General features: G+C 71.8%; 109 protein-coding genes (1 of these 109 running past the window's edge). 60 read left to right on the top strand and 49 right to left on the bottom strand.

All coding sequences use genetic code 11. The annotated features are described in order from the left end of the window. From ACWENQ_RS12125 to ACWENQ_RS12105, 5 genes are all read left to right on the top strand, one after another. Positions 1-1,111, top strand: partial view of a PQQ-binding-like beta-propeller repeat protein gene (locus ACWENQ_RS12125; protein ID WP_452414089.1) — the 3' portion only. It extends 827 nt beyond the left edge of the window; 1,111 of the gene's 1,938 nt are visible here — the last part of the coding sequence; its start codon lies beyond the left edge, outside the window; its stop codon occupies positions 1,109-1,111. Between the two features lie 10 nt (positions 1,112-1,121). Further along, positions 1,122-1,787 (top strand): amidohydrolase family protein, encoded by a 666-nt coding sequence (locus ACWENQ_RS12120; RefSeq protein WP_452414087.1) that lies wholly within the window; start codon positions 1,122-1,124, stop codon positions 1,785-1,787. Continuing rightward, positions 1,784-2,512, top strand: a complete 729-nt coding sequence (locus ACWENQ_RS12115; protein ID WP_452414086.1) for an amidohydrolase family protein — start codon at positions 1,784-1,786, stop codon at positions 2,510-2,512. The genes ACWENQ_RS12120 and ACWENQ_RS12115 overlap by 4 nt, the downstream gene beginning before the upstream one ends. Further along, positions 2,509-3,657, top strand: coding sequence for a DegT/DnrJ/EryC1/StrS family aminotransferase (locus tag ACWENQ_RS12110; RefSeq protein ID WP_452414085.1), 1,149 nt, complete (start codon positions 2,509-2,511; stop codon positions 3,655-3,657). Before ACWENQ_RS12115 ends, ACWENQ_RS12110 begins: the two co-directional genes overlap by 4 nt. A 63-nt stretch (positions 3,658-3,720) precedes the next feature. Then, positions 3,721-5,730, top strand: a complete 2,010-nt coding sequence (locus ACWENQ_RS12105) for a hypothetical protein (RefSeq protein ID WP_452414083.1) — start codon at positions 3,721-3,723, stop codon at positions 5,728-5,730. Positions 5,731-5,792: 62 nt separating this feature from the next. On the opposite strand, the gene ACWENQ_RS12100 is transcribed toward ACWENQ_RS12105, so the two are convergent. Together ACWENQ_RS12100 and ACWENQ_RS12095 are read right to left on the bottom strand one after the other, a co-directional pair. After that, a complete protein-coding gene (locus ACWENQ_RS12100) occupies positions 5,793-7,766 on the bottom strand; it encodes a hypothetical protein (RefSeq protein WP_452414082.1) in 1,974 nt (657 codons plus the stop codon). An 80-nt stretch (positions 7,767-7,846) separates the two neighbouring features. Continuing rightward, on the bottom strand, positions 7,847-8,362 hold the full coding sequence (locus ACWENQ_RS12095) for a uridine kinase family protein (protein WP_452414080.1): 516 nt from the start codon (positions 8,360-8,362) through the stop codon (positions 7,847-7,849). Between the two features lie 119 nt (positions 8,363-8,481). Here ACWENQ_RS12095 and ACWENQ_RS12090 point away from each other — a divergent pair, with 119 nt between their 5' ends. Both ACWENQ_RS12090 and ACWENQ_RS12085 read left to right on the top strand, forming a co-directional pair. Beyond that, positions 8,482-9,639 carry a CaiB/BaiF CoA transferase family protein gene (locus ACWENQ_RS12090; RefSeq protein ID WP_449924055.1) on the top strand — a complete coding sequence of 386 codons (1,158 nt, stop codon included), beginning with the start codon at positions 8,482-8,484 and terminating at the stop codon, positions 9,637-9,639. A 43-nt stretch (positions 9,640-9,682) separates the two neighbouring features. Continuing rightward, the gene (locus ACWENQ_RS12085) at positions 9,683-11,173 is read left to right on the top strand and encodes a carboxyl transferase domain-containing protein (protein WP_354907489.1); all 1,491 of its coding nucleotides are present in this window, start codon (positions 9,683-9,685) and stop codon (positions 11,171-11,173) included. On the opposite strand, the gene ACWENQ_RS12080 is transcribed toward ACWENQ_RS12085, so the two are convergent. The 8 genes from ACWENQ_RS12080 to ACWENQ_RS12045 form a co-directional block, all read right to left on the bottom strand. Next, positions 11,170-13,014, bottom strand: a complete 1,845-nt coding sequence (locus ACWENQ_RS12080) for a hypothetical protein (RefSeq protein ID WP_452414078.1) — start codon at positions 13,012-13,014, stop codon at positions 11,170-11,172. The two genes, ACWENQ_RS12085 and ACWENQ_RS12080, sit on opposite strands and share 4 nt — an antisense overlap. Next, on the bottom strand, positions 13,011-13,496 hold the full coding sequence (locus tag ACWENQ_RS12075; RefSeq protein ID WP_452414077.1) for a sigma-70 family RNA polymerase sigma factor: 486 nt from the start codon (positions 13,494-13,496) through the stop codon (positions 13,011-13,013). The genes ACWENQ_RS12080 and ACWENQ_RS12075 overlap by 4 nt, the downstream gene beginning before the upstream one ends. After that, positions 13,496-13,942 (bottom strand): hypothetical protein, encoded by a 447-nt coding sequence (locus ACWENQ_RS12070; protein WP_452414075.1) that lies wholly within the window; start codon positions 13,940-13,942, stop codon positions 13,496-13,498. Before ACWENQ_RS12070 ends, ACWENQ_RS12075 begins: the two co-directional genes overlap by 1 nt. A gap of 61 nt (positions 13,943-14,003) precedes the next feature. Continuing rightward, on the bottom strand, positions 14,004-14,399 hold the full coding sequence (locus tag ACWENQ_RS12065) for a hypothetical protein (protein ID WP_354907485.1): 396 nt from the start codon (positions 14,397-14,399) through the stop codon (positions 14,004-14,006). After that, entirely contained in the window at positions 14,396-14,848 is a 453-nt protein-coding gene (locus ACWENQ_RS12060) for a hypothetical protein (RefSeq protein WP_354907484.1), read from the bottom strand. Before ACWENQ_RS12060 ends, ACWENQ_RS12065 begins: the two co-directional genes overlap by 4 nt. Positions 14,849-14,913: 65 nt before the next feature. Beyond that, entirely contained in the window at positions 14,914-15,708 is a 795-nt protein-coding gene (locus tag ACWENQ_RS12055) for a carbon-nitrogen hydrolase family protein (protein WP_449924041.1), read from the bottom strand. 9 nt (positions 15,709-15,717) lie between these two features. Next, entirely contained in the window at positions 15,718-16,194 is a 477-nt protein-coding gene (locus tag ACWENQ_RS12050) for a hypothetical protein (RefSeq protein ID WP_452414073.1), read from the bottom strand. Next, a complete protein-coding gene (locus ACWENQ_RS12045; protein ID WP_452414072.1) occupies positions 16,191-17,825 on the bottom strand; it encodes a RyR domain-containing protein in 1,635 nt (544 codons plus the stop codon). The genes ACWENQ_RS12050 and ACWENQ_RS12045 overlap by 4 nt, the downstream gene beginning before the upstream one ends. A gap of 62 nt (positions 17,826-17,887) precedes the next feature. On the opposite strand from ACWENQ_RS12045, the gene ACWENQ_RS12040 reads away from it, so the two are divergent. Then, on the top strand, positions 17,888-19,822 hold the full coding sequence (locus ACWENQ_RS12040) for a hypothetical protein (RefSeq protein ID WP_449924032.1): 1,935 nt from the start codon (positions 17,888-17,890) through the stop codon (positions 19,820-19,822). On the opposite strand, the gene ACWENQ_RS12035 is transcribed toward ACWENQ_RS12040, so the two are convergent. Continuing rightward, positions 19,758-20,966, bottom strand: coding sequence for a M20 metallopeptidase family protein (locus tag ACWENQ_RS12035; protein ID WP_452414070.1), 1,209 nt, complete (start codon positions 20,964-20,966; stop codon positions 19,758-19,760). The genes ACWENQ_RS12040 and ACWENQ_RS12035 overlap by 65 nt on opposite strands. Beyond that, positions 20,963-21,808, bottom strand: coding sequence for a DUF418 domain-containing protein (locus ACWENQ_RS12030; RefSeq protein ID WP_452414069.1), 846 nt, complete (start codon positions 21,806-21,808; stop codon positions 20,963-20,965). Before ACWENQ_RS12030 ends, ACWENQ_RS12035 begins: the two co-directional genes overlap by 4 nt. A gap of 145 nt (positions 21,809-21,953) precedes the next feature. On the opposite strand from ACWENQ_RS12030, the gene ACWENQ_RS12025 reads away from it, so the two are divergent. Then, entirely contained in the window at positions 21,954-23,120 is a 1,167-nt protein-coding gene (locus tag ACWENQ_RS12025) for a pyridoxal phosphate-dependent aminotransferase (protein ID WP_452414067.1), read from the top strand. A 6-nt stretch (positions 23,121-23,126) separates the two neighbouring features. Here ACWENQ_RS12025 and ACWENQ_RS12020 read toward each other — a convergent pair whose 3' ends face one another. Beyond that, the gene (locus tag ACWENQ_RS12020; RefSeq protein ID WP_449924021.1) at positions 23,127-24,071 is read right to left on the bottom strand and encodes a LysR substrate-binding domain-containing protein; all 945 of its coding nucleotides are present in this window, start codon (positions 24,069-24,071) and stop codon (positions 23,127-23,129) included. 95 nt (positions 24,072-24,166) lie between these two features. Here ACWENQ_RS12020 and ACWENQ_RS12015 point away from each other — a divergent pair, with 95 nt between their 5' ends. Next, entirely contained in the window at positions 24,167-24,718 is a 552-nt protein-coding gene (locus ACWENQ_RS12015) for a peroxiredoxin (protein ID WP_354907475.1), read from the top strand. Next, positions 24,715-25,251, top strand: a complete 537-nt coding sequence (locus tag ACWENQ_RS12010; protein ID WP_449924018.1) for a carboxymuconolactone decarboxylase family protein — start codon at positions 24,715-24,717, stop codon at positions 25,249-25,251. Before ACWENQ_RS12015 ends, ACWENQ_RS12010 begins: the two co-directional genes overlap by 4 nt. 62 nt (positions 25,252-25,313) lie before the next feature. Here the strand turns inward: ACWENQ_RS12010 and ACWENQ_RS12005 are convergent, their stop codons facing one another. Next, a complete protein-coding gene (locus tag ACWENQ_RS12005; protein ID WP_452414066.1) occupies positions 25,314-25,961 on the bottom strand; it encodes an alpha/beta fold hydrolase in 648 nt (215 codons plus the stop codon). A gap of 142 nt (positions 25,962-26,103) precedes the next feature. On the opposite strand from ACWENQ_RS12005, the gene ACWENQ_RS12000 reads away from it, so the two are divergent. After that, a complete protein-coding gene (locus tag ACWENQ_RS12000; protein WP_452414064.1) occupies positions 26,104-27,003 on the top strand; it encodes a carbamate kinase in 900 nt (299 codons plus the stop codon). Next, positions 27,004-28,095: a barbiturase gene (bar, locus tag ACWENQ_RS11995; protein ID WP_452414062.1), complete on the top strand. Its 1,092-nt coding sequence runs from the start codon at positions 27,004-27,006 to the stop codon at positions 28,093-28,095. It abuts the gene before it with no gap. Between the two features lie 59 nt (positions 28,096-28,154). On the opposite strand, the gene ACWENQ_RS11990 is transcribed toward bar, so the two are convergent. Both ACWENQ_RS11990 and ACWENQ_RS11985 read right to left on the bottom strand, forming a co-directional pair. Continuing rightward, entirely contained in the window at positions 28,155-28,589 is a 435-nt protein-coding gene (locus ACWENQ_RS11990) for an RpiB/LacA/LacB family sugar-phosphate isomerase (protein WP_452414061.1), read from the bottom strand. A gap of 3 nt (positions 28,590-28,592) precedes the next feature. Beyond that, complete coding sequence (locus ACWENQ_RS11985; protein ID WP_354907469.1) at positions 28,593-29,456, bottom strand: NAD(+)/NADH kinase; 864 nt, start codon at positions 29,454-29,456, stop codon at positions 28,593-28,595. A 76-nt stretch (positions 29,457-29,532) separates the two neighbouring features. On the opposite strand from ACWENQ_RS11985, the gene ACWENQ_RS11980 reads away from it, so the two are divergent. From ACWENQ_RS11980 to ACWENQ_RS11945, 8 genes are all read left to right on the top strand, one after another. Continuing rightward, positions 29,533-30,078, top strand: a complete 546-nt coding sequence (locus ACWENQ_RS11980; RefSeq protein WP_449924006.1) for an SseB family protein — start codon at positions 29,533-29,535, stop codon at positions 30,076-30,078. A gap of 172 nt (positions 30,079-30,250) precedes the next feature. Next, complete coding sequence (locus tag ACWENQ_RS11975; RefSeq protein WP_452414059.1) at positions 30,251-30,883, top strand: prepilin peptidase; 633 nt, start codon at positions 30,251-30,253, stop codon at positions 30,881-30,883. A gap of 43 nt (positions 30,884-30,926) precedes the next feature. Further along, positions 30,927-32,108 carry a chorismate synthase gene (gene aroC / locus ACWENQ_RS11970; protein WP_452414058.1) on the top strand — a complete coding sequence of 394 codons (1,182 nt, stop codon included), beginning with the start codon at positions 30,927-30,929 and terminating at the stop codon, positions 32,106-32,108. After that, complete coding sequence (locus ACWENQ_RS11965) at positions 32,105-32,605, top strand: shikimate kinase (protein WP_449923997.1); 501 nt, start codon at positions 32,105-32,107, stop codon at positions 32,603-32,605. Before aroC ends, ACWENQ_RS11965 begins: the two co-directional genes overlap by 4 nt. Next, the gene (gene aroB / locus ACWENQ_RS11960) at positions 32,602-33,672 is read left to right on the top strand and encodes a 3-dehydroquinate synthase (protein WP_452414056.1); all 1,071 of its coding nucleotides are present in this window, start codon (positions 32,602-32,604) and stop codon (positions 33,670-33,672) included. The genes ACWENQ_RS11965 and aroB overlap by 4 nt, the downstream gene beginning before the upstream one ends. Beyond that, positions 33,669-34,097: a type II 3-dehydroquinate dehydratase gene (gene aroQ, locus ACWENQ_RS11955; protein WP_449923992.1), complete on the top strand. Its 429-nt coding sequence runs from the start codon at positions 33,669-33,671 to the stop codon at positions 34,095-34,097. The genes aroB and aroQ overlap by 4 nt, the downstream gene beginning before the upstream one ends. Beyond that, complete coding sequence (locus tag ACWENQ_RS11950) at positions 34,094-34,858, top strand: SGNH/GDSL hydrolase family protein (RefSeq protein WP_452414054.1); 765 nt, start codon at positions 34,094-34,096, stop codon at positions 34,856-34,858. Before aroQ ends, ACWENQ_RS11950 begins: the two co-directional genes overlap by 4 nt. A 154-nt stretch (positions 34,859-35,012) precedes the next feature. Then, complete coding sequence (locus ACWENQ_RS11945) at positions 35,013-35,324, top strand: hypothetical protein (RefSeq protein WP_452414052.1); 312 nt, start codon at positions 35,013-35,015, stop codon at positions 35,322-35,324. Here ACWENQ_RS11945 and ACWENQ_RS11940 read toward each other — a convergent pair. Beyond that, the gene (locus ACWENQ_RS11940; protein ID WP_452414519.1) at positions 35,321-36,214 is read right to left on the bottom strand and encodes an NADP-dependent oxidoreductase; all 894 of its coding nucleotides are present in this window, start codon (positions 36,212-36,214) and stop codon (positions 35,321-35,323) included. The two genes, ACWENQ_RS11945 and ACWENQ_RS11940, sit on opposite strands and share 4 nt — an antisense overlap. Positions 36,215-36,284: 70 nt before the next feature. On the opposite strand from ACWENQ_RS11940, the gene ACWENQ_RS11935 reads away from it, so the two are divergent. The 4 genes from ACWENQ_RS11935 to ACWENQ_RS11920 all read left to right on the top strand — a co-directional run bounded on the left by ACWENQ_RS11935 (position 36,285) and on the right by ACWENQ_RS11920 (position 39,926). After that, on the top strand, positions 36,285-36,890 hold the full coding sequence (locus ACWENQ_RS11935; RefSeq protein ID WP_452414051.1) for a TetR/AcrR family transcriptional regulator: 606 nt from the start codon (positions 36,285-36,287) through the stop codon (positions 36,888-36,890). 530 nt (positions 36,891-37,420) lie between these two features. Beyond that, entirely contained in the window at positions 37,421-37,996 is a 576-nt protein-coding gene (locus tag ACWENQ_RS11930; protein ID WP_452414049.1) for an NADPH-dependent FMN reductase, read from the top strand. A gap of 24 nt (positions 37,997-38,020) precedes the next feature. Further along, on the top strand, positions 38,021-39,001 hold the full coding sequence (locus ACWENQ_RS11925) for an ATP-binding cassette domain-containing protein (protein ID WP_452414047.1): 981 nt from the start codon (positions 38,021-38,023) through the stop codon (positions 38,999-39,001). A gap of 79 nt (positions 39,002-39,080) precedes the next feature. After that, positions 39,081-39,926 (top strand): ABC transporter permease, encoded by an 846-nt coding sequence (locus ACWENQ_RS11920; protein WP_354907456.1) that lies wholly within the window; start codon positions 39,081-39,083, stop codon positions 39,924-39,926. Between the two features lie 625 nt (positions 39,927-40,551). Here the strand turns inward: ACWENQ_RS11920 and ACWENQ_RS11915 are convergent. The 3 genes from ACWENQ_RS11915 to ACWENQ_RS11905 all read right to left on the bottom strand — a co-directional run bounded on the left by ACWENQ_RS11915 (position 40,552) and on the right by ACWENQ_RS11905 (position 45,660). Beyond that, complete coding sequence (locus tag ACWENQ_RS11915) at positions 40,552-41,067, bottom strand: GNAT family N-acetyltransferase (protein ID WP_452414045.1); 516 nt, start codon at positions 41,065-41,067, stop codon at positions 40,552-40,554. 203 nt (positions 41,068-41,270) lie between these two features. Beyond that, positions 41,271-41,801: a hypothetical protein gene (locus ACWENQ_RS11910; protein WP_452414043.1), complete on the bottom strand. Its 531-nt coding sequence runs from the start codon at positions 41,799-41,801 to the stop codon at positions 41,271-41,273. 256 nt (positions 41,802-42,057) lie between these two features. Next, complete coding sequence (locus tag ACWENQ_RS11905; protein ID WP_452414041.1) at positions 42,058-45,660, bottom strand: AAA family ATPase; 3,603 nt, start codon at positions 45,658-45,660, stop codon at positions 42,058-42,060. A 22-nt stretch (positions 45,661-45,682) separates the two neighbouring features. Here ACWENQ_RS11905 and ACWENQ_RS11900 point away from each other — a divergent pair, with 22 nt between their 5' ends. After that, a complete protein-coding gene (locus ACWENQ_RS11900) occupies positions 45,683-46,579 on the top strand; it encodes an MOSC domain-containing protein (RefSeq protein WP_452414039.1) in 897 nt (298 codons plus the stop codon). Positions 46,580-46,770: 191 nt separating this feature from the next. Here ACWENQ_RS11900 and ACWENQ_RS11895 read toward each other — a convergent pair whose 3' ends face one another. Continuing rightward, on the bottom strand, positions 46,771-48,732 hold the full coding sequence (locus tag ACWENQ_RS11895) for an ATP-dependent DNA helicase (RefSeq protein ID WP_452414037.1): 1,962 nt from the start codon (positions 48,730-48,732) through the stop codon (positions 46,771-46,773). 686 nt (positions 48,733-49,418) lie between these two features. Between ACWENQ_RS11895 and ACWENQ_RS11890 the strand changes: the two genes are divergently transcribed. Together ACWENQ_RS11890 and ACWENQ_RS11885 are read left to right on the top strand one after the other, a co-directional pair. Continuing rightward, positions 49,419-50,630 (top strand): hypothetical protein, encoded by a 1,212-nt coding sequence (locus ACWENQ_RS11890; RefSeq protein WP_452414035.1) that lies wholly within the window; start codon positions 49,419-49,421, stop codon positions 50,628-50,630. Between the two features lie 99 nt (positions 50,631-50,729). After that, the gene (locus tag ACWENQ_RS11885; protein ID WP_452414033.1) at positions 50,730-52,298 is read left to right on the top strand and encodes a Na+/H+ antiporter; all 1,569 of its coding nucleotides are present in this window, start codon (positions 50,730-50,732) and stop codon (positions 52,296-52,298) included. Here ACWENQ_RS11885 and ACWENQ_RS11880 read toward each other — a convergent pair. After that, positions 52,295-52,552 carry a ubiquitin carboxyl-terminal hydrolase 14 gene (locus ACWENQ_RS11880; protein ID WP_452414031.1) on the bottom strand — a complete coding sequence of 86 codons (258 nt, stop codon included), beginning with the start codon at positions 52,550-52,552 and terminating at the stop codon, positions 52,295-52,297. The two genes, ACWENQ_RS11885 and ACWENQ_RS11880, sit on opposite strands and share 4 nt — an antisense overlap. Positions 52,553-52,759: 207 nt before the next feature. On the opposite strand from ACWENQ_RS11880, the gene ACWENQ_RS11875 reads away from it, so the two are divergent. Then, positions 52,760-53,146 carry a hypothetical protein gene (locus ACWENQ_RS11875; protein ID WP_449923954.1) on the top strand — a complete coding sequence of 129 codons (387 nt, stop codon included), beginning with the start codon at positions 52,760-52,762 and terminating at the stop codon, positions 53,144-53,146. On the opposite strand, the gene ACWENQ_RS11870 is transcribed toward ACWENQ_RS11875, so the two are convergent. Continuing rightward, positions 53,143-54,051 (bottom strand): DUF3500 domain-containing protein, encoded by a 909-nt coding sequence (locus ACWENQ_RS11870; RefSeq protein ID WP_452414029.1) that lies wholly within the window; start codon positions 54,049-54,051, stop codon positions 53,143-53,145. The two genes, ACWENQ_RS11875 and ACWENQ_RS11870, sit on opposite strands and share 4 nt — an antisense overlap. A gap of 61 nt (positions 54,052-54,112) precedes the next feature. Here ACWENQ_RS11870 and ACWENQ_RS11865 point away from each other — a divergent pair, with 61 nt between their 5' ends. From ACWENQ_RS11865 to ACWENQ_RS11855, 3 genes are all read left to right on the top strand, one after another. Further along, positions 54,113-54,445, top strand: a complete 333-nt coding sequence (locus ACWENQ_RS11865; protein WP_354907446.1) for a YidH family protein — start codon at positions 54,113-54,115, stop codon at positions 54,443-54,445. A 2-nt stretch (positions 54,446-54,447) separates the two neighbouring features. Next, positions 54,448-54,789: a DUF202 domain-containing protein gene (locus ACWENQ_RS11860; protein WP_354907445.1), complete on the top strand. Its 342-nt coding sequence runs from the start codon at positions 54,448-54,450 to the stop codon at positions 54,787-54,789. 151 nt (positions 54,790-54,940) lie between these two features. Beyond that, positions 54,941-55,252, top strand: coding sequence for a hypothetical protein (locus ACWENQ_RS11855; protein WP_449923946.1), 312 nt, complete (start codon positions 54,941-54,943; stop codon positions 55,250-55,252). Between the two features lie 49 nt (positions 55,253-55,301). On the opposite strand, the gene ACWENQ_RS11850 is transcribed toward ACWENQ_RS11855, so the two are convergent. From ACWENQ_RS11850 to ACWENQ_RS11830, 5 genes are all read right to left on the bottom strand, one after another. Then, positions 55,302-57,122 carry an ABC transporter ATP-binding protein gene (locus ACWENQ_RS11850; RefSeq protein WP_452414027.1) on the bottom strand — a complete coding sequence of 607 codons (1,821 nt, stop codon included), beginning with the start codon at positions 57,120-57,122 and terminating at the stop codon, positions 55,302-55,304. Next, on the bottom strand, positions 57,119-58,885 hold the full coding sequence (locus ACWENQ_RS11845; protein ID WP_449923941.1) for an ABC transporter ATP-binding protein: 1,767 nt from the start codon (positions 58,883-58,885) through the stop codon (positions 57,119-57,121). The genes ACWENQ_RS11850 and ACWENQ_RS11845 overlap by 4 nt, the downstream gene beginning before the upstream one ends. Positions 58,886-58,908: 23 nt before the next feature. After that, the gene (locus ACWENQ_RS11840; protein WP_452414025.1) at positions 58,909-59,367 is read right to left on the bottom strand and encodes an anthrone oxygenase family protein; all 459 of its coding nucleotides are present in this window, start codon (positions 59,365-59,367) and stop codon (positions 58,909-58,911) included. Positions 59,368-59,519: 152 nt separating this feature from the next. Further along, positions 59,520-59,813, bottom strand: a complete 294-nt coding sequence (locus tag ACWENQ_RS11835) for a hypothetical protein (protein ID WP_452414023.1) — start codon at positions 59,811-59,813, stop codon at positions 59,520-59,522. 101 nt (positions 59,814-59,914) lie between these two features. Then, positions 59,915-60,604, bottom strand: a complete 690-nt coding sequence (locus ACWENQ_RS11830; RefSeq protein WP_452414021.1) for a response regulator transcription factor — start codon at positions 60,602-60,604, stop codon at positions 59,915-59,917. Positions 60,605-60,705: 101 nt separating this feature from the next. Here ACWENQ_RS11830 and ACWENQ_RS11825 point away from each other — a divergent pair, with 101 nt between their 5' ends. Together ACWENQ_RS11825 and ACWENQ_RS11820 are read left to right on the top strand one after the other, a co-directional pair. Continuing rightward, entirely contained in the window at positions 60,706-62,043 is a 1,338-nt protein-coding gene (locus ACWENQ_RS11825; protein ID WP_452414019.1) for a sensor histidine kinase, read from the top strand. 21 nt (positions 62,044-62,064) lie between these two features. After that, complete coding sequence (locus tag ACWENQ_RS11820) at positions 62,065-63,486, top strand: pyridoxal phosphate-dependent decarboxylase family protein (protein ID WP_452414018.1); 1,422 nt, start codon at positions 62,065-62,067, stop codon at positions 63,484-63,486. 3 nt (positions 63,487-63,489) lie between these two features. Here ACWENQ_RS11820 and ACWENQ_RS11815 read toward each other — a convergent pair whose 3' ends face one another. Then, the gene (locus tag ACWENQ_RS11815) at positions 63,490-64,605 is read right to left on the bottom strand and encodes a ferritin-like domain-containing protein (RefSeq protein ID WP_449927105.1); all 1,116 of its coding nucleotides are present in this window, start codon (positions 64,603-64,605) and stop codon (positions 63,490-63,492) included. Between the two features lie 79 nt (positions 64,606-64,684). On the opposite strand from ACWENQ_RS11815, the gene ACWENQ_RS11810 reads away from it, so the two are divergent. Beyond that, a complete protein-coding gene (locus ACWENQ_RS11810) occupies positions 64,685-65,329 on the top strand; it encodes a TetR/AcrR family transcriptional regulator C-terminal domain-containing protein (RefSeq protein ID WP_354907436.1) in 645 nt (214 codons plus the stop codon). A gap of 49 nt (positions 65,330-65,378) precedes the next feature. Here ACWENQ_RS11810 and ACWENQ_RS11805 read toward each other — a convergent pair whose 3' ends face one another. Beyond that, positions 65,379-65,882, bottom strand: a complete 504-nt coding sequence (locus tag ACWENQ_RS11805; protein WP_354907435.1) for an aggregation-promoting factor C-terminal-like domain-containing protein — start codon at positions 65,880-65,882, stop codon at positions 65,379-65,381. A gap of 302 nt (positions 65,883-66,184) precedes the next feature. Further along, a complete protein-coding gene (locus ACWENQ_RS11800) occupies positions 66,185-66,601 on the bottom strand; it encodes an aggregation-promoting factor C-terminal-like domain-containing protein (RefSeq protein WP_452414016.1) in 417 nt (138 codons plus the stop codon). 178 nt (positions 66,602-66,779) lie between these two features. On the opposite strand from ACWENQ_RS11800, the gene ACWENQ_RS11795 reads away from it, so the two are divergent. Together ACWENQ_RS11795 and ACWENQ_RS11790 are read left to right on the top strand one after the other, a co-directional pair. Then, complete coding sequence (locus ACWENQ_RS11795; RefSeq protein ID WP_449927113.1) at positions 66,780-67,265, top strand: glutathione peroxidase; 486 nt, start codon at positions 66,780-66,782, stop codon at positions 67,263-67,265. Then, a complete protein-coding gene (locus tag ACWENQ_RS11790; RefSeq protein WP_354907433.1) occupies positions 67,262-67,660 on the top strand; it encodes a YchJ family protein in 399 nt (132 codons plus the stop codon). Before ACWENQ_RS11795 ends, ACWENQ_RS11790 begins: the two co-directional genes overlap by 4 nt. Here the strand turns inward: ACWENQ_RS11790 and ACWENQ_RS11785 are convergent. Continuing rightward, on the bottom strand, positions 67,626-68,669 hold the full coding sequence (locus ACWENQ_RS11785) for a LacI family DNA-binding transcriptional regulator (RefSeq protein ID WP_449927119.1): 1,044 nt from the start codon (positions 68,667-68,669) through the stop codon (positions 67,626-67,628). The genes ACWENQ_RS11790 and ACWENQ_RS11785 overlap by 35 nt on opposite strands. A gap of 168 nt (positions 68,670-68,837) precedes the next feature. Between ACWENQ_RS11785 and ACWENQ_RS11780 the strand changes: the two genes are divergently transcribed. Next, positions 68,838-70,049 carry an ABC transporter ATP-binding protein gene (locus tag ACWENQ_RS11780; RefSeq protein WP_354907431.1) on the top strand — a complete coding sequence of 404 codons (1,212 nt, stop codon included), beginning with the start codon at positions 68,838-68,840 and terminating at the stop codon, positions 70,047-70,049. A 106-nt stretch (positions 70,050-70,155) separates the two neighbouring features. Here ACWENQ_RS11780 and ACWENQ_RS11775 read toward each other — a convergent pair whose 3' ends face one another. Further along, positions 70,156-70,908: an SDR family NAD(P)-dependent oxidoreductase gene (locus ACWENQ_RS11775; protein WP_452414015.1), complete on the bottom strand. Its 753-nt coding sequence runs from the start codon at positions 70,906-70,908 to the stop codon at positions 70,156-70,158. A gap of 164 nt (positions 70,909-71,072) precedes the next feature. Here ACWENQ_RS11775 and ACWENQ_RS11770 point away from each other — a divergent pair, with 164 nt between their 5' ends. After that, a complete protein-coding gene (locus ACWENQ_RS11770) occupies positions 71,073-72,257 on the top strand; it encodes a PQQ-dependent sugar dehydrogenase (protein ID WP_452414013.1) in 1,185 nt (394 codons plus the stop codon). After that, entirely contained in the window at positions 72,254-72,706 is a 453-nt protein-coding gene (locus ACWENQ_RS11765) for a flavodoxin family protein (RefSeq protein WP_449927128.1), read from the top strand. The genes ACWENQ_RS11770 and ACWENQ_RS11765 overlap by 4 nt, the downstream gene beginning before the upstream one ends. Here ACWENQ_RS11765 and ACWENQ_RS11760 read toward each other — a convergent pair. Next, a complete protein-coding gene (locus tag ACWENQ_RS11760; RefSeq protein ID WP_354907427.1) occupies positions 72,696-72,989 on the bottom strand; it encodes a carboxymuconolactone decarboxylase family protein in 294 nt (97 codons plus the stop codon). The genes ACWENQ_RS11765 and ACWENQ_RS11760 overlap by 11 nt on opposite strands. Positions 72,990-73,314: 325 nt before the next feature. On the opposite strand from ACWENQ_RS11760, the gene ACWENQ_RS11755 reads away from it, so the two are divergent. Continuing rightward, positions 73,315-73,995 carry a hypothetical protein gene (locus ACWENQ_RS11755; protein WP_452414012.1) on the top strand — a complete coding sequence of 227 codons (681 nt, stop codon included), beginning with the start codon at positions 73,315-73,317 and terminating at the stop codon, positions 73,993-73,995. 10 nt (positions 73,996-74,005) lie between these two features. Next, positions 74,006-76,912 (top strand): AAA family ATPase, encoded by a 2,907-nt coding sequence (locus tag ACWENQ_RS11750; protein ID WP_452414010.1) that lies wholly within the window; start codon positions 74,006-74,008, stop codon positions 76,910-76,912. A 23-nt stretch (positions 76,913-76,935) separates the two neighbouring features. On the opposite strand, the gene ACWENQ_RS11745 is transcribed toward ACWENQ_RS11750, so the two are convergent. Together ACWENQ_RS11745 and ACWENQ_RS11740 are read right to left on the bottom strand one after the other, a co-directional pair. Then, positions 76,936-77,586: an HAD family hydrolase gene (locus ACWENQ_RS11745; protein WP_452414008.1), complete on the bottom strand. Its 651-nt coding sequence runs from the start codon at positions 77,584-77,586 to the stop codon at positions 76,936-76,938. Next, positions 77,583-77,930, bottom strand: a complete 348-nt coding sequence (locus tag ACWENQ_RS11740) for a YybH family protein (protein WP_354907423.1) — start codon at positions 77,928-77,930, stop codon at positions 77,583-77,585. Before ACWENQ_RS11740 ends, ACWENQ_RS11745 begins: the two co-directional genes overlap by 4 nt. 229 nt (positions 77,931-78,159) lie before the next feature. Here ACWENQ_RS11740 and lysS point away from each other — a divergent pair, with 229 nt between their 5' ends. Beyond that, entirely contained in the window at positions 78,160-79,821 is a 1,662-nt protein-coding gene (lysS, locus tag ACWENQ_RS11735; RefSeq protein ID WP_449927140.1) for a lysine--tRNA ligase, read from the top strand. Positions 79,822-79,831: 10 nt separating this feature from the next. Then, positions 79,832-80,218 (top strand): thiol-disulfide oxidoreductase DCC family protein, encoded by a 387-nt coding sequence (locus ACWENQ_RS11730; RefSeq protein WP_354907421.1) that lies wholly within the window; start codon positions 79,832-79,834, stop codon positions 80,216-80,218. Here ACWENQ_RS11730 and ACWENQ_RS11725 read toward each other — a convergent pair. From ACWENQ_RS11725 to ACWENQ_RS11710, 4 genes are read right to left on the bottom strand one after another with little or no spacing between them, the layout of a single operon-like run. Beyond that, positions 80,114-80,977, bottom strand: coding sequence for a hypothetical protein (locus ACWENQ_RS11725; RefSeq protein WP_452414006.1), 864 nt, complete (start codon positions 80,975-80,977; stop codon positions 80,114-80,116). The two genes, ACWENQ_RS11730 and ACWENQ_RS11725, sit on opposite strands and share 105 nt — an antisense overlap. Next, positions 80,962-81,405, bottom strand: coding sequence for a hypothetical protein (locus ACWENQ_RS11720; protein WP_452414004.1), 444 nt, complete (start codon positions 81,403-81,405; stop codon positions 80,962-80,964). Before ACWENQ_RS11720 ends, ACWENQ_RS11725 begins: the two co-directional genes overlap by 16 nt. A gap of 58 nt (positions 81,406-81,463) precedes the next feature. Beyond that, positions 81,464-82,117, bottom strand: a complete 654-nt coding sequence (locus ACWENQ_RS11715; protein ID WP_452414002.1) for a potassium channel family protein — start codon at positions 82,115-82,117, stop codon at positions 81,464-81,466. A 1-nt stretch (position 82,118) separates the two neighbouring features. Further along, a complete protein-coding gene (locus ACWENQ_RS11710; protein WP_354907417.1) occupies positions 82,119-83,465 on the bottom strand; it encodes a TrkH family potassium uptake protein in 1,347 nt (448 codons plus the stop codon). Between the two features lie 123 nt (positions 83,466-83,588). Here ACWENQ_RS11710 and ACWENQ_RS11705 point away from each other — a divergent pair, with 123 nt between their 5' ends. Continuing rightward, on the top strand, positions 83,589-84,065 hold the full coding sequence (locus tag ACWENQ_RS11705) for a hypothetical protein (RefSeq protein WP_449927149.1): 477 nt from the start codon (positions 83,589-83,591) through the stop codon (positions 84,063-84,065). A gap of 109 nt (positions 84,066-84,174) precedes the next feature. Here ACWENQ_RS11705 and ACWENQ_RS11700 read toward each other — a convergent pair whose 3' ends face one another. Further along, a complete protein-coding gene (locus tag ACWENQ_RS11700; protein WP_452414000.1) occupies positions 84,175-84,774 on the bottom strand; it encodes a TetR/AcrR family transcriptional regulator in 600 nt (199 codons plus the stop codon). 60 nt (positions 84,775-84,834) lie between these two features. Between ACWENQ_RS11700 and ACWENQ_RS11695 the strand changes: the two genes are divergently transcribed. The 9 genes from ACWENQ_RS11695 to glnII all read left to right on the top strand — a co-directional run bounded on the left by ACWENQ_RS11695 (position 84,835) and on the right by glnII (position 94,616). Further along, positions 84,835-85,914, top strand: coding sequence for a calcium:proton antiporter (locus ACWENQ_RS11695; RefSeq protein ID WP_452413998.1), 1,080 nt, complete (start codon positions 84,835-84,837; stop codon positions 85,912-85,914). A 41-nt stretch (positions 85,915-85,955) separates the two neighbouring features. Further along, on the top strand, positions 85,956-86,261 hold the full coding sequence (locus ACWENQ_RS11690) for a hypothetical protein (protein WP_449927158.1): 306 nt from the start codon (positions 85,956-85,958) through the stop codon (positions 86,259-86,261). Then, positions 86,255-87,355, top strand: coding sequence for an adenosylhomocysteinase (locus tag ACWENQ_RS11685; RefSeq protein WP_452413996.1), 1,101 nt, complete (start codon positions 86,255-86,257; stop codon positions 87,353-87,355). Before ACWENQ_RS11690 ends, ACWENQ_RS11685 begins: the two co-directional genes overlap by 7 nt. Beyond that, positions 87,352-88,953: an ABC transporter ATP-binding protein gene (locus ACWENQ_RS11680; protein ID WP_449927164.1), complete on the top strand. Its 1,602-nt coding sequence runs from the start codon at positions 87,352-87,354 to the stop codon at positions 88,951-88,953. The genes ACWENQ_RS11685 and ACWENQ_RS11680 overlap by 4 nt, the downstream gene beginning before the upstream one ends. A gap of 18 nt (positions 88,954-88,971) precedes the next feature. Further along, entirely contained in the window at positions 88,972-89,541 is a 570-nt protein-coding gene (locus tag ACWENQ_RS11675) for an ECF transporter S component (RefSeq protein WP_449927167.1), read from the top strand. Positions 89,542-89,544: 3 nt separating this feature from the next. After that, positions 89,545-90,366: an energy-coupling factor transporter transmembrane component T family protein gene (locus ACWENQ_RS11670; RefSeq protein WP_449927170.1), complete on the top strand. Its 822-nt coding sequence runs from the start codon at positions 89,545-89,547 to the stop codon at positions 90,364-90,366. Beyond that, complete coding sequence (locus ACWENQ_RS11665; protein WP_449927173.1) at positions 90,363-91,601, top strand: amidohydrolase family protein; 1,239 nt, start codon at positions 90,363-90,365, stop codon at positions 91,599-91,601. Before ACWENQ_RS11670 ends, ACWENQ_RS11665 begins: the two co-directional genes overlap by 4 nt. Positions 91,602-91,604: 3 nt before the next feature. Then, entirely contained in the window at positions 91,605-93,512 is a 1,908-nt protein-coding gene (locus ACWENQ_RS11660) for a sensor histidine kinase (RefSeq protein WP_452413994.1), read from the top strand. Positions 93,513-93,596: 84 nt separating this feature from the next. Beyond that, positions 93,597-94,616, top strand: a complete 1,020-nt coding sequence (glnII, locus tag ACWENQ_RS11655; RefSeq protein ID WP_449927179.1) for a glutamine synthetase — start codon at positions 93,597-93,599, stop codon at positions 94,614-94,616. A 449-nt stretch (positions 94,617-95,065) separates the two neighbouring features. On the opposite strand, the gene ACWENQ_RS11650 is transcribed toward glnII, so the two are convergent. Beyond that, positions 95,066-95,611 (bottom strand): dihydrofolate reductase family protein, encoded by a 546-nt coding sequence (locus ACWENQ_RS11650; protein ID WP_452413992.1) that lies wholly within the window; start codon positions 95,609-95,611, stop codon positions 95,066-95,068. Here ACWENQ_RS11650 and ACWENQ_RS11645 point away from each other — a divergent pair, their 5' ends adjacent. Then, positions 95,612-95,764, top strand: a complete 153-nt coding sequence (locus ACWENQ_RS11645; RefSeq protein ID WP_449927185.1) for a hypothetical protein — start codon at positions 95,612-95,614, stop codon at positions 95,762-95,764. Positions 95,765-95,802: 38 nt separating this feature from the next. On the opposite strand, the gene ACWENQ_RS11640 is transcribed toward ACWENQ_RS11645, so the two are convergent. Beyond that, the gene (locus ACWENQ_RS11640; protein ID WP_449927188.1) at positions 95,803-96,504 is read right to left on the bottom strand and encodes a helix-turn-helix domain-containing protein; all 702 of its coding nucleotides are present in this window, start codon (positions 96,502-96,504) and stop codon (positions 95,803-95,805) included. Positions 96,505-96,732: 228 nt separating this feature from the next. Beyond that, entirely contained in the window at positions 96,733-97,674 is a 942-nt protein-coding gene (locus ACWENQ_RS11635) for a MerR family transcriptional regulator (protein WP_449927191.1), read from the bottom strand. A 95-nt stretch (positions 97,675-97,769) separates the two neighbouring features. Between ACWENQ_RS11635 and ACWENQ_RS11630 the strand changes: the two genes are divergently transcribed. Then, positions 97,770-98,384, top strand: a complete 615-nt coding sequence (locus ACWENQ_RS11630; protein WP_449927193.1) for a TetR/AcrR family transcriptional regulator — start codon at positions 97,770-97,772, stop codon at positions 98,382-98,384. A gap of 78 nt (positions 98,385-98,462) precedes the next feature. On the opposite strand, the gene ACWENQ_RS11625 is transcribed toward ACWENQ_RS11630, so the two are convergent. The 5 genes from ACWENQ_RS11625 to ACWENQ_RS11605 all read right to left on the bottom strand — a co-directional run bounded on the left by ACWENQ_RS11625 (position 98,463) and on the right by ACWENQ_RS11605 (position 106,996). Continuing rightward, positions 98,463-99,407 (bottom strand): hypothetical protein, encoded by a 945-nt coding sequence (locus ACWENQ_RS11625; RefSeq protein WP_452413990.1) that lies wholly within the window; start codon positions 99,405-99,407, stop codon positions 98,463-98,465. Between the two features lie 54 nt (positions 99,408-99,461). Beyond that, positions 99,462-101,474 carry a CehA/McbA family metallohydrolase gene (locus tag ACWENQ_RS11620; protein ID WP_449927199.1) on the bottom strand — a complete coding sequence of 671 codons (2,013 nt, stop codon included), beginning with the start codon at positions 101,472-101,474 and terminating at the stop codon, positions 99,462-99,464. Positions 101,475-101,590: 116 nt separating this feature from the next. Continuing rightward, a complete protein-coding gene (locus ACWENQ_RS11615; RefSeq protein ID WP_449927202.1) occupies positions 101,591-103,123 on the bottom strand; it encodes an aldehyde dehydrogenase family protein in 1,533 nt (510 codons plus the stop codon). Between the two features lie 69 nt (positions 103,124-103,192). Continuing rightward, positions 103,193-103,738, bottom strand: coding sequence for a cupin domain-containing protein (locus ACWENQ_RS11610; protein WP_449927205.1), 546 nt, complete (start codon positions 103,736-103,738; stop codon positions 103,193-103,195). A gap of 9 nt (positions 103,739-103,747) precedes the next feature. Then, positions 103,748-106,996 carry an NACHT domain-containing protein gene (locus tag ACWENQ_RS11605; RefSeq protein ID WP_452413988.1) on the bottom strand — a complete coding sequence of 1,083 codons (3,249 nt, stop codon included), beginning with the start codon at positions 106,994-106,996 and terminating at the stop codon, positions 103,748-103,750. A gap of 58 nt (positions 106,997-107,054) precedes the next feature. Here ACWENQ_RS11605 and ACWENQ_RS11600 point away from each other — a divergent pair, with 58 nt between their 5' ends. The 4 genes from ACWENQ_RS11600 to ACWENQ_RS11585 form a co-directional block, all read left to right on the top strand. After that, complete coding sequence (locus ACWENQ_RS11600) at positions 107,055-107,957, top strand: hypothetical protein (protein ID WP_452413986.1); 903 nt, start codon at positions 107,055-107,057, stop codon at positions 107,955-107,957. Beyond that, on the top strand, positions 107,954-109,276 hold the full coding sequence (locus ACWENQ_RS11595) for a DUF5691 domain-containing protein (protein WP_452413985.1): 1,323 nt from the start codon (positions 107,954-107,956) through the stop codon (positions 109,274-109,276). The genes ACWENQ_RS11600 and ACWENQ_RS11595 overlap by 4 nt, the downstream gene beginning before the upstream one ends. Then, the gene (locus ACWENQ_RS11590) at positions 109,273-110,340 is read left to right on the top strand and encodes an AAA family ATPase (protein ID WP_354907393.1); all 1,068 of its coding nucleotides are present in this window, start codon (positions 109,273-109,275) and stop codon (positions 110,338-110,340) included. Before ACWENQ_RS11595 ends, ACWENQ_RS11590 begins: the two co-directional genes overlap by 4 nt. Beyond that, on the top strand, positions 110,337-112,950 hold a 2,614-nt coding region (locus ACWENQ_RS11585; RefSeq protein ID WP_452413983.1), incomplete at its 3' end, for a DUF5682 family protein. The genes ACWENQ_RS11590 and ACWENQ_RS11585, both read left to right, overlap by 4 nt.

Genomic DNA, 112,950 nt, shown 5'->3' with positions numbered 1-112,950 from the left:
CCGGTACCGCACGGGCGAGACCGCGCTCACCAAGGTCGCCGACGCGCCCTCGCCGGGCGACGAGACCCGGCGTCTCGAGCTCACCTCGCCGGGCACGCTGGTCGGCTTCTCCGGCAGCGGCGGCATGTGGTCGCTCGACCTGGCCTCGGCCACCTCGCAGTTCGTCGAACTGATCGACGCGGGCCTGCCCGCGGGCGCCGAGCGGGTGCAGAGCATGCTCCTGGTGCCCAACAGGGCCGTCTACATCGGCGGCCACTTCTCGATGGACGTGCGCGACCTGCGCACCGGCGAGCACCGCCGCTTCCGCGTGCCGGGCGAGCCGAAGGACCTCGTACGGCGCGGCGACAAGATCTACGCCGCCATCTATCCCAGCGGCCAGATCGTCTCCATCGACATCAGGACCGACAAGGTGGAGAGCGTCGGCTTCCTCGGCCACGGCCAGCAGCGCCCGTGGGACATCGAGTACGACCCCCGCACCGACAAGCTCCTGGTCGCCTCGGCCCCGCTGGGCGCCAGGCTCGACGGCGCGCTGTCGATCGTCGACCCCGACACCGGGCAGATCGACGTCCACGAGGGCGTCATCCCCGGCCAGAGCCTGATGAGCCTGTCGCTCGACTCCGCCAACGGCATCGTCTACCTGGGCGGCGACGTGCTGGGCGGCGGCGGCACCCCGCCGACGAGGATCTCGGCCTCGGTCGCGGCCTTCGACCTGGCGACCCGCACGGTGCTCTGGCAGACCGACCCGGTCGCCGGCTACCGCACCTTCCAGGACATCAAGGTCCACGACGGCCTGCTCTACGGCGTCTACAAGCGCGACTCGGGCGCGTGGATCGCGCTGGACCTGGCCACCAGGACGGTCGTGCGCCAGGGCACGCTGTCGGGTTACGGCGAGCTGACCGTGCACAGGGGCAGGGTCTTCGCCGCCACCTTCTTCGGCGGCGGGAACGCCTACGTGCTCGACACGCGGGCCGGGCTGCTGGCCACCGGGCTGGGCGACGAGTGGTACACCAATCCTCAGCTGCACTTCGAGCCGGGTTCGTGGGAGGCGTGGGCGCTGTCGGGAAGGGAGCTGGCCAGGGTCAGGCTTGACCCCAGGTGCCCGCAGAGCTAGGTTCCGGTCTGTGCCGAAATTGATCGACGCGCACCGCCTCATCGGGCCCGTACCCTTCGACGACCTGCCGGAGGACCCGCGGCCCGAGATGGACCGCCTGGGCATCGAAGCGGCCTACGTGACACACACGCTGAGCCTCTACTCCGACGCCCAGGCGGGCAACCAGGCGCTCTTCGCGCTCGACGACCCCCGGCTGATCCCCGTCCCCGTGGTGGTCCCCGAGGCGTTCGCCGACATCCCCGACTGGCGGGTCCCGATGGTACGGCTCTGCCCCGAACGGCACAGGTTCGACCTGACCGGGCCCGTCGCGCTGCGCTGGCTGGCCGCGCTCGACACCATCGCCGCCGTCGACCTGGACGAGACCTCGCCCGCCCAGCTGCTCTCCCTGGCCAGGCAGCTTCCCGGTCAGCGGATCCTGCTGCTCAACCCCGGCTACCGCAGGCTGCGCGCGGTCGCCGAGCTGATGTCCGAGGCGCCCAACGTCTGGCTGGAGATGGGCACGGTCAACACCCAGCGCGCCGTCGAGTGGCTGGCCGCGCGCTTCGGCGCCCGCCGCCTGGTCTTCGGCACGGGCGCCCCCGTCCTCGACGACTGCGGGCCCCGCTTCCTGCTCGACCACCTCGAACTGCCCGACAAGGACATCGAGCTCATCGCGACGGGGGGCGACCTGCTGTGATCCTCGACGCGCACGGCCACGTCGGCACCTGGCCGGACTTCCTCATCCCCGACCCCACCGCCGAGGGCCTGGTCAGCCTCATGGACCGGCTCGGCATCGACGCCATGGGCATCAGCCACCTGCTCGGCGTCGGGCCCGACGCGGCGCAGGGCAACCGCCTGGCCTTCGAGATCGCCGGCCGCCATCCCGGCAGGTTCGGCGTCTGGCAGGTCTACAACCCCCACCACCGCACCCCGCTCGCCACCGAGGGCGTGTGGGGCGTCAAGATCCATCCTGACGTGCACCAGTGCCCGCTCGACGACCCGCGCTACGCGCCGGTCTGGGAGCTCGGCCTGCCGGTGCTGTCCCACGGGCAGACCGACTCGCCGTGGAGCGATCCTGCCCTGTTCGCCGTCGTGGCCGGCCGCCACCCCGACGTCCCGCTGCTGATGGGGCACACCGGGCTCTGGCCGTACGGCTTCGCCCGCGCCGCCCGCCTGGCGCCCGACCACCCGAACCTCTACCTGGAGACCTGCGGCTCGAAGATGACGGGCCGGTGGATCGCCCGCCTGGCCGAACTGGTGGGCGCCGACCGGGTCGTCTACGGCTCCGACTCCTGCTTCCTCGACCTGCGAGCCGGATACGGCCGCGTCGCCCTCGCGCCGCTCGGCGACGCCGACAGGGCGCTCATCCAGGGCGGCAACCTGGCCCGCCTACTCGCCCGATCATCAGGAGGACACCCGTGACCCTCGCCCTGCACGGCGGCACCCCGGTCCGCTCCACCCCCTGGCCCTCGTGGCCGCCGCCCCTGGACGACGCCCAGCGCAAACTGGTCACCGACGTGCTGGAGAGCGGGCTGTGGGGCGCCACCCAGGGCGGCGGCGCCGTCGCCGACCTGACCGCCGCCTTCGCCGCCCGCTCGGGCGTGCCGTACGGCGTGGCGGTGGGCAACGCCACCCTCGGCCTGTTCGCCGCGCTGCGCGGCCTCGGCGTCGGGCCCGGCGACGAGGTCATCGTGCCCGCCTACACTTTCGTCGCCTCGGCCACCTCGGTGCTGCTGACCGGCGCCACCCCGGTCGTCGTCGACGTCGACCCGGTGGACCTGCACCTGTCCGTGCCGGCCGCCGAGGCGGCGATCACCGCCAGGACCGTGGCCGTCATGCCGGTCCACCTGGCGGGCAGCCCCGCCGACATGGACGCGGTCAACGAGCTGGCCGCGCGCTACGGCCTGGTGGTGGTGGAGGACGCCGCCCAGGCGCACGGCGCCACCTACCGCGGCCGCCCGATCGGCGGCCTCGGCGACGCCGGCGTCTACAGCTTCCAGGCCGGCAAGGCGATGACCGCCGGCGAGGGCGGGCTGGTCGTCTGCCGCGACGAGTCGGCCTACGAGGCGATCTGGTCGGTGTGCAACGTCGGCCGCAAGCTCGGCGGCCAGTGGTACGGTCACCCGAGCGTCGGCTGGAACCTGCGACTCACCGAGATCCAGGCGGCCCTGCTGACGCCGTGGCTCGACCGGCTCGACGCCGAGATCGACCGCAGGGAGGCCTTCTGCGCCGCCCTCGACCTCGGCGACCTGCCGGTGCGCGCCGTACCCCGGCCGGAGGGCACCACCCGCGACTCCCGCCACCTGCTGATGCTCCGCTTCGAGCAGCCGGTCGACCGGTCCTTCGTGCTCGCGGCCATGGCCGCCGAAGGCGTGCCCCTGGAGGGCGGGTACCCGCCGCTGGGCACGATGGGCGCCCTCACCGAGGCGGGCGCCCGCGCCGAGGAGTGCCCCGCCACGCGAGCGGCCGCGGAGAGCGTCGTGTGGGTGCGCCAGGCGATGCTGATGGACGATCCCGCGCGCGCCGCCGACCTCGCCGAGGCCCTCGCCAAGGTCCTCGCCGCCTGACACTCAGCCACCTCTCGACATTTCGGTCTTTACCGGAATCAGCAAGCGATTTAGATTCCGGTCATGACCCTTATCCATAAACTGGTCGCCGCGGGACTGGCGCTGACCACCGCGCTGAGCGCCGCCCCGGCCGGCGCGGACGATCGCGTCCAGGGCCTGGGCGTCCCGCTCCAGGACGTCCTGCTCATCGGTGGCACCGTCACCCCCGGGCCCGGCGGCGGGACCGTGCTCTGGGGCGCCTCCTCCGGCGCGCCCGCCCACCTCAACGCCGTCGACCCCGCCACCGGCGCGGAGGTCGCCCGCCTCGACCTGCCGGGCGCGGCGGGCTCGTGGGCGGTCGACGCCACCCCCGACGGCAGCCTCTACGTCGGCACGTACGGCGACGGCCGGCTCTACCGCTGGACCGAACAGGGCGGCGTGAAGGACCTCGGCCGCCCGGTGCCCGCCGACGACTTCGTCTGGTCGGTGGCCGCCGGCGAGGGCGCGACCGTCTACGGCGGCACCTCCCCCGGCGGGCGGCTGTTCGGCTACGACCCCGCCACCGGCTTCCGCGACTACGGCAAGCTGTCGGCCGCCCACGCCTACGTCCGCAGCGTCTCCTACGCCGGCGGGAAGATCTACGCCGGCACCGAGGCGCCCGCCGCCGTCTTCGAGGTCGACGCCGCCACCGGGGCGCCCACCCGGCTGCCCACCCCGCCCGGGCTCGACCCGGCGGGCAGGTGGGCCTACGACGTCAACGCCGCCGGCGGATATCTCTACGTCCGCTACGGCGGCGCCGGCCCCGGCCCCCTGCACGTCTGGGACATCGCCGCCAGGACCTGGACCGACGCGCTCGACCAGGCCCACGGCCTCGACGTGTCCCCTCCCGACGACGAAGGCCGGATCTACTTTGTAAAGGCGGGCGAGCTGGTCCGCTACGATCCCCGCACGAAGACCCTCACGCCGACCGGCATGCCGTTCCTCGGCAGGGTCGCCAACACCCGCGGCATCGGCTGGGCCGAGCTCGGCCTGCCCGACTACCCGGGCAAGAGCGTGGTCGGCCTGCTGTGGCGCGGCCTGATGTTCCGCTACAACCCGCAGACCGGCGCGCGCTCGTTCGTGCAGACCGGCGTGCGCGGCGAGCCGATCGACATCACCGCGATCTCCGAGGGCCCCGACGGCCGCGTCTACATCGGCGGGTTCCTCAACGGCGGCTTCGCCGCGCTCGACCCCGTGACGGGGCGGCGGGAGGAGTTCCACACCTTCTCGCAGAGCGAGGACATGACCACGCACGCCGGCAAGCTGTACGTCGGCGCCTACCCCGAGGCCAGGGTCTACTCCTACGACCCGAAGCTGCCGTGGAACAGCACCGAGTACTCCCCGAGCCCCGAGCCGGGACCCGCGCCCAACCCCGCCAGGCTCTTCGACTTCGCCGCCGACAAGCAGATCCGCCCACGTGCCATGGTCTCGGCCGGCCGCTACCTCGCCGTCGGCACCATGCCCGACCTCGGCCACCTCGGCGGCGTGCTGGCCATCTGGGACCCGGTCGAGGGCGGGCTGAAGCACGCCCGGCGCAACGTGATCACCGACCAGTCGATCGTCTCGCTGGCCTACCGCGACGGCGTCGTCTACGGCGGCACCTCCATCTACGGCGGCCAGTCGGCGACCCCGCCGACCCAGCCCGAGGCCAGGCTGTTCGCCTGGTCGGTGGCCGACGACAGGCTGCTGTGGCAGATCACGCCCGCGCCCGGCAAGCCGGCCATCCCCGCGCTGACCTTCGACGACCGCGGCAGGCTGTGGGGCATCGCGGGCGGCACCGTGTTCGGCGTGGACACCGCCGAGCGCAAGGTCGTCAAGACCGTCACCCTGTCCGGCAGCAGGAGCGCCGGCGGGCAGCTCGCCTTCAACCCCGCCGACCGGCTGCTGTACGGCGCGCACGCCGGGGCCGAGGTGTTCTGGCTGGACCCGCGCACGCGGGCGCATGACGTGCTGAAGGAGGGCGCCGTGCACCAGCTGGCCGTCCACCGGTCGGGCGAGGTGTACTTCGCCGAGGGGTCGCGGCTGTTCAGGCTCAAGGCGCAGCGGGACCGCTGACGCTCGCACCCCGGACGCGCCGACGCCTCCTCTCCGGTCACGCTGGAGAGGAGGCGCGGAGGTCAGCAGAGGCGGTAGGTGTAGAAGTTCTCGTTCCTGGACAGGTACATGTGCCCGTCCGGTCCCTTCAGCAGGATCGAGATGGGCCGCGTGATGAGCGTCAGCCCCATCGTCGCCCGGTCGATCTTGTAGACCTTGCCCTGGACCTTGCCGTAGAGCTTGCCGTCCGAGCCGAGCTCGATGTTGGTGTCGAGCCAGACCTGGGTGGCGGTGGACCACGGGTAGGTCTGGTGCTTGGTGACGCGCAGGGTCCGGCCGGTGGCCGGGTCGAGCTCGTACAGCGCGTCGGGGCTCAGCCCCCACAGCTTGCCCTCGTCGTCGAAGGTGATCGAGCCGAGCGCCAGGTCGCCGGCGACGGGCTTGGTCTGCCACTTGAGCGTGTCGGTCGCCATGTCGTAGGCGAAGGCCACGGCCGCGTCGTCCTGCGGGGTGCTGATGCCGCCGAAGGCGCTGGTGGCGCCGTAGATGACGCCGTCGCGGTAGGCCAGGCCGATGATGCTGTGGCCGGGGATGAGGTTACGCTTGACGATCGTCTCGCCGGTCGCGGGGTCGAGGAGGCCGAGGGCGCCGCCGACGGTGCCGACCTTGGGGACGGTGCCGAAGGCCAGCCGGTCGCCGGCCGAGATCATCGCGAACGGCCGGTCCTGCTCCTGGTCGGCCAGGTTGAGCAGGAGCCTGGGCTCGCTGCCCGTCCACTCGTAGATCCGGGCCCACGGGTAGACGCCCAGGTAGAGCTTGCCCTTGTGGGTGACCATGCCTTCGCTCTGCCCGACGTTGGGCCAGAACCGGGTCTCGCCGGTGGCGGGGTCGAAGGCGGCCAGGCCACCGGTGAAGAAGCCGCCGCCGTAGACGCGGCCGTCGGGGCCGACGCCCATCGAGCGGATGCTGACCGGCTGGCCCGTGAGGGTGCCGTCGAGCAGCCGGCCCTGGCCGGTCTTGCGGTCGAAGTGCCAGATACGGCCGGTCGAGCCGGTGCCGACCAGGGTGTGGCCGACCCAGCCGAGCGGCCTGGCCGCGCCGCCGCCGAAGTCCGTGAAACCGGTCTTGGTGATCTTCTCGGTGTCGAGGTCGTAGGTGACCAGCTCGTCGCCCTGGAAGACGTAGAGCCGGTTGCCGTGCCTGCCGCCGCCGACGGTCAGGCTGTCGACGTCCTCGACGACGTCCTTCCAGGCGCGGCGTTCGAGGTCGTAGACGCCCATGGGGTTGCTGTTGGTGGAGGTGGCGAACCTGACCAGCAGGTAGCGGCCGGCCACGTCGATGTCGTAGGCGTAGCCGTGGCCCTCGATGGGCGGCTCGATGACCTCCTTGGTCACCCCGTCGCCGCCGACGACCGCGACCTTCATGCTCTGCGCGCCGACGCCCGCGTAGATCGTGCCGTCCTCGGCGACGGCCAGGTCCCTGACGAACTGCTCGCCGGGGACGGGGCTGCCGAGGTCGGTGATCTGCCCGCCGGCGGTGTCGTAGCGGACGAGCTTGCCGTGCGGGGAGGTTCCGCCGTAGACGGAGGCGCCGTCGGGGCTGGCGGCGACGGTCCACACGAAGGTCTCGGTGGGCGCGGCGATGCCCAGCTCGGTCACCTTGTCGGTGGCCGGCTCGTAGCGGAACAGCCTGCCCATGGCGCCCGGGGTGGCGTTGTAGCCGCCGACGTAGACGGAGTGGTCGGGGGCGACCGTGACCGCCCAGGAGCCGAGCGCGAGCGGCAGCGGGCGTTCGGCGATGAGCGTGCCGTCCTCGGCGTTCCTGATGCCGAGGATGGCGGGGCCCGAGGCGCTGGAGGTGACGGAGTAGACGCGGGGGCCGTCGGGATGGGAGGCGTCCATGGCGGTGCCCGCGGTGGTGGCCCCGGTCAGGGGGAGTGCGCCCAGGTTCTTGAACCCGCACCCGCTCGGGGGTGCCATGGATTCGGCCTGGACCGGAGATGCGGTGGGAAGGGCAAGGAGGAGGGCCATCGCCAGCGCCCGCCAAGATACGGTCATGGCCGTAATTTTGCAGGTTCGCTTGCCCCAACGGAAGGGACCAGGCGGAGGGCGTGGCCGCGGGGGCGTCGAGCCGGGAACTAGGAGAGGTCGAGGACGGCGTCGGCGCGCCGCCTGGTGCCGTCCTCGGCGAACCACCGTTCCTCGGCCGCGAACCACTCCACCCACCGCTGTTCGAGGCCGGGACCGTCGCGCTTCAACACCCTGGCCATGCGCACCTCCCGCGGCGCCTCCACCCACACCGTGAAGGACACCGGAGCGCCGCGGCGGGCCGTACCGACGCCCTCGATGACCAGCACGGGCGCGGCGGGCACGATCACCTCCTCGGCGTGGACGCCGCGGACCCAGTCGTAGCGGCGGAAGGAGCCCGGCCGTCCCTCGCTCAGCGGGCGCAGCACCCGCTCCTCCAGCGCGGCGAACCACGGCCCGGGCCCCTCCTCCCACGGCACGGGGAAGTCGTCGCTGTGCACCACCTGCGCACCGAGGGCGGGCCCCAGCAGGTCGGCGAACGTCGTCTTGCCCGAGCCGGCCGGTCCGTCGACCGCGACGACACGGGTGCGACCGCAGGACGGCGGCCTTGCCATGATGCGTCTCACCAGGTGATCCATCCGACCGATCCTGCCATGGTGGAACAGGGACCTGACTGTCGAGCGCTGCCTCTCGCCTGCGAGGCTGGTAAGGCCGTAAGCTCGGCGACCACCACTGGAGGTTGATCTTGCGCGGACTCCTCGGCGACATCGTCGTCCTCGATCTGTCGCGGGCCCTGGCGGGCCCGCACGCCGCCCAGATGCTCGGTGACCTCGGCGCCAAGGTGATCAAGGTCGAGCATCCCCGGGGCGGCGACGAGTCACGCGGCTGGGGGCCGCCCTTCGTCGGCCCCGAGCACGACATCTCCACCTACTTCCTGTCCGCCAACCGCAACAAGCAGTCCATCGCGGTCGACCTGAAGTCGGAGGAGGGCAGGCGGCTCATCGAGCGCCTGGTACGGCACAGCGACGTGCTGATCGAGAACTTCCGCACCGGAGTGCTCGACCGCCTCGGCTTCCCCGTCGAGCGCCTGCACGAGCTCAACCCCCGCCTGGTGGTGCTGTCCATCACCGGCTTCGGCCACGACGGCCCCGAAGGCGGCAGGCCAGGCTACGACCAGATCGCCCAGGGCGAGGCCGGCCTGATGTCGCTGACCGGGCCCTCGCCGGACGAGCCGTACCGGGTGGGCGCCTCCATCGCCGACCTGCTGGCGGGCATCCACGGCGCCTACGGCGTCGTCGCCGCCCTCTACGCGCGCGAGCGCACCGGCAGGGGCGAGGTGGTGCGCACCTCGCTGCTGGCCGCGGTGACCGGCGTGCACGCCTACCACGGCACCGCCTGGACGGTCGGCGGCCAGGTGCCCGTCGCGGGCGGCAACCACCACGCCTCCATCGCCCCCTACGGCGCCTTCCACTGCGCCGACGGGATGCTGCAGATCGCCGTCGCCAACGACGTGCAGTGGCGCAAGGTGGCCGCCTTGCTGGACATCGACCCCGATGACGCGAAGTATGCGACGAACAGGCAGAGGTTCGCGCACAGGGATGAGCTGATCGTCGAGATGGAGAAGGCCCTGGCCCGTCACGACCGGGCGCACTGGCTGGCCGCGCTCGCCGAGCTCGGCGTGCCCGCGGGCGCCATCCGCACGCTGGACGAGGTCTACGCGTGGGACCAGACCCGCTCCCAGGGGCTGGTCGTCGAGGTGGACCATCCCGTGCTGGGCCGCATCGAGCTGCCGGGGCCGCCGCTGCGTTTCGACGGCGCCGAGCCGGTCGAGCACACCGCGCCGCCGGCGCTCGATCAGGACGGCGAGAACGTACTTTCCTGGTTGGCGGAACGGGAACGGTGACCGGCGCGTCAATTCTGCAGCACTCGACGACAGCAGGGGAGCAGTGGTGAGCCGGCCGGACGCGCGCACTCTCATCGAGACGGTCCTGGACAAGGGATCGTGGAAGTCATGGGACACGCCGCCCGCCGACCCCTCACAGCCGGGCTCCTCCTATGCCGAAGAGCTGGCCGCCGCCCGCGCGAAGAGCGGCTACGACGAGTCGGTGATCACCGGTGAGGGGTTCCTCGGCGGGCACCGGGTGGCCGTCATGGCCTGCGAGTTCTCGTTCATGGCCGGCTCGATCGGCGTGGCGGCGGCCGAGCGGCTGGTGCTGGCGGTCGAGCGGGCCACCAGGGAGGGGCTGCCGCTGCTGGCCTCGCCCGCCTCCGGCGGCACCCGCATGCAGGAGGGCGCGCTCGCCTTCACCCAGATGATCAAGATCGCGGCGGCGGTGCAGCGGCATCGCGACGCGGGCCTGCCATACATCGTCTACCTGCGGCATCCGACCACCGGTGGCGTCTTCGCCAGCTGGGGCTCGCTCGGGCACGTGACGGCGGCCGAGCCGGGGGCGCTCATCGGGTTCCTCGGCCCGCGAGTGTTCGAGTCGCTGCACGGCTACGCCTTCCCCGAGGGCGTCCAGGTGGCCGAGAACCTGTTCACGCACGGCCTGGTGGACGCGGTCGTCTCGGCCGAGGACGCCCGCGCCATGGCCATCAGCGCGCTGACCGTGCTGACGGCCGGCAGGAGCGGGCTCGAGGCCGGGGCCGCCCCCGAGGAGGACCTGCGTCCGGTGGAGGCGTGGGAGGCCATCACCCGCTCGCGCCGCGACGACCGGCCGGGCATCCGCACGCTGCTCAAGCTCGCCGCCACCGACGTCACCCCGCTGAACGGCACCGGCGAGGGCGAGGCCGATCCGGGGCTGCTGCTGGCCCTGGCCAGGTTCGGCACGGCGCCGGCCGTCGTGCTCGGCCAGGACCGGCGCACGCAGCGGGCGACGGGACCGTTCGGGCCCGCCGGGCTGCGCGTGGCCAGGCGCGGCATGCGACTGGCCGCCGAGCTCGGCCTGCCCCTGGTCACCGTGATCGACACGGCGGGCGCCGCCCTGTCGAAGTCGGCAGAGGAGGGCGGCCTGGCCGCCGAGATCGCCCGCTCGCTGGCCGACCTGGTCATGCTCGACGCGCCGACGGTCTGCCTGCTGCTCGGTGAGGGGGCGGGCGGCGGCGCGCTGGCCCTGCTGCCCGCCGACAGGGTGCTGGCCGCCCAGCACGCCTGGCTGTCGCCGCTGCCGCCCGAGGGCGCCTCGGCCATCCTCTACCGCAGCGTCGACTTCGCCCCCGAGATCGCCCAGGCGCAGGGCGTGCGCGCCACCGACCTGCGCCGCGACGGGATCGTGGACCGCGTCATCCCCGAGCGGCCCGACGCCGCCTACGAGCCGCAGGCCTTCTGCGAGCGGGTGGCGCGGGCGCTGGAGTACGAGATCGCGCGGTTGCTGGCGACGCCGAAGGCGGACAGGTTGCCTGCCCGCCTGGCGCGTTACCGCTCGCTCGGGATCTAGCGCCGCCAGATCTCCTTGCCTGCCTGGTCGTAGCCGACCACGTGCACGTCCAGGTTGTCCTTCGTCGTGCGGGCGGAGAACAGGGTGAAACCGAGACCCCAGGGGTCGGACCGCAGCGTCGCGGTCAGGCGGGCGCCGTCCGGGTAGACGAGCTCGACCTTGGCCGTCTTCTTGACCGTCCATCCGGCGAGGACGTTCTGGCCGTGGCTGTAGGTGGCGTCCTCGATCCTTTGCGGTTCGACGGCGAAGCGCCCCCCGGCCCCCCAGATGATCATGCAGCCGTTCTGGTGGGTGATGCTCGCGCCGCCCTCCAGGACGGCGGCCGGGCCGACGGGCGGGGAGACCGTGCACGCGTCGGGCGCGTCGCCGCCGACCGAGGCCACCGTGTTTCCCCTGGCGTCGCTCAGCACGAACTGCTCGCTGCCGCCGGGGTAGGGGACGGCCCAGATCTTCAGCGGCGCGTCGGCGGGCGCGTACATGGTGCCGCGAGCACCGGACTTCACCGCCTCGACCTGGGTGGCCTCGGATCCGGCCACCCCGATCGCGCTCTTGCCGAGGTCGAGCAGGCGGCGGGCGTCACCCGGCCCGACCGGCTCGAAGGCGTCGCACGTGGTCTTGGTCCCCGGGGTGGAGCGGCACAGGCCGTCCCAGGTCCTGCCGTCGGCGAGCGTCACCTTGCTGAACCACACCTTCGCCTCGCCGATGGTGACCACCTCGCCGATCGGCGGGTGCGGGTCCCAGGCGGGCTTGTCGGCGGGATGGTCGTCGCGCCACAGCTGCCTGCCCGCCTCGTCGTAGCCCACCAGGGTGAAGCCTTCGAGGTAGAGGTCGCCGGTGACGGCCCGCTCACCCGCGAACAGGCTCACCCCCACCTTCCACGGGTCCGGCTTCACCGCCGCCGTCAGCGCCTTGCCGTCCTTGCGGACCAGCTCCACCTTCGCGGTGCCCCGGCGGGCGATGCCGAACCAGTGGCCGCTGTTGACCCGCAGCTGGACCGCCATGGGCTTGCCGCCCAGGTCGTCGAGCGTCAGGTTGTCGACCCTGACCAGGTGGAGCCCCACCTCGCGGCCCTCCAGGGTCCAGATGAGATTGCGGTCGGGGGTGTCGAAGGGCCGCACGCTGAGGTCGCCGAGCTTCACGGCGGCGCCCGCGGGCTTGCCCTGCGCGGACTCGGGGAGCATCGTGATGCCCCGCAGCCGCTGGGAGAGGACGCGGCCGCCGGCGTCGGCGAACTCGTAGGAGGTGACCTGATCCGTGCTGGGGTAGGCGACCGTCCAGATCTTCATCGGGGCCCCCGAGGGCTGGTGGAGGGTGCCGGTGAAACGGGCCCCCTTCGCGGTGACCGCCGTCACCGTCGCCACCTCCTGGCGCGCGCCACCGTAGTCGAGGATGGTCTCACGCAGCGGCACGGACTGGGTCGTCCCCTCGAACCAGCCGGCGTTCCGCATCGCCTTGGCGCCGGCGTTCTCGCCGCACATGCTCGAGGAGGCGCTCCCCGCGTACTGCACGTCCCGGCAGAGCGCGAGCAGGCCCGCGTCGTTCTTGCCGTACCACAGGCGCATCGGGCGGTCCTCGGTCGGGTTGTCGATGACGAGCGCCTCGCCCACCGGCTTCGGGTCCTTCGGCGGGCCCATGGTCGTCTGCCTGTCCTGGCCCCCGTTGAGCAGGAAAGGCACGAGCAGGGCCACCAGCGCGACCGGCAGGGCGGCCAGCAGGACCGGCCAGACCCACCGGCCCCGCCGGACCCGCCGCTGCACCTCGATCCAGGCCGTCGGGCCGGCCTCGAAGGTCATGGCGCGGGCGTCGAGCGCGGCACGCAGCCGCTCTTCCAGGTCGTTCACAGCTTCCCCCTCAGTGCCGCCAGGCCCCGGCTGGCGTGTGTCTTGACCGAACCGGGCGACACGCCCATGGCGTCGGCGATCTCTCGCTCGGACAGGTCGAGCCAGTAGCGCAGGATCAGCGCCTCCCGCTGGCGGCGCGGCAGCGTGTCGAGGGCGGCCAGCAGTTCCCGGTGCTCCTCGGCCACGATGACGGCGTGCTCGCTGCTGCGGGCCGGCTCGGGGGGTTCGGGACGGCGCAGCCGGCTGAGGCGCAGGTGCCGCAGCCGGTTACGGGTCAGGTTGCAGACGGTCGCGCGCAGGTATCCGAGTGCCGCCGCGTCGTCGCGCAGGCGGCGGCCGTGCAGCCTGGCGAACGCCTCCTGTGCGATGTCCTCGGGGTCGTCGGCGCCCAGCAGTCCCGCCAGCCGTACCAGGGACTGGTACTGCGCGGCGAACAGCTCCGCGAAGGTGGGGGCCGCGGGCGCCATGGTGGGTGTTTCCATCACGTACCAGAGACACCCGCCGTGGCGACCGGTTGACCGGAGGAGTCGAGGAAATCGAAACCGCGTACCCGCGCGCCGGGGACGGTCACCGTCCAGATGGAAAGCGGCGCCCCCGCGGGCCGGTGGACGGTGCCGCTGACCGTGGCGCCTTCCACGGTGCGCGCGCGCACGCCGGCCACGCCGGGCCGGGCGGCGCCGTAGTAGAGGTCGCCCTCGCGGTCCTCCGCCCACGCCGGCTCCGGCCGGTCGGACACGTCGTGGCCGCAGGAGCGGGGCCCGCACAGCCGCAGGTCGCCATCCTCGTCGGTGGTGCGGGCGAACCACAGCCGCACCGGCGGGTCCGAGACGGTCAGCACCTGGCCGACCGGCGCCTTGCCCTGCATGACCCGCTGGTAGATCTCGGACGTCTCCGGAGCCTCGCCGCACCCCACCAGGACGAAGGGCACGAGGGCGCATAACCATCGCATGCCAGGGGAGACGCTCGACCGGGCGACCGGTTGACCGGGGTCAGCCGACCGGCAGGCGTTCCACCCTGATCGAGAAGACCTCCTCGCGGGGGACGACCACCTCATAGGCCCCATGGTCGACCATCCAGTAGCCGAGCGCCTCCGCTTTCATGCCACTGTGGCCGGTGTAGGCGATGTGGAGGCCGTCGTCGTCCTCGTCGAGGACCACGCACGGCTCGCCGCCGAACGCGCCGACCGTGCGCACGAGCACCAGCCACTCCAGCTCGGAGCGGTCCACGGTGCGCCGCCAGTAGCCGGAGGCCGCCTCGAAGCCGTCCAGCTCCTCCTCGCTGAACAGCACGACCTCGTCGCTGTCGGGCCCGATCGCCGCCGGGTGGGTGCGGCCCCGGTGGCGGGCGACGAAACCCGACGCCACGGGCACGATCTCGTCGCTCATGACGACGGCCGCCAGGTGAGCCCGTCGTAGGCGGCGAACGGCCGCTCGCCCGCGCCGCTGACGTGCACGATCTCCGCTCCCGCCGGGATGGGCATCGGCGTGGTGTGGAACTGGGGCACCACGTGCTCGCGCGAGGTGGTGAACCCGTTGCCCGCGAACGGCGGCGCGTCGCTCCAGTCGCCGCCCATGTGCGGCCCGTACGGCACCGCGTAGGTGTCCACGTCGCGCGCGTACCACCGCATCAGGTAAAGCTCGGGCACGTGGGCGCTCAGCTCCGATCCCTCGAAGGACAGGTCGAGCCCCAGGAATAACGCCCGGGGCGTGGTCAGCCGCACGCAGTCCTGCACGCGGTAGACGTAGCCGGAGATGACCGTGCGCTTGCCCGAGAGGTAGGGCACGAGCAGCCGGGGCGGCACCACCTTCTGCATCTGCGTCCTACGCTCGTTCACGACACCACTTTACGATCTCTTGGCCGTCACGATCCAAGAACCCCGCCAATCGCGGCGGCCCCTGGTCAGGGCAGCCGGCCCACACCCAGCACCCGGTGCTCGAGGCACGGCAGCGTGGCGCGGGCGGAGGCGGTCAGCTCGGCGTCGAGCTCGACCACCTGCACGCCCGGTGCGCTACCCAGATCGGCGCGCACCACGCCCAGCGGGTCGACCAGCATGCTGCGCCCGACGCCGAACCCGTCGCTCGCCTCGGCGGGATTGGGCGCCTGGTCGACGGCGGCGGTCCACATCGTGTTCTCCAGCGCCCTCGCCCGCACGAGCGTGATCCAGTGGTCCTCCTTGAGGGGGCCCGAGCTCCAGGCCGCGATGACGGCGAACATGTCGGCGCCCCTGTCGACCAGCGCCCTGGCCAGCTCGGGGAAGCGCAGGTCGTAGCAGGTGATGAGCCCGATCCGCAGCCCGGCCAGCTCGACCACCGTGGGCTCGGAGCCGGGGGCCACCAGTTCCGACTCGCGCGAGCCGAAGGAGTCGAACAGGTGGATCTTCCGGTAGGTGGCCCTGACGGCGCCCGAGGCGTCGATCGCGACCGCGGTGTTGTGGACGCGGCCCTCGCCCGGCTCGAAGACGCCGGCGATCACCGCGACGCCGTGGTCGCGGGCCGCCTCGGCCAGGCCGGTCACGAAGGGGCCGTCCAGCGGCTCGGCCAGCTCGGCGATGCGCCTGCCGTACCTGGTCAGGGTGGCCTCGGGGAAGATCGCGAGGTCGGCGCCCTCGGCCCTGGCGATGGCCTCGGTGGCCCGCTTGAGGTTGGTGGCGGGGTCGGGGGAGACGGGCAGCTGGCAGAGGGCGATTCTGGTCACGTCTCGAGACTATGCCCGGCTGGAACCCGGCGGCCAGATCACCCTTACCGGCATCCCGGCCTGTCTGGCCATGGCCACCACGTCGGCGGTGCCGCCCGGGCCGCGCGGCGCGGTGCCGTCCCATACGGCGACCAGCTCGTCGGCCTCGGCCAGCATGGCCTGCGCCGCGGCCAGGTAGGCGGGCACGCCCGCCTCCTCGAAGGGCAGTTCGAGGACGTGGGTGGCCTTGCCGAGCAGCATGTCGTAGGTGTGGCGGGCGTCGGCGGGCAGGCTCTCCCGGTAGCGGCGGGCGGGCAGGACGGCGTGCAGCTCGCCGCCCGCCGCGATGGTCTCGGCCGCGAAGATCTGGTCGGACCCTTCCGCCAGGCACGACACGCCGACCAGGCCGGGACCCGCGCTGGCCAGCTCGTCGCGCAGGGCCTGGCCGACCAGCTCGACCGTGTGCGGCGTGAGCTCGCGGTGTCCCGTCACGGCGAACCTCGTCATCGCGTCCTCACCACCTGGAAGCCCGCCAGGGCCAGGATGCCCGGCAGGTTCCTGATCGTGTCGCGGTCCTTTTCCTTCGCCGATGCTGACAAAGTGGACCAGTCTCCTATATCGGGATGTGTCTTGTTCTCATCATCCCGCAAGGGGCCGTGGGACCAACCGCGGGTCACCATCATGCGTACCCAGCGCACGTGCTCCATCTCCGCCAGGAGCTCGATCTCCTCCTCGGCGAAGGCGAAGCCGAGGTCCGGGTCGACGCGCGGGCCGAGCGCGCACCCGACCTCCTTCAGCTTCCTGCCGATGTCCTCGGCCAGCAGCCGGTTGGACTCCCGCTTGTCCTCCTCGAGCTCCTCCCACGGCACCAGCGAGGAGTTGACCGCGAACCTGCCGCCCCTGCCGCGCTGGTCGGCCAGGTAGTGGTTGTGCGTCGCCTTGGCCAGGGTCTCCACCAGGTCCTCGGCGATCAGCCGCGGGTCGCCCGCCGCGTCGGTCACCGGGAAGACCCTGAGCGCGCCGTCCAGGCCCTCCAGCAGCGTGGAGTCGAAGGCCGCCGCGTGGTCGACGCGGACGACCAGCGAGCCGGGGCCGCCGCCCCACAGCCGCAGCGACGTGAGCGCGACCTTCAGCGCTTGGTCCTGGTCGGGGTAGCAGACGTAGACGCGGCGCGAGGCGTGCGGCAGCACCTCGGGCAGGCTCACCTGCTCCGGCTCCAGGTCGATCGCCTCGAGGTCGCAGGCGGTCAGCAGCAGGTCGTGCCGGGCGCACAGGGCCGCCGTCGCGCCGGTCGCGTCCGTGTCGACGACGGTGACCGGCAACGGCCCGGCCTCCCGCGCCCGCGGGCGCCAGTGCCTGGCCAGCTCCAGCAGCAGCGTCCGGCCGAACGTGCCGAGGCCGATGACCATGACCGGGTCCGGTGTGGTGATCGGGTCGTTGTCCAGCAGCACGCGGGCCGCGAGCGTGTCGGGGTTGAAGAAGTCCAGGTGCAGTCCCGTCGGCCGGGTGAGCCCGAGCCGCCGGGCGCGCAGCGCGGCGCACATGTCGGGGTCGGAGATGAGCCCGTAGGCGGCCAGCGGGCGGGCCTTCGGCCGCGGCAGGGCGTGCGCGGCCAGCGCGATCGCGGTGTTGGTCGCGCTGTCGGCCTCGCAGGCGTACAGGACAGCGGCGCGTTCGATGCCCGCCGCGCGCAGCACGGCGGGATCGCGCGGGTCGCCCTCCACGTGCAGCACCCCGCGGTCGGCGTGGGGCGTGGGGGAGATCCGCACCACGCGGCGGCCGGCCGCGCGCAGGCGCGTGGTCAGCACGCCCGCGATCGGCCCGGTGCCGCAGATGACCGCGTGGCCGCGCGAGCCGCGGGCGCGCAGGCGGCGGATCTCGGTGGAGAACAGCAGCAGCAGACCGGCGACCAGGGCGTAGATCGTCGCGGCGGGGGCGGTGAAGCGGGCCACCTCCAGCGCCCATCCCAGCGGCTTGTGATCGACGTCGAACGGAGCCGGATCGAGGACGAACAGCTGCAGCGAGTAATAGACCAGATCGAAGGCCGAGGCCCCGGGCTCGAGATACGCGGCGAATCCCACCAGGCCGAGAACGAAAGACGCGAGCACCAGTACGGCGAATGACAGCCGCAAAGCCATTACGTCACGATATTTTGTGTCGCCTTTGAAAGTCCAGTTGCTCGTCGTGTATTCATGTCTGCATGGACCCCGTCAATGCGTTTCTCGCCTGGTCCACCGAGGCTGAGGGCTCCGAGTCGGTCATCAGGGCGGTCCAGTCGGTGAAGAGCCAGCTGGCCGAACGTCATTTCGACGTCTACGACTGGAGCGAGCAACCCCATAGCCGCAACATCGGCATCGAGATCCAGGAGCAGATCCGCAGGTCGGACATTCTCATCCTGGAAGGAAGTACGGTTCGCCCCAATTTGGCATTTGAAGTCGGTTTTGCGCGAGCGTTGGATTTGCCTGTCGTCGTCATCAAGCAGGAGGGCACCAGCGAGCTGCCCGAAGACTTCGGCGCGCCGCGATACCTCAACTATCCGAGTGCCAGCAACGACGCCGGGTTCAGCAAATTCGAGACCGATTTCGGCAGGTTGCTCGACCGTCTGGAGCTGGAGTCGCTCAGCCCCGGCCACCGGGCGCTGCGCCGCAAGCTGACCCAGCTGCACGGCGGCCTGCAGTCGGTGCTCAGCAACCACGACAGCGACCACCCGCAGCTGCACCTGCGCAGTGGCTGGCTGGAGGCGCTCGCCTCCGAGGTGCGCAACTCCGGCCCGTCCAACCTCGTCACCGACGCCGACTACTACTCCCACTGCTTCGCCGAGCTGCGCGACTGGAACGACGGCCCGATCAGGGCCATCGCCGACCTGACCGACAACACCGAGACCTTCTGGCAGACCGACCTCGAGCACCCCGAGCTGATGAGCTCCCAGGTCACCGAGCGGATCTTCCTCATCGACTGGAAGCTGTTCTTCCAGGGCGAGGCGGAGCTGTCACGGCACATGTCCATGTGGCGCGACCACATCGGCAGCCTGGCCGACAGCAGCTACGAGATCTACGTGGCCGCCGTCGACGACGTGGGGCTCGGCGTGCGCCACCCCTTCGGCGACACCGCCGTCGGCGCCCACCTGCTGCTGCTCAACCCCGACTGCATCGGCGGCTACCGGAGCAGGCTCGACAGCGACTTCGGCGAGCGGCGCATGCTCCACATCGAGCGCGACCGCCACCGTTTCAACCTGGCCAACCGCTACTACGACGCGGTCAAGGCGCGGGCGGTGCGGTTCGACCCCAACCACGACTTCCACACCCTCAAGCGCGAGTGGCTGCGCAAGCTGGAGATCGGCAGGTGGGACGAGCACTGGACGCTGCGCACCGAGCACCGCTCCCCGGCCTACTTCGACCGCTACGACCAGCACATCCGCACCTGGATCCCGATGTACGACGACCTGATCCAGGACTGCTCGGCCACCGTCGCCAGCGAGATCCTGCGCATCTTCCAGGAGATCGACATGTCGGTCTCGGTCCTGGAGATCGGGTACGGCACCGGCAGCCTCACCTCCGCGATCGTCCCGTGGATCCGCACCCTGTGCGAGCCGTTCGAGCAGCTCGGCCAGCTCTACCCGGTCGACCGGTACCGCGCGATGGACCGCGCAGTGCAGATGCGCAAGCTCGCCCACAAGAAGATCGGCGACGACCTGAACCGCTGGGTGCGCCTGCTCAACAAGACCGCGTGGGACGACGTCGAGGACAACATCACCTACAACGTCATCTTCGGCTCGCTCGTCACCCACTTCCTGTTCGGCCAGAACCCCACCGACGAGTCGATCGACTCCTTCTTCGCCGAGTGCGCCAGGCGCCTCGAACCCGGCGGTAGCCTCGTCTTCTCCGACTGCTTCGCCCCCGACGACGACCACGAGCGCACGTCGGCGGTGGCCGCCTGGCGGACCTGGATGATCGACAACGGTCTCTCGGAGGACTACGCGGAGGCCTACCTGGCCGGCAACCAGGACATGGTCAACGCCGTGTCCGTGCCCCGCGTCGCGGCGGGCGCCGAGCGTCACGGCCTGCGCCTGGTCAAGGAGAAGCTGGTCGGCTCCACGCAGATGTTCCGCCTGCTGGTGTTCCGCTCCGCGCGCTGAGCGCCGCGGCGTAGGCCAGCGCCTGCGCCCGCGCGCAGGCGCCCACGGCCTCGTCGGGCGGCAGGAACCGCGGATCGTGCAGGCCGGCGTGGACGAACCCGGGCGCGCCGCCCAGCCCGACGAAGGCCATCAGCGTCGGCCACGCGGTGCCGTAGTGGGCGAAGTCGTCGCCGCCGCACGAGTGCCAGGCCGGGGCCGGCGCGAACCCGGCCGTCGCCGCCCCGCGCCTGGCCGCCTCGGCCAGCGCGGGGTCGTTGACCAGCGGCGGCTCGCTCTTGGTGACGGTCAGCCTCGCGGCGCACCCGTGGGCGGCGGCCACGTGCTCGGCGCACTCCCTGACGGCCGACAGCAGCGCGCGCTGGTCGGCGGTGTCCAGCGCGCGGAGCGTGACCAGCGCGTGGCCGGCGCCGGGGATCACGTTCTCCGCGGTGCCCGCGTGGACGGCCCCCACGGTGAGCGTGGCGCCGTGGACCGGGTCGATCCGCCGCCCCACCAGCCCGTGCAGCGCCACCACCAGGTGCGAGAGCGCCAGCACCGGGTCCCTCGTGCGGTGCGGGTAGGCGGCGTGCCCGCCGAGCCCCTCGACGTCGATCCTGATCGCGTCGGCCGCCGCGTTGACCGTGCCGGGGTCGGCGCCGATCGTGCCCCACGGCAGGTCGGGGTGGACGTGCACGGCGACCACCGACTCCACCCCCTCCGCCGCCAGCTCGCCCTCGCGCAGCAGCGCCACGGCGCCCGACGGGTGCCGCTCCTCGCACGGCTGGAAGACGGCCACCAGCGGCGCGGGCAGTTCCGTCCTGCTCGCCGCCCGCACCAGCGCGACCAGCGCGGCCAGGTGCACGTCGTGGCCGCAGGCGTGCATGTGCCCGTTGGCCGAGGCGAAGGCCGCGCCGGTCAGCTCGGCCAGCGGCAGCCCGTCGAGCTCGGCGCGGACGCCGATCGCGGGCTCGCCCTCCGGCCCCACCCTGACGATCATCCCGGTGCCCGCCACGACCCGGTGGGGCAGCGGCAGGTGCTCGGCGATGACGCCGCAGGTCTCCACCTCCGCGCCCCCCGGTTCGGGTACGGCATGCAGCCGGTGACGCAGGCGGATCGCGTCAGGCAACTCGTCGTCCAGCAGGCGAAGGAGAGCGCTCAGCGTCACGAACGGAGTATGAGCCGGTTCGGCACCGGTTTCCACCAGGTGAGCATCCGCCACACCCATTCGAGCGGGCCGTATCTGAACACCGACAGCCACCACCAGCTGAACAGCAGCTGCGCGAGCACCGTCACGCCCGCCACGGCGAGCACCGGCCAGCGCATCGGCGCGGTCAGCACGATGACCACGGTGCCCGAGACGTAGTTGGTCAGCGCCATCCTGCCCATCGGCTCCAGCCAGCGTGGCCGCAGGAACAGCACGAGCGTGGAGTAGGCGGCGGCGCCCGCGAGCGCCGCCGTCACGTAGACCCACCACTCGTCGGTCCGCAGGTAGAGCGAGCCGAGCGCCGCCGAGACGACCGCCGACACGCCGAACCCCGGCAGCAGCCACCCGCGGCCCGGCCGCAGGTCCATCAGCGCCATGCCGATCAGGAACAGCCCGGGGATGATCAGGATGCCGCCGCCCACCCACACGCCCCACGCGGTGGCCGCCACCCCGAGCACCAGGACGGGCCAGCCGCCCGACAGGAACGAGGCCGGCAGCAGCACGCCGATGCCGAACAGCGCGTAGTCGGTCAGCACCTCACCCTCGTACCAGGTGTGCTGGATCAGCCCGAACACCAGCAGCCACAGCAGCCTGCGCAGCAGCACCCACCGGCCGGCGCCGCGCAGCACCAGCGCGAAGCTGACGCCGAACAGCAGCGAGAAGATCGGGTAGAAGCGGCCCTGGAGGAACGTCTCGACCCACCACTCGCTGTCCGGCGCCTGGGCGTGCTGCCAGGTGTTGACCAGCATGATGCCGCACACCGCGAAGCCGCGGAGCGCGTCGAGCTCTCTGATGCGCGTCACAGGAACCAGGACCACCACCATACGGGGAAACCGGCCGCGATCACGGGGGCGGGATGTTCGGAAGTGTACGAGCCTCGGGGCGGACACGCGCGGTCGATCGAGGGCGACCCGGGTGATCACGCCTCGAGACCAATAGTGTGGTCTCGTGAGCGATCCCCTTGTTTCCCGCATGCGACGGTTCGGCACCACGATCTTCGCCGAGATGAGCGCGCTGGCCGTACGGACCGGGGCGATCAACCTGGGGCAGGGATTCCCCGACACCGACGGCCCGCCCGCGATGCTCGACCGCGCGGTGGAGGCGATCAGGTCGGGTGCCAACCAGTACCCGCCGGGTCCGGGCCTGCCCGAGCTGCGGCAGGCGGTGGCCGAGCATCGGCGGCGGCACTACGACCTGGCCTACGATCCCGACGGCGAGGTGCTGGTCACCGTGGGCGCCACCGAGGCGATCGCCGCCGCCGTGCTGGCGCTGTGCGAGCCGGGCGACGAGGTCATCGCCTTCGAGCCCTACTACGACTCCTACGCCGCCTCCATCGCGCTGGCCGGGGCCCGGCTGGTCGCCGTCACCCTGCGCCCGGTGGCGGGGCGCTTCACCTTCGACCCCGACGAGCTGCGCGCCGCCGTGACGCCGCGCACCAGGGCGATCCTGGTCAACTCACCGCACAATCCGACGGGCACCGTGTTCGATCGCGAGGAGCTGGAGATCATCGCCGAGCTGTGCGCCGAACGCGACCTGCTGGCGATCACCGACGAGGTGTACGAGCACCTGACCTTCGACGGCGTCGAGCACGTGCCCATGGCCACGCTGCCCGGCATGCGCGAGCGCACCGTGATGATCTCCTCGGCGGGCAAGACGTTCTCGGTGACCGGGTGGAAGACCGGCTGGGTCTGCGCGCCGCCCGAGCTGGTGCGGGCCGTCCAGACCGTCAAGCAGTTCCTGACCTTCACCGCCAACGGGCCCTGGCAGCTCGCCGTGGCCCACGGCCTGCGCGAGGAGCTCGACTGGGTCGCCGGGCTGCGCGCCGGCCTGGAGGGCAAACGTGACCGGCTGCTGAGCGGGCTGGCGGCGGCCGGGTTCGAGGTGCTCAGACCGGCCGGCACCTACTTCGTGCAGACCGACATCAGGCCGCTCGGCTTCACCGACGGCCTGGAGCTGACCAGGCGGCTGCCCGAGCTGGCGGGGGTGGTGGCGATCCCCACCCAGGTCTTCTACGACCACCCCGACCGGGGCCGCCACTTCGTCAGGTTCGCCTTCTGCAAGAAGGACGAGGTCATCGACGAGGCGGTGACCAGGCTCAAGCGGCTCGGCGGGTAGGGGCGGTCAGGAGATCACCTTCACCGGCAGCTTGCGCTGCCTGACCGCGCCACGCACCGCCTTGGCCAACTGCGCGTACTCCGCGGCCCTGGCCGAGCTCGCCCGGTAGGCCATGCCGATCGTCCTGCCGGGCGCCGGAGGGGCGAACCTGCGCAGCGCCAGCCGTACCCGCTTGCCGGTCTCCACCGGCACCGCCGACTCCGGCAGCAGGGTCACCCCGAGGCCGCCCGCCACCAGCTGGACCAGGGTCGGCAGGCTGGTGGCGTAGGTGGTCGCGGTGGCCCGCGCGCCCACCTCCCTGCACACGTCGATCGCCTGCTCGCGCAGGCAGTGGCCCTGGTTGAGCAGCACGATGTCGAGCCCCTTCAGCGCCGACCTGCGCAGTGGCCCCTCCTCGGCGGCCAGCGGATGGCCCTCCGGTACGGCCAGCAGGAAGTCCTCGTCGTAGAGCGGCTCCTCCACCAGCCCGCTCGTCTCGGTCGGCAGCGCCAGCAGCACCAGGTCGAGCCTGCCCTCCCGGACCTCCTCGACGATCGTCTCGGTCTTGGCCTCGTGGACGGTCAGCTTCAGCAGCGGGAAGCGCTTGGCGAACATCGGCAGCAGGGCGGGCAGCACGTACGGTGCGACCGTCGGGATCACGCCCAGGTGCGCGGGACCGCTGAACGGCTCGCGGTTCCTGGCCACCTCCCCGACCAGGTCGTCGACCGCGGCCAGCACCCGCGTCGCGTGCACCGCCACCCGCTCGCCGGCCGGGGTCAGCAGCACCTTGCGGGTGGTCCGCTCCAGCAGCTGGGTGTCGAGGATCTCCTCCAGCGCGGACACCGACCCCGACAGCGCGGGCTGGCTCATCCTGAGCGCGGTGGCGGCCTCCCGGAAGTGCAGATGGTCGGCCACGGCAAGGAATGCCCGCAGCTGAGCGAGGGTGGGTATGGGCTCACTGATAGGAATCACCTCTCAGATTGGTCCGACTGCTCGATTTCTCGGATCAATGTTAGATGCGGCAACCTGGAGGCACTGACAACGACGTCCTGCAAGGAGACATAGACGTGCTCACCGTTGGTGACAAGTTCCCCGAGTACGAGCTCACCGCCTGCGTCGACCTCGACCCCGAGAAGGCGTTCGCGGAGATCAACCACAAGACCTACGAGGGCAAGTGGCGCGTGGTGTTCTTCTGGCCCAAGGACTTCACCTTCGTGTGCCCCACCGAGATCGCCGAGTTCGGCCGGCTCAACGAGGACTTCGCCGACCGCGACGCCCAGGTGCTCGGCGTCTCCGTCGACTCGGAGTTCGTCCACCACGCCTGGCGCAAGGACCACGAGGACCTGCGCGACCTGCCCTTCCCGATGCTGAGCGACATCAAGCGCGAGCTGTCGTCGGCGCTCGGCGTCCTCGGCGAGGACGGCGTCGCCCAGCGCGCCACCTTCATCGTCGACCCCAACAACGAGATCCAGTTCTCGATGGTGACCGCGGGCTCGGTCGGCCGCAACGTCAAGGAGGTCCTGCGGGTCCTCGACGCCCTGCAGTCCGACGAGCTGTGCCCCTGTAACTGGAACAAGGGCGACAAGGGCCTCGACGCCAAGGCGCTGCTCGGCGCATGAGTATCGACAACCTGAAGTCGGCGCTGCCCGACTACGCCAAGGACACCAAGCTCAACCTGGGCTCGGTCACGACGACGTCGTCGCTGACCGACCAGCAGCTGTGGGGCGCGGTCCTGGCGTGCGCGCTGGCCACCAGGTCCGCGCGGGTCATCGCCGAGGTCGCCGAGGAGGCCTCGGCCATCCTGTCGGCCGAGGCGTTCAAGGCGGCCAAGGCCGCCGCCTCGATCATGGCGATGAACAACGTCTACTACCGCGCCACCCACCTGATCGGCGACGAGCAGTACAGCACCATGCCGGCCAAGCTGCGCATGACCGTCATCGGCAACCCCGGCGTCGACAAGGTCGACTTCGAGCTGTGGTGCCTGGCGGTCTCCGCGGTCAACGGCTGCGGGCGCTGCCTGGAGTCGCACGAGCAGGTGCTGCGCGGCTCGGGCATGCCGCGCGAGCAGATCCAGGAGGCGCTGCGGATCGCCGCCGTCGTCAACGCGACGGCCGCGACCCTGGAGGCCGAGGCCGCCCTCGTGACGGTCTGACCCGCCTGGACGAAGGGCGTCCCCCATTCCGGGGGGCGCCCTTCGTGCTGTCCTGAGGCCGGTCAGCTGTCCAGGAACTCCTCCACGGCCGCCGCGAACTCCCCGGGCGCCGCCGAGTGGATCAGGTGCCCCACGTCGATGGTGACGAGCTTGGCGCCCGGGATGAGGCCGGCCAGCGGCGTGGCGTCGACATGGCTGGACGGCCCGCCCGACAGCACCAGCGTGGGAGCGGTGATGCGGGCCAGCCCCTCAGCCCACGCCGGGTCGGGCGAGACGAACTGGTGCTCGGTCTCGACCATCATGGGGGAGTCGTCCTCCAGCGGCGGCCGGTCCAGCGGCAGCGGCGCCGGCGGATCCTCCAGCACCAGGACCGAGACCAGGTCGGGGTACCTCATGGCCAGGTGGTAGGCGACCGCGCCGCCCAGCGAGTGCCCGATCAGCGCCGCCCGCTCCACGCCGAGCATCCTGAGCAGCGCCGCCACGTCCTCGGCCATCTCGGGAAGCGCGTAGCCGTCCGGCCGCTCGCTGGCGCCGTGGCCGCGCAGGTCGGGCGCGATCACGTGGAAGCGCTCGGCGAAGCGGCGGGTGTGCGGGTTCCAGTGGTTGTGGTCGGCGGTACGGCCGTGCAGCAGGACCAGGGCGGGCGCGGTCGGATCGCCTTCCTCCCGGTAGGCGAGCTCGACGCCGTTGACGTGTGCGGTGCGAATCACGTCCGTGAGGCTACCTTCGTGAGAAACGACCGTCAGGCGGCGCCCCCGGTCCTCGTCCCGGGCGCGTCCGCCATGCCACCCGCCCCATCATGGGCAAAGGTTGCCAATGAACGCCCTCCCCGGCGTGGGTAGCGTCGCGACCGTGGGTGAACGGGTACTCGTCGCGCTCGGCGGCAACGCCATGACCGGCCCGGACGGCAGCGCCGCGCCGGGCGAGCAGCGGGCCGCGGTCGAGGCGGCCATGCTCCAGGTCAGGGCGCTCATCGACGCGGGACACCAGGTGGTGCTGACCCACGGCAACGGCCCGCAGGTCGGCAACCTGCTGCTGAAGAACCAGCTGGCCGCCTCCGTCGTGCCGCCCGTGCCGCTCGACTGGTGCGGCGCCCAGACCCAGGCCACCATCGGCACGCTCATCATGAACGCGCTCGGCGGCCGCAGCGCCACCGTCGTCACCCGCACCCTGGTCGACGCGCGTGACCCCGCCTTCGAGGAGCCGGTCAAACCGATCGGGCGCTACTTCAGCGAGGCGGAGGCGCGCAGGTTCGAGAAGCTCGGCCAGAGCTGGCGGCGCTTCGAGCGCGGCTGGCGGCGCGTGGTCGCCTCGCCCGAGCCGCTGGAGATCCTCGACGCGGGCGCCGCGACCGCGCTGATCGCCGCGGGGTTCACCGTCGTGGCCGCCGGCGGCGGGGGAGTGCCCGTCGTGCGGCAGGCCGACGGGCGGCTGACCGGCGTGGAGGCCGTCGTCGACAAGGATCTGGCGGCCGCGCTGCTGGCGCGTGCCGTACAGGCCGAGGTGCTGATCATCGCGACCGACGTGCCGAACGCCGTCGTCGGGTACGGCGGGCCTGACCCGCGGCCCGTCGGCCGGATCTCCGCCGGCGAGCTGCGTGTCCTGCACGCCGCCGGGCACTTCGCCGGAGGGAGCATGGGACCGAAGGTGGAGGCGGCCCTGCGTTTCGTCGCAGGCGGGGGCAGGCAGGCCGTGATCACCTCCTTGGAGCACATCGCGAACGCCGATGTCGGTACGAGAGTGGAGAGATAGATGCCGGAACCGATCGAAGTGCGCAAGGTCGCCATCGAGAGCGTGACCGACGCCTCAGGGCTGGAGAAGCTCATCGACGACGGGGTCATCGAGGCGCACAGGGTGCTCGCGGTGATCGGCAAGACCGAGGGCAACGGCGGTGTGAACGACTACACCCGCATCCTGGCCGACACGGCCTTCCGCGAGGTGCTGGCCAGGAAGGGGCATCCCGCGCCCGAGAGCGTGCCGCTGGTCTGGTCGGGCGGCACCGACGGGGTGCTGAGCCCGCACGCCACCATCTTCGCCACCACCGCGAACGCGCCCGCCACCGACGAGCCCAGAGTGTCGGTCGGCGTCGCGATGAGCGAGGTCATCCTGCCGGAGGACATCGGCCGCCCGGCCATGGTGGAGAAGGTCGCCGCCGGCGTGCGCGAGGCCATGAAGGTGGCCGGCATCGACGACCCGCGCGACGTCCACTACGTCCAGACCAAGACGCCGCTGCTCACGCTGGCCACCATCACCGACGCCAAGAACCGCGGCAAGGACACCGCCATCGAGGAGACGGGGCCGTCCATGGACCTGTCGAACTCCACCACCGCGCTCGGCATCGCCGTCGCGCTCGGCGAGATCGAGATGCCCGGCGCCGACCAGATCCACCGCGACCTGTCGCTCTACAGCAGCGTCGCCTCCTGTTCCAGCGGCGTCGAGCTGGACCGGGCGCAGATCGTCGTCGTCGGCAACGTGCGCGGGATCGGCGGCCGCTACCGCATCGGGCACAGCGTCATGAAGGACGCCCTCGACGCCGACGGCATCTGGGCGGCCATCCGCGACTCCGGCATCCCGCTGCCCGAGCGGCCGCACCCCTCCGACCTGGGCAGCCGTCTCGTCAACGTGTTCATGAAGTGCGAGGCCGACCCGTCGGGCCGGGTGCGCGGGCGGCGCAACATCATGCTCGACGACTCCGACGTGCACTGGCACCGCCAGATCAAGGCCACGGTCGGCGGCGTCGCCGCCTCGGTCACCGGCGATCCGGCGGTGTTCGTCTCCGTCGCCGCCGTCCACCAGGGACCCTCGGGCGGCGGCCCGGTCGCCGCGATCGCCGACCTGTCCTGACCCCGTACGGCGCGGCGGCCGACGCCCTCCACCACCGGCAGGGCGCGGTGGCCGCGCCGCTATCGCGCCTCGAGGTGCTCGACGTTGGCCCTGTCGGCGGGATCGGCGCTGGGCTCGCCCGCGAACCACGCGTCGAGGATCTCCACCAGCAGCGGCTCGGAGACCGCGCGCAGGCTCAGCGCCAGCACGTTGGCGTCGTTCCACCTGCGCGCGCCGTCTGCGGTGTAGGCGTCGGCGCACAGCGCCGCCCGCACCCCGCGCACCTTGTTGGCCGCGATCGAGGCGCCGGTGCCCGTCCAGCAGCACACCACCGCCTGGTCGGCCCTTCCCTCGGCCACGTCGCGCGCCGCCGCCTCGCTGGCCCACGCCCAGTCGTCACGCTCGGCGGGGTCGAGCGCCCCGTGGGCGATCACCTCGTGGCCCCGCTCGCGCAGCTCCCGCACCAGCTTCGCGGCCACTCCGTCGAGGCTGTCGGCCGCCACCGCGATCCGCATGGCTCAGTCCACTTCCGCGCTGCCGTTGACCCGGAGCTTACGGCGGGCGCGCTCGTAGAAGGTCGTCGTGCCCAGCCGTACCACCCGGGCGGCGCCCGAGACGGCGGTCGCGGTCACGCGGTCGCCGGGGGACAGCCGGCCCATCACCATGCCGTCGACCTCCACGGCCAGCGTGCCGCTGGAGGGCAGCAGCTCCAGGGTGACCCGCTCGTTGGCCGACAGCATCACCGCCCTGTTGAACGTCGAGTGCGCCGCGGCGGGCACCACGAGGAACCCTTCGACCAGCGGCGAGACGATCGGCCCTCCCGCCGAGAAGCTGTAGGCGGTCGAGCCGGTCGAGGTGGCGAGGATGACCGCGTCGGCCGCGTAGCGCACGAACGGGTGTCCCTGCACGGCGACGGCGACCGCGGCGATCCCGTCGCCAGGCACCCGCACCAGCGCGATGTCGTTGAAGGCGGTGACCTCGTGCCCGTCGGTCAGCGTCGTCCGCACCGCCATGCGCGGCTCCACCGTGTAGCGGTGCTCGTCGATGGCCGACAGGGCCTCGGGCAGCTCGTCGACGTCGATCTCGGCGAGGAAGCCGAGCTTGCCGAGGTTCACGCCGAGGACGGGCGTCTCCAGGCCCGCGATCAGCCGCATCGTGCGCAGCATCGTGCCGTCGCCGCCCAGGCTGACCAGCAGGTCGGCGCGCTTGCACAGCTCCTCGGGTTCGACCGCGATCGCGCTGCAGTGGATGCGGTCCACCTCGTCGGGCAGGCCGAGCACCGTGACGCCCCTGGAGACCGCCCACGAGATGATCGTCTGGATCGCCGTCTCGGAGTCACGCCTGGGGTGCAGGACCAGGCCAACCGTTCCGATCATGCCCATGTGCTTCACTGTACGCGGCGCCGCCGGGTGACCGTCCACCGCGACCACACGTGATGCGCCGGTAGTCTGGTCGTTTGTGCCGAGCATTCCGCAACCCCTGGTGCCCAGCGACGACGGCGGCGCCGACGCCTCCGTCGCCGCCGCGCTGACCGCCTTCTCCTCCGGCACGGCCGACGCCACCGCCGTCCTGTCGGCCCTCAGCGGCACCAGGCTGCTGGTGCCCGTCGTGGCGCTGCTGACCTCGTCCGAGGTCGGCGAGCACGGGCTCAAGCAGGAGAAGGAGAGCGAGATGGCGCTCCCCAAGCTGATCGGCAAGGACGGCAGGGAGGCGGTGCTCGCCTTCACCGGCGTCGAGGCGCTCACCAGGTGGCGGCCCGACGCGCGGCCCATCCAGGCCACGACGCCGCAGGTCTGCCAGGCGGCCGTCCACGAGGGGGCGGCGGCCGTGGTGGTCGACGTGGCGGGGCCGGTGCCGTTCGTCATCGAGGGCGGCGTGCTGGAGGCGATGGCCGCGGTCGAGTCCGGCAGGCTCGACGACGTGGGCCCGTCGGTGACGGTGGCCCGCTTCGCCCCCGCGCCCGCTCCCAGGCGCCGCCGCTTTCCCTGGTCCCGCCGGTCCTGACCGCGCGCGCGGGACAGCAGGGGTGACCGCGGCCGGCGTTCCGCGCGACGGCCGTGACCGCGGGCGTCCGCGACGGGCGAGTCCAACGCCATCGTGACAGCGGGGGGCGTTCCGCGCGACGGCCGTGACGGAAGGACCTGACAGCCGCCGCCGCACCCGCGAGGATGAGCGGGTGGTGGTCTGGGCGGCGGTGGCCGGCTTCGTCGTGGGGTACGTCGTGCGCGCGCTGGCCGAGGGCTTCGAGGCCGACCCCGTGGACACCCGCGCCGAGGCGCGGCGGGTGCTGCGCGGCCTGCGCCGCCGGCCGTCCCTGCGGTTCCCGACCGTCGAACTGGCCACGGCGGCGGTGTTCGCGCTGCTCACCTGGCGGATGCCGGCGGCGTACCTGCCCGCGCTGCTCTACGCGGCAGCGGCGGGCGTCCTGCTCGCCCTGATCGACTGGCGCACCCAGCGGCTGCCCGACCTGATCACCCTGCCGTCCTACCCGATCCTCGCCCTCCTCCTGCTGCCCACCGGGCGGCTCCCCGAGGCGCTGCTCGGCGGCCTCGCCCTGCTGGTCCTGTACGGCGTGCTGTGGTTCGTCCGGCCCACCGCCATGGGCCTCGGCGACGTGAAGCTGGCCGGCCTCATCGGCATGGCCGCCGGCGCGGTGGGCTGGAACGCCTGGGTCGCCGCGGCGCTCGCGGGCCAGTTGCTCGGCGCGCTCTACGCCCTCACCCTCCTTGTCACGAAAAAGGCGGATAAGTCGACCGAATTTCCATTCGGGCCCTTCATGATCGTCGGGGCGCTCTGTCTCGCCTGGTGAGCCATGGCGATCCCACCGCTCCGTACATGGAAGACTTGTCAGCATGTTGCGCTGGTTGACCGCCGGAGAGTCCCACGGCCCCGAACTCGTCGCCATCCTCGAAGGCCTGCCCGCGGGCGTGGAGGTGACCACGGCCGCCATCGACGAGGCGCTGCGCCGGCGCCGTCTCGGCTACGGCCGCGGTGCGCGGATGAAGTTCGAGGAGGACAAGGTCTCCATCGTCGGCGGCCTGCGCCACGGTCGCACGCTCGGCAGCCCCGTCGCCGTCCGCGTCGGCAACACCGAGTGGCCCAAGTGGGAGAAGGTCATGGCGGCCGACCCCGTCGACCCCGCCGAGTTGGAGGGCCTGGCCCGCAACGCGCCCCGCTCGCGCCCCAGGCCCGGCCACGCCGACCTGGCCGGCATGCAGAAGTACGGCTTCGACGACGCCCGCCCGGTGCTCGACAGGGCCAGCGCCCGCGAGACCGCGGCCAGGGTGGCGCTCGGCGAGGTCGCCAGGCGCTTCCTCAAGCAGGCGCTCGGCGTCGAGATCCTCAGCCACGTGGTCTCGATCGGCGCCGCCCAGTCGCCAGGCAACGTCTTCCCGGTCCCCGGCGACCTCGAGGCCATCGACGGCGACCCGGTGCGCTGCATCGACCCCGAGGGCAGCGCCGCCATGGTCGCCGAGATCGACAAGGCGCACAAGGACGGCGACACCCTCGGCGGCGTCGTCGAGGTCCTCGCCTACGGCCTGCCGCCGGGCCTCGGCAGCTACACCCACTGGGACCGCCGCCTCGACTCCCGCCTGGCCGCCGCGCTCATGGGCATCCAGGCCATCAAGGGCGTGGCGGTCGGCGACGGCTTCGAGACCGCCAGGCGTCCCGGCTCGCAGGCCCACGACGAGATCGAGTACACCACCGACGACGGCGTCAGGCGCATCACCAACCGGGCCGGCGGCGTCGAGGGCGGCATGACCAACGGCGAGGTGCTGCGGGTCAGCGCCGCGATGAAGCCGATCTCCACCGTCCCGAGGGCGCTGGCCACCATCGACGTCAAGACCGGCGAGGCGGCCAAGGCCCACCACGAACGCTCCGACGTGTGCGCGGTGCCCGCCGCCGGCATCGTGGCCGAGGCCATGGTGGCGCTGGTGCTGGCCGACGCGGCCCTGGAGAAGTTCGGCGGCGACTCCGTCGAGGAAGTCGCCCGCAACCTGTCCGGCTACCTCTCATCCATGGTGATCAAATGACCAAGGCCGTGCTGATCGGCCCTCCCGGGTCGGGCAAGACGACGGTCGGCCGCCTGCTGGCGGAGCGGCTCGGCGTCGCCTTCCGTGACACCGACGCCGACGTCGAGTCGGTCGCGGGCAAGCCCGTCAGCGACATCTTCATCGAGGACGGCGAGGCGCGCTTCCGCGAGCTCGAGCACGAGGCCGTCCGCACGGCCCTGGCCGAGCACGACGGCGTCCTCGCCCTCGGCGGCGGCGCGATCCTGCACGAAGGCACCCAGGCGTTGCTCGACGGGCACACCGTCGTCTACCTCCAGGTGGGGCTCGCCGACGCGGTCCAGCGGGTCGGCCTCGGCTCGGCCCGTCCGCTGCTGGTGCTCAACCCGCGCAGCCAGCTGAAGAAGCTGATGGACGAGCGCCGTCCTGTCTACGAACGGCTCGCCGTGCTCACCGTGGCCACCGACAAGCGCGATCCGGGCGACCTGGTCGAGGAGATCGTGAAGGGGCTGCCCGCATGAGCGCCACGCGCATCACCGTGCGCGGCGACAGCCCCTACGACGTCGTCGTCGGCACCGGCGTGCTGGGCGAGCTGCCCGGCCTGCTCGGCGAGGGCGTGCGCACCGTCGCCGTCGTCCACCCCGCCACGCTGCCCGAGATCTCCCGTCCCGTGTGCGGGGCCCTGGAGGCGGCCGGCTACGACGTGGTCGCGCTGCCCGTCCCCGACGGCGAGTCGGCCAAGACCGTCGAGGTCGCCGCCCAGCTGTGGTCGGCTTTCGGCCGCTACGGCATCAGCCGCTCCGACGCCGTCGTCGGCGTGGGCGGCGGCGCCACCACCGACCTGGCGGGCTTCGTCGCCGGCACCTGGCTGCGCGGCGTCAAGGTCGTCATGGTTCCCACCACGCTCCTGGCCATGGTCGACGCCGCCGTCGGCGGCAAGAACGGCATCGACACCCCCGAGGGCAAGAACCTGGTCGGCACCTTCCTGCCGCCGGCCGGCGTGCTGTGCGACCTGGCGACGCTGCCCTCGATGCCGCGCGCCGACTACGTCGCCGGCCTCGCCGAGATCATCAAGGGCGGCTTCATCGCCGACCCGACGATCCTCATGCTGGTCGAGGACGATCCCGAAGGGGCCACCAGGCCGGAGGGCGAGCACACCCGCCAGCTCATCGAGCGCAAGATCCAGGTCAAGGCCGACGTCGTCGGCGCCGACCTGCGCGAGGCGGGCCTGCGCGAGATCCTCAACTACGGCCACACCCTCGCCCACGCCATCGAGCGTGCCGAGCACTACCAGATCCGCCACGGCGAGGCCGTCGCGATCGGCATGGTCTACGCCGCCGAGCTGTCCCGCCTGGCGGGCCGCGCCGACCTGGTGGAGCGCACCCGCTCCATCCTCACCTCGGTGGGTCTGCCCACCGCCTACCGCAAGGACGCCTGGCCCGAGCTGCGCGACCACATGCGGCTCGACAAGAAGAACCGCGGCGCCAAGCAGCGCTTCGTCGTCCTCGACGGCCTGGCCAGGCCCGGCCGGCTCGAGGACCCGCCGGAGGAGCTGCTGGAGGCCGCCTACCGCGAGGTGGCTCGATGATCTACGTGCTCAACGGCCCCAACCTGTCGCGCCTCGGCACCCGCGAGCCCGACGTCTACGGCGCCGCCACCTTCGAGGACCTGCGCGCGCTGTGCGTCGCGACCGGACGCGAGCTCGGCCTCCACGTCGAGGTGCGGCAGACCGACGACGAGGCCGAGCTGATCGGCTGGATCCACGAGGCGGCCGACGGCAAGATCCCCGTCGTCCTCAACCCCGCTGCCTTCACCCACTACTCCTACGCCCTGCGCGACGCCATCGCCCAGCGCACCGCGCCGCTGATCGAGGTGCACATCTCCAACCCCGCCGCGCGTGAGGAGTTCCGCCACACCTCGGTCGTGGCGGCCGTCGCCACCGGCACCATCGCCGGCTTCGGGCTCCAGTCCTACGTGCTGGCCCTGCGGGCCATCGCGGACCTGGTGCGATGACCCGCTACCGCTCCTTCGTCGCGCTGGGCGACAGCTTCACCGAGGGGCTGAACGACCCCGGCGCGAACGGCCGCTTCCGCGGCTGGGCCGACCGGGTCGCCGAACGGCTGGCCCAACTCGAGCCCGACTTCCACTACGCGAACCTCGCCGTGCGGGGCAAGCTCCTCGACCAGATCGTCGCCGAGCAGGTCCCGGCGGCCGTCGCGATGCGGCCCGACCTGGTCAGCTTCTGCGCGGGCGGCAACGACCTGCTCCGGCCCGGCAGCGACCCCGACAGGATGGCCAAGAAGCTCGCCGGCGCCGTCGCCGAGCTGCGCGCGACGGGCGCCGAGGTGCTGTTGTTCACCGGCGTCGACCCGCGCGACACGCCGCTCATGCGGCGCATGCGCGGCAAGTTCGCCATCTTCTACCTGCACGTGCGCTCCATCGCCGACCGGTACGGCTGCCGCGTCGTCGACCAGTGGTCCCTGCAGTCGATCCGCGACTGGCGGGCGTGGAGCGACGACCGGCTCCACATGAACGAGGAGGGCCACCGCCTGGTCGCCGCCAGGGTGCTCGACGTGCTCGAGGTACCGTGCGACGACTCCTGGCTCAGGCAGTGGCCGGCCCGCACCGTCGACCCCAGGGTCAAGCGGCGGGAGGACGCCCGCTGGGTGCGGGAGTTCCTGGTGCCGTGGATGAGCCGGCGCCTGCGCGGCACCTCCTCGGGCGACGGCCTCGACCCCAAGCGCCCCACCCTGGAGCGGTGGAAGCTCCCCTAGTGCCGTTGTCGGTGTGGTGGGTCCCGCCGACGGGGCGGATATATCAGACTTGAGCGATGGCGGAACGGGTCCAGGTTCGGCAGATCGATGACGACGAGGGTCGTCGGCTGCTGCGGATGGTGCGGCGGGCACGGGGTCGGGGTGACCACGCTACGTGCGGATCGCGATCGTCTGCGACGACTACTCCCCGCATCTGACCATCAAGCGATGCCGCCGGGTGGCGGACTGGGCCGAGGCCGACAACGTCGAGATCGCCTACACCCCGACCGACTCCTCGTGGCTCAACCGCATCCAGGCGCAGTTCACCGCCTTGCGCTACTTCGCGCTGGACGGGACCGACCATGCCAGCCATAAGGAGCAGGGCGGGCATGATCCGCCGCCACATCACCTGGCGGAACCGGCATGCAGACAACATCTGCCTCCGTCAGATCGTCACCAGGGCGAACGCCGCCTGAGGCGGCACTAGACGAGGATGACGCGGCGGCCGCGTGTGTGGCCGGCGCGGCTGTCGATGTGCGCCTTCGCGGCTTCGGCCAACGTGTAGGTCTTGTCGATCGGGATGTGGAGCTTCCCCCGCGCGATGAGTGCGGTGGCCTCGGCGAGTGCTTCCGGCACGCTTCCGGCCTCGCCGGAGAACCGGACACCGAACTGCGGCGCGCTGAGGTCGGCGATGGAGACGACCTTCTGCGGGTCCCGGGTCAGCTCCACGAGTTCGGGAATCACGCCGGAGCCGGCCAGATCGAGGGCTGCGTCGACGGGACCGAGCCGGCGCACTCTGTCGACCCAGCCGGGGCCGTATGTCGTGGCGAGGGCACCGAGGCTGCGCAGATAGTCCTGGTTCGCCGCACCGGCCGTGCCGATCACCGTGATGCCACGGTCGCGGGCGATCTGCAGCACCGCGGACCCGACTCCGCCGGAGGCGCCACTGACAAGGAGCGTCTGCCCGGGCTGGACGCCGACCTGGCCGATGATGCGCAGCGCGGTCTCGACCACGGAGGGATACCCGGCCGCCTCCGCGAAGGACAGGCCGTCGGGCATCCGAGCCCAGGCCGAGAGCACGGCGAACTCGGCGTAGGTGTCAGCGCCTTCGCCGAACACGCGGTCGCCGATGTCGAACCCTTCGACGCCCTCCCCGATCTCGTCGACCACTCCTGAGGCGTCCAGTCCGACTCCGGCGGGCAGCCGGATCGGATGGGCCTTCAGGATCTGGCCTTCACGGATTCTCCAGTCGACGGGGTTCACGCCTGCTGCCCGCACCGCTATGCGTACCTGGCCGGGGCCCGCGTGGGGTTCCTCAGCCTCAATGATGTGCAGGACGTCCGGACCGCCGAACTCGGTGAAGTTCACTTTCTTCATGCGGCAGACCGTAGCACTAACGGTTAGCTTTTTGAAACGGTTGTGTTTTCGCATCTGGTAGTGTTACCGCATGACCGAGCAGCCAGGACGCCGCGAGCGAAAGAAGGCCGCGACCCGCCAGAAGATCGCCGACACCGCCCTGCACCTGTTCGCCGAGCGCGGCTACGACGCGGTGGGCATCCGCGAGGTGGCCGCCGCGGCCGACGTGGCCGTGACCACGCTGTTCTCCCACTTCAGCTCGAAGGAAGCCCTGGTCTTCGAGCAGGACGAGGACTTCGAGCAGCGCCTCGTGCGGGCGGTCACCGACCGCCGGCCGCACGAGGCGCTCATCCCCGCCCTGCGCCGCGAGATCCACGCCATGGTGCAGCACTGCACGGCGGACGGCGCCGCCCCGCTGTGGCGCATGATCGAGGAATCACCGGCGCTGCGGCAGTACGAGGAGTCGATGAGACAGCGCCACGCCCGGTCGCTGGCAACGGCCATCGCCGCCGACCTGGACTTGCCGCAGACCACGCCGACCTGCAGCGCGATCGCACGCTTCGTGGTCGACGCCTTCTCGGTCGCCCGCGAAACGGACGACCCGCGAACCGCGGTGGACGAGATCTTCCGCATGATCGAGGCGGCGTGGGCGGTCGCTGGTGCCACTCCACCTACGCGGGAGAGCGTTGCGGTGTGAGGAGCGGGGGATGGAGAACGCGCCAGCCGGGAACGGATCCCGACCGGCGTGTCGCAAGCTACCGGGCAATCGGTGCCTGACAAGGCACTAGCTCGCGACCGGCGGCAACGCACCTCCTACCGCCGCGTACCGCCTCGCCCCGCGCCCGATGCGCCCGGCTGGCAACCCGGATCCGACAGACCCCGCATACCCCGCCGGCCTCGCGCGCTCGCGTGCGTGGCATGCCTCCCTCGCCCTGCCGTCGCCTCGATCACCCGGCGCCCCGGCCGGCCTGCTCCGTCGGGTCGGTCGTCGCCCGCGCCCTGGTTCGCCCGCTCCAACGGTTCGGCCGTCGCCGCGCCCCGGCCCCTGTTGGCCTGCTCCGTCGGGTCGGTCGTCGCCCGCGCCCTGGTTCACCCCCTCCAGCGGGTCGGCCATCGCCGCGCCCCGGCCCGCCCTGCTCCGCGGGATGACCAGCGGCCTGGCCAGGCGGCTCCGCTAGATCCCATCTAGCGACGATCTAGCGCCTCCTTCCTGAAGGGAGGTGCGGGATGAAGGCGACGGACCCGCTGCGGCTGGCTGTGATCATCGGCAGCACACGCGAGGGCAGAGTCGGTGACGGGATCGGCCGCTGGTTCGCCGCCCGCGCCGCGCTCCGCGACGACCTCGAGGTCTCGCTCCTCGACCTGGCCGGCTACGCCTTCCCCTCAGCCGTCCCCGCCGTGCCGACCCCCGCCATGCGGGCCTTCTCGGCCGCGGTGGCTGCGGCGGAGGCGTTCGCCGTGGTCACGCCCGAGTACAACCGCAGCTTCCCCGCCTCGCTCAAGCAGGCGATCGACTTCGCCTACGACGAGTGGCAGGCCAAACCGGTCGGGTTCGTCTCCTACGGCTCGGGGTCCTGCGGGCTGTACGCCATGGAGCAGCTCCGGACCGTCTTCATCGGCCTGCACGCCGTCACCGTGCGTGACGGCGTGGGGATCGACCTGCTCGGCGACGGCGTGGACGATCGCGGCAGGCCGTACGGCAGCGACGCACGCGAGCAGGCCGTCGCCACCTTGCTCGACCAGCTCCTGTGGTGGGGGCTCGCGTTGCGCGAGGCCCGCGCCATCCGGCCCTTCGCCTCCTGAACTCCCGACAGAAAGCGACACATCATGACACAGCTAGCCATTGAAACCTCCGGTCTGGTCAAGACCTTCGGCGACAACCGCGCCGTCGACGGTCTCGACCTGGCCGTGCCCGCGGGCATCGTGTACGGCGTGCTCGGCCCCAACGGAGCCGGCAAGACCACCGCCGTTCGCATGCTCGCCACGCTGCTGCGTCCCGACGGCGGCCAGGCCAGGGTCTTCGGCCACGACGTCAGGCGCGAGGCCGACGCCGTCCGCGCCAGGGTGAGCCTGACCGGCCAGTACGCCTCCGTCGACGAGGACCTCACCGGCATGGAGAACCTCGTCCTGCTCGCCCGGCTGCTCGGCCACCGCAAGCCCGCCGCCGACGACCGGGCGCGCGAGCTGCTGGAGGCGTTCGGCCTCACCGAGGCCGCCGACCGCCTGGTCAAGAACTACTCGGGCGGCATGCGCCGCAGGCTCGACATCGCCGCCAGCATCCTCAACACTCCCGACCTGCTCTTCCTCGACGAGCCCACGACCGGGCTCGACCCGCGCAGCCGCAACCAGGTCTGGGACATCATCCGCGTCGTCGTCGCCCACGGCACCACGGTGTTGCTGACCACCCAGTACCTCGAGGAGGCCGACAGGCTCGCCGGCCGTATCGCGGTGATCGACCACGGCAAGGTCATCGCCGAGGGCACCCCCGGCCGGCTGAAGTCCTCCGTCGGCGCAGGCGCGATCCACGTACGGCTGCGCGACGCCGCCCAGCGCGCCGAGGCCGAGCGGCTGCTGTCGGCGGCGCTCGCCACGCACGTCTATCGCGAGGCCGACCCCGTGGCGCTGACCGCGCGGGTCGCCGGCGACGACGGCGAGCGTGCGGCCGCCGAGCAGGCCTCGCTGGCACTGGGCGAGCTGGCGCGCGCCGGCATCGTCGTCGACGACTTCTCCCTCGGCCAGCCCAGCCTGGACGAGGTCTTCCTCGCCCTCACCGACCGCCCCGCCACCGAGAAGGAGACCGCCGCGTGACCACCGACACCCCCTGTCACCGGCAAGGGGACTGCGGCGTGACCACCGACACCTCCATCACCGACAAGGAGATCGCAGCGTGACCACCGACACCTCCACCAGCACCACCTACGTCCCCGTGGCCGAGACGCTCAGGGCCGTGCTCGCCCCGGCCGCCCGCCCCGACCGGCCGAGCGCGCTGTCGGCGTCGATGACGTTCGGCTGGCGGTCGCTGCTGAAGATCAAGCACGTGCCCGAGCAGCTCTTCGACGTCACCGCGTTCCCGATCATGATGACGTTGATGTTCACGTTCCTGTTCGGTGGCGCGCTCGCCGGCTCGCCAGGGGAGTACCTGCAGTTCCTGCTGCCCGGCATCATGGTGCAGAGCGTGGTGATGATCACGATGTACACCGGCGTCGAGGTCAACAAGGACATCGAGCGAGGCGTTTTCGACCGCTTCAGAACTCTGCCCATGTGGCGGCCCGCCCCCATGGTCGGCTACCTCATGGGCGACATGCTCCGCTACGTACTGGCCTCGACCGTCATCCTCGTCGTCGGCCTGATCCTCGGGTTCCGGCCGGATGGCGGCGTGGCCGGCACCGTCGCGGCGATAGCGGTGCTGGTCGGTTTCTCGTTCGCGTTCTCGTGGTTGTGGACGATGCTCGGCCTGCTCCTACGCAGCGAGAAGTCGGTGATGGGGTGGAGCATGCTGGTCCTGTTCCCGCTCACCTTCCTCAGCAACGTCTTCGTCGACCCTGCCACGATGCCGGGCTGGCTGCAGGTGTTCGTCGTCCACATCAACCCGATCAGCCACCTGGTGGCGGCGGTCCGCTCCCTGATGGACGGCTCGGCGAACGTCTCCGAGCTGGGCTGGGTGCTGGTGGCGAGCATCCTGCTCGTCGCCGTGTTCGGCACGCTCACCATGCGCCTGTACAACCGCAAGTAGCGGACCTTCCATCACGGCGCGACCCTGCCCCGCACGCGGACCGGACGGGGGAAGGCAGCGACCGCCTTCCCCCGCCCGGTCCACCCACATGCCACCGGCCGCGACAAAGGCGCCCACCGCCCTCCCGCATCCGGTCCGCTTCCGTGCCGGGTCCGTTGCCCTCCCGCATCCGGTCCGCTTCCGTGCCGGGTCCGTTGCCCTCCCGCATCCGGTCCGCTTCCGCACCCGGTTCGCCGCCCTCCCGCATCCGGCCCACTACCGCACCCGGTCCACCGGCCCGCCTCGCGATCGGTCAGCGCGCGGTCTTCCGCGCCACTCGAGTGCTGCGTGTCGGCGAGGAGCGAGGTCCACGTCGTGCGCGCACGACGTGGACCCGTTGGGTCTCGTTGATCACGGCGGGGCGCTTGTCTCCGTGAGCTTGACGGCGCGCCGGCCCGAACGACACGTGCGATGGCATCGATCCCATCCGGTCTGGCGCGGCGAGGTGGACGGCAACCAACCGTCTCACAGAGCTCTCGGCCGATGATCGTGGAATGCCTGCTGCCAGGTGGCTCGGATCGCATACGCGAGGTCCATCGCGCTGATCTGGCGGGTCAGGATCAGCGACCACGCATGAGTGCCCCGCTCAACGACGGCTCGTGGGCGCGTTCGAGGATGCCGTTTCGGCCGGCAGGCCGCTGCTCGGCGGATCGAGCGGGGAGCCGACCGGCGGGCTCACGTAGTGGTGAAGCAGGGCCGGCTCACCGGCCGCGTTGAGCCAGGCGGCACGGGTGCTGCCCACCCTGCGCCAACCCGACCGTTCGTAGAACCTGATGGCGGCTGTGCCCTCGGAGGAAACCCGCAGCGTGAGTGGAGCCCGGACGGCGGTGCGCACGAAGTCGAGGAGCTGGGCGGCCACGCCACGGCCGCGGGCGGTCGGGGCGACGAACAGCCGGGTGACCTCCATGTCCCGGCTGAGAGCGACATGGCCGAGCACCGCTTCCGCCTCGACCGCTATCCATGCTCTGAGCAGGCGTTCTGGCGTCAACCAGGCGCCAGGATCGGTGGGCCAGTCCACCGGGTAGCGATCTGCGGCCTGGACCTCGGAGAGGGTCTGTATGCAGGCGTCCATATCTGCGGCGGTTCGGTCGCGGATCTCCACGCGTACAAGAGTAGGAGGTCACGACCTCCCTGAAGCCCGCGCCCGTTCTCGTGAGATCGGACAGCGCCGGCCGCCGCCGGCGTCCGGCCCGTAACTGCCTGCACCGTTCGCGACGAAGCCCGCCGCCGTCTTCCCCGCCGGTCCGCCGCGTGGGGGCACGGCCTGACGAAGCCGCGCACGGCCGGCTGCGTGCGCGTGCCGGGTCACCCGATCCACCGTGGGGTGTACTCGACGTGGAGCTCACGCGCTCTGCCCAGCACGCCGTCCCCTGTGAGCTCGGTGCAGTAATGCGAGTCCCACGGCGCCGCACTGCGATGTCCCGGGCCGTGGCGGACGAGGTCGAAGAAGAGGTCCGCGGTCCCACGGAACGCCTTCGCGCTGCCGACCATGAACAGCGTTTCGGCCTGCACACGCTGGTGGAACACATCGCGGTACTCCCGGTGACGCCGGGCGGCGGCATCGATCCCATCGTCGTCCGCCGGGTCCGGCGGAAGGATGCCCACCCTGCCGACCGCGCCTCGCCCGAGACGTGCGCGCAGCCGTTTCCAAAGATGCGGCTTGAACCGCAGCGAATGGTGGAGCAGCACCAGGTCCAGTGGGCCCTCCCCGGTCAACGGCCCGCCCGAAGGAATCGCGCCGCCGCGGAGTGGCAGGTAGACGATCGAACGTCGCGAGCGCGCGGCCAGCAGCCACAGCATGCCGACGTACCGGGCGGCGCCCGCGTCCATGTTCATCTGCAGATAGTGGTCCTGGTCGACCAGCAGCGCGTGGGTGAGCGGATCGCCCGCGCGGACGATCCGGAACTCCGCCGCTCCCAGCCGGACGTGATGGATGCTGATCCTTATACCGGGATTCTCCGCGACCCTTGACGACCGTCGGGCGACCGCGACACCTCACAACCGCCACACCTCACAACCGCCAGGCGACCGTGACACCTCACAACCGCCAGCCGACCGCGACACGTCACAACCGCCAGGCGACCGTGACACCTCACAGCCGCCAGGGGATGTCGCCGCCCGGGTCGTAACGGCAGAGGGTTCCCGTGGAGACGGCGGCGCGCAGGTGGGCGGCGAGCTCCGGATGGAGCGTGTCGAGCTTCCGCAGCACGTCGCGGATCCTGGCGCTGACGGTCTTGCGCGCCCGTTCCGCCTCGTCCCCGAGCCTGCGCGAACGCCCGCCGAGCCCCACCGCGGCCCGTAGCTCGGCCAGCAGCCCCTCGCGTTCCCTGTCGAGGTCCGCCGCCCGCGCGTCGTCGCCCATCCGCAGGGCACGCTCGGTCTCCTCGTCGAGCCTGGACAGATGGCGTCGGTAGCGAGCCTTGGCTTCCTCGTCGAGGATCGCGTCGCCGCCCATCCGGCGCGCGGCCACCACCGCCTCGCCGGCCTCAGGGGCGAGCAGCTGTACGGCGGGCAGGTCCGTGCCCGGTCGGCTCAGCAGGTGGTGGAGATCCCGAAGGCCCTTCGCGTCAGGAACGTGCACCCTGCGCCCGCCGAACGACAGGGACCACACCGACCCCTGCCTCCGGAACTCGTACCCGGAATCGGCCTGACCCGCCCTCGCGGACACCCCTGGCCCGTCCGCCGAGGGAGCCGCCGCCCGTGACGGCATTCTGGATGCCTCGTCGCCATCCGGCCCGATCGGCCGGGAAGCCTGCGGGTCGCCTGGCCGAGCCACCCGCGTCTCGGCCACCTGTGCCACCCCGGCGGCTGGGGCGGGGGCGCGCGTGTTGTGCGCCTGCCGTATGCGTTCGACCTCGGCCGGGATGTGGCGCATGCCCAGCGTGGCCGCCTCGGCTGTCACCTCGCCGAGCAGCCGCTCGGCGGTCTCCGCGTCGCCGGGGCCGGCGCGGCCGAGCAGTGCGGCGCCGAGCCGCAGGCCGGCCTCCACCGACCAGGGGCGTGCGCGCAGCAGCTCGGCCGCGCTCCGGGCGGCGGTGAAGGCGGCGATCGCCTCGTCCCAGCGCTGTTCGGCCGCCTCCACCAGGCCGTGCCACAGGGTCATGGGCCCGCTGACGTCCCAGCCGTAGAGGGAGACCGCCCACTCGCCCAGATGCGGCCGCAGGAGTCGCCTGGCCCTGGCGCACAGGTAGGGATCACGGGAGGCAGCCGCCACCTCTGCCAGGTGCCGCAGCCACAGCGGGCGGATGAACCCGTCGGCAGGCTCGTCGCCAACCTGTGGCGACGGTGTATGGGCTCGCCCGCGCCGCAGGTCGGTGAGCGTCTCCAGCATGGCCGCGTGGTGGTGATGGTGGCCGGAGCGCAGCCGTTCGAGCACGGGCGCCAGTTCCTCGAACCGGCCCTGGGCCAGCAGCAACGCCCAGCGATGGTGGTCGATCATGTAGCCGTAGTGGGTGTGACCGTGGTCGTCGCCTATCGCGACGACTTCCTCCAGCAGCGACTCGGCCTCGGCGAAGTCGCCGAAGAGGAGCTTGATGATGCTCATGTCGATCGATGTGGACAGGTCGACGTGGGCGTGCTGGCTACGTCTGCCCATCGTGACGTAGCGATCGAACTCGTCGAGGAAGCGGGGATCGCCGAGCTCCAGCAGCGCCACCCAGTGGAGGGAGGAGGTGAAGTGCTCCATGTCGGCGTCGCCGCCGCGGCGGGCGAGCTCGCGCAGCTCGGCGGTCAGCTCCACCCGCTGGCCGGCGGTGCCAGGGCCCCAGATCGTGTCGTGCAGCGCCCACAGGCCGAACGTCAGCGCCTCGTCGTCGTCGCTGTTTCTCGCCAGGAAGGTGATGCGCACCGCCAGATCCTGCGCGAGCCGATCGGCCGAGCGCGGATCCACGGGGAGCGGACCGCCCGACGGCGCGGCACCGGATGGCGGCGAGGGCGGTTCCGGCCAGGACGCGTCGCCGGACGGCAGCGCGGCGGACGGCAGAAGGGGGGAGGGCAGCTCTGGAGCGGACAGATCACGGGACGGCGCATCGGCTGACGGCGGACGGGAGACGGGCCGGCCGGCAGCGGGCCTGCCTGCGGAGGGTCGGGTTGCCGAGAACCGATCCGAGGAGGGCTCGGCTGCCGAGGACAGCCCGGCGGCGGCGTCGGCGGCGACGAAAGCGGGGTCGGTGGTGGTGGGCGCGGCGGCGTCGGGCATGAGTTTGCGGTGGGCGTCGCGCAGCAGTTCCACGCTCGTGCAGAGGTCGTGGGGACCGCAGGTGCCGTGGTAGGCCAGCGCGGTGCGGGCCAGCAGGCCGGGATCGTCGAGCCGGCGGGCGGCGGTGATCGTCCGGTCGAAGACCCTCGCGGCCTCCTCCTGCTCGCCGTTGTGGTGAAGGTGGCGGCCGTACTCCAGCCCTGTCTTGATCAGCGACTCGGGCGGCCCCGCCTCGGCCCGCTCCATGGCCCTGCGCCAGTGGGTCATCGACTCGTCCCTGGCCAGGCGGTGCAGCGCCTGCCTTGCCGCGGACACCAGCAGCTCGCACGCCGCCACCGGGTCGAGGGCGTCGCCCGCGAGGTAGGCGTGGCGGGCCAGGTCGCCCGGCAGTGCCTCGTGCGCGTCGCGCAGCGCGTGGACGGTGGCGGCATGCCTGGCCCGCAGGTCCGCCTCGTCGAGCGAGTCGTAGAGCGTCTCCCTGACCAGGTCGTGGGCGAAGGCGAACATGCCGCCCCCCTGGGAGACCACCAGCCGGGCGGCGGCGGCCTGGGTGAGCAGCCGGTCGACGTGGGCGACGGGCTCGGCGGCGACGGCCGCGAGCACCCGCCGGTGGAACGCCCGCCCGAGCACCGCCGCGTCGGTCAGCAACCTGACCACGGTGGCGGGAAGCAACGACAGGCGGCGCCACAGCGTGTCGCGCACGCCCGGCGGGATCGCCGTCACCGAGCCGTTGGTGCGCCACAGCCGGGCGGTCTGCTCGACGAAGAACGGATTGCCGCCCGTGCGCAGGTGGATCTCCTCCACCACGTCGGCGCCGGGCGCGCTGCCGATCGTGCGGGCGACGAGCGCGGCCACCTGCGCCCGGTCGAGGCCGGTGAGCGTGATCACCGTGGCGCGTGACGACAGCGAGCTCAGCTGCGGCCGCAGTGGGTGCTCACCCTGCTCGACCTCGACGTCGCGATAGGTGCCGACCAGCAGGAGCCGTTCGAACCAGGTATGCTGCGCGGCGAACTCCAGCAGCCGCAACGACGCCCCGTCGGCCCAGTGGAGATCGTCGAGCACGACCACGACGGGACGCGTCTGCGACACCGCGACCAGCGCGGTGGTCACCGCGTCGTAGACCCGGAACGCGTCGCCGCCCTCGCTCGCGCCGCCGTCGCTCGCGCCGCCGTCGCCGAGCAGCGCCGCCAGGCTCCCGTCCGCCGCCTCCTCGACGACGGGCCATTCCGTGGTACGGCGCAGCCCGCGGATGACCTGCACCCACGGCCAGTAGCCGGGCGCGGCCTCGGAGTCCCAGCAGGAACCGCTCAGCACCAGCGCGCCCTCATACCTGGCGCGCTCGGCCGCGCTGGTCACCAGCGTGGTCTTGCCGATGCCCGCCTCGCCCGTCACCAGCACGAGCCCGCCGTGGCTGGCGGTCGTCCTGCTGATCTCGGCACGCAGCAACGCGGCAGGGTGCTCCCTGCCGATGAGTGCCTGGGCGTCGTGCGTTCGCATGGTGTTCAGACGGTAGCGGTTGGTGCCGACAAAACCGCGTCGCGGACCGGCGGAGCGCCAGCTGAGAGAGCGCTCTCTCGCGAGCTACAGTGAGCTGGTGCTGATCACGCAGATCTGTATATATCCCATCAAATCCAGCACGGGGCAGGCGGTTGACGCGGCGTATGTCCACCCGTGGGGACTGGACGGCGATCGCCGATGGGCTGTGGTCGACCACCAGGGCGACAACCTGTGGCTCGGCGAGTACCCGCGCATGCTGGCCGTCACCGCGCAGGAGCGACCCGGCGGCGGCCTGCTGCTGTCCGCGGACGGCATGCCCGACCTGCCGGTACCGCCCGCGTCCGGGCCGAGTGTCCGCGTGGGCTTCTCGGGGCTCGACAGCGCCGTGCTCGCCGCCGACGCCGCCCACTCCTGGTTCACCGATCTGCTCGGCGTGCCCGCCAGGCTGGTGTGGCTCGACGACCCCGCCCGCCGTTCCGTCGACCCCGCCCACGGCGGGCTGCCCGGCGAGGTGGTGAGCTTCGCGTGGGACGCGCCGCTCCTGCTCACGTCCGCCGCCTCCGCGCGCAGGCTGGACGAATGGATCGAGGACGGCGCGCGCGTGCGGGGCGAGCCGCCACCGGGCCCGCTGTCGCCGCTGCGCTTCAGGCCGAGTGTGATCATCGACGGCGGGGAGCCGTTCGAGGAGGACGGCTGGCGCGAGGTGCGGATCGGCGCGGTCGACTTCCGGGTATCGGAGCTGTGCGACCGGTGCGCGGTGACGGTCATCGATCCGGTCACCCGCGTCAAGGGCAAGGAGCCGCTGCGGACGCTCGCCCGGCACCGCCGGTGGGACGGCAAGACCTGGTTCGGCATCCGCCTGGTCCCGCGCACCAGGGGCGAGATCCACGTCGGCGACCCGGTCACGGCGACCCGGTGATGGCGACCCGATGACGGCGACCCGCGCCGGAGCCACGTGACGGCGGCCCGGGCCCCGGGAGCTCACGTGCCGTCCAGGGGGTCGACATCCCGGTGACCTGCCTCGGTCCAGGCATACCTGGACCGAGGCCGTACGTCGCCACGTAGCGACCGAATCGGCGCCCCGCGCGCCGGAACTCCGGGGAGCGGGCCTCAGCCGGTCAGCCGCTTGAGGGCGGTCCGCACCACCGCCGGGTCGCTGGTCCGCCAGAACGGCGGCAGCGAGTTGAGCAGGAACCCGCTGTAGCGCGCCGTCGCCAGCCGCGGGTCGAGGACCGCCACCACGCCCTTGTCGTCCTGCGCCCGCAGCAACCGCCCCGCCCCCTGCGCCAGCAGCAGCGCCGCGTGGGTGGCCGCCACCGCCATGAACCCGTTGCCGCCCTTGGCCATCACGTGCCGCTGCCGCGCCGACGTCAGCGGATCGTCGGGCCGGGGGAACGGCACCCTGTCGATGATCACCAGCCGCAGCGAGGGGCCGGGCACGTCGACGCCCTGCCACAGCGACAGCGTGCCGAACAGGCACGTCGCCTCGTCCTCGGCGAACTGCTTGACCAGCAGCATCGTCGAGTCGTCACCCTGGCACAGCAGCGGCACGTCGAGCCGGTCGCGCAGCGCCTCGGTGGCCGCCTTCGCCGCCCGCATCGAGGAGAACAGCCCGAGCGTGCGCCCACCCGCCGCCTCGATCAGCTCGGCGATCTCGTCGACGTAGGCCTGGGGCAGCCCGTCACGCCCCGGCTGGGGCAGGTGCTTGGCGACGTAGAGGATGCCGGAACGCGGATGGTCGAACGGCGAGCCGACGTCGATGCCCGTCCACCCCTTGTCGCCGAGCCCCCACTGCGCGGCCAGCCCGTCGAAGGTGCCGCCGAGCGCCAGCGTGGCCGAGGTCAGCACCACCGTCCGCTCGCCGAACAGTTTCTCGCGCAGCATCCCGCCCACGCTCAGCGGCGCCACGCGCAGGGTCGCCGGACGCCGGTCGGTGGCGCCGTCGAGCCACACCACCTCGGCCCTGTCGACCTCCGAGGCGTGCCCGTAGGCCTCCAGCATGCGCACGGCCGTGTCGTGCACCTCGTCGAGCGCGGACAAGGCGGCCTTGCGCTGGCCCGCCTTGTCCGGATCGTCCTTGTCGGCCCCGCGCGGCCCCAACGCCGTGATGCACCTGGCCGCGCTGTCGCGCACCAGCGCGAGCGTCAGCCCCAGCACCTCGGGCAGGTCATCGACACGGCCCGGCGGCGCGGCCTCCAGCAGCGCCTTGAGGTCCTCACCCGCCTCCATCAGCTGGTCGGCGATCGGCTGCTCGATGAGCCGCCCCACCCGTCGTACGGCCAGCGACACCGAGGCCTCCGACAGCTCGTCGGTCACCACCGACGTCACCCTGTCGACCAGCTCGTGCGCCTCGTCGACGACGACGACCTCGTGCTCGGGCAGGATCGACATGCTCTCCATCGCGTCGATGGCCAGCAGCGCGTGGTTGGTCACGACCACGTCGACCTCGCCGGCGCGCGCCTTGGCCAGCTCGGCGAAGCACTCGGCGCCGCTCGGGCAGCGCTGCGCGCCCAGGCACTCCTTGGCGCTGACCGAGAACTGCCGCCACGCCTGCTCGTTCACGCCGGGCACCAGCTCGTCGCGGTCGCCGGTCGTGGTCTCCTCGGCCCACTCCTGGATGCGCTGGACCATCCGCCCCGTCGCGCTCACCTCGCGCGGGTCGAACAGCTGGTCCTGCTCCTCCTCCGGCCAGCCCGCCGTCGCCTTGTAGCGGCACAGGTAGTTGCGCCGGCCCTTGAGGATGGCGAACGTCGGCTCGTGCGGCAGCTCCTTGCCGAGCGTCTCGGCCAGGCGGGGCAGGTCGCGGTCGACCAGCTGCCGCTGGAGGGCGATCGTGGCGGTGGAGACGACGACGGGGGAGTCGGACTCCATGGCGTGCCTGATCGACGGCACCAGGTAGGCCAGGGACTTGCCGGTGCCCGTGCCGGCCTGGACGGCGAGGTGCTCCTCGTTGTCGACGGCCTGCTGCACGGCCTTGACCATGGTGATCTGCCCTGGCCTGTCGCTCCCTCCCAGGGCGCCTACGGCGATCGAGAGCAGCTCTTCGACGGGTGGGAGTGTGGAGTCCGGCACGGCAGAACCGTACCTGGTCGCGGCGACAGAAATGGCAGCCTTCCGGCGGGGGCACGCCGCGCCACCCCGAAGCCGCGCCCGGGGCGGTGCCGCCCGAAGCCGGTCCCGCCGGCCCGCTCGGTGCCGCTCGCGCGCTCGTACTGCCCGCCCGCCCCGCCCGCCCGTCGCGGCGCTGCCCGACCCGTCGCGGCGCTGCCCGACCCGTCGCCACGCCGTCCGAAGTCCCGTCTCGCAGCCGCGTCGGCAGGCCGTGCCGCCGGGCCGTTCCGGGGATCACGGCCAGGCGCACGGCCCCGCCGGAGATCGTCTGAAGATCCGCCCAAGCGCCACCTGATCCGCGGCAAAAGGATGGTCACCTCTCCGTACGGAGGTGAACACATCCCGGCGTTCCAGACGCCCGTCCCCTTCGGGCGTGGCACACTTGCGGGCGTAACCCGCCAGGTCAAAGAAGATCTTCTCGCTGTGGCGCCCGGGCTTCACGGCGGGCTGTGGAAAGCCCGGTTCGCTAGGGTTTCGCAAGGTTGAGTGGACGAATAAAGGCTGGTTAAAGCAGTATGTCTGCCATGTCGGAAGTTGTCCCGTTGCCGTCATTCGGTGAAGTCTTCTTCGATGCCCGAGGTCAGGAGCGGTGTCTCCGGGTCACGTGGCACGAGGGCACCCTGGTGCTCAGCCTGTGGCGAGGAGAGATGTGCACCGGCAGTTTCCGGATGCCGATGGACGACGTCGGGCGGCTGCTCGACACCCTCGACGACGGCTACGCCGAGGCCACGGGCGAGCAGCCCGCCGCGGTCGCCCAGCCCGTCGACGAGCCCGCCGAGTACCCGGGGACGGGCCAGTACCACCGCCCGCCGCCGTTCGAGCACGAGCCGCAGCGCCCCCACGACGACCGGCCGACGGCGACCCTGTCGCCCAACGACGTCCTCGTGGCCCGCGGCGCGCCCGCCCAGCCGGACAAGCTCGTCGCCTCCTACGCCGACCACCGCGAGCCCTCCCAGACCCCCCTCCCCTCCGACGGCAGGCCCCGCCTGGCCGAGCAGCCCCCGGTGAGCGCCGAACCGATGGCCGCGCAGGGCGGCTACCCGCTGCCCGACTACCAGATGCCCGCCGAGCGCGAAGGCGCCAGGAGTCCGCACTCCACCGACCCGCTGGGTTTCCCGAGGCAGCAGGGCTCGCCGTACTCCCCGCACTCCGAGCCGTTCGCGGCGCAGACCACGCAGCCGGACCCCTTCGGCGCCCGCGGAGCGGCGCACAGCACCCAGCAGGACCCGTACGGTTCCCAGGGAGCGGCGCCGCAGCCGGACCCGTACGGTGCGCAGGGTGCGGGGCCGGGCTCCCAGCAGGACCCGTTCGGCGCCCCGGCGGCGCAGGGCGGCCAGGCGTACGCGTCCGACCCCTACGCGCCGGACCCGTACGCGCAGGCCGCGCGCCAGCCCGCCCAGCCGTCCTACACCGACCCCTTCGCGCCGCCGCCGCGGCGGACGCAGAGCACGCCGGGCGCGGTCGGCCTCGGCACGCCCATGCACGGCATCCCCGGCGCGGGCCGCAGCCGGCCCGCCCCCGCCCCCGAGCCCTACCCGCAGCCCGAGCAGCAGTACGGCCAGCAGGACCAGTACGGCCAGCAGGACCAGTACGGCCAGCCCGACCAGTACGGCCAGCCCGACCAGTACGGCCAGCCCGACCAGTACGGCCAGCCCGACCAGTACGGCCAGCCGACCTACCAGCAGGGCCCGATGGACCCCGCCGACCCGCTGGGCCTCGGCCCTGACGCCTACCAGAACCAGCAGCCCGACCCGGCCATCCACCGCCCGTACGTGAACGACCCGATGTACGTCACGGGCGAACGGCTCCGCCCCGAGCAGCAGTACCGCGACGACAGGACCGATCACAGGGAGTGGTGACCGGCGGCTCCCGATGTCCCCGGGCTCCGGACGTGTGAGAAACTAGCGGGCGGGTCAGACCCGGTCTGATACGCCCGTTTCTCGGCAACAGGGGGGCTCGTGGACGCGTCAACGGGTCTGTACTGGCTGCTGTTGGCCAGCGGCTCGATCATGGTCGCGTGGGTGGCCAGGCGGCGCGGCTGGCCGGCGCCGCTGCTACTGGTGCTGGTGGGCCTGGCGGTCTCCCCGCTGGTGCCCTCCTACGGGCTGGACGCCGATCTCATCCTCTACGTGTTCCTGCCGCCGCTGCTCTACTCGGCCGCGCTGGACAGCTCGTATCTCAGCCTGCGCGAGAACACGCGGGCGATCGGCCTGCTGTCGGTCGGCCTGGTGCTGTTCACCACGCTGGCCGTCGGCGGTGTCGTCCATCTGATGCTGCCCGACCTGCCGCTGGCCGCCGCCTTCGCGCTGGGGGCGATCGTGGCGCCGCCCGACGCCGTCGCCGCGGTCGCGGTGGGACGGCGGCTCGGCCTGCCGCGCCGGGCCCTGACGATCCTCATCGGCGAGAGCCTGTTCAACGACGCCACCGCGCTGACGGTCTACCGGGTGGCGATCGGCGCCGCGGTGGGTCACGGCCTCAGCCTGCTGGAGGGCTTCGGCGAGTTCCTCTACACGGCGGTCGGCGGCGTGCTGATCGGTCTGGCCGTCGCCGTGGTGTCCGGATGGTTCCTGGAACGGGCGCGCGACCCGCTGGTCGAGAACACGGTGATGCTGCTGATCCCGTTCGGCATCTACCTGGGCGCGGAGTCGGTGCACACGTCGGGCGTGATCGCGGTGGTGATCGTCGGCCTCTACCTCGGCCACCGGATGCACCGCACGGGCGCGGGTACCCGCCTGGTGCTCGACGCGGTGTGGAAGGTCGTCGACTTCATGCTGGAGTCGATCGTCTTCGCGCTGATCGGCCTGCAGCTGGTGCCGGTGCTGAGCGGTCTGGCCGGACGCGGCGTCTGGGAGGTCGCCGGCTACGTCGTGGCCGTCTTCGCGGTGACCGTGCTGGCCAGGTTCGTCTGGGTGTTCCCGGCCACCTATCTGCCGTTGCTGCGGAGCAGGAGCACGCCCAAACCGCCGTGGCAGAACCTCACGGTGGTCGGCTGGGCGGGCATGCGCGGCGTGGTGTCGCTGGCCGCGGCCTTCGCCATCCCCGCCGACTTCCCCGAGCGCGACCTGCTGCTGTTCCTCACTTTCAGCACGGTGATCCTCACCCTGCTCGTGCAGGGGCTGACCTTCCCCGCGCTGATCAAGAAGCTGCGCGTCTCCAGCGAGCGCGAGGCGTACGAGGACAACCTGTCGGAGGCCGCGGCCCAGCAGGCTGCGGTCGAGGCGGGCCTGGCCAGGCTGGAGGAGATCCTCAGGGACGAGGAGACCAACGAGATCCACGCCGAGGTCATCGACATGCTGCGCGCCAAGTCCGAGCGCCGGGCGCTCAACGCGTGGGAGCGGCTGGGCGGCGGCACCGGCTACGGCGGCAGCGAGACGCCGAGCCGCCTCTACCGGCGGCTGCGCAGGGAGATGCTCGCCGCGGAGCGAGAGGTGTTCGTACGGCTCCGCGACGAGCGGCGGCTCGACGACGAGGTGCTCCGGCGCGTGACGGCCGAGCTCGACTTCGAAGAGGCGATTCTGGAGCGCTAGCCCATCTTGTTGTCGAGGAAGCACCACCGCCAGTCCTCGCCCGGCTCGAAGGACTGCATCACCGGGTGACCGGACTGCCGGAAGTGGGCGCTGGCGTGCTTGTTGGGCGAGGAGTCGCAGCAGCCGATGTGGCCGCACTCCAGGCAGCGCCGCAGGTGCACCCACGGTGATCCGATGGTCAGGCACTCCTCGCAGCCCTCCGGGGTGCGCGGCTGCGGGTCGTCGGCGCTGAGAAGATGGTCGCAAATTGCCATGGCAAGAAGCTTATGACCAGTGCATGCGGCCAATTCGGCCGCACCTGTTGATCGCGGGTGGCGGTCGTCGCCGGGCAGGCCGTTCGGCGCCGACACCCCGGTGGCCAGGCCATGCGGGACGCGCTGCCGGACCACGTGACGGACGGCCTCTGCTTCGACACTGTGGTGATCACCGCAAGGGGCACGACCGTTGGCTAGGGTCGAGGTATGCGACTCGTGTCCAGCAGGTTCCTGCCCCTTGCCGCTTTCGCCGCGGTCGTCTTCGCCAGCGGGTGCAGCGAGATCAACGCGACGGTCGACAAGGCCCAGGCCTGCCTGGAGGCCCCCAAGATCGTCTCCGAGACCGTCGCCAAGATCAGCGGCCTGGTCAACGATCCCGCCGCGATGGAGAAGGAGCTCGACAACGCCGCGCAGAAGCTCGGCGACGTGGCCGACAAGGCCGCCAACACCACCCTCAAGCAGGCCACCGACGACCTGGCCGCCTCCCTGCGCCGGCTCGACGTCAACAACGTCAACGAGGCGGTCGACGCCGTCCAGAAGGTCGGCAACGACACCGCCGCCTACCTCACCAAGCTGAAGGAAGCCTGCAGTTAGTGCTCGCCGGCCAGGTGGGCGGCCAGCAGTTCGGCGCCGAAGTCGGCGCCGGGCCGCCGGATGACGGTGTGCGCGTGGTTGGCGGCGTTCTGCGTGTTGTCGTACTCGATCAGCAGGCCAGGACCCTGCAGCCGGTAGTAGTGGCCGGCGCCCGGCGACAGCGGTCCCGCCCAGGCGAAGGAGAAGGCGGCCGGATCGTGCGTGCCGCGCAGCGAGGGCGCCAGGCGGTCCAGGTAGACGTCGAGCAGGCGGGCCAGCAGGTCGCGGGGGGCGGTGGCGAGCGCGCCGCCCGGCACGCCCAGCGGCTCCAGCGCCGAGGTCACCGCCGACGTGCCGGTCAGGATGTCGGACGGCGCGACGTCCGCGACGACCGCCTGCTCGCGCAACGCGGCGGGCAGCGCCGTCACCAACGCCCTGGCCAGGTCCTCCTCCAGCGGCAGCGGCCGGACCACGGCCGCGTCGCCGTACCGGACGGCATGGGGGTTGGCGCCGAGGAACAGCGGCGCGACCTCCACCCGGCCGCCCGCGACCGTCGCCGTGACCGACACGTGGTGCCCCTCGAAGCGCCAGCCCCAGTGGTCGGCGCCGGGGCTGCCGAAGACGGCCAGATGGTAGTCGTCGCTGTGGCGGCCCCGCCGTCCCTGCTCGTCGAGGTCGAGCACCTCCTCCAGCGCCATGATCGTCACGGCCTGCGCGAAGGCGTGCCGCGACAGCGCCGTGGCCAGCAGCCGGTGCGCCGCCTTGCGCGCCTCGCCGTTCAACCCGAGCAGCGAGACCCCTGGCCTGGGCGCGGGCACGTAGGTCCAGCGCAGGCGTAGCGGGTCGCCGAACGCGTAGGTGGCCGCCTGCCACTGCTCGGTGGTGAGGCAGCCGAGGAACCGGGTCGCGATCTCCGCCATGAGCATGACAACAGGATCGCCTATCCCGGCTTGTCGAGGGGAAATGGGGCCGATTTAGCGTGGTCCCATGAACGGCACCGAGCCCGACCCCCGCTTCACCCTCGCCAACGAGAGGACCTTCCTGACCTGGCTGAGCACGTCGCTCGCGCTGTGCGCGGGCGGTGTGGCGATGGCCGCGGTCTCCGACGACGTCTTCGTGCCGTGGGCGCGTACCGCGCTGTCCGTCCTGCTGGTCCTGCTGGCGGCGCTGGCCGCCGGCATGGCCTACCCGCGCTGGCGCAACATCCAGCGCGCGCTGCGCAACCAGTCGCCGCTGCCGCCACCCGCCCTGGCCGCCGTCTTCGGGTACGGCGTGGCCGCGGTCGCCGTCGTCGCGCTCGTCCTCATCCTGATGGCCTGAGCATGTCGGCCGAGATCTGGGATCCCGGGCTGCAGAGCGAGCGGACCCGCCTGGCCTGGGTGCGCACCGCCGTCGCCCTGTCCACGGGCGGCCTCGGCGCGGCTGGCCTGGCCGCCCGCGTCGGGCTCGGGCCGCTGTTCGTGGCGGGCTTCGCGCTGGCCGCGCTGTGCGGCGGCATCCTGCTGGCGCGCACCGGCGCCCGCTTCCGCCAGGTCCAGCGCGCCCTGCACAACGGCGACCCGCTCGACGGCCGCGCCGACGCGCTGGTCGCCTGGATCGGCACCCTCTGCGTGGTGGCCGGCTCGGTGTGCTTCGTCGTCACCATGGGCCTGGCCCACCTCTAGATCGCCCAGCGCGGCGTAGGCGGGCACGGCCGGCTCGTCGACGTCCTCCTCGCCTCGGAACCCTTCGGGGCCCTGCCGGCCTCGTCAACGGGTTGCGAGGACGGCAGGAGGAGGCGGACACTCGAAGAAGACCAGCTCGGAGGTGATCCGCGTGCGCGAAGACTATGACGCGCGGGAGACGTGGCCGTTCGAGTGCCAGTGCTGCTGGCATGTCTGGCAGGAGGAGTACACCGTCAGACACGTCACCGACGACCACGGCAACGAAGTCGAGGTGTGGCTGCGAGCGGGCGTGCCCGTCCAGCCCGCCAACTCCGACAAGAGCTGCCCCAAGTGCGGGGCGGTGCAGATCACGACCTTCCCCGCCGGGTACCTGGCCAGACACCCGGAAGCGCCGGTGCCTACCCCGCGTGAGGGCGCCGCGGAGACGCCGCTGAAGTTCACCTGGCGCGCGGCGATCATGTAGGACCCGCTCCCCGGGCGCGGCGCCGGCGGGCGCCGCGCCCGGGGAGGTCTCAGGCCAGGCTGTCGAGCCAGGCCTGGTGCAGGCCGGCGAAACGGCCCGCGGAGGCGATGAGCGCCTCGGGCGGGCCGTCCTCGACGATCCTGCCGCGCTCCATCACCAGCACCCTGTCGGCGATCTCCACCGTCGACAGGCGGTGCGCGATGATGAGCGCGGTCCGGTCGGCCAGGATGGTGCGCAGGGCCCGCTGCACCATCCGCTCGCTGGGCACGTCCAGCGACGAGGTGGCCTCGTCGAGGATGAGCACCGCCGGGTCGGCGAGGAAGGCACGGGCGAAGGCCACCAGCTGGCGCTGGCCCGCCGACATCCGGCCGCCGCGCTTGCCGACCTCGGTGTCGTAGCCGTCGGGCAGCCCCGAGACGAACTCGTGCGCGCCGATGGCCTTGGCCGCGTCGACGACCTCCTTGATGGAGGCCTCGGGCCGGCCGAACCGGATGTTGTCCGCGACCGTGCCGGAGAACAGGAAGTTCTCCTGCGTCACCATCACCACGGCCTTGCGCAGGGTGGTCTCGTCCAGCTCGCGCAGGTCGACCCCGTCCAGCAGCACCCGCCCCGCCGTCGGGTCGTAGAAGCGGGAGATCAGCTTGGCCAGGGTCGTCTTGCCCGCGCCCGTCGCGCCGACCAGCGCCACGGTCTGACCGGCGGGAACCGTCAGATCGAGGGACGGCATGACGGGCATCTCCGGCACGTACGAGAACGCGGCGGCCTCGAAGCGGACCTGCCCGCGCGCCGCCGCCAGCGGTGCGCCCTTCGGCGGCTCGGGAACCGACGGTTCCTCCTCCAGCACGCCCGACAGCTTCTCCAGCGCCGCGCCCGCCGACTGCAGGGTGTTGTAGAACTGGCTGATCTCCTGCATGGGCTCGTAGAACTGGCGCAGGTAGAGCAGGAAGGCGGCCAGCACGCCGACGGTGACCTCCTCGTGGAACGCCAGCCAGCCGCCGTAGATCAGCACACCGGCGATCGTGAGGTTGCCGATGAGCTTGATGCCCGGCATGAACACCGCGATCAGCTGCATCGCACGGGCGTTGGCGTCACGGTAGTCGGCGTTGAGCCGGCCGAAGATCTCCTGGTTGCGCGGCTCGCGGCGGAAGGCCTGGACGGCCTTGATGCCGGTCATCGACTCCACGAAGTGCACGATGACCAGCGCCACCGTCTCCCTGGTGCGCCGGTAGGTGATCGCCGACTGGCGGCGGAACCACCGGGTGAACAGCAGCAGGAGCGGCAGCGGCACCAGCGCCACCAGGCCCAGGTGCACGTCGAGGATCAGCAGCAGCGCCGCCGTGCCGAACATCGTCAGCACCGCGGTGACCAGGCCGTCGAAGCCGGACTGCAGCAGCTCGGCGATCGCCTCGATGTCGGAGGTGAGCCGGGAGATGACTCGGCCGGAGGTGTACTTCTCGTGGAAGGAGAGCGACAGCCGCTGGAAGTGGTCGAAGACCCTGCGGCGCAGCTCCAGCAGGATGTCCTGGCCGATCCGGCCGGACAGGTTGAGGAAGACCTGCCTGGTCAGCGCCTGGGTGACGGCGGCGGCCAGGATGACCCCGACCACCGTCAGCAGCGTGACCGGACCCTCTCCGCGCAGCATCGGCGGGATGCCCGAGTCGATGCCGACCTTCACCAGGTAGGGGATGGCCAGGCCCGCGCCGCTGGAGCAGATGATGATCGCGGTCAGCAGCGCGATCGCCCTGCGGTGCGGCCTCAGCAGGTCGCCCAGCAGGGCGCGCGAGCGGGTGCGCAGCAGCAGGGAGACCTTCTCCGGCAGGTCGTCCTTGTTCTCCGAGGCGACGCCCCGCCAGTCGGTGGTGGCCGTCAACGCAGGGCTCCTTCCTCGGACAGGTCGGCGTCCTGGGCCAGCAGCGAGCGGTACTCGGGCACCTCGGCCAGCAGGTCCTGGTGCCTGCCGACGTGGGTGATCGTGCCGTCACGCAGCAGCGCCACCTTGTCGGCCAGCAGCACCGTCGAGGCGCGGTGCGCGATCACGATGCCGGTCGCCTCGCGCAGCACGTGACGCAGCGCCTCCTCCACCAGCGCCTCGGTCTCCACGTCGAGCGCCGACAGCGTGTCGTCGAGGACGAGGATCTTCGGCTTGGACAGCACGGCTCTGGCCAGGGCCAGGCGCTGCCGCTGCCCGCCCGACAGCGACATGCCCTGCTCGCCGATACGGGTGTCGAGGCCCCACGGCAGGTCGTGGACGAACGTCGCCTGCGCCACCTCGAGCGCCTCGCGCACCTCCTCGTCGGAGGCGTCGCGGTTGCCGAGCGTGAGGTTCTCGCGCACGCTCATCGAGAACAGCGTGGGCTCCTCGAACGCGGTGGCCACCACCTCCCTCAGCGAGCTCAGCTTCAGGTCGCGCACGTCGTGGCCGTCGATGGTGACCCGTCCCGAGGTGACGTCGATCAGCCGGGGGACCAGCGCGGTGAGCGTCGTCTTGCCCGAACCCGTGGCGCCCACGACGGCCACCGTCTCGCCCGGCCGTACGTCGAGCCGGACGTCGTGGAGCACCGGGCGGTCGGCGCCGGGGAAGCGGAAGCCGACGCCCTCCAGCCGCAGGTGGCCGCGCGGGTGCTCGATCGTCTCGGTGCCGTCCTGGATCGCGGGGACGGTGTCCATGACCTCAAGGACGCGGTCGGCCGAGGTCATCGACTCCTGCGCCATCGCCAGGATGTAGCCGAGGCTCGCGATCGGCCAGACCAGCTGCAGCACCAGCGTGGTGAACGCCACCAGCGAGCCCTGCGAGAGCGAGCCGGACCCCACCGCGAGCGCGCCCAATAACAGGACCAGGGCCAGCGTGAGGTTGGGGATCACCTCGAGGAAGGTGAAGAAGCGCGCCGACAGGCCGACCTTCTCGAGCGAGGTCGCGTGGACCTTGCGCGCGGACTCGTCGAAGGTGTCGAAGACGTGGTGGCGGCGGCCGAATGCCTTGATCGTGCGGATTCCGATCGCCGACTCCTCGACGAGCGTGGCGAGGTCGCCCTGCTCGTCCTGGACCTGGCGGGAGATCGTGATGTACTTCTTCTCGAAGCGCAGCGACACCCAGACGATGGGCACGGCCGAGGCGGCCACCAGCAGCCCGAGCGGCCAGTACATGTTCAGCAGCACGATCGTCACCGTGGTGAGCTGGATGACGTTCATGACCAGGAAGAGCATGCCGAAGCCGAGGAAGCGGCGGATGGTCGACAGGTCCGTCGTGGCGCGCGAGAGCAGCTGGCCCGACTGCCACTCGTTGTGGAAGGCCATCGGCAGGCGCTGCAGATGCTGGTAGAGGTCGTCGCGGATCCTGGTCTCGAGGCCGAGCACGGGACCGGTCTGCGTCCAGCGGCGCAGGAAGATCATCAGAGCCTCGGCGACGCCGACGCCGACCGCCAGCAGGCCCAGCGGGAGCAGGTCCGCGGTCTGGCCGGCGTCGATCACCTCCTTGCCCACCAGGGGGAAGGTGATGCTGGCGGCTATGCCGAGGATGGCGACGAGCCAGATGAAGACCAGCTTGCCGACGTAGGGGCGCAGGTAGGAGCGCATGCGCCACAGGGAGTTGGAAGAGAGCAGGGGACGGCTGGGAATCTTCGTATCGGGAGGCATCTCCTCTAGGTTAAGCCCCGGGATCAAGCCGTTTTCGTGAGTTGGGGCTCCAGCATCGCGCGCACGAGGCAGGCCGTCGCGGCGGTCGACAGGACGGCCCTGACCAGGTTCCACGCCACCCACGGGCCCTCGAACTGCGCTCTCGTGAGGGTTCCCGCGGCGAGGCCGTCGTTGAGCGGGACGTTGACGGCCGAGGTCGTCACGAAACCGACCAGGTAGAGGACCAGCCCCGCCAGTATCCAGAGCGCGGCAGGTCTGGCGCGGCGGTGACGGATCAGTGCCCAGATGGGCAGGACCAGGCCGGCCAGGAAGGGCACGAGGAAGGCGGGGTTGATGATGGCGGCGTTGACGTGGTTCATGACGGCGACGAAGGTACGGTCGCCGGCGGCCGCGAGGCCGGGCATGACCGCGATCGAGAAACCGTAGTACGTGCCGGCGACCAGGCCGGTCGCCAGCGCGGAGAGACCCAGGACGATTCGCATGCCGGTATTCAAGCGGGCCGCCCGTCCGTCTCTCCATCGCTGAGACTCTCACCCGCATGCGCGCCCGTATCACCCGGTGGCCACCCGGGGCGCGGCGACGCCCGCGGCCCTCCAGGTGGTGCCTGGAGGGCCGCGGGCGTCCGGCCCCTTCGTCAGAGGGCGGTGAGCTTGCCCAGCCAGGCCCAGCCGCCGCTGTCCAGGTGCAGCCAGTTGCCCGCCTTCGTGCCCGTGGCGACGCCACCGGCGGGGATCCAGTCGACCGCCGCGCAGGTCTTGGCGGGACAGGAGCGGATCGGCGCCCCGCCGGCGCTGGTGACGACGTAGCCGCCGCCGACGTGGCGTCCGCCGTCGACGGCGGCGCCGGCGGCCCCCGCGAGCACGGTTCCAGCCACAGCGGCGGCGGTGATCGTCAGGGCCACGGTCGAAGCAGCGATGAAGGTACGCATATCAACATTCCCCCGAATGTCTCGTTATTGCTGACATCTCAGAGAATGCGGGGAACGGTCATAGGGCGGTGTCATGGCGACGTTAAGGCGCCGCTAAGGCGTCACGGCCCCTCGGGCGGCACCAGCTTCACCCCCACGCCGCGCACGGTGTGCAGGTAGCGCGGGCGCTCGGCGCTCTCGCCGAGCTTGCGGCGCAGCCACGACAGGTGGACGTCGACGGTCCTGTCCGCCCCGCCGTACGGCACCTGCCACACCTCCACCATCAGCTCCCGCTTGGTGACGACCCGGCCGCGCCGGGCGGCCAGGTAGTGCAGCAGGTCGAACTCCCTCGGGCTCAGCTCCAGCGGCACGCCGTCGAGCGTCGCCTCGCGCGCCCTCACGTCCACCCGGAGGCCGCCCACCTCGATGCCCTGATCCTCCTCGGCGGGAGCGCCCCCTCGGCGCAGCACCGCCCTGATCCTCGCCTCCAGCTGCTCGGCGCCGAACGGTTTGATCACGTAGTCGTCGGCGCCCGCGTTGAGCGCCTTGACGATCTCCGACTCGGCGTCCCTGGCCGAGGCCACCACGACGGGGGTGGCGCTGACCGCCCGCAGCATCCGCAGCAGCTCGCAGCCGTCGACGTCGGGCAGGCCCAGATCGAGGACCACGACGTCGGGGCGGCTGTCCATCACCTGGTGCAGCCCGCCCATGGCCGTGGGGCTGGAGGAGACCGCGTGGCCGCGCTCGGTCAGCGCCCTGCTCAGCGCCGTCCTGATCGCCGCGTCGTCCTCGATGAGGAGAACATGCACCACGAGGTCACGCTATCCGTGCTTTCGTGGCTTTGACCCGCGCGCGACGGTCTCCATGCCACACCGAGACCCGCACCTGATGGCTGGTCGGTGACCGTGGAAGTGTGCACCTCGGCAGTTTGCGCCCGCGCTCGATCAGGGCCCGCATGACGGCCGCCACCGTGGTCGGCTTCGGCGTCGTCCTGCTCGCCGGAGTCGTGGCACTCTGCCTGGCCCTTCCCGGCCGGGTGCGCGCCCAGCTGGTCGACCGCGCCGACCAGGCCAGCAGGCAGGTCACCCTGCTGGTCGACGACGAGCCCGTCCACGGCCCGATCCCGCCGCAGCACGGCGTGGCGCTCCTGCAGGTCGTGGACGCGGACGGCAAGGTGGTGGCGGCCGGCGAAGCGCTGCGGGGACGGCCGCCGCTGACCACCGCGCGTCCCGCGGCGGGCGACTCCCGGGTGCAGACGCGGGTGTGCGGTGGCGAGCAGCGGTGCCTCATCGTCGTCGGCACCTCCAACCGGTCCACCCCCTACGGCCCGGTCATCGCCTACGCGGCGGTCAGGGAGCCGATCGCCCTGGACGTCCCGCTGATCGCCGGGCTCCTCTCGCTTGCCGCCGCCGTCCTGCTCACGCTCATGGCCTGGGCCACCTGGGTCGGCGTCGGCAGGGTCCTGGCGCCCGTCGAGCGCATCAGGTCGGGTCTGGAGCAGATCAGCGCCACCGACCTGAGCGACCGCATCGCGGTGCCCGGCACCGGCGACGAGGTGGCCGAGCTGGCCATCACCGTCAACGACACGCTGCAGCGGCTGGAGGACGCGGTCGGCCGGCACCGCCGCTTCGTCTCCGACGCCTCCCACGAGCTGCGCACGCCGCTGACGGCGATGCTGGTCCGGCTGGAGGGCAGGCCCGAGGGAGAGGACGCCGACAGGACCCTGGGCGAGGCGCTCGGTGACGCCCGGCGGCTGTCGGCGATCGTGCAGGACCTGCTGCTCCTGGCGCGCCTCGACGCGGGCGTGCGCCCGCCCGACGAGCTGCTCGACCTGGGCAAGCTGGTGGCCGACGAGGTCGGCAGGCGGCCCTCCCGCCTGCCGTTCACCACCTCCGTCGAGCCGGGCCTGATGGTGCGCGGCAACCGGCTGCGGCTGGACAGGCTGCTGACCAACCTGCTGTCGAACGCCGACAGGTACGGCGAGAGCGCCGTCCACGTCACCGTGGCCCGCGACGGCCGCGACGCCGTCGTCGAGGTGAGCGACGACGGCCCCGGCATCCCCGCCGACCAGCGCGAGGCCGTCTTCCGGCGCTTCACCAGGCTGGACAGCGCCCGCTCGCGCGACATCGGCGGCACCGGCCTCGGCCTGCCCATCGCCCGCGACATCGCCGTCGCCCACGGCGGCAGCCTGGTGGTCGCCGACAGCGGCCGCGGGGGCGCACGGCTCGTCCTGCGCCTGCCGCTGAGGTGATCCGTCATGCAGAATCCGGCTATGCATGATCCACTGTTCGAGCGGGACGCCGCTCCCGCGGCCCTGGACCTCGTCGCCCGCGCCGCCGGCCCCTTCCTCGGCACCTTGACCGACCGCCCGGTCCACGACCACGCCGCCGACCACCTCATGGACCTCCTCGACGGTCCCCTCCCCGACAGGGGCGAGGGGACGCTGGCGGCCGTCGAGGAACTGCTCGCCGTGGGCACCAGGGCGTCGACACAGACCTCGGGCCCGCGTTTCTTCCACTTCGTCGTCGGCGGCGCCACCCCCGCGGCGCAGGCGGGCGACTGGGTGACCTCGCTGCTCGACCAGGCCGGCGGGCTGCACCTGACCTCGCCGCTGGCGGCGCGGGCGGAGAAGGTGGTGCTGGCGTGGTTGAAGGACCTGTGCGGGCTGCCGGAGCCGTACGGGGGAGTGCTGACGCCGAGCGCGACGTTCGCCAACCTGACCGGGCTGGCCTGCGCGCGGCAGTGGTGGGGCGAACGGCACGGCGCCGACATCGTCTCGCAAGGGCTGGCCGGGCTGCCGCGGATGCCGGTGCTGGCCGGCGGCTACATCCATCCCAGCAGCCGCAAAGCGCTGCAGATCCTCGGCGTGGGCCGCGACGGCGTGACGGTGTGCGCGCGCGACGACGCCGGTCGCGTCGACCTGGCCGCCATGGAACGGGAGCTGGCCGCGCTCGACGGGCCCGCGGTGATCGTCGGCAACGCGGGCGAGGTCAACACCGGCGACTTCGACCCCATCGCCGACCTGGCCGACCTCGCCGAGCGGTACGGCGCGTGGCTGCACGTGGACGGCGCGTTCGGGCTGTTCGCCGCGGCCTCACCGCGCCTGCGCCACCTCGTGGCGGGCGTCGAACGCGCCCACTCCGTCGCCGCCGACGGCCACAAGTGGCTGAACGTCCCCTACGAGAGCGGCTTCGCCTTCGTCCACGACCAGGACCTGATGTTCAGGGCGTTCGGCGCGTGGGGCGCCCACTACCTGCCCTCCGACGTCAACTACAACAACCTCGGCCCGGAGTCCTCCCGCAGGGCGCGGGCCTTCCCGATCTGGGCGACCCTGCGGGCCTACGGCAGGCAGGGCTACCGGCAGCTCGTCGAGCGCCATCACGACCTGGCCCTGCGCCTGGGAGAGGCCGTGGAGAAGGCGCCCGACCTGGAGCTGCTGGCCCCCGTGACGCTCTGCGTGGTCTGCTTCCGCTACGCGCCGCCGGGCGTGCCAGAGGGCGAGCTGAACGACCTCAACCACCGCATCGGCGAGGAGCTGATCGCCGACGGCCGCTTCTACGCGGGCACGACGACCTACCGGGGGATGACCGCCCTCCGCCCCGCGATCGTGAACTGGCGCACGACGGAGGATGACATCGACGGCCTGGTGCGGGTGCTGAGGGAGGTCATCGCCCGCGTCCACCCGGCCGGATAGGCGTCAGGAGGTCGTGCCCAGGGCGATGGTCTCGGCGACCTCGGCGTGGCGCTCGGCCTCCTCGGCGGCGAAGCGTTCGGCGTCGAGCCTGTCGGCGATGTCCTCGTCCTGCTTCATGAGCGCCTCGAGCGACTGCCCCGCCATCTCCAGCACGCCCATGTCGGCGTAGGCCTGCTGCAGGCGCGGCGACCACAGGCCGATGTCCTTCACGCACGGCACGATCCTGCTGAACAGCAGTGACCTGAACAGCCGCAGGTACTCCGACTCGTCGACGGCCCGCATCGCCTCGGCGACCTCCGCCTGCGACAGGCCGAGCGTCTCCCACGTCTCCCTGCCGCGCAGCCGGTCGCGCATGAGGTAGCAGCCCTCGATGACGAAGTCCTCGCGCTCGCGCAGCTCGCTCTCCGACAGGTTCTTGTAGTAGTCGCGCAGCGCCATCCGGCCGAAGGCCACGTGCCTGGCCTCGTCCTGCATGACGTAGGCGAGGATCTGCTTGGGCAGCGGCTTGGTGGTGATGTCGCGCATGACGCCGAACGCGGCCAGCGCCAGCCCCTCGATCAGCACCTGCATCCCCAGGTACGGCATGTCCCACCGCGAGTCGGTCAGGGTGGAGTCCAGCAGCGACTTGAGGTGCTCGTTGATCGGGTAGGCCAGGCCCACCTTCTCCTGCAGGAATCGCGCGTAGGTCTCGGCGTGCCTGGCCTCGTCCATCGTCTGGGTGGCGGCGTAGAACTTGGAGTCGAGGTCGGGCACCGACTCCACGATGCGCGCCGAGCAGATCATCGCGCCCTGCTCGCCGTGCAGGAACTGGGAGAACTGCCAGGCGGCGCCGTGCCTGCGCACCTCGGCGCGGGTCCTGTCGTCCATCCGCTCCCACAGTGGCGTGCCGTGGATGGCGATGGTGGTGTCCGGGATGCCGAGCACGTCGTACGGATCGACCTCCAGGTCCCAGTCGATCCTCTTCACCGAGTCCCACTGTTTGTCCTTGCCCTTCTGGTACAGGGCGAGCATGCGGTCCCTGCCGTCGTCGTACTCCCAGGTGAAACGGCTGGACCCGGCCATGTCCACGTTCCACGTGGAGAGCTCTGCGGGGATCGTGTAGAGATCGTGCGTCGACATGCGGCCTCCAGGGGGACGTACACCGTACGTATACCTCGAGCGTGGCACGTACGGTGTACGTGCGTCAATAGAATGAGCTATGCCCACCGAGCCGCTCTCCCGCGTGCGTATCGTCGCGGCCGCGATCGACCTCATCGAGCGTGAGGGCGCGGACGCGGTGTCCATGCGCAGGATCGCCGCCGACCTGAACGTCGGCGTCATGTCGCTCTACAACCACGTGCCGAACAAGGCCTCGCTGCTCGACGGCGTCGCCGAGTCGGTGCTGTCACAGATCGAGTTCACCGACGACCCCGGCGCCCACTGGACCGACAGGGTGCGCATGCAGGCCAGGGCCTTCCGGCAGATCGCCCACCACTACCCGCGCTCCACCATGCTGGTGGTCAGCCGGCAGCTCCACTCCAACGCCGGGCTGTTCCCCGTGGAGCGGGCGCTGACCACGCTGCGCCAGGCGGGTTTCGACGGCGCCGACGCGGTGCGCATGCTGCGCCTGTTCATCGCCTACGTGATCGGCTCGCTGCTGCGCGAGGTGGGGGTCACGCCGACCTTCGCGCCCGTCCCCGGCGCCCCTCCGGTCAGCGACGTGGACCCCGAACTGTTCCCCCAGGTCAGCGAGCTGTCCTCGCTGCTGGGCTCGTGCGACCACGAGGAGGAGTTCGACTTCGGCCTCGACCTGCTCATCCAGGCCATCGCCGTCCACCTGGAAAGGAAGGGCACCCGGGGCTGAGCCCGGATGCCCTTCCACGGCAGGCGCCACTTCCCCTCGGCGGCTGCCCCTAGTACCAGTTGTGCGACCTGAAGTGGCCCCAGGCGCCGCACGGCTTGCCGTAACGGCCCTTGATGTACTGCAGGCCCCAGCGGATCTGGGTGGCGGGATTGTGCCGCCAGTCGCTTCCGGCGCCCGACATCTTCACCGCCGGCAGTGCCTGCGGAATGCCGTAAGCACCTGAGCTGGGGTTCTGCGCCCGGTGGTTCCAGTTGCTCTCCCTGGTCCACAAGCTGTCCAGGCACTGGAACTCCCGCAGCGACCACGACCTCCGTACCACGAGGTCGAGCGCGATCCGCTTGTTGGTGTTCCTGCCGGGCAGCGCGGGCCGCGCCTTCGGCTCGGCCTTGGTCGTCCACGTGGCGTGATGGATCACGTGGGGCTGGACCGCGACCGTCCAGGTCCGCTGGTGGACCGTCCCGGGCGACTCGGCGTCGGCCAGGGCGATCGTGGATGTCCCGCCGGTGAACGCCGCGGAGGCGACCACCATGGCGAGAACGCGTTTGCTGTCCAACTTGATCCTTGCAGTCGGGTCGCGTGCGGGCGGACCTTCGTGAAGCAAGGGTCCTGCCGATCCGCGCCCGTGGCTCGGGCGAGAACGGGCCCGCGCGGCCTCCGAGATCCTTTCCCGTCCGATCGACCTGGACGGCCCGGAAGGCACCGCGACGATGTCTCTAGGCGGTTTCTAATACGCCATGTCGCCACTGGTGCGTGATCTCAGACGCCGGAAGAAGAGGACTTTGCCGCTGAACGGTCTCGCCTTGGATCGGCCCGGCGGCCCGATGACCATGCGTATTCGAACAGCGGGTGCGGAGATCAGTACCAGCCCCGCCCCTGGAAGTGGGACCAGGCGGCGCACGGCGAGCCGTACCTCTTCTTGATGTAGGACAGGCCCCAGGTGATCTGCGTCCTGGGGTTGGTGCGCCAGTCCCGGCCGGCGCTGACCATCTTCCTTCCGGGCAGCGCCTGCGGGATGCCGTAGGCGCCCGAGCCGCTGCCGGCCCGGTGGTTCCATCCGCTCTCCCTGGCCCACAGCCGCTCCAGGCAGCCGAACTGGGCCCGGGTCCATCCCTTGGCCGCGACCATGGGCCTGGCGATGGCCTTGTTCCTCGCGCCGGTGGTGGCGCTGCCGGTCGCGGCGGCGTCCGCGGACGCCGCCGTCGCTGTTCCCGCTCCCGACACCACGACCGTGGCGGTCAGGAGCAAGGCTCTGGTACGGCGGAGCGTAGGCATGCGGTCTTCCCTTCGAAGGGGTCGGGGGACTGCGTCACCCTGCCGCACTCGCGCCATTTGTCGCTAATTGACCATGAAAAGGTAGATCGTCAGTAAAGAACATGATCTATGGCTGTACAGGGGGTTTAGCGAGAAAAAGTGGACTCTGTCACATTTCTTGGGAAGGTAGAGTCGGATCATGAATCTCCGCGACATCCCGGTCCGCACCCTCGCGGACGCCCCGACCACGCTCGCCGAGCTGGCCGGCGACAAGGCCCTGCTCATCGTCAACGTGGCCTCCAGGTGCGGCCTGACCCCGCAGTACACCGGCCTGGTGAAGCTCCAGCAGGAGTACGGGCCGCGAGGCTTCAGCGTGGTCGGCGTGCCGTGCAACCAGTTCATGGGCCAGGAGCCCGGCACGGCCGAGGAGATCCAGGAGTTCTGCTCCACCACCTACGGCGTCGACTTCCCGCTGCTGGAGAAGGCCGACGTCAACGGCGCCGACCGGCACCCGCTCTACGGCCCGCTCACCGCCACGCCCGACGCCGACGGCGAGGCCGGCGACATCCAGTGGAACTTCGAGAAGTTCCTCGTCGACCGCGAGGGGACGGTGGTGGCCAGGTTCAGGCCGCGCACCGAGCCGTCCGACCCCGCCGTCACCGCCGCGATCGAGAAGCTCCTGTGAGTGGGCGGACCTGCCCGTGCGGGCTGCCCGCGGCCTACGAGGACTGCTGCGGGCGGCTGCACCGCGGGGCGGCGGCGGCCGAGACCGCCGAGCAGCTCATGCGCTCCCGTTTCAGCGCCTTCGCGGTGGGCGACGCCGCCTACCTGCTCAGCAGCTGGCACCCGTCGACCAGGCCCGCCGAGATCACCTTCGAGCCGTACCTGCGGTGGAAGCGGCTGTCGATCGTGAGCACGAGCGGCGGCGGGGCCGGCGACACCGAGGGGACGGTCGAGTTCCGGGCCCGCTACAGCCAGGCCGGCAGGGCGGGGGAGATGCGCGAGGTCAGCAGGTTCACCCGGCACGAGGGCGCCTGGGTGTACCTCACCGGCGAGGCCCGCAGCTCCCACGCACGATGAGCTCGGTGGGCAGCAGCACGCTGCGCGGGCGCCTGGCGCCCGACCTGAGCACCAGCTCGGCCGCCCGGTAGCCGAGATCCTGGCCCGGCTGGGCGATCACCGTCAGCGGGGGCGAGCACAGCTCGGCCCACGGCACGTCGTCGTACATCACCAGCGACAGGTCGCCCGGGATGCGCAGGCCGAGCTCCCGCGCGGTCAGCACGGCCGCCTCGCCCAGCGCGCTGCCGCCGGCCACCAGCGCGGTGACGTCGCCCCGGCTCTGCAGCAGCCCCGAGGCGGCGGCGTAGGCCGAGTCGCGGCTGCCGCCGGCGGAGACGATCAGCTCCTCGTCCGCCAGCGTGCCCATCGCCTCCCGGAAGGCGGCCACCCGGCGGGCGCGCCCAGGGCCGCCGAGGTAGGCGATGCGGCGATGGCCGAGGCCCTTGAGGTACTGCACCGCCGTACGCACACCGGAGCGGTCGTCGGCCAGGACGGCGGGGATGGCGCTGTCGGGACGGGGCGGTGTCCGCAGGCCGTCGAGCATCAGCAGGTCGTCGAGCGGCTCGTCGGACGGCTCGTCCTCCTGGGGCTGCTCGCCGACGAACACCACCGTCATGCCCGCCCTGATCGCCGGGCCCCACGCCTCGGCGTCTCCCGAGGGCACGGCGATCACCCGGTCGACGCTCTGCTCCAGCAGCATGCCGATGAGCTCGGCCTCCTGCTCGGGGTCGTCGCCCGTCGAGCCGACCACGACGGGCTCGCCCGCCGAGCGGGCGCAGGCGAGCACGCCCTCGGCGAGCCTGCCGTACAGGGTGTCGGTCAGGTCGGGAACCAGCAGGCCGATGCCGCCGGCGCGCTGCTGGCGCAGGTTGCGGCCCACCGCGCTGGGGCGGTAGTCGAGATGCGCGGCCACCGCGAGCACCCGCTCGCGGGTCTCCTGGCTGGCCGATCCACCGGACAGCACCCGGGAGACCGTGGCCACGCCGACGCCGGCGGCCTCCGCCACGTCCTTGATGGTGGTGCGCTTCATGGAAACGATTCCACCACTCATTCCGGAAGCTTTCCAGCTCGAATGGGTAACATCGCCTGGTCTCTTGACAGGGTTCCCCCTTTCGGGTGAGATGCATGAAAACGTATCCACGGTGAGTGGTGTCCCCCACATACGTCCGGGTTCCGGCCCGCTGCGCGAAGGACTGTCATGGCATCCATCGTTCTGACAAACGTCGACAAGATCTACGCCGGTGGCGTGAAGGCCGTGAACGCACTCAACCTTGAGATCAAGGATGGGGAGTTCATGGTTCTGGTCGGCCCCTCCGGCTGCGGCAAGTCGACCGCGCTGCGGATGATCGCCGGACTCGAGGACATCAGCGGCGGCGAGATCGCCATCGGCGACAAGGTGGTCAACCACCTGCCGCCGAAGGACCGCGACATCGCGATGGTCTTCCAGAACTACGCGCTCTACCCCCACATGACCGTCGAGGAGAACCTCGCCTTCGGTCTGAAGCTCCGCAAGATGCCCAAGCCGGAGATCCAGAAGCGCGTCAACGAGGCCGCCAAGATGCTGGGCCTCGAGACCTACCTCAAGCGCAAGCCGGCCGCCCTGTCCGGTGGTCAGCGCCAGCGTGTCGCGATGGGCCGCGCCATCGTCCGCGAGCCGCAGGCCTTCCTCATGGACGAGCCGCTGTCCAACCTCGACGCCAAGCTCCGCGTCTCCATGCGCGCCTCGCTCAACCAGATGCACGAGCGCCTCGGCGTCACCACCGTCTACGTCACGCACGACCAGGTCGAGGCCATGACCCTCGGCGACCGCGTCTGCGTCCTGCGCGACGGCCTGCTCCAGCAGGTCGACACCCCGCAGAACCTGTTCGACAAGCCCGTCAACCTGTTCGTCGCCGGCTTCATGGGCTCGCCCTCGATGAACTTCGTCACCGCCGAGCTGGTCCGCGACGGCGGCGCCGCGGTGGCCTTCGCCGGCTACAAGCTGGCCATCCCCGAGTCGACCTTCTCCGACAAGCCGGGCCTCGACCAGTACATCGGCAAGAAGGTCATCCTCGGCATCCGGCCCTCCGACTTCGAGGACTCCAGCGCCGCCGGCAGCCACGCCAACGGCTGGGCCACCCTGCCCGTCAAGGCGGAGGTCACCGAGGAGCTCGGCTCCGAGATCAACGTCCTGTTCCTGATCGACGCCCCGCCGGTCGAGCACAAGGACACCGTGGCCGCCCAGGACACCGGTGACGACGAGGAAGCCACGCTGCCGCTGTCCGGCGACAAGTCGCTGTGGACTGCCCGCGTCAACGCCCGCAGCCACGTGCGTCCCGGCCAGTCGATCGAGCTGGTCGTCGACACCCACAACCTGCACTTCTTCGACGCCGCGAGCGGCCTGGCGATCGGCCACGAGGCCAACCGCTAGAGCACGCCTCTTCCGAGCATCCCCCCGCCGCGACCCCCTCCCGCGGCGGGGGGATCGTCTTCGCGGGGTCCGCTCCCCGTGTTCCGGAGGCGGGGGGAGCGCCGGGCTACTTGCGGCCGATCATGGCGGAGATCCGGTGGGTCAGCCCGCGCGGGATGAGCCTGCCCACCGCCACGATCGCCTTGTAGCGAAGGTCGGGGATGGAGACCGTCCTGCCGAGCGCCAGGTCGCGCATCGCCTCGTTCACCACGGCGTCGGCCTGCAGCCAGAGGAAGCCGGGGATGCCGGAGACGTCCATCGAGGCCCGCTGGTGGAACTCGGTGCGCACGAAGCCGGGGCACAACGCCATGATCCGGATCTTCGGGTCGCCCACCTCGGCGGCCGTCGACTCGCTGAAGTTGACCACCCACGCCTTGGAGGCGCTGTAGGTGCCCCGGGTGAAGAAGGCCGCCACCGAGGCGACGTTGATCACGGCGCCCCTGCCGCGCGCCCGCATGCCCGGCAGGGCCGCGAGCGTGAACCTGAGCACGGCCTCGCAGTGCACCTTCAGCATGCGCACCTCGTCCTCGAGCGGCACCTCGAGGAAGTGGCCGGGGTGGCCGAAGCCCGCGTTGTTGACCAGGCAGTCGACGCCTTCGCGCAGGCGGGCCTCGACGCGCTCCAGCCCGTCGTCGGTGGCCAGGTCGGCGGGCAGGACGTCGACGGCGACGCCGTACTTCTGCTTGAGCCGTTCGGCGGCCTCGGCGAGCCGGGTCTCGTCGCGGGAGACCAGGACCAGCGAGAAGCCGTCGGCGGCAAGGCGGCGGGCGAAGGCCGCGCCGATGCCGGCGGTCGCGCCCGTGATCAGTGCGGTAGGCATACGGCCAGCGTAACGCCCGCCCCGCCCGCTCCCGGCGGCGCGCCGACGATCACGATCACACGGCCGGGCACGCGCGCCAGGGCAGGGCCGCCGCCTGCGCCGAACCTTTCCCGGCCCCGGCGCGTACAGGCACCGTGACGAGATCGCATGAGAGGATCGGCAGCGTGCGCCCCGCGCTTGCCGCCATCGCCCTGGTCGCGGTGCTGACCGCCTGCTCGGCCACCCAGCCGGCAGGGCGGGAGCCTGCCCGCCCCGAGGCGGGACAGCCCGTCCGGCCCTCGGCGGGGGCGGTGACCACGGCGCCGGACCGGGCGGCGTCTGGGCGGCCGGTGCCCGCGAGGCTGGAGTTCGCCGAGATCGCCCGGTTCGACAAGCCCGTGGCCTTCGCCGTGCGCGAGGGCGACGAGGCGCTCTACGTCGCCGAGCAGAGCGGCCGGCTGCGCGCGCTCGTCGACGGCCGCCAGCAGGTGATCGTCGACCTGTCCGGCGAGGTCAGCGACGGCAACGAGCAGGGCCTGCTCGGCGTGGCCTTCCATCCGACCGGCAGGTGGCTCTACCTCGACTGGACCGACGCCGCGGGCCGTACCCACGTCACCGAGTGGGCCTTCGACGGCCGCAGGGCCGGCGGGCGGCGCGACGTGCTCACCCAGGACCAGCCGTACGCCAACCACAACGGCGGGCAGCTCGCCTTCGGCCCCGACGGCTACCTCTACATCGGCCTCGGCGACGGCGGCGGCGGGGGAGACCCGCAGGGCAACGGCCAGAACCTGGGCACCTGGCTGGGCAAGATCCTGCGCATCGACCCGCGCGGCACGCCCTACCGGGTTCCCCCGGACAACCCGTTCACCGGCCGCGGCGGGGCCAGGCCGGAGATCTGGGCGTACGGCCTGCGCAACCCGTGGCGCTTCAGCTTCGACAGCAGGACCGGCGACCTGTGGATCGGCGACGTCGGCCAGAACGCCTGGGAGGAGGTCGACCACGAGCCGAGCGGCAAGGGCGGCCGCAACTACGGCTGGAACGCCTTCGAGGGCGGGCATCCCTTCGACACCGGCGTGCGGGCCGCCGGAGCCGTCAAGCCGGTCATCACCTATCCCCTCGGGCAGGACGGGACCTGCTCGGTCATCGCGGGCCACGTCTACCGGGGTGCCCGGATCCCCGGGCTGGCCGGCCACTTCCTGTACGGCGACTTCTGCGCCGGATGGGTCAAGGCCGCGCCCGTGAGCGACCCGGCGCACGGCATCGAGGTCGGCAGGGTCGAGCAGCTGTCGTCGTTCGGGCAGGGCCACGACGGCGAGCTCTACGCCCTCAGCCTCCAGGGCGGGCTCTACCAGGTGCGGGCGGCGTCGTGAGCCGGCTGCTGATCGTCCACCACACCGCCTCACCGGCCACGCACGAGCTGCTGGAGAAGGTGCGCGAGGGCGCGACGACCGACGAGATCCAGGGTGTCGAAGTGGTCACCAGGGCCGCACTCAACGCCACCGCCGCCGACGTGTTCGCCGCCGACGCGCTCATCCTCGGCACCCCCGCCAACATCGGCTACATGAGCGGGGCGCTCAAGCACTTCTTCGACACGATCTACTACCCGTGCCTGGAGGAGACGCGGCGCCTGCCGTACGGGCTGTACGTGCACGGCAACAACGACGCCACGGGGGCGGTGCGCGGCGTGGAGTCGATCACGCGTGGTCTCGGCTGGGAGCCGGTCGCGGCGCCCGTCGTGGTGATCGGCGCGGTCACCAAGGCGGACCTGGAGGCGTGCTGGGAGCTGGGCGCGACGGCCGCGGCGACGATCAGCCCATGACCACGCGCTCGATCAGGTCCTCCACCTGGGCGTTGAGCCGCGCCCCGCGCGCCCATCCCGCGTAGTGGGTCAGGAAGACGACCGTCTCCCTCAGCTCCTCCGCGCTCAGGTCGCCGGTGCGCAACGCGGTCTCCAGCTGGATCTCGACCGCCTGGTCGAGCCCCTGTCCGACGAGCAGGCCGATGAGCAGCAGCCGGCGGTCGCGGTCGCTGATCGCCTCGCGCGCCCACACCTCGGCGAACAGGTGCTCCACGGTCATGGCGAAGTTGATCGGTTCGTTCATGTCGCGCTCCGAGCGAGGCGGGAGGGGGGTCCGAAGCTCCTTATCCTTCGCCAGTCCGGCGCGAAGAGATAGGCCCTTCGGCAAGACATCTTGGCCGTTCCCTGGTTGCGCAAACGTTGCAGCAGGGTAGAGATGGGCGAGTAGGTCTTGATCCGGACTTTCTCCGCGCGTCTCAGCGATCTATAACAAACACAGCCAATAGTCGGCTGCGCTTTGGTCAAGACTTCTGGGGCCGGAAGAGGAGATTAGCCGCCAAAAACGGGCACAACCAAGGCGTTGGCGGGTAACGCGGAGGTAAGCCCTGGTGAAAAAGACACGGGCTTGGATGAAAGCGGCCGTCAGCACGGCCACGGTCACGGCCGTGCTGACGGCCGGAGTCGCCGCCTGCGGTCAGGCGGAGTACACCTACGTGCGCGACAGGGAAGGCACCACCTACTTCAAGGTGCCCTCCTCGTTCTCGAAGATCGACTCCACGAAGATCGATCTCCTGCTCAGCGGCGACCATCCCGAGTCCGAGACGGCGAAACTGCGCAAGCAGCTGGTCTGGTCGACCGCCTTCGACCAGGCCCCCGAACCGGCCGTGGACCACCTGCTGGGTTCCCAGGACCCGTTCGTCTACTCCACCGTCCACCGGCTGACCGAACCGCAGCGGAACGTGGTCTCGCTCAACACGATGCGCGACTTCATCCTGCCCGTGACGGAGGAGATGCGGCAGGCCTACACCCAGCGCCTCATGGAGGCGGGCCAGCAGCCCACCCTCGCGCGGTTCGAGCTGCTCACCGACCAGCCGATCGTGCTCAGCGACGGCGCGAGAGGCGTGCGCGTGCGGTTCAACTACCTGATCGGCGACACCGTCCAGACCTTCGACCAGACCGCCTACCTCGACCGGACGGGCGGGACCGTCTCGGTGCTGCTGATCCGCTGCACGGCCGCGTGCTTCAGCAAGAGGGTCGCCGAGTTCGACAACATCGCCGAGTCCTTCAAGCTGCTCAAGATGCCAGGATGAGGGAGCGACCGTGACCACGACCCACCCTGAGGGACTGCGCGCTCCCGGCAGCGGCCCCAACGATCCCGACTCCGTGACCCGCAAGCGGATGGCCTTCTGGGATCGCAGCAAGTTCATGCTCGGCCTGGGCCTGGCCTTCCTCGTGCTCGCCTGGAAGGAGATGGCCGACTACGAGGGCATCATGCCCTTCACCGACGCATTACAGCGTATCCGGGACAACCATCCGTGGATCTTCTACCTGCTGGCCGCCGAACTCGTCCGGCAGGTGCACTTCTTCGTCAGCGAGCGCTCGCCCGGCTACCACCGCTTCTGGAGCAAGGGCGTCTTCGGCGGCTTCGAACGGTGGACGCACCGCCGGTTCAGCGACTGGACGAGGTTCAGGCTCGCCAGGATCATCAAGATCCTGTTCTGGGTCACCGTGCTGGCTCTGGTCCTGGGCGCGGTGCTCGACCGCAGCCCCTTCCTGGCCCTGTTCCAGGCTCCGGCGCTGGCCTTCCAGGCGCTGCCGTACGTCGCCCAGCTGGCCTTCGCGTTCTTCTTCGTCATCTTCCAGTTCGTCGGACTGTTCTGGTTCCTGTCGCGCGGCGGCGTCGAGACCTACTACCCCGACGACATCAAGACCAGGTTCAGGGACGTGTGGGGCCAGGACCACGTGGTCGAGCGCGTCAAGGAGAACATCGTCTTCCTGGAGCAGCCGGACGCCATCGAGGCGCGCGGCGGCTACGTGCCCAGCGGTCTGTTGCTGTGGGGGCCGCCCGGAACCGGTAAGACGCTGATGGCCGAGGCCGTGGCCGGCGAGACGGGCAAGCCGTACGTCTTCGTCGACCCGGGCGCGTTCATCAACATGTTCATGGGCATCGGCGTGCTGAAGGTCAAGTCGCTGTTCAGGAAGCTGCGCAAGCTCGCCCTGCGCTACGGCGGCGTCATCGTCTTCTTCGACGAGGCCGACTCCCTCGGCCGCCGCGGCCGCCTGGCCGGGCAGGCCCCGCCCGGGCAGGGCTTCAGCGCCGACGGCTGCCACGGATTCGGCTACCTGTCGGAGTCGTCCAGATCCATCCTGTCCACCAGGGTCACGCCGCCGGACACCGAGAACAGCAGGTTCTTCATGGGCGGCGGCATGAACGGCGGCGGCGACATGGGCACGCTGCAGGCGCTGCTCACCGAGCTGTCCGGCCTGAAGAAGCCGCGCGGCCTGTTCAACCGGCTCGTACGGCGCGCCCTCGGCATGCGCCCCAAGCCGCCGCCGAAGTACCGCATCCTGGTCATGATGGCGACCAACATGCCGGACGCCCTCGACGACGCGCTGCTGCGGCCGGGCCGTATCGACCGCATCTACAAGGTCGGCTACCCGTCCAAGGCGGGCAGGGTCCGCACCTACCAGGGCTACTTCGCCAAGGTCCAGCACGAGCTGACCGACGAGCAGATCGACAAGCTGGCCACGATCACCCCGTACGCCACCGGCGCCACGATCAAGGACCTGGTCAACGAGGCGCTCATCACCACCATCCGCGACGGCCGCGAGACCATCACCTGGTCGGACGTGCTGCGCGCCAAGCGGCTCAAGCAGCTCGGCCCGCCCGAGGACGTCGAGTACATCGAGCGGGAACGGCACGCGGTCGCCGTCCACGAGGCCTGCCACGCGGTGATCGCCTACCGCACCCGCTACCACCTCGAGATCGACATCGCCACCATCGAGAAGGGCGCCGACTACCTGGGCATGGTCGCCTCGATCAAGCCCGAGGACCAGTTCACCCGGTGGAAGTCCGAGCACGAGGCCGACATCATGGTCTCGCTCGCCTCGCTGGCCGGCGAGCGGATGTTCTTCGGCGACGACAACTCCTCCGGCGTCTCCGGCGACCTCATGTCGGCGACCTATCTCGTCGGGCTCATGGAGTCGCACTGGGGCATGGGCACCGGCATCGCCTCCCTGCCCGCGCTGCAGGAGCTCGGCATCCACGCCGGCAAGGCCCTGCGCGGCCAGCCGGGGGCGCAGGAGCAGAGTCCCGCGCCGCGCGAGGGCGTCGTCCCCGAGCATCTCAGCGAGCGCGTCGAGTTCAACCTGGTCAGGTTGCTGGAGAAGACCGAGGAACTGCTGCGCGAGCACCGGCGCGAGGTGCTGTGCCTGGCCCACGCGCTGGAGACGCACAAGACGCTCAACGGCGAGGACGTCGTCGCGGTGCTCGAAGGGCGGCAGGGCCCGCTGGTGGACGGCGGCGTCTACCGGTCGGAGACGCTCATCGAGGAGATCGAGGAGTACCACCGCGACGCGGCCAGGGCGCACCGCGAGCACAGCGGCGTCGAGCGCGACCTGCCCGGCGTCGTGGAGGTCACGGCCGGGATCGCCGAGCCGTCCTACGACGTGCAGGTGCTCGACCCGGCCGACGCCGCCGCCCCCTCGCCCGGCAACGCGCTGGTGCCGGACGACCGGCGGCCCCAGTTCGTCCCGTGGGAGCCCCCGCAACCCGGCGCGCCCGCCACACCGGGTCACCAGGCGGCGCCGTTCGGGACCGCCCCGCAGATGCCCGCTCCCTTCCTGGCCGCTTCGTCCGGTACGGCCGAGCCGCCGCCCGCGCGCCGCTCGGGCGCGACCGCGTGGGTGGTCGTGGGCAGCCTGTTCACGCTCGCCGGCCTCGCGCTGTTCGGCGCGCTGGCGGCGACCGGCGCCACCGGCAGCGCGGTCGGCGCGATGTCCCCCGGCCTGCTGCTCGTGCTGTTCGTCGTCGTGGTGGCGGTGGTCGTCGGCATCGGGGTGGCGCTCATCGCGCTGAAGGCGGTGCGCGCGGGACAGAAGCGGGCCGAGCAGGAACGTGACAGGGCCAACGCCCGCGCCCAGCTGCTGGCCGCGGCCATGGACCCGGAGACAGCGATGCGCCTGCTCGGCTACGACGGCCGCCGCGGGCCCGACGAACGCCTCTGAGCACCCACCGCGCCGGTGGGTGCTCAGCCGAGCCGGTCGACCAGGCCGGGGGTGAGATCGCCGAGAGCGGGCACGACCGCGGCGGCCAGTTCGAGGGCGTCGGGCGCGGGCGGGTACCTCGGATGGGGGACGGCGATCACCCGCATCCCGGCCGCGGCCGCCGAGCGCAGCCCGTTGCTGGAGTCCTCGACAGCCACGCAGCCGCGCGGGTCGGCGCCCAGCCGCCGCGCCGCCTCCAGGTAGCCGTCGGGCGCGGGCTTGCCGTACGCGACCTCCTCGGTGGAGACGGTCGCGGAGAAGAACGCGCCGAGCCCCGTGGCGTCCAGGACGACGTCGATGAGCGCGCGGGGCGACGAGCTGGCCAGGCCCAGCGACCGGTGCTCGGCCAGGCGGGCGACCGCCTCCTTCGCGCCGGGCATGAGGGGGACGCCGTGGCGGTACCGCTCGGCCATCAGCCCGACCACGCCCGCCGCGATCTCGTCCGGCGACCGCCGCACGCCGAGCTCGGCCAGGTAGGCGGCCCATTCGCCGGTGCTCATGCCCATGAGCCTCGACTGGGTCTCTGGCAGCCACGTGCCGCCGTGCGCGGCGACGTAGGCCCTGCGGACCTCCTCCCACACCGGCTCGGAGTCGACGAGCACGCCGTCCAGGTCGAAGACGACAGGCCGGCTCATGCGGGCTGCTCCATCCAGTACTCGACGAACTCCGTGCACCGGCCCCCGGCGTCCAGCCTGACCAGCCACAGGTTGCTGAAGGCGGTGTCGGGATAGGTGGTGACGCCTTTGACCACGGCCACCTCCTCGGTGACGGCGACGGGCTCGTACTCGAAGGCCGCGGGGCCGTCGGTGTCCTTGCGCTCGAGCCATCGCGTGACGATCGCGTCCTTGCCGCGCCACGGCTCGGCGTAGGGCTCGGTGAAGTAGACGGCGTCGTCGGCGAACAGCGCGCCGATGTCGTCGGGGTCGTTGGTGTGCCAGGCCCGGATGTAGGCGTCCATCCAGCTCGCGAGGTGGGTCATGGACACCTTTCTACCCGGGCCCGGCGAGGCGGCCGCCGCCGAGGGTGCGCTCCGCCGCCCGGCGCCGAACCGCAGGGCGACGGCCTCCGAACGGTCTCCGAACGGCCTCCGAACGGCCCGCGGCAGGCCGGCCGGGCCGGACGGAACCGGCGGCCTGGCGCGGTCGCGTCCATACCCGCCGATTCTTCCGTCAGAATGGGGCGTCACACTTCGATGGAAGGGCTGTTCCATGACCGACTGGGTCTCCCAACTCGCGGACGACGTCATCGCCGAGTCGGAGCGGCGCGCGCCCGGCAAAACGATCGTCTGCGCCTCGGGGCTCAGCCCGTCCGGACCGATCCACCTGGGCAACCTGCGCGAGGTCATGACCCCGCACCTGGTGGCCGACGAGATCAGGCGGCGCGGCCTCGACTGCGTCCACCTGCTGTCCTGGGACGACTACGACCGCTTCAGGAAGGTGCCCGCGGGCATCGACCCGTCGTGGGCCGAGCACATCGGCAAGCCGCTCACCTCGGTGCCCGCCCCGCCTGGCAGCGCCTACCCCAACTGGGCCGAGCACTTCAAGACCCCGATGATCTCCGCGTTGGCCAGGCTGGGCGTCACCTACCGCGGCATCAGCCAGACCAAGCAGTACACCTCGGGCGCCTACCGCGAGCAGATCCTCCACGCGATGCGCGAGCGTGACCGCATCGACGCCGTCCTGGCCCGCTACCGCACCAAGGCCAAGCCGAAGGCCAAGGACGCCGACGAGGCCGCCGCGCTCGAAGGCTCCGGCGCGGCCGAGGAGGAGGCGGGCTACTACCCGTACAAGCCCTACTGCACGCTGTGCGGGCGCGACCTGACCACCGTCACCGGCTACGACGACGAGACGACCGAGCTGGCCTACACCTGCGAGTGCGGCTTCGGCGAGACCGTACGGCTGGCCACCCACGACCGCGGCAAGCTGGTGTGGAAGGTCGACTGGCCGATGCGCTGGGCCTACGAGGGCGTCGTCTTCGAGCCCTCGGGCGTCGACCACACCTCGCCCGGCTCGTCCTTCGAGGTCGGCGGCCACCTGGTCGGCGAGATCTTCGACGGCGTGCAGCCCATCGGCCCGCGCTACGCCTTCGTCGGCATCAGCGGCATGGCGAAGATGAGCAGCTCCAAGGGCGGCGTGCCGACCGCGGCCGACGCGCTGGAGATCATGGAGGCGCCGCTGCTGCGCTGGATGTACGCCCGCCGCAAGCCCGCCCAGTCCTTCAAGGTCGCCTTCGACCAGGAGATCCAGCGCCTCTACGACGAGTGGGACGCCCTGGAGCGCAAGGTGAGCGAGGGGCAGGCGCTGCCCGCCGACCAGCTCGCCCACGCCAGGGCGGTGCGGACGGCCGAGCAGCCGCTGGCGGCCACCGAGCGGCGCGTGCCGTACCGGATGCTGGCCTCCATCGTCGACGTGACCACCGGCGACGAGGAGCAGACGCTGCGCATCCTGCGCGAGCTCGACCCGGCCGCGCCGATCACCGACCTCGCCCAGGTGCGGCCGCGCCTGGACAAGGCCCAGCGCTGGGTCACCACCCAGGTGCCCGCCGAGCAGCGCACCACCGTCAGGCCGGAGCCCGACGAGGAGCTGCTGTCCTCGCTGGGTGCGGAACAGCGCGAGTCGCTGCGGCTGCTGCTCGACGGGCTCGACGCGCACTGGTCGCTCGACGGGCTGACCGACCTGGTCTACGGCGTGCCCAAGCGGCAGGCGGGGCTGCCCGCCGACGCGAAGGCCACCCCCGAGCTGAAGGCCGCGCAGCGGGAGTTCTTCGTCCTGGTCTACACCCTGCTCGTCGGCCGCGACACCGGGCCGCGCCTGCCGACGCTGCTGCTGGCCGTGGGGGCCGACCGGGTTCGCAAGCTGCTGGGAGCGTAGAGTCTGGATCATGAGATCCCTGCTCGTCTTCGACGGCGACTGCGCCTTCTGCACCACCTGCGTGAGGTTCGTCGAACGGCTGCTGCCGACGAAGGCGGAGATCATCCCGTGGCAGTTCGCGGACCTGCGGGCGCTGGGTGTGAGCCAGGCGCGGGCCGAGTACGAGCTGCTGTGGGTGGACGAGCGGGGCGCCGTCTTCGGCGGCGCCCAGGCCGTGGCCAAGCTGCTCATCGACGCGGGACTGCCGTGGAGCCCGCTCGGCCTGCTGCTGCGGGTGCCGCCGGTGCGCTGGCTAGCCCACGGGCTCTACCGTGCCGTCGCCAACAACCGGCACCGGCTTCCTGGTGGCAGCCCCGCGTGCGCGCTTCCGGCCGATCGTCGCCCGCTCCAGCGGTAGGAAGGCCGCCAGGCAGATGACGTGCGGCAGGAAGTGGATCGTGATCGCCGCCCAGGTGAGCAGGTGGAACAGCCCCCAGAAGGCGACAGCCGCGTGGAGCGCCCTGCCGCGCAGCGCCAGCATGACCGGCGACGCCGTCTCGGCCAGCAGCACGATCCACTGCCCGATCAGCAGCGCGCCTGGCAGGGCCGCGACGAACTCGCCGAAGAACGTGCCGCGCCTGGAGATCGCCCACTGGAAGGTGGCGCCGTTCGGCCACTCCCAGCCGCCGTGCCTGATCTTGGCGTAGGCGGACAGGAAGTAGGTGGCCGCGACCGCGATCTGGACGCACCGCATCGCCCACCCGGCCGCCTCCTCACCCGCCCGTGCGGCCGTCGGCAGCACGAACAGGGCCACGACCAGCGCGAGGTGGTCGTGGTCGACCTTGCCGTACGACATGGCCAGCAGCGCCCAGTACAGGTAGCCGGCCGCCACGACGTATCCGGCCGCGCGCGGCAGCCTTCCCCACGCCGCCACCAGCGCCGCCACCACCACGACGGCGAACAGCGTGTAGACCAGCACGGGGGAGGCGCCCGGCAGGTGCAGCAGACGGGCCACCAGCACGGGCCGGTACCCGGCGGGGTTCTCGGCGTGGCCCCAGACGCTGCCGGTGAACAGCATCATGTCCAGCGGGAGGAACAGGTAGACGATCAGCGACATGATCCGCACCCGCCGCGCCGGGACGGGAGCGAACCACCACCGCTCTAGCGCACCACCCATGACACCCTCTCCACGTCCTTGGTCCCCGCGGGACGGCGGTCTTCGAGCGTGACGACCCTGGTGATCACGATGAGCCGGGTGAGCCGGGGATCGTTGGGGCGGATGCGCTCGTGGGCGTCCGCCAGGCTCTGTAACAGCGAGGGCTGGGCGAGGTAGCGGCTGAGCTGGCCTTCGAGCTCGGCCCGGCGGATGCCGACGTAGTAGGGCTCGATGGGGATCTCGACCCGCGCGCCGGTGACGGTCTCGGCCTGCAGGTGCAGCGACTTGATCTCGCCGTCCGGCGGGATGCTGAACGCGAACTGCACCATGGGCCCGAAGGGGAACAGGTCGTCGTCCCCCAGCACCGTGCCGTATCCCAGCGCGGCGATCACGGCCCCCGCCGCGAACAGCCGCCACGCTTTACCCCGTTGTGTCAAGCCGCCCCGCATGCGAGCAAGCTAGCAGATCATGATCCAATTGATCATGATATTTCCGACATCTGCGGTTTCAGGGGAGTTCGGCGAAGCGCTCCACGTTCTCGGTCCTGCCCGAGACGAGGATGACGTCCCCGTAGGCGAGTTCGGTCTCCGCCGTGGCGTAGGTGAACTCCTCGCCGGGGCTCTTGACCGCCACCACGGTCACCCCGAACTTCTTGCGCAGCCCCGACGAGCCGAGCCGTATCCCGACGTACTCCTTCGGCGGCCGCGTCTTGGCCAGCGCGAAGCCCGCGTCCACCTGCATGTAGTCGAGCATCCGCCCGCTGACCAGGTGTGCCACCCGCTCGCCCATGTCGTGTTCGGGCAGCACCACGCGGTGGGCGCCGATCCGGCTGAGGATCTGGCCGTGCTGCCTGCTCACCGCCTTGGCCCAGATGTCCTCGATCTCCATGTCGACCAGCACCGAGGTGGTCAGGATGCTGGCCTCCAGGTCGCCGCCGATGGCCACCACCGCGCGGTAGAAGTCGGGCACGCCGAGCTGGGCGAGCGCCTCCGGGTCGGTGGCGTCGGCGGCGGCGATCTGGGTGATCTGGCCCGCCAGGGCCTGCACCACCTTGGGGCGGCTGTCGATGGCCAGCACCTCGGTGCCTCGTCTGGTGAGCTCGAGCGCGAGCGCGGTCCCGAACCTGCCGAGACCGATGACGACCACGGGGTCGTTTCTCATGTCAACCAACTATGACCCGTTCCTCAGGTAGTTCGTACCGGCTCGAGCGTTCCTTCAGGGCCAGCGCCGAGCCGAGCGTGAGCGGCCCGATCCGGCCCACGAACATCAGCAGCACGAGCAGCAGGTGCGCCGCGGGCGGCAGGTCGGCGGTGATGCCGGTGGACAGGCCCGCCGTGCCGAAGGCGGCGATCACCTCGAACAGCACCCTGTCCAGGCTGTGCGGGGTGATCACCAGCAGGATGTAGGTGGAGACGGTCACGAACGCCACCGCCATCAGGCTGATCGCCACGGCCTGCCGTTGCGCGGACTCCGGCAGCCGGCGGTGCCCGATGTTCACCCTCGACTCCCCTCGCAACTCGGCCCAGATGACGAAGGCCAGCAGGCCGAAGGTGGTCACCTTGATGCCGCCCGCCGTGCCCGCGCTGCCGCCGCCGATGAACATCAGGACTTCGGTCACCAGCCAGCTCGACGGGTGCATCTGGGAGATGTCGAGCGTGTTGAAGCCCGCCGAGCGCGGCATGACGCCGGCGAAGAAGGCGGCCAGCAGCTTGCCCGGCTCGTCGAGCGGGCCGAGCGTGCGCGGGTTGGTCCACTCGGTCAGCAGGAAGGCCAGCGTGCCGGCGGCCAGCAGGACGACCGTCATCCAGACGGTGATCCTGGTGAGCACGGTCCACCGGCCCGGGTGCCGCCACGCGCGGAACAGCTCGAAGACGACCGGGTAGCCGAGCCCGCCGACGATGACCGCGGCGGCGATCGTCAGGCAGATCCACGGGTCGCCGACGAAGCGCGTCAGGCCGTCGCTCCACAGGGCGAACCCGGCGTCGTTGAAGGAGGAGATCGCGTGGAAGACACCCAGGTAGACGGCCCTGCCCAGCGGCTCGCCGTACCCGAGGAGGAAGCGCAGGGTGAGGATGACGGCGATGACCGCCTCACAGCCGAGGCTGAAGAAGAGCACCTTGCGGGCGACTCTGCGCATGTCGGCGGTGCCGAGCGCCTTGGACTCGGCCTGGGCCAGCATGCGGGCGCGCAGGCCGAGGCGTCCCGAGACCAGGACGGTGAACATGGTGGCGAGCGTCATGATGCCCAGGCCGCCGACCTGGATCAGACCGGCGATCACCACCTCGCCGAACACCGACCAGTGCCCCTCGGTGTCGACGGTCGCCATGCCGGTCACGGTCACCGCCGAGGCGGCGGTGAACACCGCGATGACCCAGCCGGCCGGCTCGCCCGTGGTCGTGGCCGCGGGCAGCATCAGTAACAGCGTGCCCGCCAGGACGGCGAGCCCGAACGCGGTGGCGATCACCTGGGTGGGGCGCTGGAACCGTTCGAGCGCGGTCGACCTCCTCATCGCCCCCGCCGCGGACCGTTGGCCAGGATCGTCGCTGACATCACGACCCAGAACCGTATCGGGTTCCGCTCGGGCCACGAGGCCGGGGTGAACCACACGGCCGCGGCGCACGTGAGTGGGTGCATGAGGAGACTTGTCGCGGCCGTGGGCATCCTGACGGCGCTGCCGGGTTGCGCCGCCGAGCGGGCGTGCACGCTGGTCGGCGCACCCGCCGGGATCTCGATACGCGTCGACGCCCCGCTCGCCGGCCGGGTGTCGGCGGCCGAGCTGACGGCATGCTGGAACGGCTCCTGCCGCCGGACGAGGGTGGAGCTCCACCCGGCCGGCGGCATCGTGCGGCAGAGCTGCGAGGGCACGGACTGCACGGCCGAGCTGGGGCCCAAGGGCGGCAAGCAGGGTTTCGGCGACCTGGCGGAGCTGCCGAAGGCGCGGGTGGACGCGGTGCTACGGCTGGAGGGGCGGGCCGGAGCGACCGTCGTGGAGCGGCGCCTGACCCTCACGCCGAAGGCCGTCTTCCCCAACGGCCCTGACTGCGGCGAGGCGGGTCCGCAGGCCGTGATCACCGTGTCCGGCACCGGCTCGGTCAGCGAAGGGACGTGACCTCGGTGCGGTCACCGGTCGCGCCGGCGGAGAGCGGGGGAGCGGTGACGATGCCGGCGAGGACACCTGGCCGCGTCCTGACCGTCGGCGGCGGGGACGGGCGGGACGGTCAGGAGGGCTCCTCCCGCAGCGCGCCGTAGAGGAAGATCTGGACGAGATCGGCGGTGGCGGGGCCGTCGCCCGTGCGCGCCCCGGTGAACAGCAGGCCGAGGAAGACGGTGGCGACCTGGTCGGCGCTCGCCCGCAGGGCGCCCGCCTCCGGCTCGAACAGCTCGGCGATCGCTGCCCTGACGAGGTCCATGGAGCGCTCGCGGTCGCCGGGCCGGCCGGCGGTCGCGTCGCCGCGACGGTGGCCCGAGGACATCAGCGCCCCGGCGACGGCGCCGATGCGGGCGAGGTGGGCGCCGAGCGCGTCGGCGGCCTCGGTGAGGCGGTCGGCGAGCGGCTGGTCCATCGGGATCGAGGCGATCTGCTCGACGGCGTGGTCGGGGCGGAGCGCCTCGGCCATGCAGGCGTCGAGCAGCTCCTCCTTGTCGGCGAACACGCGGAAGATCGTCGCCTCGCCGATGCCGGCGGCCCGGGCTATCTGGCTGGTCGTCACGGCGGTGCCGTGCTCGGCGACGAGGGGGAGCGCGGCGGCGACGATCATCGCGCGACGGCGCTCGGGGGTCATGCCGGGGGCGCGGCGCCGGGGTGTGTCTGTCGTCATATCGCCCACGGTACGGAGTGAGCGCTCACTCCGTCAAGGGAAGCCGATAGGGTGATCGGCATGATGTTGCGTTGGACCGTGATCGTGCCTGTCGCCGCCTTCCTCGTTCTCGCCTTCGCCTGGGGCCGCCCGGCCGTCGGCCTGCTCATGGCGCTGGTCGCACTGGCCCTGGTCGGCGCCGTGATCGCCGCCGTGCACCACGCGGAGATCGTCGCCCACCGGGTGGGGGAGCCGTTCGGCACGCTGATTCTGGCCATCGCCGTCACCGTCATCGAGGTGGGGCTCATCGTCATCCTGATGAGCGCGGGCGGCGCGGGTGCTGAGTCCCTGGCGCGCGACACCGTGTTCTCCGCCTTCATGATCGTCTGCAACGGCGTGATGGGCCTGTGCCTGCTGGTGGGTGCGCTGAAGCACCACGTGCTGGAGTTCAGGGTCGACGGCGTCACCGCCGCGCTGGCGACGCTGAGCGCCGTGGCCACGCTCGCGCTGGTCCTGCCGAACTTCACGCTCGCCACGCCGGGACCGACGTACTCGGCCGCGCAGCTGGCCTTCGCGGGCATCGCCTCGCTGGTCCTCTACGGCGTGTTCGTCTTCATGCAGACCGTGCGCCACCGCGACTACTTCCTGCCGGTCCAGGCCGGCGGCGGGGTGCGCCCGTCCGAGGAGCACGCCGACCCGCCCACCGGGCGCACCGCCCTGATCAGCCTCGGCCTGATGCTGATCTGCCTGGTCAGCGTCGTGGGACTGGCCAAGACCGTCTCTCCGGCCATCGAGGAGAGCATCGCGGCGATCGGCGCGCCGCGCACCACGGTCGGCGTGGCGATCGCCTTGCTGGTCCTGCTGCCAGAGACGGTGGCGGCGGTGCGCGCCGCGGCCCGCAACAGGGTGCAGAACAGCTTCAACCTCGCGCTCGGCTCCGCTCTGGCGAGCATCGGGCTGACCATTCCGGCGATCGCAGTCGTCTCGCTGCTGACCGGCGACAGTCTCGCCCTCGGCCTTGGACCGCTCCAGATGGTGCTGCTGGCACTGACGGTGGTGATAACAACTCTGACCGTCGCCCCGGGAAGAGCGACACTCATGCAGGGAACCGTCCACCTGGTGCTTTTCGGGGCCTTTCTCTTCCTTGCCGTCAGCCCCTGATCTCCCCTTTAATCGGAACCTGCGATTTCGGACGGAGACCATTGACCCCGCTACCTGCCGCCCAGGTCGTCATCCAGACCATCCTGCGGCGCACGAACCTCCTCATGGCGGGCAAGCGCGTATCGATCGTGGGCGACGTGCCAGGACTGGCCTCCCGCCTGCGCGCCATGGGCGCCCACCCCGGCGCCGCGCTCGCCGAGGCCGACCTCGTGATCGGCGACGACGTCGACCGGGCCGCACTGCGGCCCGGCGCGATCCTGGCGACCACCCGGCCGGGCGACGGCGAGCGGATGCGTGACGGGGTCCTGGCGCAGGGCCGCCTGTTCGTGGTGGACCTGACGTGTTAACCGACATCAGGCACCCCGAGCGGTGGTCCGAGGGGCTGGAGAAGATCGCGTGGGCACGCCGGTTCATGCCGGTCATGGCCGCGCTGCGCTCGGGGCTGTCCCTCCACGGCGTTCGGATCGGCCTGGTCCTGGTCCTGGAGCCCAAGACCGCCAACCTGGCCCTGACGCTGAGGGACGCCGGGGCCGACGTCATCGTCACCTGTCCCGGCAGGGAGACCATGGACGACGTGGCCGCCGCGCTCGTCCACGAGGGCGTCGCCGTGCTGGCCCGCTCCGACGCCCGCCGCGCCGAGGACGACGAGCTGGCCAGGAGGATGCTCGACCAGCGGCTCGACGTGCTGGTGGACGACGGCGCCCGGGTCATCACGCTGGCCCACGCCGAGAACCGGCTCGCCACGCTGAAGGGCGCGGCCGAGGAGACCACCAGCGGGCTGCGCGCCCTGCGGCGCACCCCCTTGCGCATCCCGGTCATCGCCGTCAACGACGCCCGCTCCAAGTACCTGTTCGACAACGTCCACGGCACGGGACAGTCGTGCGTGATGGCCGCCCTCGACCTGACCGGCCTCGACCTCGACGGAGCGACCGTCGCCGTCGCCGGCTACGGCCACGTCGGCCAGGGCGTCGCCCGCTACGCGGCCGCGCTCGGCGCCCGGGTGATCGTGAGCGAGGTCGACGCGCTCGCCGCGCTGCGCGCCTTCCACGACGGCTACGAGGTGCGCCGGCTCCTCGCCGCGTGCGCCGAGGCCGACCTGGTGTTCTCCGCGACCGGCGAGCCGTACACGATCAGGCGGCAGCACCTGGAGGCGCTCAGGGCCGGCGCGGTCGTGGCGGTCGCCGGCGGAGTGCGCGACGAGGTCGAGCCCGGCGTCGCGGGCGCCTACCGGCTGCTGGCCGACGGCGAATGCGTCAACTGCGCGGCCGCCGAGGGCAACCCGATCGAGATCATGGACCTGTCCCTGTCGCTGCAGGCCCTCGCCGTCGGCCACCTGCTCACCCACGACCTGACACCCGGACTGCACCCGCTGCCCGACGAGCTCGACGAGCGGGTGGCCAGGCTGAAGCTCGACGCGCTCGGACTGGAGCTCGACCAGTGATCATCGACATCCGCGACGCCGCCGTCCGCTACCGCGCGACCGGCCTGCAGGTGCTCAGCGACGTCTCGCTCCAGGTGGCCGCGGGCGACTTCGCCCTGGTCAGCGGCCCCTCGGGAGGCGGCAAGAGCACGCTGCTGCGCATGGTCAACGGCCTGGTCCCGCACTCCTACCGGGCCGAGGTGACCGGGCAGGTCAACGTCGGCGGCGCGCCCGTCGCCGACCAGACGATCCGGCAGCTGTCCACCGTCGTGGGCACGCTCCTGCAGGACCCCCACAAGCAGATCGTCGGCGCGACCGTCTTCTCCGAGCTCGCCTTCGGCCCCGAGAACCTCGGGCTGCCCCGAGCCGAGATCCGCGCCCGCATCGAGGAGGTCACCGCCAGGGTCGGCATCACCCACCTGCTCGGCCGCGCCACCCACGAGCTGAGCGGCGGCGAGCTGCAGATGGTGGCCTTCGCGGGCGTGCTGGTCATGCGGCCACGGGTGGTCGTGGTCGACGAGCCCCTGGCCAACCTCGACCCCGCCGCCAGCCGCCACCTGCTGACCGAGCTGCGCCGGTTCGTCGACGACGGCGGCGCGGCCGTGGTGGTCGAGCACCGGGTCGAGGAACTGCTGGAGTTCGGCCCCACCCAGGTGCTCTACCTGGAGGGCGGTCGGCCCCGCTACACCGGCGACGTGACCGGCTTCCTGCGCGAAGCCCCCGTCGCGCACGTCAAGCTCCCCTTCGAGGCGCTGGTCGCCAGGGCGGACGAGCTGCCCGAGGTGCCCGCCCTGCCACGCGCCGCGCCCCCCGGCGGCCCGGCCAGGCTGCACTACCAGCGGGTCACCCTCGGGTACGGCCCGCGGCCCGTCCTGCGCGAGGTCGACCTGGCGCTCGGGGCGGCCGAACGGATCGCGGTGCTGGGCCGCAACGGCGCGGGCAAGTCCACGCTGCTGCGCGCCGCCGTCCGGCTGATCGAGCCCTCCGCCGGCCGGGTGCTGGTCGACGGCGAACCGGTCGACCGGCGCTCGACGCTGAGCCTGGCCACCACCTTCGGCTACGTCTTCCAGAACCCCAGCCAGGCGCTGTTCTCCGCCACCGTCGCCGAGGAGCTCGCCTTCGGCCCCCGCAACCTGGGGTGGAGCGCCGACCAGATCGCCGAGACCGCCGAGGCGGCGCTGACCGCCATGCTGCTGCACCACGAGCCCGACATCATGCGACGCTCGCCGCACACCCTGTCCTACGGCCAGCAGCGCCGCCTCACCGTCGCCCTCGCCCTGGCCATGCGGCCCGAGACGCTCATCCTCGACGAGCCGACCGCCGGGCAGGACCTGCACACCACCACGACGTTCATGGAGCGCGTGCTCGGCGGCATGCGCAGCGTCTACTTCATCACCCACGACGTCGATCTGGCGATCACCTCGGCCGACCGGATCGTGATCGTCGACGGGGGGCGGATCGTCGCGGACGCGCCCCCCGCCGAGCTGGCCCACCGCGAGGAGCTGTGGGCCGAATCGGGCCTGCGCGCGACCAGCCTGGTCCGAGCCGTCCGCGACCGCCTCCCCGGAACGGGAACCATCCCGCACCCCTTCCAATTAGCGCGCCTGACCCCCCAGTGAGGAAGGACTCGACCCCCCATGAGTACAGAGGCAGTATCACCACGCCCACCCCTGTGGGAGATCAACTCCAGGGTCGTGGTGTTCGCGGCCGTCGGCGCAGCGCTCTACGCGGTGCTCGGCCTCATCAGCTTCACCATCCCCGGCACCCAGAACGTCGACATCAGACCCGCCTTCGCGCTCGTCCCGTTCTTCGGCATGCGGTTCGGCCCGGTCGCCGGTTTCTTCGTCGGCCTGGTCGGCAACATCGTCATCGACCAGATCAAGGGCTACGGCGCGTTCACCTACTGGAACTGGAGCCTGGCCAACGCCCTGACCGGTCTGCTGGCGGGCGTGCTGTTCGCCCTCGTCGCCTCCCGGCTCCGCAAGGAGGCCGTCCGCCTGGTCGCCGTCGGCGTCGTCACCTGGATCGCCATGCTCATCGCCTTCGCCACTACCTTCACCGACATGTGGCTGCAGGACATGAACTTCGCGACCTGGGCGAGCGTCGCCTTCGGCCCGCTGCTGCTGAGCAACACGCTGGTCGCGCTGATTCTCACACCCGCGCTCGACGCGGTCTGGGAACCGATCTCCAAGCGCATCGGCAGGTAGCCGATGGACGTCACGCCACGTTACCTGGGAGGCGACTCCTTCCTCGGACGCCGTGATCCGCGCGTGCTCCTGCTGGTCCCGGTGTTCTACCTCGTGGCAGTGGCGCGCCTCGACGACCTGCGGGTCATCCTGCTGTGCGGCCTGGTGGCCCTGGCCTACTACCTGAGCGCGGGCATCCCGTGGCGGGCGGTCAGGGCCAACTGGGCGTTCGTCCTCACGCTGATGACGATCACCGTGCTGGTCAACAGCGTGTTCACCGACGCCCTGCAGATCGAGACGACGACCGGGGCGCCGACGCTGTTCACGATGCCGATCACCGGCAACGCGGTCACCGCCGCCACGCTGTCGTACTCGGCGACGCTGCTGGTGCGCTTCGTGTCGCTGGCGATGATGGGCTTTCCGGTCGCCTTCTGCGTCGCGCCCGGAGATCTCGGGGTCACCTTCGCCAGGTTGAAGGTGTCGCAGCGGCTGGCCTTCGGCGTCGACCTCACCTTCCGCTTCCTGCCGTCCACGGCGGCCGGCATGCAGGAGATCATCGACGCCCAGCGCGTGCGCGGCTACGACCATCCGCGCACCAGCAACCCCGTCAAACGCCTCCGGTCCCTCAAACCCATCGTCATCCCGCTCACCGTCAACGCGCTCATCGACGCCGAGGACACCTCCAACGCCATGGACCTGCGCGGGTTCGGCGCCAAGCACCGCACCTGGATGCGCGAGCTGGCCTTCGACAGGACCGACTACCTGGTGCTGGGCTCCTTCGCCGCGCTCACCGTGGCGCTGCTCAGCTACAAGATCTTCGGGAGTGACGTCGTATGGGTGCCGTGACCACGTTCAGCGCCCCGCTCGTGCTGCCCATGGACGGCCCGCCGGTGCGCGACGGCAGGATCGCGGTGCGCGACGGCAGGATCGAGGCGATCGACACCGGCGGGGGCGCGGTCCACTACCCGGGGATCATCGTCGCCGGGCTGGTCAACGCGCACACCCACCTGCAGTACACCTGCATGGCCGAGGTCGGCCGCCGCGTCTACGCCTCCTTCGAGGAGTGGGCCGAGGTCTTCGACCGGGTCTACTTCGGCGGCGAGGACGGCAGCTGGAACCCCGCCCTCCGGCACGGCGTGTGGGACTGGGCGGCCGGGGCGACCGACGGGGCCTGGCAGTGCCTGCGCACCGGCACCACCGCCGTCGCCGACATCGTCACCGACCAGGAGGCGCTCGTCGACACCCCGCTCGGCGGCCTGCGCTACCTGGAGGCGCTCGGCGACAACGACACCTCCTGGCGCGACGGCGGCCGCGAGCGCTACCTCGACCTGCTCGCCAAGGCCGACGCCGTCTCGCCGCACGCCCCCTACTCCCTCGACACCGGCGTGCTGGCCGACCTGGCGGCGCTGGCGTGGCAGCGGGACCTGCGGATCCACATCCACCTGGCCGAGTCCGCCCACGAGCGCGAGTTCACCGTCCACGGCACGGGCGCGCTCGAGCGGTACATCACCAAGCTCGGACTCGACTTCGCCCTCCTGCGCGAGGGCGGCTCGGGGCTGGCGCCCGTCGCCTACGTCGACTCCACCGGACTGCTCGGCCCCACCTGCCACATCGCGCACGGCGTGGACCTCACCGCCGAGGACCGCGCGCTGCTGCGCGAACGCGAGACCTCCGTCGCGCTCTGCCCCCGCTCCAACCACGTGCTCGGCCTGCCGGGCCCCGACGTGGCAGCGCTGCTGCGCGAAGGCAACCCCATCGCCGTCGGCACCGACTCGCTGTCGTCCTCGCCCTCGCTCGACCTGCTCGCCGACGTCGCCGCCCTCCGCGAGCTCGCCGTACGGCAGGGCTACCGCGACGGCGACCTCGACCAGCGGCTGATCGAGGCGGCCACCGTCGGGGGCGCCCGCGCGATGGGCCTGGAGCACGATATCGGCAGCCTCACCCCGGGACACCGCGCCGACTTCGCGGTGTTCGACCTCGACCCTTCGACCGCGAACCCCTACCGGACCCTCGCCGAGCACGGCGCGGGCCGCTGCGTCGCGACCGTGGTAGGCGGCTCGCCCCTGACCGGAATGACCTGACCCATGGCCTCCCAAAGTCTGCGTTTCAAGCTGTACTCGCTGCTCAGCGTGCCGATCGTGGCCCTCGTCGGCCTGTGGACCTTCGTGGCGGGGCACGTGCTCGGCGACTTCTTCGAACTGTCGGCCGCGACGGCCGTCTTCGAGGAGATCGGCGACCCCGCCGCCACGCTCGTCACCTCGCTCCAGCAGGAACGCAGGGATTCGGCCGTCTACCTGAGCGCGGGACAGCCGGACGCGCTCAGGCTCGCCGACGCGCGGCGCCGTACCGACCAGGCGGTCGAGCAGTTCCGGGGGACGGCCACCGGCGAGCGCGCCTCGACCGTGACCACGCCGGAGGTGCGCGCCGCCATCGACGCCGTCGTGGAGCGCACCCAGGGCCTGGCCAGGCTCCGCGAGAAGGTCGACGGCAGGCAGTCGGACCGGCTCGACACCGTCCAGGCCTACGGCGCCATCACCGATACCGTCTTCCGCCTCTTCGACCAGCTCATCACCGTGCCCCGGGTGCAGCTCTACCAGCAGGCGATCGGCCTGCAGCGCATCGCCCACGCCCGCGACCTGATGTCGCGCGAGGACGCGATGATCTCCGGCGCGGTGATGTCGGGCACGCTCGAACACGACGAGTACGAGGCCATGGAGGTCTTCGCGCCGAACCGGCAGCTGCTCATGAACGAGGGCGTGGCCATGCTCGACACCGAGCTGCGCGGCCCCTTCGAGCGGCTGCTCGAGGGCGCCGACAGCAAGCGGCTGGCCGTACTCGAACACGAGATCGTCGAGGACGCCAGGCTGCCGCGCGACACGACCGCGTGGCAGCAGACCGTCACCCGCCTCGGCCCGGGGCTCGACCAGCTGCTCGAATCCCGCGTCCTGCTGCTCACCAACAGGTCCGACGACGCCGCGGGCGGCATCATCCTCAGGATCGGCATCGTCGGCGTGCTCGGCATCGCCGCCATCCTGGTCGCCGTCATCTGGTCGGTACGGCTGGGCCGCGGCCTGGTCGAGGAGCTCGACGGCCTGCGCGGCGCCGCCACCGACGTGGCCGAGGTACGGCTGCCGCAGCTCGTCGAACGGCTGCGCAGCGGGCAGACCGCCGAGGCCGACACCTCCTCGCCCATCTCCGTCTCGACCCCCACCCAGGAGGTGCGCGACCTGGCCAACGCCTTCGAAAGCGTCCGCCGCACCGCCGTCAGGGCCGCCGTCGGGCAGGCCGAGCTGCGCCAGGGCCTCAACCGCGTCTTTCGCAACCTGGCCAGGCGCAACCAGTCGCTCGTCCACCGCCAGCTCGGCCAGCTCGACGCCATGCAGCGCAAGACCGCCGAGCCCGACCAGCTCAGTGACCTGTTCCGGCTCGACCACCTCACCACCCGCATGCGCCGCCAGGCCGAGGGTCTGGTGATCCTGTCCGGCGCGCCCGCGGGACGCCAGTGGCGCCGCCCCGTCCAGATGCTCGACGTCGTGCGCGGTGCGGTGGCCGAGGTCGAGGACTACCTGCGCGTCACCATCCACCCCATCTCCGAGGGCACCCTCACCGGCAGCGCCGCGGCCGACGTCATCCACCTGCTGGCCGAGCTGGTCGAGAACGCGACCGTCTTCTCCCCGCCCAACACCCAGGTCAACGTGACGGGCGAGCTCGTGGCCCGCGGCTTCGCCGTCGAGATCGAGGACCGCGGCCTCGGCATGCCCGACGCCGAACGCGACGAGCTCAACCGGCGCCTGGCCGACCCGCCCGAGTTCGACCTGGCCGACAGCGACAGGCTCGGGCTGTTCGTCGTCGGACGGCTGGCCGTACGTCATGGCATCAAGGTCACCCTGCAGCGCTCCGCCTACGGCGGCACCACCGCCATCGTCCTCATTCCGCCGTCGTTGATGACCGATCCGTCCACGGGTGACCTTGCTCACACTCGCCCCGATTAACATGCCGTTCACATACGGGCAAAAACCGCGAAACGGCGCACTGCGAATCTCGGCGTGGCTGAGAAACACCCCGAAAGGACCGCCGTGAGCATCAAGGCTGAGTACATCTGGATCGACGGCACCGAGCCCACGGCTCTGCTCCGCTCGAAGACGAAGATCCTTGCCGACGGCGCCACCCCGCCGCTGTGGGGCTTCGACGGCTCCAGCACGAACCAGGCCGTGGGCCACTCCTCCGACCGTGTGCTCCGCCCCGTCTTCACCTGCCCCGACCCGATCCGCGGCGGTGACAACATCCTGGTCCTGTGCGAGGTCGAGGAGACCGACGGCGAATCGCACGCCAGCAACACCCGTGCGCGACTCCGCCCGATCGCCGAGCGTTTCGCCGAGCAGGAGTCGTGGTTCGGCATCGAGCAGGAGTACACCTTCTTCAAGGGCTCGCGCCCGCTCGGCTTCCCCGAGGGTGGCTTCCCCGCCCCGCAGGGCCCCTACTACTGTGGCGTCGGCGCTGACGTGATCTTCGGACGCGAGATCGTCGAGCTGCACCTCGACCGCTGCCTGGCCGCCGGCCTGCTCATCTCCGGCATCAACGCCGAGGTCATGCCCGGCCAGTGGGAGTTCCAGGTAGGCCCGGCCGGCCCGCTCGAGGTCTCCGACCACCTGTGGATCGCCCGCTGGCTGCTCTACCGCACCGCCGAGGAGTTCGGCGTGGAGGCCACGCTCGACGCCAAGCCCGCCCGCGGCGACTGGAACGGCGCCGGCGCCCACACCAACTTCTCCACCAAGGCGATGCGCGAAGGCTACGACGCCATCATCACCGCCTGCGAGGCGCTCGGCGAGGGCGACAAGCCGATGGAGCACGTCACCCAGTACGGCTCCGGCATCGAGTCCCGCCTGACCGGCCACCACGAGACCGCGCCGTGGAACAAGTACACCTACGGCGTCTCGCACCGCGGCGCCTCGGTGCGCATTCCGTGGCAGGTCGAGGTGGACAAGAAGGGCTACATCGAGGACCGTCGCCCGAACGCCAACGTCGACCCGTACGTGGTGACCCGCCTGCTGGTGGACACCTGCTGCACCGCCCTGGAGAAGGCCGGCCAGGTCTGACGGCAGACCGGCCGGGTCCGACGGCAGACCGGCCGGGTCTGACGGCCCGGCGGGTCCCCGGATTCCGGCTCGGACCGGCCGCGCGCATCGGTGCGCCGGTTCGTCGAGCATGAAGAAGCCCACCGCTGTTCCGGCAGCGGTGGGCTTTCCTCATGCCCAGCCCCAGCCCCAGCCCATCCCAGCCCCGGCCTCGGCCCGTCCCGGCCCCAGCCCCGGCCTAGCCTCAGCCCCAGCCCCGGCCCGTCCCAGCTACGGCCCATCCCAGCCCCGGCCTCGGCCCGTCCCGGCCTAGCCTCAGCCCCAGCCCCGGCCCGTCCCAGCTACGGCCCATCCCAGCCCCGGCCTCGGCCCGTCCCGGCCGGTTCGGCCCGGGCCCGCCCGGCTCGGCCCGGCCTGGCGGGGGCCGAGCATGGACCCGTGCGCGCCGCACCATGACGGCGTCCGGCGAGTCAGCCGGCGTCCGGAACGTAGCCCAGGTTGAGCACGCCGGTCGTGAACGTCTCCGACCTGGTGAGCTTCAGCCGGTGGGTCGGGGTGTCCTCGAACAGCCGCCGGCCATGGCCGACGGCGATCGGGTGGACCAGCAGGTTCAGCTCGTCGAGCAACCCGTTGGCCAGCAGCCACCGCACGGTCGTCGCCGAGCCGGACATCTGGATGTCGCCGTCCGTCCGCTCCTTGACCTCGCGCAGCGCGGCCACCACGTCACCGGAGACGACGGTGGTGTTGTTCCAGTCCGCCTTCTCCAGGGTGTTCGACACGACGTACTTGCGCACGTTGTTGAAGAACGCGGCGGCGTCCTGGTCGTTGTCCGTCGTCGTCCAGTACGCGGACCACTCTTCGTACAGCCTGCGGCCCATCAGGAACGCCGCCGCGCGCTGCATGCCCGCTTCGACCGCGGCGCCCATCTCGTCGTTCCAGTACGGGAAGTGCCACTGGTCCGGCGACTCGACCACGCCGTCCAGGGAAATGAAGAAGTTCGAAACGATCCTGCCCATATGCTCTGCTCCTCGGTCGTCGTGGGTGACGAGGAGGGCGCCACGGCAGGCACCGCCGCACATGTCGCGGCAGGCACCTACGCCGCATGTACGGCAGGCACGCTCGCCGCACGTGTCGCGGCTGCAGACGCCGGCCGCGCGATCCTCCTCTGACGGTGGCCCGCGACCGGCAGACTAGGCGGAAGCGGCGCTCACGTCTTGTACAGAAGCGACAGCGGCTCCGGCGCGTCCCGGTCGCGCAACTGCGTGGCGGTCCGCCCGACATAGCGGGCCAGCGACCGCGCCAGGTGCGGTTGGTCGAAGTACCCGAGCCGGTGGATCACATCATGGGCCGGCACGCCCTCCTGGATGAGGACCGCCGCCCGCCTGGCCCGATCGATCTGCCGGACGGCGCCGCGCGTGAGCCCGGTCGCCGCCACGAAGCGCCGCTGGACGGTGCGCTCGGACACCTCCGGCGACCCGTCACGAAGCACTGCGGCGACGATCGGGTCACGGTCCAGGACCCCCTCACGTGCCATCCGCCCGACGAACTCCTCGGCGTTGTCGTAGTCGGGAAGGCGCCAGGCGGAACCCTTCAGCCGGAACGACCTACGCGTCGCATCGGGGAGCTCCACCGAACCGTCGACGAGTCCGCCGACCGGAAGATGGGGCATCGACGTGCCGAGCGAGAAGATGATCCCGAAGAACGTGGCGTCCTCGGGAACGGGGGCCGTGCTCGCCTTCGACTCCGGGCCCTGAACCGCGACGTGGATCTGGCCGCGGTGGTCCCAGAAGACCAGATCCAAGCGCGCCGTCGCGACCGACGTCATGCGGCCGACGTCGTCGCTGCTGCTCCGCCACACCCGCTCGATGTACGGCGAGTCGGACGATCGGCTCTCGACCGCCAAGCCCATCCGCGTCACTCCCCCTCGCCCCTTGATGCTGTCGGCGCCGCGCAGGCAGTGTGGCACGAAACCCGCCAAGCCGTCGCCCGTCACGAGGTGGATCTGCTCGCCGTTCGTTCGGGCGCGCGTCGAGGTGGATCTGCTCGCCGTTCGTCCGGGCGCGCGTCGAGGTGGATCTGCTCCCCGTTCGTCCGGGTGCGCATCGAGGTGGAGGCCGACCCTGTGGAGTGCGGTCGGCTACGGCTCCGCGCGGGCGCGCAGCGCCTGGATGCACCAGCCGAACACCGGCGCCAGGCTTTCCGGCGCCGGCCAGCCGTTGACGACCGCGAGAAGCCGCGAGTATCGCTCCCGGCGAGGATCGTTCATGCTCTCCAGCCGCGCCAGCAGCAGCCGCCCGACCTCGGCCCCGTCCGGCCGGCCGAGGAGGCGCGCGTAGCGGGCCGTGAGCGATCCGACGATCGGCTCGGCGCCGGGGGAGGCCGGGTCGACGCCGCTCGCCACGGCCGGCGCGATGTGGTCCCGGACGACAGCGGCGAGATCGCGGCGCGGTCCCGGCCCGCCGGCGTTGGCGCGCTCGGCCGCATGTTCCTCGGCCATCCGGCGCATGCCGGCGCGGAAACCCGGGTCCTGGGACAGCTCGGCCAACTCCACCCACGCCTCCACCTGCTCGGCCTCGGGGTTGTCGGGCAGTTCGGGAGTCATCGAGCGCCGGACACCCGCCAACTCCGGCGCGGCGGCCTCCAGACCGCCGAAGACGGTGTCGAGGAAGTCGTCGATCAGGACGTGGCGTTCGTCCTCGGACAGCTTGGCCAGCTTGTGCATGAGATCCATCTCCTCCGGGGTGGAGCCGCGCCTGGCCACCGCCGTCAGCACCGCCCGCCGCAGCCGTAGCGTGCGGATCTGCACCGCCAGCGCCTCGGCGTGCATGGCGGCGACCTCGGGAAGCGAGACCTCCCGGTCGACGACCCTGCGGATCGTGGGCAGATCCAACCCCAGGTCGCGCAGCGTGCGCACGAGGTCCAGGCGGGCGACGGCGTCGATGCCGTACAGACGGTGACCGGCAGGGCTGCGGTCAGTGGGCGGCACGATTCCCCGGTCGGAGTAGAACCGGACGGTCTTGACCGTCAGCCCGGTGCGCCGGGCCAGGTCGCCGATCGAGTAGAGCGTGTCGTCGTGCATGCCCTCACCTTCGCGCCTCCCCCTGCTGGAGGTTCAAGTCCGCCGTCTCGTCCACCCATACTGGCGGCATGCCACGGGCGCCTATAGTGAGTCAGGTGACTGACTCGAAGGGTTCCCGGGTGCGGGCCGCGAGCGCCAAGCGGCAGCGGCTGATGGCGGCCGCCGCGCGGGTCGTGCATCAGCAGGGCGCCGAGCGGACCACCATCGCCGACATCGCCCGAGCCGCCGACGTCCCGGTCGGCAACGTGTACTACTACTTCAAGACCAAGGACGAACTCGTCGCGGCCGCGCTCGGCGAGCACGCCCGGCAGCTGGGGATCCTCATCGGACGGCTGGACGAGCTTCCCGATCCCATGGAACGGCTCAAGGGCCTGGTGGCGGCATGGGTCAGCCAGCGCGATCTCGCCGCCCGCTACGGCTGCCCGACCGGAACGCTGGCCGTCGAGCTGGACAAGCGCGCCGAGGGCGGCCTGGACGTCGAGGCCGGGCGGGTCATCCGGCTCCTCCTGGACTGGGTGGAACGCCAGTTCCGCGACCTGGGGCTGCCCGAACCCGACGGCCTCGCCCTGACGATGGTGGGCGCCTACCAGGGCATGTCCCTGCTGGCCAACGCCCTGCGCGACCCCGGCATCATGGAACGGCAGGGCGCCTCCCTCATCGGATGGCTCGACTCCCTCCCCGGAGAAATACACATCCTTCCAGGGAGCTGAACAAATCGACACTGCCGGAAAGCAAAGAGCCCAACGCCGGAAACAGCGATGGGCTCTGTGGAAGGTGGTTGGAGGTGATTAGCCGAAGAGCTCGTCAGTCGTGGTGACGGCGCCCGCGCGCAGGACCCATTGCGCGAGCTGTTCCAGGTCGTTACAGCTGAGGATGCGCTGACGGACCTCCTCGGAAACGGCTACGCCATGGTGCTCGAGGAGCATGAGCACACAATGCGCTTCCCCCCGCGCCATGCCTTCCTCGCGGCCCACTTCCCGGCCCTCTTCGCGGCCTTCTTCCCGGCCTTCCTCTCGGCCCTGTGCCCTGCCCTCCTCCATGCCTACTTCCTTGCCTCGGTAGAAGTGCTCCTTGGCGAACGGGCTGTAGACGGGCCAGGTGGTGGACGTCATGATCTCCTCCAGGAGGCGCTTGGTCGCCGGCGAGGCCAGACGATATGCGTATTCATAGTACTGCGGAGCGTGTTCGGGATCGACCTTCTCCAGTGCTGCGAGGAAGACTTCGACCACGTCCGGTCTGTCTCCGTGGACCATCACTGACATGGCTGCCAGCTCTGGTCGTTCGATCGCGCAGGACAGGTCGGTGACCGCCGGGATGGCCTCCGGCCCGAGAACGCGCGGCGTGAGGGTGAACCCGGGAAGGCCGGTGGCGATGGGCTTGGCCGCCCAGGCGGCCACCTTGGGGTCGGGGCAGACGGCCAGGACGGTGACCGGTCGGCGCAGCCGCAGCCACAGGGCGGCGGCGTAGCGCGGCCAGGTTTCCCGCTTGTCCTCGTTGATCGCCTGCTGGATCTCGATCACGATCCCGTGCTCAGGGTCGTGCTGCGGCCCTGCGATGATCACCGAGTCGGCCTGGAAGTCGACCGAGAGCCTGTCGTTGAAATCCGCGGGTGCGACGTGCGCCATGGCGCCGTCGAGGGATTCCATTCCGAAAAGGTCCGCCAGGATTTCCACCGCGAAAGCCGGACGGGACCGAAAAAGCAGATTGAGTGTGTCGTGTTCCGGAGAGGGCATGCACGGAACGTTATCGGATGCATGCGCAGAGTGTTGTTGCGTTATGCCGAAAAGCTATATGGCCAGCCGGGCCCGATAAATGCGGCGCGCCTCTTCTATCGCCTTCAGGTAATCGTCCATCTGCCATTGCTCGTCGAATCTGGCCGCCGTTCTCACGAGTTCTTCGAGCAGCTCGATCCACCGCAGGCAGAACATGACGTCGTCCTCCCTGGCCACCCGCCGATGTTCCACGTCGAGGTACACCGGACTCGTGTGCGCGTAGACGTGCGTGAAGAGCGAGCGGGGATGCGCGCCTCCTTCCGCCACGGCCACCACGTACGTCGGCCACTGCACGGCCAGCTCCGCGCTCACCTCCGAGCCCGACGTCGAGGCCAGCTCCCCGTCGGCGGTCAGCACGGTCAGCCGTTCCACCTCAGGGCCGATCACCCGGGCCGTCACCCGCACCGTCCGGCCCGGCGTGAGGTTCAGCGTCTCGCCCGGCCCCTGTCCGTCGACCAGCAGTTCCAGGAAGGGCCCCGTGGTGGCGAACGTGCGGCCCCGCCGTACGGCGTCGGCGTAGGAGTCCGCGGTCAGCGGCCCCTCGACCCGCGCGTAGGTGCGCTCCCAGCCGACGGGGCTGGCCACCATCTCCATGCGCTGCCTGGTGTAGGTCAGCATCGAGTCGGTGCCGGCGACGGCCGCCAGCCGGTTGCCCGCGCCGATCAGCCGCCGGTAGGCCCGCGCGGACCCCGTGGCGCAGGAGAAGTGGAGCAGCTCGAACCCGTCGACCAGGCCGAGCGCCGCGTCGACGACCGCCATCCTGGCCGTGCAGCCGGGCGTGCCGACCAGCTGCTCGGGGGTCTCGGTCGGCCCGCGGAAGGCGTGCGCGTAGCCGACGAGCGCGCCCAGCTCGCGCAGCTCTCTCAGCGCCTCCGTCGTCGGCGGCCAGTCGGGCGCGCCGGCGAACCCGGTGGCGTAGAGCGACGGCGGGGCCGCCGGCGCGAAGGCGTGCAGGTGGCCGAACAGGTCGTTGCGGTGCTCGACCCCCATCCTGGCCACGTGGGTGGCGTCCGACCACGGCAGGTCCTGGCCCGCCCAGTGCTCCAGCGCCTCCTTGTCCAGCACCCGCTCGCCGGAGACGTTCGCGGCCAGCAGGCTCAGCACGTGGAGGTCCTCGCCGTGCTGGGAGTCGGCCGCCCACTGCGGCGGCGCCACCAGGTCGCCGACGTAGTTGAGGTGGACGTGCAGGTCGCCGCCGTACCAGCCTCTGGCCGCGGCGTCGTAGATGCGCTTGGGGGTCAGCTCGACCAGCGTCTCGATGTGCTCGGGAGGGGTGAGCGAGGTCTCCGCCCAGCCGTACTCCATGCCCCGCGTCACCCTGACCGTCAGCGGCTCGGCCGGGACGAAGAGCATCAGATCGTCGCCGTGGAAGTACGGCACGCCGTTGAAGTCGCGCTTGGGCGGCACCCCTGGCGGGTACCAGCCCTGGCCGTCGGCGTTCCACACGCTCCACCGGCACGGGAAGCCGGCCCGCAGCCGCAGCGCCGCCCTGGGCGCGCTCCTGGTCAGGCCGGACAGGTCGAGGCCGCGGCCGTCGACGCGCACGTCGGCCGCCGTGTCGAGCTCGATCAGGCGCGCGCCCTTGGCGGGCACCTCGTACTCCTGGTCGCCGACCGTCACCCACGCCGCGTGGTCGCAGGCGCTGTCGATCAGTAGCGTGAGCGGCAGCGGCGTGCCGCCCACCACCGCCCGGGTACGGCCGCGCAGGTCGTGGCCGTCGGGTGTGAGGCGCAGCACGGCCAGCCCCTCCGGCGGGACGGGGCCGAGCGCGCCGCGCAGCACCTCGTCGTAGTCGAGCTCGCACTCCAGGCGCTGCAGCTCGGCGGGGCCGGCCCCGGGGGCCTGCTGCCTGGCCTGGCGCCGGGCCTCCCGCCAGAAGGGGCCGACGTCCACGAACCGCGACTGGCTCATGACCCTGACATAGGCGATGGGGGGTTCGCCCCATGTCATTCCGTGATCGGCGAGCAGCTGGCGGTACTCCTCCAGCATGCGGGCCACAGGCGCGGGCAGCATCGGATCGTCACGCATCGGTTTCTCCCCGTAATCGCAGGCGTCGTCATCGTGACACAGCCCGGCACCGACCTGCGGAGGAGCGGATGTGGTTTTTCCACACCCGGGTTGACGCAGCTTCGACCCAGATCAACTCAGATACGGAACTCCAGGTCCGGGGTGATCTCGGCGACGTCCATCTGGGCCTTCTGCAGCCGTCCCGAGTGGTCCCAGTTCATCGCCTGCCAGCGGGTGAACTGGTCGAGCACCCACATCCCGGACTGGCGGCTGCCGTTGCCGGACTTGCCGTTGCCGCCGAACGGCAGGTGCGCCTCGGCGCCGCTGGTGGAGTTGTTGACGCTGACCATGCCCGCCGAGATGCCCTCGCGGAAGCGGAAGGCGCTGCGCGGGTCGGTGGTGTAGATCGAGGAGGACAGGCCGTAACCGGGCAGGTTGGCCAGCTCGATCGCCTCGTCGAGGGTGCTGAAGGTGGTGACGCCGACGATCGGGCCGAAGGTCTCCTCCATGAACAGCCGGTCGCCCGGCCTGACCCCGTCGACGATCGTCGGGTGGTAGTAGATGCCGCCGTCGCCGGTGAAGGAGCCGCGCGGGTTGGCGGCGCTGATCCTGCCCTGCGGGGTGAGCACCGTGTGGTGCGGCTGCACCCAGGTCAGGAACTCCTCGAACCGGTCGGCGAACTTGCCGTCCAGCAGCGGCCCGGCGAGCACCTCGCCCTTCGGGTCGCCGATCTCGGCCGTCGCCAGCGCCCTGGCGAAGCGCTCGACGAACTCGTCGTGCACCGACTCGTGCACGATGGCGGTGCCGAGGCTGGTGCAGCGCTGGCCCGCCGTACCGAAGCCGGCGAACAGCGCGCCCTCGACGGCCAGGTCGAGGTCGGCGTCCGGCATGATCACCATGGGGTTCTTGCCGCCGAGCTCCAGGCAGGGCGACTGCAGGTGACGGCCGCACAGCTCGCCGATCTTCCTGCCGACCTCGGAGGAGCCGGTGAAGCCGACCTTCTGCACCGTGCCTTCGCCCAGAGCCGTCTCCAGCCCCTCGAAGGTCTCCCGGCCGTCGGCGAAGACCACGTTGAGCACGCCGTCGGGCAGGCCCGAGGCGGCGAACAGCTGGTACATCGCGTGCGCCGACGCCGCGGCGTACTCGGCGGGCTTCCACACCACGGCGTTGCCGCACAGCAGCGCGGGCACCAGGTACCAGCTCGGCACCGCCACCGGGAAGTTGCCGGCGGTGATCACCGCGGCCACGCCGACGGGGTTGCGGAAGGTGAACAGGTTCTTGTCCGGCATCTCCGACGGCACGGTCTGGCCGTACAGCCTGCGGCCCTCGCCGAGGAAGAAGTCGCAGGTGTCGACGATCTCGCGCACCTCGCCGAGAGACTCCGCGTACGGCTTGCCGATCTCCTCGGTCACCAGCCTGGCCAGCGCCTCGGCGTTCGCCTCGACCAGCCGGCCGATCGAGGCGATCACCCTGCCGCGGACCGGCGCCGGCGTGCGCGCCCACTCCCGCTGCGCCTCCTTGGCGGTACGGCAGGCCGCGGCGAAGGCGGCCGCGTCCGCGAGGCCCACGCGCGCGACGACCTGGGCGGTGTCGGCGGGGTTCGTCGAGTCGTAGGTGGTGGTGGCGGCGGCTTCCTTGCCGCCGACGACGGAGACGATCTGACGGGTCACCGGTGACCTCCTTGTGGTTCTTCCTGCCGCAAGCCAATCATTCCGCACGACTTGCGGGAAACACCGCCTTCAGGCGGTGAAATCCGCGAACTCGAATCCGGGGGAGACGACGCAGCTCACCAGCACCTCCTCGTCACCCGCGGGACGCGCGGCCTGCCACACCCCGGCGGGCACCCTGGCCTGCGGGACTTGTCCCTCCTCGACGGCCGGGCCGAGCAGGACCTGCTCGTCGCCGATGGTCAGGGCGAGCGGGCCGCCCCGGTGCCACAGCCAGATCTCGTCGGACCTGACCATGTGCGGCACCGACTCCTCGCCCGGCTGGAGGAGGAAGTAGATGCCGGTCGCGCTGGCCCGCGGCCCGTCGTAGCCCTCGGGTTCGAAGGTGACGGCGCTCTTCCAGGTCTGCCGGTACCAGCCGCCCTCGGGGTGGGGGAGCAGGTCGAGCGCCGCGGCGATCGGCGGGCGCTGGACGAAGGCGACGGCGTCGCCCCTGACGTCGCGGCGCAGGAAGCGCGTGCGGTCGAGGACGAGCTGGCCTTCCAGGCCGCTGGCCAGCGCCTCCGCCTCGTCGGCGACCTCGGTGACGGGGCCGTCCGGATAGATCATCAGCTCCATGGGGCGAGTCTAGGTCCGGTGCACGGTCAGGTGGTCCAGGCCGGCCAGCGGCGCGAGGTCGAGGGTGTCGGGCATGTCGCGCAGGTGGAGGGTCTCCAGCCCGGTCAGCCGCGCGAGCGGGCTGAGGTCCTTCACCTGGTCGCAGCGTTCGAGGTAGAGGAGCGTCAGCCGGTCCGTCCCGGCCAGTGGCCTCAGGTCGGCCACGGCGGTGCCGATGAGCCGCAGGACCGTGAGGTCGCTGGGTCCGTCCGGGAGCCAGTCCAGGTCGGTGACCCAGGGGCCGCCCAGTTCCAGCCACGACAGCGGCAGCCGCTCCAGCGCGTCGAGGCCGGCGGGTCCCGCGGTGCCCGTCAGGCCGAGCTGCTGCAGGCCGGGGAAGAGCGCGGCGATCTCGGCCACGCTGCCGGCGATGTCCGCGGCGCCCTCGATCAGCAGGGTGGTCAGCCCGGTGACCCCGGCCAGTGACCGCGGGTCGAACGCCTGGCCGCGGCAGTCGAGCGCCAGGGCCTCCAGCGCTCTGCTCAGCGACGACAGGCCGCCGTCCGGCACCTCGAGCCCGAGCTTGCGCAACCCGGCGAAACGGTCGAGGAATCCGAGGCCGTCGGCGCTCACCGTCCCCCACAGCGACAGCTCCCGCAGCGAGCCCAGCTCGGGGAAGGCGCCGAAGTCGACGGCCGGCAGGCCCTCGAAGAAGAGGAAGAGGGACTCCAGCAGCGGCAGCCGGCGCAACGGGTCGAGCTCGGCCGTGCCCAGCTCGTAGAGCTGCAGGCTCCGCAGCTCCCGCAGGCCGTCGAGGAAGCCCAGATCCGTGACCGGCGCCGTGATCAGCAGGCTGTCCTGCACGTCCAGATGTCTCAGGCCGGGCAACAGCCACGGATCGCCGATGACCCCCAGCCACAACCGGGGGGCCAGCGCCAGTACCCTGCGCGCGTACTCCTCGGGGTCGTAGAACCGCCAGCCTTCCTGGAGGGCCTCGTTGACGCAGTCGCGGCCGTCGGGCGCGTAGGCGGCCAGCAGGTCCAGCGACGCCGGGCCGTTGACCAGCCACGCCGTCCTGACCGCCATCGCGGCGGCCCGGTCCGGCACGCCCTCCAGGGGCCGGGGCAGGCGCCGGAGGATCTCCTCGCCCGCCGCGGCGAGCATCCGCGCCTCGTCCTCGTTCCGCGGCGGGATCACCGCGGCCAGGCACTCCTCGACCCTGTCACGCAGCTCCACCGGGATCTCCTGGATGGTCTCCAGGCACGAGGCGACCAGCAGCCGCAGCCGCCTGGCGTGCCGGGGCTCGCGCGCCGCCCGGTCGAGCAACCCGGCCAGCAGCTCGTGGCGCAGCCGGCCGGTCGCGTGCCCGGCCGCCATGATCACGACCTCGCGCCACTGGTCGAGGTGGGCGCGCTCGACCGCCGCCTCCACGTCCTCGTCGTCGGCGAGCTGGCCGGCCGCCAGGTACTCCTGGACCGTCTTGTGCGCGAAGTCGATCCGTCCCGGCACCGGCTCGCGCAGCACGCCGCTCCTGCGCAGCAGATGCTCGACCACCTCCTCGGCCCGGTACGGCATCCGCGTCATGGAGCCCAGCCGCTGCCCCACCCGCTTCAGCGCCGTGGCCTTCGACAGCTCCGAACGCCCCATCGACACCAGCCGCCAGGCCAGGTCCCGCAGGATCCACACCTTCTGCTCAGGGTCGAGCACGATGTCGTCGGTGATGCCGCGCTCGGCGTCACGGCGTTCGAGCAGCATCCCGAGCACCGCGTCGTACAGGCCCATCCGGCTGCGCGGCAGCTGCTTGCGCCGGTCCAGGTTGAGCGCGCACAGCATGCCGGCCAGCAGCGGGGTGGTGGCCAGCACGCGCAGGTGGGCGTTGCTCTCCAGACGGGCCAGCAGCGCGCCCTCGTACCCGTCGAGCTCGTCGGGCTCGCACGGCAGGCTCGGGCAGTCGCGCATCGCCAGATGCCACTGCCGGACCAGCTCCCGCAGGTCGCCGGGCGTCATCGGTTCGAGCTGGCAGGCGGCGAAGCCCTCGTCGGCCAGCCACCTGCCCTCCGCGGCGGCCGGCCTGGAGGTCACCACGACCCTGGTGCCCGGGTAGGCGGCCAGCATCCTCGACAGCCACTGCCGTACGGCGGGGCGGTGCCGTACCAGCAGCTCGTCGACCCCGTCGACCAGCAGCAGGCCCCGCCCCGACAGCAGCACCCGCTCGGCCCAGGCGCGCGGCGCGAGACCCGCGATCTCCTGGGCGACGTCGTCGAGGACGGCGTCCGGGCCGGGCAGGCGGCCGTCGGCGTGGCTGCGCAGCTTGACCATCAGCGGGACGCAGCCGTTCCACCCGGCCAGCTCGCCGGAGAAGGCGCCGCGCGCCGCCGTCACCGCCAGCCAGCGCAGCAGCGTGCTCTTGCCCGAACCCGCCTCCCCGCGCAGCAGCGTCAGCCGCGACCTGCCGAGCGCCGCCTCGATCCGGAGCGTCGCGGGGTCGGGCTCGTGCCGTCCGGTCAGCGAGGCGAGCGGCGGCGGGGCCGCGGCCTTCCCCGGCTCGGCCGTGGAGACGCTGAGGCTGATGTAGGCGACGCTGAGCGAGGTGCGCGGCCGGAAGCTCTCCACGCGCACCCCGAACAGCTCCACCTGGTCCAGCACCCGGCTGACGTGGTCGAGGTAGCGGCGCTCGAACGCGGCGTCGTCCTGGCGCCCCTCGGGCGCTTCGAGCGTGCGGACCGGCATGCGCGCCAGCAGCCGCTCCACCTGCTCGGCCAGGCCCGACAGCCGGGACAGGGTCTCGGCCGCGGCCCTGGGCAGGAACTGCGGCAGCTGCTGGATCATCCTGACCAGGCACTCCAGCGACTCGGCCAGCAGCACCTCGTACAGCCGGTCCTGCGCCTCGCCGAGCCTCGGCGGAGGCAGCGCGGCGCGCACCCGCTCCGCCAGCCGTACGGCGTCGCCGTCCGCGCCGAGCACGGCCGCGTCGGACAGGTCGGCCCGGCGCAACCCGTCCACGACCTCCATCAGCACCGCGGCGCGGTCGTGGTCCTCCAGGCCGCGGAACTCCTGCTCGACCAGAGCCCTCAGCCGGTCCTCGACCGCGAGGGCGATGCCCTCCACCTGGTTGTCGAACCGCCTGCGCAGGATCCGGTCCCTGAACGCGCTCTGCACGAGCTCCTTCAGCTCCGAGGCACGCTGCTCCCTGGCGCCACGGGCGGACAGCCACTCGCGCACCGCCCGCTCCGCGATGGCCTTTCCCGCGGCGATCACCGCCGACTCGACGCCTGACATGGCGATCATCATCGCATCCGTGGCGGAATTGTCGGAGGGGGTCGCTAGGGTGCGGCAGGTGAACGAACGGTCGAGCCACGCCGCCACCGGCGCGCGCCACACGCGGGTGGCGGCCGGGCTGTCGGAGCTGGAGCGGTGGCTGGCCGACCAGGTGCGCCACGGTCTGGCCGGCGCGGGCGAGCGTGAGTGGGCGGAGCTGGCCAGGCGGCTGGTCGACGCCCAGGCGCCGGGCGTGGCGGGCGCCGTGGGGAGGCTTGGCGGGATCAGGGCCGCGGCCGGCTGGCCGGAGCGGCTGCTGGAGGAGTACGCGCTGCTCCACCTGCTGGCCGTCGGCTATCGCAGGTCCGGCGAGCTGCCCGGCGACCTGGCCAGGACGGTCCGCACCAGGGTGGGCTTCCCGATCCCGCGCGAGGAGGTGCTGGCCGGGCCGGGCGTACGCGACCTGTGGCACGTGGTCGGCAGGCGCGACGAGACGCGCGACCGGCTGGTGGCGCGGCGGGTCTGGCTGAAGGGCCGGGCCACGGGGCGGGCGGCGCTGGTGCTGACGTTCGCGCCGGTGGGTCACGCGCTCGACGACTCCCTGGCCACCGGCGACGTGGTCGACGCCTGCCTGGCCTTCTACCCGGGCGCCGCCCCGCTGCGGGCGCTGGTGTCGGCCCGGCACGACGGCCCCCGCCCGCCGTCGCCCCCGCCCGGCACGACCGAGCGGGAGGCGCTCGAGCAGGTGGCGGCGGCGCTGGCCGGCGATCCGTGGACCGAGTCGTGGCCGCTGGTCCTGGCGGGCGTCGTCCCTTCGGCGGGCCGGCTCGGCGGGCTGCGCCTGCACCCCAGGCTGGAGACGCCGTGGCGGCTGATCGCCGTGTCGGGCGGCCGGCCGCTGACCGTGGCCGCCGAATGGACCCCGCGCGGCCTGGTGCCGCTGACCGCCTGGGACGAGCAGGGGCAGGCGGTGATCCTGTGAGCGAGGCGTGGGAGGAGCTGGTGTCGGCCGCGCTGGTCGGCACCGACCGCCGGCCGTACCCCGGCGACCTGCTGGCCGACGCCGCCGCCGAGCTGGTCCGGCGCAGGGCGGGCCGGCTGCCGGAACCTCCGGAGGGCCCCGCGTCCGTGCCCGCGCCCGAGGAGGACCAGGAACAGGTCGGCGCGGCGGCCGCCGCGCGCCTGGCCAGGATCCTGGCCGGCGAGCAGCCGCGCCTGCTGCCCGAGTGGCTGGCCGTGGCGGCGGCGACCGGGCGCAGGGTGCCGCCCCGGCTGCTGCCCGAACTCCTCGACAAGGGCGCGCGAGACCGGTCGATCAGGCCGTCGCTGGGGGTCCTGGCGGGACGGCGCGGCAGGTGGCTGGCCGGGCTCAACCCCGCGTGGTCCTACCTGCTGGCCGAGCCGACGGGCGAGAGCTGGGAGCTCGGCGGTCACGGCGACCGCATGGCCTACCTCGGGGAGCTGCGCGCACGCGATCCCGCGGCGGCCAGGCGGCTGCTGGAGGAGGCGTGGGAGAAGGAGACGCCCGACGACCGGGCTGAGTTCCTGACCGTGCTGGGCGAGGGGCTGTCGATGGCCGACGAGCCGTTCCTCGAGAGCGTGCTCGACGACCGGCGCAGGGAGGTGCGCCAGCAGGCCGCCGACCTGCTCACCAGGCTGCCCGGCTCCCGGCTCGCGGCCAGGATGGCCGAGCGCGCCGCCCGCTGCCTGGCCGTACGGGAGGGCAGGATCGTCGTAGAGCCGCCCGCCGCGTGCGACCCGGGCATGGAGCGCGACGGCGTCAGGGCCAGACCGCCCCGGGGCACCGGCGAGCGGGCCTGGTGGCTGCAGCAGGTCGTCTCCAGGGCGCCGCTGCGGATGTGGGACCCGGCGATGCTCAGGATGACCATCCCCGCGTGGGACCGGGAGGTGCGCTCCGGCTGGGTGCGGGCCACCGTGCTGCAACGGGACCCGGTGTGGGCCAGGGCGCTGTTCGCGTGGGATCCGCTGGCCGACCTGCTGGCCGTGCTGCCGCCCGGCGACCAGGACGAGGTGGCCGCCGACTTCGTGCGGCGGCACGGCGTCGACGGCCAGATGATCATGGTGTTGGGCGGCGCCTCGGCGCCCTGGGGGCGTGGGCTGACGCACGCCGTCCTCACCAAGATCAGAAAGGTGGCCGCCACCCAGCCGTGGAACCTCGACGAGCTGGCCAGGATGGCAGGCGAGCGGATCGACCCCGCCGACCGCTTCCTGGCCGACGGGTTGAGCGAGGTCTCCGGCCTGCTGGGATTCCGCGCCGCGATGATGAAGGAGCTCACGTGACGACCGTTCTGCGACCGCACGCCGAAGACCACTACGCCGAGGAGCTGGCGCTGCTGGCCAAGGAGGACGACAGGGCCAGGCCGCCCGGCTGGCGGCTGTCGCCGTGGGCGGTCACCACCTACCTGCTGGGCGACGGCGACCGCATCACGCCCAAGTACATCGGCCGGCGCCGCATCGTCGAGGTCGCCGTCGCCACCCTGGCCACCGACCGGGCGCTGCTGCTGCTCGGCGTGCCCGGCACCGCCAAGACGTGGCTATCCGAGCACCTGGCCGCCGCCATCAGCGGCGACTCCACGCTCCTCGTGCAGGGCACGGCCGGCACCGCCGAAGAGGCGATCCGCTACGGCTGGAACTACGCCAGGCTGCTGGCCGAGGGCCCCTCGCGCGACGCGCTCACCCCCTCACCGATCATGCGAGCGATGGCCGAGGGCAGGATCGCCAGGGTCGAGGAGCTCACCCGGATGCCGTCCGACGTCCAGGACGCGCTGATCACCGTGCTGTCGGAGAAGACGCTGCCCATTCCCGAGCTCAACCAGGAGATCCAGGCCAGGCGCGGCTTCAACCTCATCGCCACCGCCAACGACCGCGACCGGGGCGTCAACGAGCTGTCCAGCGCGCTGCGGCGGCGCTTCAACACCGTCGTCCTGCCCGTGCCCGCCAGCGCGGAGGAGGAGGTCGCCATCGTCACCCGCCGCGTCGCCGAGCTCGGCCGCTCGCTCGAACTCCCGGAGACCGCCGCCGACCTCACCGAGATCCGCCGGGTCGTGACCATCTTCCGCGAGCTGCGCGAAGGCGTCACCCACGACGGGCGCACCAAGCTCAAGTCGCCCAGCGGCACCCTGTCCACCGCCGAGGCCATCTCGGTGCTGACCAGCGGCATCGCGCTGGCCGCCCACTTCGGCGACGGCGTCGTGCGCGCCGCCGACGTGGCGGCGGGCATCGTCGGCGCGGTCGTGCGCGAGCCGGTGTCCGACCAGGTGGTGTGGCGCGAATACCTCGAGACCGTGGTCCGCGAACGCGACGACTGGCGAGACTTCTACCGCGCCTGCCGGGAGGTGCCGTGACCGTCTCCGCGACCGTCTCGGTGCTCGGGATCCGCCACCACGGCCCCGGCTCGGCGCGTGCCGTACGAGAGGAGCTGCGCAGGCTCGAGCCCGATGCGATCCTCATCGAGGGCCCGCCGGAGGCCGACGCCCTGGTCTCCCTGGCGCCCGAGATGGAGCCGCCCGTGGCGCTGCTCGCGCACGCGGGCGACAGGGCCGTCTTCTGGCCCTTCGCGGTGTTCTCCCCCGAATGGCAGGCCATCCTGTACGGCACGGCGGCCGGGATCCCGGTCCGCTTCATCGACCTGCCGGCCGCCCACACCCTGGCCGCGCCCGGCACCGACGCGCACACCGACCCGCTCGGCGAGCTGGCCGCCGCCGCCGGCTACGACGATCCCGAACGCTGGTGGGAGGACGCCGTCGAGCATCGCGGCGACACGCCCTTCCAAGCGATCGCCGAGGCCATGACCGCCGTCCGCGAGGGACACCGGCCCGGCGAGCGGGAGGCCCGCCGCGAGGCCCACATGCGCCGATCCCTGCGCGCGGCGATCAAGGAGGGCTTCGAGCGCGTCGCGGTCGTCTGCGGCGCCTGGCACGTCCCCGCCCTGACCGGCCGGCTGCCGTCCGCGACCGCCGACAACGCGCTGCTGCGCGGGCTGCCGAAGGTGAAGGCCGAACTGACCTGGGTCCCGTGGACGTACGGCAGGCTCGCCTCGTGGAGCGGCTACGGCGCGGGCATCACCTCGCCCGGCTGGTACCACCACCTGTTCACCGTCCCCGACCGGCCCGTCGAACGCTGGCTCACCGCCGCGGCGGACGTCCTGCGCGAAGAGGGCAGGACCGTCTCCTCCGCCCACGTCATCGAGGCGGTACGGCTGGCCGAAGGGCTCGCCGCGCTGCGCGGCCGGCCGCTCGCCGGGCTCGGCGAGGTGACGGACGCGGTGCGGGCCGTGCTGTGCGACGGCGACGAACTCCTGGTCGAGCTGGTCCAGCGACGCATGGTGGTCAGCGACCGCCTCGGGACGGTGAGCGAGCGCACCCCGATGGTGCCGCTCCAGCGCGACCTGCGCGAACAGCGCAGGAAGGTGCGGCTCAATGCCGAGCCGGGGGAGCGGGAGCTCGACCTCGACCTGCGCAGGCCGCTCGACCTCGCGCGCAGCCACCTGCTGCACCGGCTGCGGCTGCTCGGCGTGGAGTGGGGCCGGCCGGCCGAGACACGGGGGAAGGGGACGTTCAGAGAGGTGTGGCGGCTGGCCTGGCGCCCGGAGTTCGACCTGACGCTCATCGAGGCGGCCGCGCTCGGCACCAGCGTGGAGTCGGCCGCCACCCGCCACGCCCGCGACCTCGCCGCCGAGGCGGGCGACGGGGGACGGGACGGTGCGGGGCTGGATGGTTCCGCAACCGTGACCATCCCGCCGCACGCGGCCGGTCCGGCGTCTCCGGGAGGCGTCTCTCCGGGTGGATCGGCGTCTCCGGGTGGACGGGTCTCTCCGGCAGGGCCGGCGTCTCCGGGAGGACGGGTCTCTCCGGCAGGGCCGGCGTCTCCGGGAGGACGGGTCTCTCCGGGCGGGAGGGCGGGGCTCACCAGGCAGGCGGATCCGGCCGGGTTGGCCGGACTGACGCTGCTGGTGGAGCGGTGCCTGCTGGCGGACCTGTGGGAGGCGCTGCCCGACGTGCTGGCGGCGCTGTCGGCGAAGGCGGCGCTGGACGCCGACCTCACCCACCTCATGGCCGCCCTGCCCGCGATGGCCCGCGCCCACCGGTACGGCGACGTGCGCGGAACCTCGGCGGCTGGGCTGGCGGCGGTGGCCGAGTCGATGCTGGACCGGATCTGCGCGGGACTGCCGGCGGCGGTGACGGGACTGAGCGACGAGTCGGCGGCGGCCCTGGTCACCCACATCGACGCCGTCCACACCGCCGCCACCCTCCTCACCCCCGCCCCCTCCCCGGCCTCCGCCCCCTCCCCGACCTCTTTCGCCCCGGCCTCCGGCCCTTCCATGACCCCGCCGCCCTCCGCGACCCCCGGATTCTCCACGGTCCCCGGGTTCTCCAAGGCCCCCGACCCCTCCAGGCCCCCCGACCCAACCCTCGCCCCCTCCACGACCCCCGCCCGCCCGACCGCTGCCGCACCTGCTCCCGAGACAGCCGTGCCTGCAGGACCCGCCGATGAGCAACCCCGCGGCACCCGACCTGCCCCCCATCGGGCGCTCGACGACAGGCTCACCCCTCCCGAACCCACGGCTGCCCTGCCCGGCGGAGCTCCACCTGCCCCCCGCGGGGCGTTCGACGACAGACCCACCCCTGTCGAGCCCGCAGCTGCCCTGCCCGGCCGAGAACAGCCGGTTTCAGATCGGCCGGCGTCGGCGTCGCCTTCATCCGGTTCACCGGTGCCCGAGCGATCCGCACGCGAGCATCTCGGGTCTGACAGGCCCTCACCTGACCGGCTCTCATCCGACCGATCCGCAGGCGAGCATTTCCGGTCTGACCGGCTCTCATCTGACCGGCCCTCACCCGATCGATCCGCAGGCGAGCATTTCGGGTCTGACAGGCCCTCACCTGACCGGCTCTCATCCGACCGATCCGCAGGCGAGCATTTCCGGTCTGACCGGCTCTCATCTGACCGGCCCTCAC

The organism is Nonomuraea sp. NPDC004354, assembly GCF_053602555.1.
The sequence above is the reverse complement of the archived record's forward strand: the minus strand, read 5'-3'. Positions and strand labels throughout refer to the sequence as shown.

Coding starts and splice junctions, on each gene's coding strand:
- ACWENQ_RS12105 (WP_452414083.1), top strand. CDS start 3,721: ATGACCCTTATCCATAAACTGGTCGCCGCGGGACTGGCGCTGACCACC.
- ACWENQ_RS12100 (WP_452414082.1), bottom strand. CDS start 7,766: ATGACCGTATCTTGGCGGGCGCTGGCGATGGCCCTCCTCCTTGCCCTT.
- ACWENQ_RS12075 (WP_452414077.1), bottom strand. CDS start 13,496: ATGGAAACACCCACCATGGCGCCCGCGGCCCCCACCTTCGCGGAGCTG.
- ACWENQ_RS12065 (WP_354907485.1), bottom strand. CDS start 14,399: ATGAGCGACGAGATCGTGCCCGTGGCGTCGGGTTTCGTCGCCCGCCAC.
- ACWENQ_RS12050 (WP_452414073.1), bottom strand. CDS start 16,194: ATGACGAGGTTCGCCGTGACGGGACACCGCGAGCTCACGCCGCACACG.
- ACWENQ_RS12045 (WP_452414072.1), bottom strand. CDS start 17,825: ATGGCTTTGCGGCTGTCATTCGCCGTACTGGTGCTCGCGTCTTTCGTT.
- ACWENQ_RS12040 (WP_449924032.1), top strand. CDS start 17,888: ATGGACCCCGTCAATGCGTTTCTCGCCTGGTCCACCGAGGCTGAGGGC.
- ACWENQ_RS12010 (WP_449924018.1), top strand. CDS start 24,715: ATGAGTATCGACAACCTGAAGTCGGCGCTGCCCGACTACGCCAAGGAC.
- bar (WP_452414062.1), top strand. CDS start 27,004: ATGCCGGAACCGATCGAAGTGCGCAAGGTCGCCATCGAGAGCGTGACC.
- ACWENQ_RS11990 (WP_452414061.1), bottom strand. CDS start 28,589: ATGCGGATCGCGGTGGCGGCCGACAGCCTCGACGGAGTGGCCGCGAAG.
- ACWENQ_RS11985 (WP_354907469.1), bottom strand. CDS start 29,456: ATGGGCATGATCGGAACGGTTGGCCTGGTCCTGCACCCCAGGCGTGAC.
- aroC (WP_452414058.1), top strand. CDS start 30,927: ATGTTGCGCTGGTTGACCGCCGGAGAGTCCCACGGCCCCGAACTCGTC.
- ACWENQ_RS11965 (WP_449923997.1), top strand. CDS start 32,105: ATGACCAAGGCCGTGCTGATCGGCCCTCCCGGGTCGGGCAAGACGACG.
- aroB (WP_452414056.1), top strand. CDS start 32,602: ATGAGCGCCACGCGCATCACCGTGCGCGGCGACAGCCCCTACGACGTC.
- aroQ (WP_449923992.1), top strand. CDS start 33,669: ATGATCTACGTGCTCAACGGCCCCAACCTGTCGCGCCTCGGCACCCGC.
- ACWENQ_RS11950 (WP_452414054.1), top strand. CDS start 34,094: ATGACCCGCTACCGCTCCTTCGTCGCGCTGGGCGACAGCTTCACCGAG.
- ACWENQ_RS11940 (WP_452414519.1), bottom strand. CDS start 36,214: ATGAAGAAAGTGAACTTCACCGAGTTCGGCGGTCCGGACGTCCTGCAC.
- ACWENQ_RS11935 (WP_452414051.1), top strand. CDS start 36,285: ATGACCGAGCAGCCAGGACGCCGCGAGCGAAAGAAGGCCGCGACCCGC.
- ACWENQ_RS11930 (WP_452414049.1), top strand. CDS start 37,421: ATGAAGGCGACGGACCCGCTGCGGCTGGCTGTGATCATCGGCAGCACA.
- ACWENQ_RS11925 (WP_452414047.1), top strand. CDS start 38,021: ATGACACAGCTAGCCATTGAAACCTCCGGTCTGGTCAAGACCTTCGGC.
- ACWENQ_RS11910 (WP_452414043.1), bottom strand. CDS start 41,801: ATGAACATGGACGCGGGCGCCGCCCGGTACGTCGGCATGCTGTGGCTG.
- ACWENQ_RS11905 (WP_452414041.1), bottom strand. CDS start 45,660: ATGCGAACGCACGACGCCCAGGCACTCATCGGCAGGGAGCACCCTGCC.
- ACWENQ_RS11890 (WP_452414035.1), top strand. CDS start 49,419: ATGTGCACCGGCAGTTTCCGGATGCCGATGGACGACGTCGGGCGGCTG.
- ACWENQ_RS11880 (WP_452414031.1), bottom strand. CDS start 52,552: ATGGCAATTTGCGACCATCTTCTCAGCGCCGACGACCCGCAGCCGCGC.
- ACWENQ_RS11875 (WP_449923954.1), top strand. CDS start 52,760: ATGCGACTCGTGTCCAGCAGGTTCCTGCCCCTTGCCGCTTTCGCCGCG.
- ACWENQ_RS11870 (WP_452414029.1), bottom strand. CDS start 54,051: ATGCTCATGGCGGAGATCGCGACCCGGTTCCTCGGCTGCCTCACCACC.
- ACWENQ_RS11865 (WP_354907446.1), top strand. CDS start 54,113: ATGAACGGCACCGAGCCCGACCCCCGCTTCACCCTCGCCAACGAGAGG.
- ACWENQ_RS11860 (WP_354907445.1), top strand. CDS start 54,448: ATGTCGGCCGAGATCTGGGATCCCGGGCTGCAGAGCGAGCGGACCCGC.
- ACWENQ_RS11845 (WP_449923941.1), bottom strand. CDS start 58,885: ATGCCTCCCGATACGAAGATTCCCAGCCGTCCCCTGCTCTCTTCCAAC.
- ACWENQ_RS11840 (WP_452414025.1), bottom strand. CDS start 59,367: ATGCGAATCGTCCTGGGTCTCTCCGCGCTGGCGACCGGCCTGGTCGCC.
- ACWENQ_RS11835 (WP_452414023.1), bottom strand. CDS start 59,813: ATGCGTACCTTCATCGCTGCTTCGACCGTGGCCCTGACGATCACCGCC.
- ACWENQ_RS11820 (WP_452414018.1), top strand. CDS start 62,065: ATGCATGATCCACTGTTCGAGCGGGACGCCGCTCCCGCGGCCCTGGAC.
- ACWENQ_RS11815 (WP_449927105.1), bottom strand. CDS start 64,605: ATGTCGACGCACGATCTCTACACGATCCCCGCAGAGCTCTCCACGTGG.
- ACWENQ_RS11810 (WP_354907436.1), top strand. CDS start 64,685: ATGCCCACCGAGCCGCTCTCCCGCGTGCGTATCGTCGCGGCCGCGATC.
- ACWENQ_RS11800 (WP_452414016.1), bottom strand. CDS start 66,601: ATGCCTACGCTCCGCCGTACCAGAGCCTTGCTCCTGACCGCCACGGTC.
- ACWENQ_RS11795 (WP_449927113.1), top strand. CDS start 66,780: ATGAATCTCCGCGACATCCCGGTCCGCACCCTCGCGGACGCCCCGACC.
- ACWENQ_RS11785 (WP_449927119.1), bottom strand. CDS start 68,669: ATGAAGCGCACCACCATCAAGGACGTGGCGGAGGCCGCCGGCGTCGGC.
- ACWENQ_RS11780 (WP_354907431.1), top strand. CDS start 68,838: ATGGCATCCATCGTTCTGACAAACGTCGACAAGATCTACGCCGGTGGC.
- ACWENQ_RS11775 (WP_452414015.1), bottom strand. CDS start 70,908: ATGCCTACCGCACTGATCACGGGCGCGACCGCCGGCATCGGCGCGGCC.
- ACWENQ_RS11760 (WP_354907427.1), bottom strand. CDS start 72,989: ATGAACGAACCGATCAACTTCGCCATGACCGTGGAGCACCTGTTCGCC.
- ACWENQ_RS11755 (WP_452414012.1), top strand. CDS start 73,315: ATGAAAGCGGCCGTCAGCACGGCCACGGTCACGGCCGTGCTGACGGCC.
- ACWENQ_RS11745 (WP_452414008.1), bottom strand. CDS start 77,586: ATGAGCCGGCCTGTCGTCTTCGACCTGGACGGCGTGCTCGTCGACTCC.
- ACWENQ_RS11740 (WP_354907423.1), bottom strand. CDS start 77,930: ATGACCCACCTCGCGAGCTGGATGGACGCCTACATCCGGGCCTGGCAC.
- lysS (WP_449927140.1), top strand. CDS start 78,160: ATGACCGACTGGGTCTCCCAACTCGCGGACGACGTCATCGCCGAGTCG.
- ACWENQ_RS11730 (WP_354907421.1), top strand. CDS start 79,832: ATGAGATCCCTGCTCGTCTTCGACGGCGACTGCGCCTTCTGCACCACC.
- ACWENQ_RS11725 (WP_452414006.1), bottom strand. CDS start 80,977: ATGGGTGGTGCGCTAGAGCGGTGGTGGTTCGCTCCCGTCCCGGCGCGG.
- ACWENQ_RS11720 (WP_452414004.1), bottom strand. CDS start 81,405: ATGCGGGGCGGCTTGACACAACGGGGTAAAGCGTGGCGGCTGTTCGCG.
- ACWENQ_RS11715 (WP_452414002.1), bottom strand. CDS start 82,117: ATGAGAAACGACCCCGTGGTCGTCATCGGTCTCGGCAGGTTCGGGACC.
- ACWENQ_RS11710 (WP_354907417.1), bottom strand. CDS start 83,465: ATGAGGAGGTCGACCGCGCTCGAACGGTTCCAGCGCCCCACCCAGGTG.
- ACWENQ_RS11705 (WP_449927149.1), top strand. CDS start 83,589: ATGAGGAGACTTGTCGCGGCCGTGGGCATCCTGACGGCGCTGCCGGGT.
- ACWENQ_RS11700 (WP_452414000.1), bottom strand. CDS start 84,774: ATGACGACAGACACACCCCGGCGCCGCGCCCCCGGCATGACCCCCGAG.
- ACWENQ_RS11695 (WP_452413998.1), top strand. CDS start 84,835: ATGATGTTGCGTTGGACCGTGATCGTGCCTGTCGCCGCCTTCCTCGTT.
- ACWENQ_RS11675 (WP_449927167.1), top strand. CDS start 88,972: ATGAGTACAGAGGCAGTATCACCACGCCCACCCCTGTGGGAGATCAAC.
- ACWENQ_RS11670 (WP_449927170.1), top strand. CDS start 89,545: ATGGACGTCACGCCACGTTACCTGGGAGGCGACTCCTTCCTCGGACGC.
- ACWENQ_RS11660 (WP_452413994.1), top strand. CDS start 91,605: ATGGCCTCCCAAAGTCTGCGTTTCAAGCTGTACTCGCTGCTCAGCGTG.
- ACWENQ_RS11650 (WP_452413992.1), bottom strand. CDS start 95,611: ATGGGCAGGATCGTTTCGAACTTCTTCATTTCCCTGGACGGCGTGGTC.
- ACWENQ_RS11645 (WP_449927185.1), top strand. CDS start 95,612: ATGCTCTGCTCCTCGGTCGTCGTGGGTGACGAGGAGGGCGCCACGGCA.
- ACWENQ_RS11640 (WP_449927188.1), bottom strand. CDS start 96,504: ATGGGCTTGGCGGTCGAGAGCCGATCGTCCGACTCGCCGTACATCGAG.
- ACWENQ_RS11635 (WP_449927191.1), bottom strand. CDS start 97,674: ATGCACGACGACACGCTCTACTCGATCGGCGACCTGGCCCGGCGCACC.
- ACWENQ_RS11625 (WP_452413990.1), bottom strand. CDS start 99,407: ATGCCCTCTCCGGAACACGACACACTCAATCTGCTTTTTCGGTCCCGT.
- ACWENQ_RS11620 (WP_449927199.1), bottom strand. CDS start 101,474: ATGCGTGACGATCCGATGCTGCCCGCGCCTGTGGCCCGCATGCTGGAG.
- ACWENQ_RS11610 (WP_449927205.1), bottom strand. CDS start 103,738: ATGGAGCTGATGATCTATCCGGACGGCCCCGTCACCGAGGTCGCCGAC.
- ACWENQ_RS11605 (WP_452413988.1), bottom strand. CDS start 106,996: ATGTCAGGCGTCGAGTCGGCGGTGATCGCCGCGGGAAAGGCCATCGCG.